This window comes from Rhizobium acidisoli (assembly GCF_002531755.2).
In the GTDB taxonomy this organism is placed as follows: Bacteria; Pseudomonadota; Alphaproteobacteria; order Rhizobiales; family Rhizobiaceae; genus Rhizobium; species Rhizobium acidisoli.
In genome coordinates this window covers 2,822,982-2,938,324 of the sequence record NZ_CP034998.1, presented here as the reverse complement: position 1 = coordinate 2,938,324, position 115,343 = coordinate 2,822,982, and the positions used below count along the sequence as shown (strand labels likewise).

Genomic DNA, 115,343 nt, shown 5'->3' with positions numbered 1-115,343 from the left:
GACCGAGACGACGGTCGCCGTCAGTGCTACGGCAAGCGAGATGCGGGTGCCGTAAAGCACGCGGGCGAGAAGGTCGCGGCCGTTCGGGTCGGTGCCGAAATAATGGCCGGTCTCGATCGAGGGCGGGATGCGGAAGGCGGCCCAGTCCGGATCCTCGTAATTGAAGGGAATGAACCAGGGGCCGAGGAAAGCAGCCAGGATCAGCAGTGCCAGGACGACGATCGACAGCACGGCCGCCTTGTTGCGCCCGAGCCGGCGCAGCGCATCCCTGGTGAGCGAGCGGCCTTCAGGTGCAAGGCCTTCCGCCTCCAGAAGCTCCTGGGCGAGAAGTTCGCGTTTTGCGGGGTTGAGGATCATCGGTTTCTCACTTTCGGATCCAGCCAGGCATAGGCGATATCGACCAGAAGGTTCAGGAACACGATCAACACCATGTAGAAAATGACCGTACCGAGAACCATGCCGTAGTCGCGGTTCAGCGCTGCGTTGACGAAGTAGCGGCCGATGCCGGGCAATCCGAAGATGCTTTCGACGACCAGCGAGCCGGTGAGAAGGTAGCTTGCCGCTGGACCCAAATAGGAGACAACCGGCATCAGCGCCGGCTTCAGCGCATGGCGCATCACCGACAGTCGCGGGCCGATGCCCTTGGCCTTCGCCGTGCGGATGAAGTTCTGGTTCATCACCTCGATCATCGAGCCGCGGGTGATGCGCGAGATGCGGCCTGCATGCGGCAGGGACAGAACAACGATCGGCAGGATCAGGTATTTGATCGACCCGTCGCCCCAACCGCCGACCGGAAACCAGGCGAGATGGATGCCGAAGATAAGCTGGAGGATCGGCGCGATCAGGAAATTCGGCAGCACGACGCCCACCAGAATGAGGGCGCCCAGAATGTAATCCGGGGCCTTGTTCTGGTAGAGCGCCCCAAGACAGCCGACGGCCACGCCGACGATGATGGCAATCAGAAAGGCAGCCGTGCCGATGGTGAAGGTGTATGGCAGGCCGATCATGATCTGCTGGGCGACGGTGAAATCCTCACTCGCAAAGGAGGGGCCGAGATCGCCCCGCAGCAGGTCGCCGACATAGATCAGATACTGCTGGATCAGCGGCTTATCGAGATTGTAGTGGACGGCAAGGTTTTTCAGGATCACCGGCGGCAATGGCCTTTCGCCATCGAAAGGGCCGCCGGGGGCAAGGCGCAAAACGAAAAAACAGGCTGTGACGGCGATCCACAGAACCGGGATCGTCGATAGCAAACGACGGAGGGCGTATTTGATCATGGTCGTGGGCCGGTCCTTGCCGCGGAGCGCGGCAAGGACCGTTTTCCCTTACTCTTTCATCGACAGCCAGCGGGTGCGGTGGATGTCCTGGATGTTATCGACGAAGCCTTCGATCTTCGGTGAGACGACGTTCTTCGAAACATAATAGTAGATCGGCAGGGCGGCGGAATCATCCAGCGCCAGCTGTTCGGCTTTCTTGAAGATTGCGGCGCGCTTGGCGAGATCGGTCTCGGCGTTGCCGTCCTTGATCATCTTGTCGTAGTCAGGATTGGACCAGCGGCCGTAATTCATCTGAACGCCTGTGACCAGGAGGTTCAGGAAGTTGTCTGGATCGTTGTAGTCTGCCAGCCAGCCGGCGCGGCCGATCTGCACTTCGCCGCGCTGCAACTGGTCATAATGGACCTTGGTCTCGGCATTGACGAGTTCGACATTGACGCCAAGCGGCTTCCACATCGAGGCGATCGCCACGGCGATGCGCTTGTGATTGTCGTTGGTGTTGTATTTGAGCTCGGCTGTCAGCGGATGATCCGGACCGAAACCGGCTTCCTTCAGCAGCTTCTTGGCTTCTTCGACCTTGTCCTTGTAGGGAAGATCCTTCCAGGAGACGTAGGCCGGTTCGCCGTAGTTTGCCGTGCCTGGCGGGACCCAGGAATAGGCCGGCAGTTCGCCGGTGCCGAGAATCTGCGGGCCGATGACTTCGCGGTTGATCGCCATGGAGAGAGCCTGGCGCACGCGCTTGTCGGCGAAGGGCGGCTTGGTCGAATTGATGACGTAGTAATAGAGGCCAGAGAAGGGAGCGACATGTGCCTGGCCCGGCAGGTTCTTCTTCATCCACTCATACTGGTCGGTGGGGAAATCGGTGAGGATATCGAATTCGCCGGCGCGGTAACGTTTCAGTGCCGCTTCCTGATCCTCGAGCACGAAGAACTTGGCACCGTCGATCTTCAGGTCCTTGGTGCCGTACCACTGGTCGTTTTTGACCGTGGTGACATGCGAGCCCGGAACCCACTCGACCGGCTTGTAAGGTCCGTTGGTGACGATATTGCCGATCTTGACCCAATCCTGGCCCTTCGCCTCGACCACGTGCTTGGGCAGCGGATAGGCGGTGTAGTGCATCAGAGCGTTGAGGAAATAGGGGGTCGGGTTTTCGAGGGTGATTTCAAGCGTCTTGTCGTCGATTGCCTTGACGCCGAGCTGATTGAGATCGGTAATCTCACCCTTGTTGATCTTTTCGGCATTTTTGATGGTGAACTGCAGATAGGCATAGTCGGCGGCGTTCTTCGGGTCGACGAGGCGCTGGAAGGCGAAGACGAAGTCTCCTGCCGTTACCGGCTGGCCATCGGACCATTTGATGCCGTCGCGAAGCTTGAAGGTGTAAACCTTGCCATCAGGTGAAATCGTCCAGCTTTCGGCCTGGCCGGGGACCGGATTGTCCTTGGCGTCTTCCGTGACCAAGCCTTCGAAAATGTCGCCGGCGATACGATTCTCCCAATCGCCGGACAGCTTCTGCGGATCGAGCGATTGCGGGTCGCCGCCATTGTGAATATTCAGCGTGGCCGCATGCGCCGAAAACGCCAGCAATGTGCCAAACATTGCGGAGGCGAGAAATTTTTTCGTGAACTGGTTCATGGTGGGTCCACCTTTCTAGGCTTTGCGCCTTTATTAGACATCTGTTCCCGAGATTTGACCTCTTACGTGCAGGTCAGTGCGCACCTTATCGCAAAGGAATCGCGTTGCAACCCCAAATCCGGAGGCTGGAAACGGGTTGTGGACAAGCCTATATACGCTCCCCTTTGTTGGATCGCGATGACACTTTGCGACATTCCAGCACCTTCATGACAGTCTCACATGTTGTCTTTTGTTTCGTCCGCTTTAGTGTGGCGAGCGCTAACGAGGCAGGAGATATGGCCGATGGCATTGAAGGCAGGCGGGAATGCGGACTGGTGGCGCGGCGCGGTGATCTACCAGGTCTATCCGCGCTCGTTTCAGGACACCAACAGCGACGGGCTTGGCGACCTCAAGGGGATTACCCGCCGCCTGCCGCATATCGCTAGTCTCGGTGTCGACGCGATCTGGCTTTCGCCCTTCTTCAAGTCGCCGATGGCCGACATGGGGTATGATGTTTCCGATTATTGCGACGTCGACCCGATCTTCGGCACGCTCGCCGATTTCGACGAGATGATGGCGGAGGCGCACAGGCTCGGCATCAAGGTCGTCATCGACCAGGTGATCTCGCACACATCGGACCGGCACCCCTGGTTCGTCGAGAGCCGGACGAGCCGGACCAATGCGAAGGCGGACTGGTATGTCTGGGCCGATCCGAAGCCGGATGGCACGGCGCCGAACAATTGGCTGTCGATTTTCGGCGGGCCGGGCTGGGAGTGGGACGGCGTGCGCCGGCAATATTACCAGCACAATTTCCTGACCTCGCAGCCGGACCTGAATTTCCACAGCAGGGAAGTGCAGGATGCGGTGCTGGAGACGGTGAAATTCTGGCTCGACCGCGGCGTCGACGGCTTCCGGCTGGATACCGTCAACTATTATTTCTGCGACAAGCAGCTCAGAAGCAATCCGCCGCACGAGCCCGATGAGGATGATGCAGGCCTCGATGCGCCCGACAGCAATCCCTATGGCATGCAGAATCATCTCTATGACAAGACGCAGCCGGAAAACGTCGATTTCCTCAAACGCTTCCGGGTGCTGCTCGACCAATATCAGGATCGTACCACCGTCGGCGAGGTCGGCGACGGCGCGCGTTCACTGAAGACGGTGGCTGCCTATACGAGCGGCGGCGACAAGCTGCACATGTGCTACACCTTCGACCTGCTGGGATCGGATTTTACCGCCGAGCATATTCGCGGCTGCGTCGAAGCTTTCCAAAAATCCGTGACCGATGGCTGGGTCTGTTGGGCTTTTTCAAACCACGACGTCATGCGCCATGTCAGCCGTTTTGCGGTGACGGAGGAAGAGCGGCCCGTCATCGCCAAACTGGCGATCTCGGTGCTGTCGGCGCTGCGCGGTTCGATCTGCCTCTATCAGGGCGAGGAGCTCGGGCTGCCGGAGGCAGAGCTTGCCTTCGAAGATCTGCGCGACCCTTACGGCATCCGCTTCTGGCCGGCCTTCAAAGGCCGCGACGGATGCCGCACGCCGATGCCCTGGGAGGCGGGCAAGGCACATGCGGGCTTTACTTCAGCCGAAAAGAGCTGGCTACCGGTGCCTTACGAGCAGGCGGCACTTTCCGTGGATACGCAGGAGGGAAGCGACAGCTCGGTGCTGCATCACTATCGCAAGACGCTCGCATTCCGGAAGAGCCATGCGGCGCTAGTCGACGGCGAAATGACCTTCATCGCCACCAATCAGGATCTGCTCGTCTTCACCCGGGAAAAGGACGGGGGAAAACTGCTCTTCGTTTTCAACCTGACGCGCAAACCGGCGGAATTCCGTCTGCCTGAAGGCATCGTGCTGGGCGAACCGCTCGAGATGCCGGGCTTTGAAGCGGTGTCGGCTTCGGGGCTGGTGAAGCTTGCGGCGCTGGACGGGTTCTGCGCGCGGCTTTGAGGATCATTTCCGCAGTTTGTCGGTTTCGGTGGCATGCAGGCACTTATAAATCTAGCTATTAAACGAGGCTCTTAGGATGAATAGTCGTCAGAAGAAAATCGTTTGTTAGCCGTCTTTCGTGCTTTCTCAGTGACAACCATCCCGAAATATTGCGAGTGTTAATTTCTCCATGGCGTTGTAACGCTCAGTGAGCTACATCGTGAGCAAATGGCGAAAGTGAACGGTTCGCCGCCGTCAGCGCGCCAATCTGCAGCTTCAGGGAGAATGACTTCGTACATGGACGGTGCCGTTCCGCAGCATTACGACTCCGGTCTTCGTGCGCTTTGCGGTATCGCCGCATTCTACCGTATTGCCGCCGATCCGGTCCAGCTCCAGCACGACCTGGCGTTGAAGGGGCGTACATCCGAAGCGATCGACATTCAGCGAGCAGCCAAGATCATCGGCCTGAAGGCGCGTCTTGTGGAGAAGGTCACCGAGCACCGCCTTCGATCCATGCCGGTTCCCGCAATCGTCAAAGTGGCCAACGGCTCCTTTCAAGTGCTCGGGGGCTGAACCCATCCGGAAAGTATAGGCTCGTCGATCCAGTAACGCGCGTCGATCGGGAAATAGCCCCGTCAGATATCGTCGCCGAAATCGGCTCGCGTGTTATTCTCGTCGGCCGGCGCATAAGAGGCGAAGGGTCCGATCCGCGAGAATTCGGCTTCAAGTGGTTTCTGCCGTCGATCTGGCGCTATCGAAAGCCGCTTGCTCACGTACTGCTTGCATCGCTATTTGTGCAGATCTTTGCGCTTATCACACCTTTGTTCTTTCAGGTCGTGGTCGACAAGGTCCTGACTCACAAAGCTTATTCGACCCTGTTCGTGCTTGTCGCCGGTATCGCGATTATTGGCTTCTTCGATGTGCTGCTCCAGTATCTGAGAGCCTACGCCTTGGCTCATACGACCAACCGGATCGATGTTGAACTCGGTCAGCGATTGTTCCACCATCTGCTGCGGCTGCCGCTAGGCTACTTCGAAACGCGATCCGCCGGCCAGACTGTCGCCCGCGTTCGAGAACTTGAAACGATCCGCGCATTTCTGACAGGGCAAGGACTATTCTCAGCGCTCGATGTCGTTTTCACTTTTGTGTTCATCGCGGTTCTTTTCGCTTATTCCTGGAGCTTGACGCTGATCGTCATTGCCGCCATCCCGATCTACATCCTGATCGGAATCGTGGTTCGACCGCCGCTGCGCGAACTCGTCAAAGAGAAGTTCAATCGGGGGCGGCCAGCCAGCAGTTCCTGGTCGAGGCGATCGTCGGTGTTCACACGGTTAAGTCCGCGGCGGTGGAGCCGGTGATGCAGGCGCAGTGGGAGGAGAAGCTCGCAGCCTACGTGCGAACGGCTTTCGATACGACACTGCTCGGCGTCGGCGGACAAAACGCCATTCAATATGTAAGCAAGCTTGCCACGGCGGCCCTTCTTCTTTTCGGTGCGAAAGCCGTTATCGACGGGGAGCTTTCCGTTGGCTCACTTGTCGCCTTCAACATGATCGCCGGACAAGTCACGCAGCCGGTTTTGAGGTTGTCTCAACTTTGGCAAGATTTCCAGCAGGTGCAGATCTCGATCGACAGGCTCGGTGACATTCTGAACACGCCGATGGAGCGCCAGCCAGGCTCCCGTTTGTCGTTGCCTGCGCCAAGGGGGAATATTGAACTTCGAAATGTCACCTTCCGTTATCGGCCCGGTTCCTCGGAGGTTTTGAAAAACGTATCGATTGAAATCAAATCCGGAGAGGTTATCGGCATCGTCGGCGCATCAGGCTCCGGAAAGTCTACGATCGCCAAACTGGTTCAGCGTCTCTATATCCCCGAAGAGGGGCAGGTCCTTCTCGACGGCATGGATCTATCACAACTCGATCCCGCTTGGCTTCGAAGTCATATCGGAGTCGTTCTTCAAGAGAACTTGCTGTTCAACCGGACGATTCATGAGAATATCGCCTTCTCAAATCCGGCGATGAGCCGCGCGCAGGTTATTGCGGTCGCCAAGCTCGCCGGCGCCGATGAGTTCATTCTGCGATTGCCGCAAGGCTACGACACGATGATCGAAGAGCGCGGCGCGAACCTCTCCGGTGGCCAGCGTCAGAGAATCGCCATTGCCCGCGCCCTTGCCACCAGCCCCCGGATCCTGATTTTCGATGAGGCGACCAGCGCCCTCGACTATGAAAGCGAACGCGTTGTGCAGACCAATATGCACCAGATCGCCGCTGGCCGAACGGTTATTATCATCGCGCATCGGCTCGCAGCTGTGCGGCCGTGCAATCGGATCATCGGCATGGCTGACGGCCGCATAGCGGAAGTTGGAAGCCATGACGATCTGCTTAAGCGCCCCGATGGGCTCTATGCGCGGCTCTGGGCTTTGCAGAATGATAGGGGCGTCGCATGAAAAGCGCGTCTGCCCAAGCTGTTCGATATGCCGGCCTTCCGCTGCGCCCGCAAAAGCGATCCGATCATGAGTTTCTGGCGCCGGCAATCGAAATCCTGGAGACGCCCGCTTCGCCGGTGCGCTTGGCCTTGATCTTGATTATTTGCGCCTTCGTCACAACAGCTTTAATCTGGTCCTATATCGGTCACATCGACATCATCGCGGCCGCGCAAGGCAAGATTCAGCCGACCGGCCGGGTCAAGGTTGTTCAGCCATTGCTAACAGGGAAGGTGAAGGCGCTTCCGCCGCCAAATGGCGCGCGCGTCGAAAGGGGCGATATCCTCCTTGAGCTTGATCCGACGGATGCCATTGCCGATGAGACGGATGCGGTAAAGGGCCTGGCGTCCGTCAGCGCCGAGGTCCGGCGCCGAAAAACTGCTGTGGACTATGTTCGTTCACAGGAGATGAACCAGACGCTGCCAACGATCTCATGGGATGCAAGCGTGCCCGATGAATTGCGCCGCCGTGAAGAGGGCATCCTCCGGGGCGATCTTGAACAGCGCCAGGCTGCAGTTGCCTCGCTTGATGCTCAGAAGCACCAGAAGGAGGTGGAGCGCGACCGCCTGACGGTGACGGTCGCCGCGCAGAACTCTCTGGTGGAAACTCTGAAAGAGCGAGTGACGATGCGCAATATGCTGGCTTCGAAAGAGGCCGGAACGATGGCGAGCGTGATCGATGCGACCCAAACCTTGAAGGAGCAGGCGACGCAGCTTGCCATGCAGGAGGGCCAGCTCGCAGATGCCGCAGCGGGCATCGAGGTCTTTACGAGGGAAAAAGACAAGGTCACACGGACGTTCCTGAGCGATCAGCTCGTTCGGCTCGGCGATGCGGAACGTCGGGTCGAAGAGCTGGAGCAGCGGCTGGCGAAAGCGAGAAATTTTCGTGAGCAGATGACATTGCGCAGTCCGATAGACGGCACGGTGCAAGCGTCCTCGATTACCAGCGTCGGTCAAGTGGTGACGGTCGGGCAGGACGTTATGCGTGTCGTTCCCGAGGGTAGTACGCTGGAGCTCGAAGTTTACGCTCTAAACAAGGACATCGGCTTCATCAAGGTCGGGCAAGAGGCTGTCGTAAAGCTCGAAGCTTTTCCCTTTACCCGCTACGGAACGATCGCGGCCCACGTCACCAAAATCGCGGCAGATGCGATCCCCGAACCCGATGCCGCACGCCGTGAAGGCGATCCTGCGACAAGACAGGCGCAGGCACCATTCGGCGGCGCCGAGAGGATGCAGAACCTCGTTTTTCCAGTCACTTTGAGTCTGGAGGTCGATCAGATTTCAGCAGATGGCCGTGACGTCAAGTTAAGTGCGGGCATGGCAGCAATCGCGGAGGTTCGAACGGGCGAGCGCAGAATTCTGGAATACGTTTTCTCGCCTTTGGTCGAAGTCGCGGAGGAAGCGCTTCACGAGCGTTAACGACTCCGCCGATTTTACTGAATAAAAATGAAGCTTTTGGTTGAAGTTTCCCCGTTTATGGAGCAGAGGGAAGCTGTCATTAGGCGCGGCCGAATAGAATAGGCAAACGGGGATTTTATGACGGACCTTATTACTCCGACGAAGAGCGTCACCTCGACTGGCGATCAGAAGGTAGACGGGCTCTTCAGCGGCACTGCTTGGGACGGAACGATAACCTATGCGTTTCCCACCACCTCGGCATCGTATGACTATGGCTACGAAAAATACTATTCTTTCTCTCCAATTTCGTCGCAGCAGCAGTCTCTGGCCTTGTTCTTTATGGAGCAGTCCTATGGAAATACGGCAAATGACGGCTTCTCGGTCGAAGGGTTCACGAACGCCAACTTCGAGGCCGGAAGCGCGGGTACCGCAACGGTGCGCTTCGCTCAATCGTCTCTGCCTGACACGGCATGGGCCTACACTCCAGATGTCGACGAGGCGGCCGGCGATGTCTGGTTCGGGACGGGATATGCTGGCACCGAAGATGATTATCGCTATCCGCGGTTCGGCAACTATGCGGGCCAGACGTTGGCGCACGAGTTGGGTCATGCTCTCGGACTGAAACATGCTCAAGAAGGGCGTTACCCCAATATGACGGTCGTTCCGAGCGCCTACGACTCGCTCGAATATACGATCATGACCTACCGCACCTATGTCGGAGATAATGGGGACGGGTACGAGTATGAACATGACGGGGCGCCGCAGACCTTCATGATGCTCGACATCGCCGCCCTGCAGGAAATGTATGGTGCGGACTATACGACGAACAGTGGCGATACCGTCTACAAGTGGAATCCCAACCAGGGCATCACCTACGTCAATGGGGTGGCAGCCATCACGCCCGCTGCCAACCGCATCTTTGCGACAATCTGGGACGGCGGCGGTATCGATACCTATGATCTGAGCGCTTATACGACCGGCCTCAAGATCGACTTGCGAGCAGGGGGGTACTCAGTCTTTTCCCAAGGCCAGTTAGCCGACCTGGGAGGAGGTCCGAATAATGGTTATGCCCGCGGCAACATTTTCAACGCCCTTCTCTATCACGACAATGTTGCATCGTTGATTGAGAACGTTAAGGCCGGCTCCGGCAACGATTCGATAGTGGGAAACGAGGCGGACAATACGCTCTGGGGTAATGCCGGAAATGATTCCCTTAACGGCGGTTCCGGCAATGACACATTGATCGGCGGAGTAGGCAACGACACCTATACTGTCGATGTTCTGGCCGACGTGGTCACCGAAGGGCTGAACCAAGGGACCGATCTGATCAGGACGACGCTTTCTTCCTATGCCTTGACCAATATTGCCAATGTCGAAAACCTGACCTTCATCGGTACCGGCGATTTTAGCGGGACTGGAAACAGCCTCGCCAACACGATCACCGGCGGTGCCGGCAATGACACGCTTGACGGCGCCGCCGGCAATGACACGCTGATCGGCGGTGCTGGCAACGACCTCTATGTTGTCGACGATAATTTCGATGTTGTGATCGAGAGTGCGAACAAGGGGACGGACACGGTCCAGACGGCGCTTTCAAGCTATACGCTCAGCAACAATGTCGAGATTCTGACCTATACGGGATCGGCCAGCTTCACCGGCACCGGCAATGCGCTTGCCAACACGATCACCGGCGGCGCCGGCAATGACACGCTGGATGGCGGTGCTGGCGCCGACAGCTTGACCGGTGGGGTGGGCGACGACATCTATATCGTCGACAATGCCGGCGACAGCGTCGCCGAGAACACCGGCGCGGGGACCGACACGGTTCGCACGACACTGGCAAGCTATACGCTTGGCAGCAATTTCGAGAACCTCACCTACATCGGTACGGGAAGTTTTATCGGGACAGGCAATGGCGTTGCCAACACGATCAAGGGCGGGGCAGGTGCCGACACCCTGGACGGAGGCGCCGGAGCCGACATACTGATCGGCGCAGCCGGCAACGACACCTATATTGTCGATGTTTCCGACGTGGTCACCGAAGGGCTGAATGAAGGAACCGATCAGATCCGGACGGCGCTTTCTTCCTATGCCTTGACCAATATTGCCAATGTCGAGAACCTGACGTTCATCGGCACCGGCAATTTTGCTGGGACTGGAAACGGCCTCGCCAACACGATCACCGGCGGCGCCGGCAACGATACGCTTGACGGCGGCGCCGGCAACGACACGCTGAATGGGGGGGCTGGCAACGACATCTATCTGGTCGACAGTGCGAGCGACGTGATCACCGAACTGGTCAGCGGAGGCACCGACGAAATCCGCACGGCGCTTGCAGCCTACTCGATGGCCGCATTGGCAAATGTCGAGAAGCTGACCTATACCGGGTCCGCCAACTTCACCGGCACCGGCAATGTGCTTGATAACACGATCATAGGCGGCGCCTTCAACGACACGCTGGATGGCGGGGCTGGCGCCGACAGCTTGACCGGTGGTGAAGGCGACGACATCTACGTCGTCGACAATGCCGGCGACCTCGTCACCGAAGCCGCCGATGAGGGCACCGACACGGTTCGCACGGCACTGGCGAACTATACGCTTGGCAGCGATGTCGAGAACCTCACCTATACCGGCACGGTCGCCTTTGCCGGGACCGGCAATGACCTTGCCAATACGATCAAGGGTGGGGCAGGTGCCGACACTCTGGACGGAAAGGCCGGTGCGGACAGCTTGATCGGCGCAGCCGGCAACGACACCTATATTGTCGATGATGTTGGCGACGTGGTCACCGAAGCCGCCAATCAAGGCACCGATCTGATCAAGACGGCGCTTTCAAGCTATACGCTCGGCAACAATGTCGAGAACCTGCTCTATACGGGCTCTTCCAGCTTCACCGGCACCGGCAATGCGCTCGTCAACGCGATCACCGGCGGCGCCGGCAACGACACGCTTGACGGTGGCGCCGGCAACGACACGTTGAATGGGGGTGCTGGCAACGACACGCTGATCGGCGGGACCGGTTCCGACACGATGTTGGGTGGGATTGGCGACGATACCTATGTGGTCGATATTGCGACCGACATCGTGATCGAGAATGTGAACGAAGGGACGGACACGGTCCAGACGGCGCTTGTCAGCTATACGCTCGGCAACAATGTCGAGAACCTGACCTATACGGGATCCGCCAGCTTCACCGGCACCGGCAATGCGCTTGCCAACACGATCACCGGCGGCGCTGGCAATGACACGCTGAATGGCGGGGCCGGTTTGGACAGCTTGATCGGCGGAGCGGGCAACGACACCTATATCGTCGACAATGCCGGTGACATCGTCACCGAAGCCACCGATGCGGGAACCGACACGGTTCGCACGAACCTGGCGAGCTATACGCTTGCCGACAATGTCGAGAACCTGAGCTTTGCCGGCACAGGGGCTTTCGCCGGGACCGGCAACGCGCTCGATAATGTGATCACGGGTGGCGCTGCCATTGATACGCTTTCCGGCGACGCCGGTAACGACACGCTGGATGGCGGGGTTGGCGCCGATAGCTTGACCGGTGGTGAAGGCGACGACACCTACATCGTCGACAATGCCGGCGACCTCGTCACCGAAGCTGCCGATGAGGGCACCGACACGGTTCGCACGACACTGGCAAGCTATACGCTTGGCAGCGATGTCGAGAACCTCACCTATACCGGCACGATCGCCTTTGCCGGGACCGGCAATAGCCTTGCCAATACGATCAAGGGTGGGGCAGGTGCCGACACCTTGGACGGAAAGGCCGGTGCGGACAGCTTGATCGGCGCAGCCGGCAACGACACCTATATTGTCGATGATGTTGGCGACGTGGTCACCGAAGCCGCCAATCAAGGCACCGATCTGATCAAGACGGCGCTTTCAAGCTATACGCTCGACAACAATGTCGAGAGCCTGCTCTATACGGGCTCTTCCAGCTTCACCGGCACCGGCAATGCGCTCGTCAACGCGATCACCGGCGGCGCCGGCAACGACACGCTTGACGGCGGCGTCGGCAACGACACGCTTGACGGCGGCGCCGGCGACGACATCTATATCGTCGACAGTGCGAGCGACGTGATCAAGGACAGCGCCGGCACCGACGAAATCCGCACGGCGCTTGCAGCCTACTCGATCGCCGCATTGGTCAATGTCGAGAACCTGACCTATACGGGTTCCGCCAACTTCACCGGCACCGGCAATGCGCTTGATAATACGATCACCGGCGGTATCGGCAACGACACGCTGAACGGCGGGGCCGGTACGGATACTTTGATCGGTGGGTTGGGGGACGACATCTACATCGTCGACAATGCCGGCGACAGCGTCGCAGAGAACACCGGCGCGGGGACCGACACGGTTCGCACGACACTGGCAAGCTATACGCTTGGCAGCGATGTCGAGAACCTTGCCTATATCGGTACGGGATCTTTTACCGGGACGGGCAATACGCTGAACAACATCCTGACCGGTGGGGCAGGCGTCGACACGCTTTCCGGCGGTGTCGGCAACGATACCTATGTCATCGGTGCCGGTGATATCGTCATCGAAAATGCCGACGAAGGTATCGACACGGTGCAGACGAATCTGGCCGCCTATACGCTGGGGGGCAATGTCGAGAACCTGACATCGACCGGCACGGCCGCATTTACCGGCACCGGCAATGCGCTCGACAACGTCCTCAAGGGCGGTGTTGCTGCCGACAAGCTCGTGGGGGCTGGCGGCAACGACACTTTGATCGGCGGGGCCGGTTCCGACACGATGCTGGGCGGGATTGGCGACGACATCTATGTGGTCGATATCGCGAGCGACCTGGTGATCGAGAACGCGAACGAAGGGACGGACACGGTCCAGACGGCGCTTGCAAGCTATACGCTCGGTAACAATGTCGAGAACCTGACCTATACGGGATCCGCCAGCTTCACCGGCACCGGCAATGCGCTTGCCAACACGATCACCGGCGGCGCTGGCAATGACACGCTGAATGGCGGGGCCGGTTTGGACAGCTTGATCGGCGGAGCGGGCAACGACACCTATATCGTCGACAATGCCGGTGACATCGTCACCGAAGCCACCGATGCGGGAACCGACACGGTTCGCACGAACCTGGCGAGCTATACGCTTGCCGACAATGTCGAGAACCTGAGCTTTGCCGGCACAGGGGCTTTCGCCGGGACCGGCAACGCGCTCGATAATTTGATCACGGGTGGCGCTGCCATTGATACGCTTTCCGGCGACGCCGGTAACGACACGCTGGATGGCGGGGTTGGCGCCGATAGCTTGACCGGTGGTGAAGGCGACGACACCTACATCGTCGACAATGCCGGCGACCTCGTCACCGAAGCTGCCGATGAGGGCACCGACACGGTTCGCACGACACTGGCAAGCTATACGCTTGGCAGCGATGTCGAGAACCTCACCTATACCGGCACGATCGCCTTTGCCGGGACCGGCAATAGCCTTGCCAACACGATCAAGGGCGGAGCAGGTGCCGACACCCTGGACGGGGGCGCCGGCGCCGACATACTGATCGGCGCCGCCGGCAACGACACCTATATTGTCGATGATGTTGGCGACGTGGTCACCGAAGCCGCCAATCAAGGCACCGATCTGATCAGAACGGCGCTTTCAAGCTATACGCTCGACAACAATGTCGAGAGCCTGCTCTATACGGGCTCTTCCAGCTTCACCGGCACCGGCAATGCGCTCTCCAACACGATTACCGGCGGCGTCGGCAACGACACGCTTGACGGTGGCACCGGCAACGACACGCTGGACGGCGGCGCCGGCGACGACATCTATATCGTCGACAGTGCGAGCGACGTGATCAAGGACAGCGCCGGCACCGACGAAATCCGCACGGCGCTTGCAGCCTACTCGATCGCCACATTGGCCAATGTCGAGAACCTGACCTATACCGGGTCCGCCAGCTTCACCGGCACCGGCAATGCACTTGATAATACGATCACCGGCGGTATCGGCAACGACACGCTGAACGGCGGGGCCGGTACGGATACTTTGATCGGTGGGTTGGGGGACGACATCTACATCGTCGACAATGCCGGCGACAGCGTCGCAGAGAACACCGGCGCGGGCACCGACACGGTTCGCACGACACTGGCAAGCTATACGCTTGGCAGCGATGTCGAAAACCTCACCTATATCGGTACGGGAACTTTTGCCGGGACAGGCAATACGCTGAACAACATCCTGACCGGTGGGGCAGGCGTCGACACGCTTTCCGGCGGTGTCGGCAACGATACCTATGTCATCGGTGGCGGTGATATCGTCATCGAAAATGCCGACGAGGGTATCGACACGGTGCAGACGAATCTGGCCGCCTACACGCTCGGCAACAATGTCGAGAACCTGACATCGACCGGCACGGCGGCCTTTACCGGCAGCGGCAATGCGCTCGACAACGTCCTCAAGGGCGGTGTTGCTGCCGACAAGCTTATGGGGGCTGGCGGCAACGACACTTTGATCGGCGGTGGTGGCTCCGACACGATGTTGGGCGGGATTGGCGACGACACCTATGTGGTCGATATTGCGAGCGACATCGTGATCGAGAATGTGAGCGAAGGGACGGACACGGTCCAGACGGCGCTTGCAAGCTATACGCTCGGCAACAATGTCGAGAACCTGACCTATACGGGATCCGCCAGCTTCACCGGCACCGGCAATGCGCTCGCCAACACGATCACCGGCGGCGCCGGCAACGACACGCTGAATGGCGGGGCAGGTGCTGACAGCTTGATCGGCGGAGCGGGCAACGACACCTATATCGTCGACAATGCCGGCGACATCGTCACCGAAGCCGCCGATGCAGGGACCGACACGGTTCGCACGAACCTGGCGAGCTATACGCTTGCCGACAATGTCGAGAACCTGAGCTTTGCCGGCACAGGGGCTTTCGCCGGGACCGGCAACGCGCTCGATAATGTGATCGTCGGCGGTAGCGGTTCTAACACGCTAACAGGTGGCGCAGGTGATGACATACTCGTCGGTGGAGCAGCGGCTGACTTCTTCGTCTATTCGCCCAACTGGGGTCACGATACAATCACAAACTTCGTGGCTACCGGCATGACGCATGACACGATCAAGATCGATGTCAGCGTTTTTGCTGATTGGGCGGCACTTCTTGCCGCATCAAACGATTCTGGCAGTGACACGATCATCACAGCGGATGCTGATAACACCATCACGCTGAAGAACGTAGCTGTGTCGACTCTGCAGTCGTCAGATTTCCAGTTTGCGTGACCGCTCGAAGCCAAAGCGGCCGACCCCGATGGGCCGGTCGTTACGATATCCCAAGATTGGCGCTGGCGGGGAATTTTCCGAGGATTCGATCAGCGGATCAGCGCGAACTTGTCCACATCGACCATGCCACGGTCGGATATCTTCAGGTGTGGGATGACCGGCAGCGGCAGGAAGGCCAGCTGTAGGAAGGGTTCTTCCAGCGTGGCGCCGAGTGCGAAGGCGGCCTTGCGCAGGTGGTGCAGCGTATCGCGGACTGTCTCGTAAGGCTCCAGGCTCATCAGGCCGGCGATGGGCAGGGCGATTTCGCCGGTGACCCTGCCGTCCTCGACGACGACGAAGCCGCCCTTGATCTCGCCAAGGCGGTTTGCGGCGCGCGTCATGTCGTCTTCGTCGACGCCGACGATGCAGATATTGTGGCTGTCATGGCCGACGGTGGAGGCGATCGCGCCTTTCTTCAGGCCGAAGCCCTGGACGAAGCCGTTGGCGTGATTGCCGTTCTTGCCATGGCGCTCGATGACGGCGACCTTGATGATGTCGTTGGCAAGATCGACCGATGTCTCGTTGCCCCTAACGGGCAGCCGGTAGCGGCGATGCTCGGTGATGATCTTGCCTGGCATGACGCCGATAACCGGCGTTTCGCCTTCGGCAACCGGCACACCGAAATGGGCGGCGTTGACCGGCCGGGCCTTGACGCTGTCGAGGCCGATCGGCGCAACAGGTCTGCGTGAGGAAAAGAGCGCATCGGTGACGCGACGGCCAGCGGAGAAGACCATTTCGGCGCGACAACCTTCCAGGCTGTCGAGAACCACCAGATCGGCGCGCCAGCCCGGCGCGACCAGGCCGCGGTCCCTGAGGCCGAAGGCGCGGGCGGCCGAAATCGAGGCGGCGCGATAGATCGCCAGGGGCTCGACGCCGTTTGCGATCGCCGTTCGGATCATGTGATCGAGATGGCCCTGTTCGGCGATGTCGAGCGGGTTGCGGTCGTCGGTGCAGAGCGCGAGATAGGGTGAAAGCCGCTCGGTGATGATGGGGATCAGTGCGGCGAGATCCTTCGACACCGAGCCCTCGCGCACCAGGATATGCATGCCCTTGCGGATCTTTTCCAGCGCTTCGGTGGCGGTCGTGCATTCATGCTCGGTGCGGATGCCGGCTGTGAGGTAGCCGTTGAGGTCGTTGCCGGACAGCAGCGGTGCGTGGCCATCGATATGACCGCCCTGGAAGGCGTCGAGCTTCGCCATGCATACGGGATCCTTGTGGATCACGCCGGGGAAATTCATGAATTCGGCAAGGCCGATGACCTTCGGGTGGTGACGGAAGGGCAGGAGACGCTCGATCGGCAGATCGGCGCCGGAGGTTTCGAGATGTGTCGCCGGCACGCAGGAAGAGAGCTGGACGCGGATGTCCATGATCGTCTCGAGCGCGGACTGGAGAAAGAATTCGATGCCGGCGGCGCCGAGCACATTGGCGATTTCGTGCGGATCGCAGATCGCCGTGGTGACGCCATAGGGCAGAACGCAGCGGTCGAATTCATGCGGCGTGACGAGCGAGGATTCGATGTGCAGATGCGTGTCGATGAAACCGGGGACCACTGTTTTTCCCGATATGTCGATCTCGGTTTCCCCCTCGTAATTGCCGGAGGTGCCGACGATGCGATCGGCGCCGATGGCGATATCGGAGTGGACGAGTTCGCCGGTGACGAGGTCGAAGAAACGGCCGCCCTTCAGCACGATATCGGCCGGCACGCGGCCGACCCCTTGGTCGATGAGGCGTTCGAGTTTGCTGGTCATGACCTTGCTCACATTGCAACCGATTCTCAAACTTATAGCCGATCTGCTGCCACAAGCGAGTGCCGCAAACGAAACCGGGCGCCATAGGGGCGCCCGGTCGATGGCGATCAGCGATAGTTATTCGGCGGCGACGATCTTGCCGGCTTCCCATTTGTAGAGCGAGAAGCTCTGCGAGGTCAGGTCGCCGGTTTCGCCGTAGGTGACCTTGCCGATAGCGGTCGGGATTTCCTTGCCGTCTTTCAGCGCGGCCGCGACGGCTTCCGCATCCTCGGCGCTTCCGGCCTTCTCGATGCCGGCTTTCAGCACTTCGACGGCGGCATAGGCGTTGAGCGTGAAGGCCTCGGCCGGGATGTTCTTGGCAGCGAGCGCATCGGCGGCAGCCTTGGAATCCGGGTTCTTGGTGGCGTCGGAGGCATTGGTGAACAGCGTGCCTGCCGCCGCATCCGTGCCGATCGCCCAGAATTCGGTGTTGGAGAGGCCGTCGCCGCCGATGATCGTCGCGTTGGCGGCGAGGTCATGCAGCTGGCGGGCGAGCAGGCCGCCTTCCGGGTGATAGCCGCCGAAATAGACCAGGTCGACCTTTTCCGATTTGACGCGGGTGGTGAGGGCGCTGAAATCCTTGTCGCCGGGCGTGACCGCGTCATTGACAACTTCGGTCATGCCACCGGCGTTCAGCGTCGCCTTGAAGGCGTCGGCAAGGCCTTTGCCATAGGCGCCCTTGTCGTTGACGATGGCGACGCGCTTGTCCTTGAAATTCTTCAGCACGTATTTGGCAGCGACTTCGGCCTGCTGGTCGTCGCGGCCGCAGGTGCGCAGCACGTTGGTGAGGCCGCGCTTGGTGAGGTCGGGGGCGGTTGCGGTCGGAGTGACCATCAGTACGCCGTTTTCAGCCAGCACGTCCGAAACCGGAATAGCGACACCCGAGGTCACCGGGCCGACGACGAAGCGAATGCCGTCGGCGACGACCTTGTTGGCGGCGGAAACGCCCTGCTTCGGTTCGCCGGCATCGTCGGCCAGCTCGAGGACGACCTTCTCGCCGAGAATGCCGCCCTTCTTGTTGATCTCGTCGACGGCGGTCTGAGCGCCGTTTTTCACCTGGTCGCCATAGGCGGCGACGGGGCCGGTCAGCGGCGCAATCAGGCCGATGGTGATATCGGCATGGGCAAGCGGCGCGAAGGCAAGCGACGCGACGAGTGTCGCCGTCAATGTCTTGAGGGTCATTGTCTGTCTCCTTGGGTGGGGTCCTTCGACCCGCGATGAGGTGCCGCGCCGGTTTTTGCGATCATTCCACGGCTCTTTGGGCCGTGCCAAGGACGATCGACAAAGGCGCGATCAGTGAGCCTGCCGGCCATATTTGACTCGGGGAAAGCTCATGACGAGATTTCTAGGAATTTTGACGGGATTGCGCAAGTTCATAACAAATTGGAAGCGAAATCGGATCGATCCGGCCGGAAACTCGTTCCAAGGCGGTCACTTTCTTCGCTTCTCGGTGATTTCTCATCGGCGAAGCTGCAAAGGGAAGCGCCTCGGTCCAGACGAAACCACCTCGTAGGGTTGTCTTTATCTTTCCCATTAACCGTTAGTTTGGCCGATTGCAGTATTATCCCGTGATACCCAAAATACCGCAGTATTGAAAAAGTGACCCATACAGATAATTAGACAGACACATCGGGAAACAGAGACTGGATGCTCAAGCGTATCGACGCCAGCCAGGTGCGTATCGGAATGTTTGTGGAGGCCGTCGAGGGCCTGTGGCAGGATCCGCTTTTGTCGAAGCGCAGGTTTTCGCTGCGGCGCGAGGTCGATGCCGCAAAAATTCGCAAATGCGGCACTGCCAGTGTCGTCATCAACACCAGCAAGGGGCTCGATACCAACGGCCTGCCGGGCCGTGACATCGAGATCGATATCCAGGCCGCGCGCGAGACCGTCCAGAAATCCGTGCAGGTGCTGGACGAGGCTTTCGCCAGGCTGCGCAACGGCGATGCGATCAGCGTCGCGCATGTGGCGCCGGTGATTTCATCCGTCTCCAAGTCGATGGAGGAAAATCCCTCGGTTTTCCTGAACGTCACGCGTTTGAAATCGAAAGACGAGGTGACCTTCCTCCATTCCATTTCGGTGAGCGCGCTGATGATCCTGTTCAGCCGCCATCTAGGGCTCGACGAGCATACGGTCCAACTGCTCGGCACCGCGGGTTTGCTGCATGATGTCGGCAAGCTTGAAATTCCGCTTGAGGTGCTCAACAAGGCCGGGCCTCTGGAAAAGGACGAGATCAGCCTGATCCGCGGCCATCCGGAAAAGGGACACGCTTTTCTGTCGCGGCAGGAGGGCATGTCGGAGATCGTTCTCGATGTCTGCCTCAATCATCATGAGCGCATCGACGGCAAGGGCTATCCGCGCAGGCTGTCGGGTAGAGAGTTGAGCCTCCATGCGCGGATTGCCACGATCTGCGATGTCTATGACGCCATTACCTCGGTACGGTCATACAAGGCGGCGTGGAGCGCGAGCGAGGCACTGAAGTGGATGTTCGGCAATGAAGGACACTTCGACCGCCGGCTCCTGAAGAAATTCGCCATCTGCCTTTCGGTCGCCTCCGTGACCTGAGGTTTTTCTGTTCCGAAACGAGAAGACCCGCGGGGATTTTGTCCGCCGCGGGCCCGAAGCGCTTATGGACGCGTCTTCAGATGTTGTTCTGCAGGATGGTCCGCAGCCTGCCGAAGAGTTCGTCGATATGGTGCTTCTCGATGATCAGCGGCGGGGACAGCGCGATGATATCGCCGGTGGTTCGGATCAGCAGGCCGCTTTCATAGGCTTTCAGGAAAGCGGTGAAGGCGCGCTTGGTCGGCTCGCCGGCGATCGGATCGAGCTCGATCGCGCCGATCAGGCCGGTGTTCCTGATGTCGATGACGTTGGGGCAGTCCTTGAGCGAATGCAACGCGTCGGCCCAGTAGTCGGAAAGCTCGGCGGCGCGTGTCAGCAGCCCTTCTTCCTTGTAGGTGTCGAGCGTGGCGAGGGCGGCGGCGGAAGCGATCGGATTGCCGGAATAGGTGTAGCCGTGGAAGAATTCGATCATGTGTTCCGGGCCGTTCATGAAGGCATCATGGATCTCGGAGGTCACGAAGACGGCACCCATCGGAATGACGCCATTGGTCAGGCCCTTGGCGGCGGTGATCATGTCAGGCTTGACGTCGTAATATTGCGCGGCGAAGGGGGCGCCGAGGCGGCCGAAACCGGTGATGACCTCGTCGAAGATCAGAAGGATGCCGTGCTTGGTGCAGATCTCGCGCAGCTTCTGCAGATAGCCCTTCGGCGGGATCAGAACGCCGGTGGAGCCGGCCACCGGCTCGACGATGACGGCGGCGACCGTCGAGGCGTCATGCAGGGTGACGATGCGCTCGAGCTCGGTGGCAATATCGCCGCCATGCTCGGGTTCGCCGCGGGTGAAGTTGTTCTTGCCGGGCTGGTGCGTGTGCGGCATGTGATCGACGCCGGTCAGCAGCGTGCCGAACATTTTGCGGTTGGTGACGATGCCGCCGACGGAGATGCCGCCGAAATTGACGCCATGATAGCCGCGCTCGCGGCCGATCAGGCGGAAGCGTGAACCATTGCCCTTCACGCGGTGATAGGCGAGCGCCACCTTGAGAGCCGTCTCGACGGATTCGGATCCGGAATTGGTGTAGAGAACGTGGTTCAGGCCTTCCGGCGCGATGTCGACCAGGCGGTTCGCCAGTTCGAAAGCCTTGGGGTGACCGAGCTGGAAGGCGGGGGCATAATCGAGCTCGCCGGCCTGCTCGCGGATCGCCTCGGTGATCTTCGGGCGGCAGTGGCCGGCATTGACGCACCAGAGGCCGGCCGTGCCGTCCAGCACTTGGCGGCCGTCATGGGTCGTATAATACATGTCCTTGGCGCCGACGAACATACGCGGCTCCTTCTTGAACTGGCGATTTGCCGTGAACGGCATCCAGAAGGCGCGAAGATCGTTCGGTGCGTTGAGGCGATTGGACATGCTGTTCTCCTGGCCGTTGACGGCCCGTTCCCGGGGCTTCACGCCCATATTTTGACTGCCCGGTCAAATTATCAGGGCTTCTTGAAGCGTCAACGGTAAAACGCCCGAGAGCCACTCGGGACAGGAAGGCTTGAGTTTTGACCGGATCGGTCTGGGGATATCCCCGGACCGGCAGGTGCGGCAAAAAAGGGCACGACCGGCAAATCGCAGGATTTACCGGTCGTGCCATAAGGTTCACGTGCTGAAATATCGTTGCCGCGCCTCCGGGAACATCCCCTTGCGGCATGGCATCGGCCGACATTCATGTCAGCGCTATCATTAAGCGGCGGATCTGTTCCTGTTCGTCACCAGGTAGATGTCTTCGAGCGTTGCCAGGATCTTCATGACCGGCTCGGAGGTGCTGGAATAATAGATGGTCTGTGCGTCACGGCGCGTCTTGACCAGCTTCTGTGCGCGCAGTTTCGACAGATGCTGGGAGAGTGCCGACTGGCTGAGGCCGACCTGCGTTGCAAGCACGCCGACGGCCACTTCGCCCTTCACCAGGCTGCACAGGATCAGCAATCTCTTGGGATTTGCCATGGCCGACAATAAAGCTGCCGCCACATTGGTGTGATCGGCCAAATCAGTGGTTTCCATATTGTTATCTTCCTAATGCGAAACGTACATCATGCGTGTTGGCACAGGCCGTCAGTCGGATTTCGACCCACGCCCAAAAACTAGCAACTGAGGTCGAAGATTGTATATACCTAAATTTAAGGTATCGAGTATGCTATTTTAGATATGTTTGAACAAATGTGATCGGCATCCCCAGCGAGGGTTTCGAATTCATATCGCAGCAGAAAATCGCCGGAAATCATGTCGAAACCTGAGGCATCGATACCACAAATGCGCCAGGAGGCCGATTTCGGTGCCTTTAGCCTGGCAGCAAGGGCCTCGGCCACATCGGGGTGGCGTTCTACTAAATCTCGCACTGTTTCTGCCGCGCCGGCGGCAATCTCCTCATTGGCAGCCGACTGGATGATTAGGTCGTTCCCATCGAGATGGTAGGCGCGGCCGAAGCCGCCATTGAGGCTGGCCTGCTCCGGTTTAAGGCGAAAAAAGAGGAAATCGGGAAAGTCGATATAAAGCTTTGCCTTGGCGTGGCGCGCGAGAAAACGCGGACGGATACGTTCGTGGAAGGCGTTGCCGCGCTCGACGGGTTCCGCCAGGCATTGGGTCGTCAAGCGAGGGTGGGCGAGCGGATCGCCCTTGCCGGGCTCGCCGGTCAGCAGTGAGGCGCGCGCGTCCCTGGCGAGTGCTTTGGTATGGGCAGAGAGCTTCGAAACGAGAATGACGGGGGCGCCGTCAATATCGGTGGCGACGAGCACGCGGCTGGCGAAGGGAAAGCCGGTCTCGGGGGCGAGTACGGCAATCGCCGCGTGCCGCGCGGAGCGCAGAAGCACGCGGGCGAGTTTGCGGGCATCGTCGTCGGTTTCGCGTACGGGCGAGGGCTGATCTTTCATATCCGCTTTGTGGCAAAGCGGATTGAAAACATCAAGCGTCCTGCTTGCGGCGATGGCGGGTAAGGCCGGCGACGATATCCTGGGCCGAGATGGTGCCGACGATCGTGCCGTTCTCGACGATGCCGATGCTGCCCGGCTGGCGGGCAAGGGCATCGAGGATATCGACGAGCGGGGTTGCGGCGCGGGCCGTGGCGCTGACACTCATGCCGGCGGCAGTCTGACCGAGACCGGACTGCATCACGTCCGCCGCCGTCAGCATGCTGATCGGATTGAGATGCTGCACGAAATCGGCGACATACTGGTCGGCGGGGTTCTTGACGATGTCATGCGGCGTTCCGCACTGGATGATGCGGCCGCCCTCCATGATGGCGATGCGGTTGCCGATGCGGAAGGCTTCGTCGAGATCGTGGCTGACGAAGAGGATGGTCTTCTTCAGCCGTCGCTGGAACTCCAGAAGTTCGTCTTGCAGGCGGGTGCGGATCAACGGGTCGAGCGCCGAGAACGGCTCGTCCATCAACAGGATCGGCGCGCCGGTGGCAAAGGCGCGGGCAAGGCCGACGCGCTGCTGCATGCCGCCCGAGAGTTCGTTGACTTTGCGGTCGGCCCATTTCGTCAGGTTGACGAGTTCAAGCTGCTCGCCGACGCGCTGTTTGCGTTCGGCCTCCGGCATGCCCGCGAGTTCGAGGCCGAAGCCGACATTCTCGGCGACCGTGCGCCAGGGCAGAAGAGCGAATTGCTGGAACACCATGGAGACGGTGTGGGTGCGCAGCTCCCGCAGGGCCTTGGCGTTGCATCTGTAAGGGTTGACCGGACCATTGGAGGTCGAGACCGAGACGTCACCGCGCACCACGGGGGCGAGGCCGTTGACGGCGCGCAGCAGTGTCGACTTGCCCGAGCCGGAAAGGCCCATCAGCACCAGGATTTCGCCTTCCTCAATGGTCAGCGAGGCATTGGCGACACCGAGGACCAGGCCGGTGGCGGCGCCGATTTCGTCACGTGTTTTGCCTTGGTCGACCATGGCAAGCGCGGTTTCCGGCCGGTCGCCGAAGATAATGCTGACATCCTTGAAGTTTACCGCGGTCATGCGCCGCCTCCTTCACCCGCCGTGCGGAATATGCGGTCGAGAATGATCGCCAGGATAACGATGCAGAAACCGGCTTCAAAACCCTTGGCGATATTGACGGTGTTCAGCGCGCGGACGACCGGCACGCCAAGCCCGGGAGCGCCGACGAGGGCGGCGATGACCACCATCGACAGCGACAACATGATGGTCTGGGTGAGGCCCGCCATGATCTGTGGCATGGCAAAGGGAAGTTCGATCTTGCGCAGCACCTGGATCGGCGTTGCACCAAAAGCGACGGCGGCTTCGACGAGGGAAGGTGGCGTCGAGATGATGCCGAGGCGCGTCAGCCGGATAGGGGCAGGGATGGCGAAGATGACGGTGGCGATCAGGCCCGGAACCATTCCGAGGCCGAACAGGATCAGCGCCGGAATCAGATAGACGAATGTCGGAATGGTCTGCATCAGATCGAGCACCGGGCGCATGGCGGCATAGACCCAAGGGCGGCGGGCGGCGGCAATGCCGAAGGGAATGCCGATCACCATGCAGACAAAGGTGGCGGCGAGCACCAGGGCGAGCGTCTCTGTCGTCTCTTTCCAATAACCCTGGTTGACGATGAGCAGCAGCCCAAGACAGGTGAAGAGGGTAATCGCGATCGACCGGCGTAGCCAAAAGGCAAGGGCGGTGATGGCAGCGATGACGATTAACGGGTGGGGCTTCTGCAGCACGAAGAGCAGGCCGTCTATGGCGCTCGACAGCAGGAAGGCAAGCTGGTTGAAGAACCACTCGCCGTTCGAGGTCAGCCAGTCCACGAAGGATTTGGCCCATGAGCCGATGGGAATCTTAGCGTCGGTGATCCAATTCAAGGGGCGCGCCTATCCAAAAAAATCAACAATCGGACAAAAATAAACGGGGCGGCGAGCCGCCCCGTCATATCATCAAAGGCCGAGGCCGGTCTTGGCAGCCGCCAGAGCATCGCCCTTGCCGTCACGGGTCTTGACGCCCGCAAGCCAGGGCTCGAGCGCAGAAGGGTTCGCCTTCAGCCATTCGGAAGCGGCAGCTTCCGGCTCTTTGCCGTCGTCGAGGATCTTGCCCATGATCTTATTCTCCATGTCGAGGGAGAACTTCAGGTTCTTCAGCATCGCGCCGACATTCGGGCATTCGTCGAGATAGCCGGCGCGGACATTGGTATAGACCTTGGCACCGCCGAACTCTGGACCGAAGACGTCGTCACCGCCGGTGAGGTAGGTCAGCTTGAAGTTGGTGTTCATCGGATGGGGCTCCCAGCCGAGGAAGACGACGGGCTTGCCTGCTTTCTCGGCACGGGCGACCTGAGCGAGCATGCCCTGTTCGGAGGATTCGACGACTTCCATCTCCTTCATGCCGAAGGTGTTCTTTTCGATCAGGTCCATGACCAGGCGGTTGCCGTCATTGCCGGGCTCAATGCCGTAGATCTTGCCGTCGAGATCGTCCTTGTGGGCGGCGATGTCCTTGAAGTCCTTGATGCCGAGTTCGGCGCCCTTGGCGTTGGTGGCGAGTGTGTACTTGGCGCCGACGAGGTTGGGGCCGAAGGATTCGACCGACTTGTCATCGAGATAAGGGCGGACGTCCTTTTCCTGCGTCGGCATCCAGTTGCCGAGGAAGATGTCAATGTCCTTGTTCTTCAGCGAGGTGTAGGTGACCGGCACCGAGAGAACCTTCACGTCGGTCTGATAGCCGATGCTCTTCAGGACGACGGATGCGGTGGCGGTGGTGGCGGTAATATCAGTCCAGCCGACATCCGAGAAGTGGACGGTGGAGCAGCTGTCGGGATCGGCGGCGAAGGCGGCGGTCGCAACGGAGAGGGCGGCGACGGCAGTTGCAGTAACCAGTTTGAACGTGCTTGTTGTTTTCATTTTAGACTCCCAGTCTTTAAGTTCCCAAGCCAACCACCAATAGCCGAGTTTGACAAGCGACCTCAGTGCGTTTGCGTCGTATCGACCCATGCGATTGCGACGTCGGCGGATTTTTCGCGGCACCTCGTTTTCAGGCCGCCGGGCGATTTGCGGGCCGGGATTCCTGTGATTATCGCCCCAGGGGGCTTTTCTTTGTCATTGTGAGCTTCAATAAACCGATCAAGGAGAGATCGGATGGCAAAACTCTATTTCAATTACTCGACGATGAACGCCGGCAAATCGACGATGCTGCTGCAAGCCTCCTACAATTACCAGGAGCGCGGCATGCGCACGGTGCAGTTGATCGCCGCTTTCGACGAGCGCACCGGCCGGGGCGTCATCGGCTCGCGGATCGGGCTGGAGGCGAGCGCCATCCCCTTCGAGCCGCATGAGGACCTGTTCCGGCTGATTGCGACGCTAAGCGGAGAGGGGGCCCCGATTGCCTGCGTCTTCGTCGACGAGGCGCATTTCATGACGCCTGTCCATGTCTGGCAGCTTGCCCGCGTCGTCGACAGGCTCGGCATTCCTGTGATGGTCTACGGGCTGAGAACCGATTTTCAGGGCAAATTGTTTCCGGCGTCGCAGGAACTCTTGGCGATCGCCGACGAAATGCGCGAGGTGCGGACGATCTGCCATTGCGGGCGCAAGGCGACGATGGTGGTACGGCTCGACGCGGAGGGGAAAGTGCTGCACGAAGGCGCGCAGATCGATGTCGGCGGCAATGAGAAATATGTCTCGCTCTGCCGCAGGCATTGGGACGAAGCGATGAATGGGGACTGGATCGCCGAGCCGGTCTGAAGCCGCAATGCCGTCTGTTTTTTTAGCGCCGCAAGCGACCTGCTTTTCCATTTTACGCAATTGCGGGCGGAAAACCGCTTCACACTTTTCGGCATCATGCTCTAGCTTGGGCAAGACGAGATTCCCTGGAGAGGCCCGTGCGCAAACCTCCGCCATTCCAAAGCCAATACGAAGCTGCCGGCAGCCTTGCCGAGAAGGTTGCGGCCGATGGAGCCTATTGTGTGGGCGCGATCAGTGCGTTCAGCGGCGATGAAGCACGGTCGGCCGACGAGGTTTTCCTCGAGCAGAATGCTCGCTTCCAGGCCCATATCGCCGATGCTGAAGCACTCGACGCCCTGCAGGCCGAGCTGGTGTTTTCCCTCGACCGGTTGACGGCCGAGGTTTCCGCCGATCTCGACAGCTTCCGGGGGCTGACGCTGCGGGAGAAGATGGCCGGCTGGACGTCGCGCCAGCGGATGTGGCGCATGTATACCGAACGCGTGCGCGAGGCCCCGGTCATCGAACGGCTGCTCGAGCTTCTGACGAAATCGGATGCGCTCGCCAGGCTGATCGCCGGCCAGCGCGCTACGATCATCGAACGGCATAGGGCCGCCGAACGCGGTCTCGTCGACATCGTCGAGCAACGGCGCCGGCTGGTCGATTCCATCGATATCGCCCGTCTCAAGATGAAGGAGCTCAATGCCAAGGCGCTGACGACGCAGGGCCGCATCGGCGTCTACGGCAACAGGGCGCATTGGGAGCAGATGGAGACGGAGCGGCGGGCGCTGAAGGCGGAGGCCGAGCAGATTTCCGCCAGGGAGCATGAAATGCGCGACGACAGTCAGCGGCGTGAGCGTTTCATCGGTCTGTTCCAGAGCTTTGTCGATTCGGCGAACGGGCGGATCGCCGCCTGCAACGTGCTGCTGCGCAAACTGATGATCGACGTCGAGGAGCGGTTGATCATCTACCAGGCGCAGGTCGATACCGACAGGCCGGGCATGAAGATGCGGATCAAGCCGGAACTCTTTCCCGATATAGCCGCGCCGATCGGGCTATTCGAGAAGGGCATGCTGGTCGCCCAGGATCTCGAGCGGCGCAAGAGCCGCGCCGATCTGGAATTCGCCGGCAGGTTTCCGGCCTATGCCGAACCGCTGCCGGAGACATCAGGAGCGCCGCTGATCGACACGGCGCGCAGGCGCCTCCGTTTCAGCCTGCCTTTCCTGCGGTCCTGAGCCGCAGGTCCCGGTTCGCGCCCCTTTCGGGAATGCCTTCAATCCGAAAAATCGAAGGGCTCGTGTTGTGCTCGGCCCGTCGAGCGCATATGTGGATGTGGCAATTATGCAGTAATTGAAAGTGTTACAGCGTCCTTAGCGCGTCTGAATTGACGCGCGGCGCTGTGGTGTTCGCCTCGCTTGACAGGAGACGACGATGCTTGACCGGATAGCCGGTTTTTTCAGGCTGATCGGCCAGACGATCGGTCGCTGGGCCCGCCTGTTTTCAGCCTGGGCCTTCTGGCCCTTCCTCGCCGCGCATGGCTGGTATCAGCGCCGGAGCTGGATGATCCGGCTGCCGGTTATCGCGTTGGTGGCGCTCTTCGTCGTGCTCTACGGCTATTTCTTCTGGCAGACGCAGGTCTGGTCGAATTTCAATACCGCCTTTGTCGACCAATACCGGCTTTCGGACCGCAAGGTTGCCGCCGGGCAGGACGTACCGGTCGCGGAGGGAAGCAACAGCTCAGCCGCCAAGACCTGCCAGCGTTCGGCCATCGTCGACGTCACGGCCGACCTGACCGACTTCAACGTCAACCAGAACGCATGGATCTCCTCGATGCTGCTCTATAAAATGGGCTTTTTCGGCATCGACTGGGATCACACGCCTTTCCTCGACAACAAGGCGTCGTTCCAGCGCGGCATCAATCAGGCGGTCCGGCGGACGTCGGCGGAGCTTGTCGATACGCTGGGGCGGGTGCGCGGCACGTCGGGCATCAACAACGATCTGCAGAGCGCCCGCGGTAACCTGCAGTTCGACGAATACAGCTGGTATTTCGGGCTCAATCCCTTCGGGCCGAAGACGCCGACGCCCTCCTATTACCGCTCGGCGATCGGCAGCCTGCGCAAGTTCAACACCGATCTTTCCGCCTGCAGCGTCATTTTCGACGGCCGCGCCGACAACCTCATGCAGTTCATCGACCGCATCGCCAACGATCTCGGCGGTACGTCCGACATGCTCGCCGAGCGTTCGGAAAATCACAATCGCGGCTGGTTCGATACGCGCGCCGACGACCGGTTCTGGTTTGCCTACGGCCAGCTCTACGCCTACTACGCCATCCTTGCCGCCGCGCAGGCGGATTTCTCGCAAGTGGTGCAGGAGCGCAATCTCGGAGCGGTCTGGGGCAGCACGATGCGGCAGTTCCAAGCGGCGCTGCGCATTCAGCCGGCGATCATTTCGAACGGGCGCGAGGACGGCTGGATCATGCCGAGCCATCTCGCCACCATGGGCTTCTATATTCTGAGGGTGCGCTCGAACCTCGTCGAGATCCGCTCGGTGCTCGACCGCTAGAACAGGATGATTTTAGGCCGGGTCGGCCTAAAATCTGAATCCTGTTCCACATTAAAGAGTTAGAGACATGATGTCTTGAGAAAACCGCTCACAATTTTCGGCATCATGCTCTAAAATTTCCGGGGGTCAGCGCGGTCTCGTATCGTCCTCGAAGCCGACGACACGCAGCCTCTCGACGAACTCATAGGTGACGATGCCGCCGCCGCTTTGACCGTCCCGGAAACGGCCGACGCTGCGCACCAGCTTGTGGCCGCCAAGCCGATTGCAGACGCGGTAGACGAAATGGAAACCGACGCCGTGAAGGCTCGCCTCTTCGAAGGTCTGGGCGATCAGGCTGCGGTCGTCCTCATGGATGCGCGACATCAGCTCAGCCAGATTGACGGGGCCGTCGCTGTAGGGGAGGTCGAAAATCGCGTGAACATCTTCGCTTGCAAAGAAATGTCCCGTCTCGATGTCGATCCGCCAGAAGCCGAAAAGGCGATAGGCAGCAAGCATCTGCACGATTTCCGCATCGGTGATGCCGATGTGGGCACGGGATTGCTCAGTCTTGTCGATGACGGGCTGTTCGAAGCGAAGAGACACGATTCCCCCAGATCACGGGACGACGGGCCGACTCTCTTCCGATTCCTCAGTTGATCAGCTTCAATCGAATTGCCTTAGCTACCAACTGGGTGCGGTTGACGCAATCGAGTTTTTTGATCGCGTTGGTCATGTAGGCGTTCACCGTATGATCCGAGAGCGCCAGGATCTGGCCGATTTCGATCGAGGTCTTGCCCTGGGCCGTCCAGCGCACAACTTCCAGTTCTCTGGTCGACAGCGCGTTGTGCGCGCATTCCTCATTCCGCTTGACTGCATTATATGCATCGAGTGCATGCAGAATGATCATTGCCAGCTCGTTGACCTCGCTCTGGCCGAGTGCGGCGCGCTCGCCGCAGAACCAGAAGACCAGGCGCTGGCCATTGGCAGCAATGGTCGGCATGGCAACGCCGGCCGGTATGGCATGGCGCAGCATCAGGGCGCGCAGTTCGGCGGGGAAGGCCTGACCATTGGCGGGGTCGTTCAGATGCCAGGCCGGGGGGACGGCGGACTCCCTCAGCCGCAAGCCGAAAGGACAACCGCGCATCATGTGGACGCGGTCGAACTCCTTGATATAGGCGGCCGGAAGCGAGCTTTCGATCAGCAGGGGTTTCAGCAGGAGGTCTTCCGGGGAGGGCGCGTGCATCAGGGTCGCATGCGACAGTCCGAAGGCGGCGGAGACCCTGCCGAGCGCCTGCGCAAACAGGCTACGCGTTCGTGCGGTGGCAAGCTCTGCAGAAAGCGATGACTGTCTTTCAGAGGTAGTCATATAAGACATCTGTACGCCCCCGGCTGCCCCAATGTTAACGCTATCAAACACAGAAAGCCGGTCAGATGCTAGTCCCAATTGACTTAGCGCAAGCTGATTTACTCGAATTGTGTAAAATTATTGAGGGGCGATCGCGCTTTAGTTGAGTTTTGACTTGCGGATATACCGTTGCGGTATCTTTGATCTCCTTCGCGCCGCATAGCCACGGGTCTTGCGCTGTGATGCACGGAGAGAATCACTTTGGAAGAGGCGGCGGCAACAGGTGCCGAAAACCAGCTTGCTGGCGATCAAGGCAATTGCTAAGCGTCTACCATGTATAATTGAGGCAATTTAATCGTGCGCTCTGCGATTTCTTTTTTCGTAAAGTCCCTGCTTTCCCCGATACTACTTGTTTTATTATTTCTGACACTGCCGATCGGAGCTGCAACCGTGCAGGCTGCCGGAGAGAAGAAGCAGGCAGGGCAGCCGCCGATGCGCTTCATCCTTGTGCACCATCCCCTCTGCACAGAAGACTGCCCGGGATGGGTATCGGCGGAGGGTCGCATAACCTCTGATACACCGGCCCAGCTCCGAAAAATGCTGAAGAAGATCGGCGGCCGGAAACTGCCGATCGTGTTCCGGTCGGAGGGCGGGGATGTCGAGGCCGCTTATGCGATGGGCCGGATGATCCGCAAAGCCGGTCTTGAAACGGCGGTCGGCGGCACACGGCTGAAGGATTGCCCGGCCGACGATCTGCGTTGCGATGCCGCCATCACAAAGGATGGGACCGCGCTTGGCAACGCCTATTCGGAAGGTGCATATTGTTTTTCCGCCTGTCCGCTAGCATTGGCCGGCGGTACGTCGCGTGTCGCGTCGCAATGGGCTTTGATCGGCGTTCACCAGATCACGACTGTCTATAACAAGGTGCGTGTCTCCTACCGCATCGAATACAAGATCGTGAACGGCAAGAAGAAGGAAATCTCCCGCAAGGAGGTTGGACGCAAATCAGCAGGGCAGAGCAGTTCCACCAAGCTCGGCAAGAAGGCCGGTGCCGCGTTGACAGCCTATTTGAAGGAAATGGGTGTCAGCCAGGATGTGATCGGCCTGATGATGAGCGCCACGCCTGACAATATCAACATCGTACTGCCCGCGGAGGCACTTCGGACGGGTCTCATCACCGATATGCTCTCCTACAATGAGTGGCCCGGCATGCCGCTCTGCGCGCCGGATGCAGCGGCCGAGACTGTCTGTCACGGCCACCCGGTCGCCCAAGCGCCCGTCGCGGCTGCGACGCCTGTATCCAAGGCGCCGGCGCAGGATGTGGCCGCGGTCACAAGCGAGACTCCACCGGAAAACCGGCCGATGGATTTTTTGCTGATGTATAACGGCAATTGCCAGGACGAGTGCAACCAATGGATTTCTGCCGAAGGAGAAATCACCCCGGAGACACCGGCCCGGCTGCAGGCGATTTTGAAAACGCTCGGTGAACGAAAACTGCCGGTCGTCCTTCAGTCCTATGGTGGAGACATGGACGCGGCGTTTGCGATAGGGCGCACGATCCGGGCTGCCGGCCTAGAGACTTCGATTGGCAGGACGCGGTTGCCCCGCTGCCCGACGCTGGATCCGCGTTGCAAGGCGAGCATGGCCAAAAGCGGGGCGACCATGGGCGAGGTCTCTGCCGGCGGTGCATACTGCCTTTCGAGCTGTACTCTCGTCCTGATAAGCGGAACACCGCGGCTTGTCGGATATTCCGATATCGGCCTCGTCCGGCCCACGACTGCTGAATACACGAAATTCTTCACCTATTTCGACGAGATGGGCGTCAGTTCCGAGACATATGAGACGATGATGTTTGCGACATCGATCGAGCGAGACAAGATACTGCGTTCGCAGGCATTCGATCTCGGCATCATCAATGGTATCATTCCTTATGGTGAAGAGCCCGGCCTGCATTTCTGTGGGCCAGACGCGAAGGAAAGCCTCCGATGCCCCGGAAATCAGAAGGCCGGGATCGTTCCTGCCACAGCCTTGGCAAATTGATATCGGACTGCGGAAGAACATTTCTTGATGGCTCATCGCTGTTGCCGTGGGCGACAGCTTGTTGGCCGGTCTGAAATTGTCTTCCTCCCGCCGGCTACCCCTTATCTTTCAAATCATTCTTCGACGTCACGCTCATCAGCTTTTCCAGGAAGCCGAGCATGACGGCGGAGGCGACGAAGGCGAGATGCATGAAAGTCAGCCACATGATCTTGCCGTCGGCATATTTGTCGGCATTGAGGAAGACCTGCAGCAGGTGGATGGAGGAGATGGCGACGATCGAGGAGGCCACCTTGATCTTCAGGCTACCTGAATCAAGCTTGCCGAGAAAGGAGACTTCGTTGTCGGCTTCGCTCGCTTCATCGAAGCGGCTGACGAAATTTTCATAACCCGAGATCATCACCATGACGATCAGGCTTGCGACGAGAGCCGCATCGATCAGACTGAGCATGGCAAGGATCATCTCCGCCTCGTCGAGGGCAAAGACGCCGGAAGCAATCTTCAGGAGCTTGTAGCCGAAGGAAACGGCATAGACGGCGAGTGCCGCAACCAGGCCGATATAGAAGGCGACGAGGATCCAGCGGCTCGACAGGATGATGCGCTCGATGATCAGTTCCAGTGCTTTCATGTCTTCATCCTATAAAACCGCGATCGTTGACCGCCACATAAACATCCGGCGTGGCCGCCGCAAGGCGCAGCGCTATTCACACCTCGCCGATATTTCGCTATCCCGATGAAGAGGGAACAACGCCTCCGCGCCCTGCGGCAGGCCGGGACGGGGAACATCCATGCCATCAATCAAATCCGATATCGAAATCGCGCGCGCTGCGGCCAAGAAGCCGATCTTCGAAATCGGCGCGAAGCTCGGCATTCCGGTCGAGCAGCTCGTTCCCTACGGCCACGACAAGGCAAAGGTCAGCGCCGAATTCATCGCCGGGCAAGCGGGCAAGAAGGACGGCAAGCTGATCCTCGTCACCGCGATCAATCCGACGCCAGCGGGCGAGGGCAAGACGACGACGACCGTGGGCCTCGGTGACGGGCTGAACCGGATCGGCAAGAAAGCCATCGTCTGCATCCGCGAGGCTTCGCTCGGCCCCTGCTTCGGCGTCAAGGGCGGCGCAGCCGGCGGCGGTTATGCGCAGGTCGTGCCGATGGAAGACATCAACCTGCATTTCACCGGCGATTTCCATGCGATTACCTCGGCGCACAATCTGCTGGCGGCGATGATCGACAATCACATTTACTGGGGCAACGAAGAGAATATCGATATCCGCCGCATCACCTGGCGGCGGGTGATGGATATGAACGACCGGGCGCTCAGAAGTATGGTCTCCTCGCTCGGCGGCGTTGCCAACGGCTTCCCGCGCCAGGGCGGGTTCGACATCACCGTTGCCTCCGAAGTGATGGCGATCCTCTGCCTCGCCACCGACCTCACGGATCTCGAGCGGCGGCTCGGCGACATCATCATCGGCTATCGCTTCGACAGGACGCCGGTGCATGCGCGCGACCTGAAAGCCGACGGCGCCATGGCGGTATTGCTGAAAGATGCGATGCAGCCGAACCTCGTGCAGACGCTGGAGAACAATCCGGCCTTTGTGCATGGCGGGCCGTTTGCCAACATCGCCCATGGCTGCAATTCGGTGACGGCGACGAAGACGGCGCTGAAGCTCGGCGACTATGTCGTGACGGAAGCGGGCTTCGGGGCCGATCTCGGCGCCGAGAAATTTTTCGACATCAAATGCCGTAAGGCCGCGTTGAAGCCGGATGCGGCGGTCATCGTCGCAACCGTCAGGGCGCTGAAGATGAATGGCGGGGTGAAGAAAGACGACCTCGGCACGGAGGATGTCGCGGCGCTGAAAAAGGGCTGCGCCAATCTTGGCCGCCACGTCGCCAATGTCCGCCGGTTCGGTGTGCCGGTGGTCGTGGCGATCAACCATTTCATCTCCGATACCGACGCCGAAATCGCGGCGGTGAAGGAATTTGTTTCGAGGCTCGGCGCCGAGGCGATCCTTTGCCGCCACTGGGCGCTGGGTTCGGCCGGCATCGAGGAGCTGGCGCACAAGGTGGTGGAGCTCGCCGAATCCGGTCAGGCGAAATTCCAACCGCTCTATGGCGACGATATTTCGCTGTTCGAGAAGATCGAGATCGTCGCCTCGAAGATCTACCATGCCGGCGAGGTGACGGCCGACAAGGCGGTGCGCGACCAGTTGCAGACATGGGAGGAGCAGGGCTACGGCAAGCTGCCGGTCTGCATGGCCAAGACGCAATATTCCTTCTCCACCGATCCGAGCCTGCGCGGCGCGCCGGAAGGCCACATCGTTACCGTGCGGGAGGTGCGGCTTTCGGCGGGGGCCGGCTTCGTCGTCGCCATCACCGGCGAGATCATGACCATGCCCGGGCTGCCGAAGTCACCGTCGGCGGAGCGGATTTTCCTGAATGAGCAGGGTTATATCGAGGGGCTGTTCTGATTGGTGCACGTGACATCTTTCTCACTAGATCTGCGAGACCTGCCCCTCATCCGCCTGCCGGCACCTTCTCCCCGTAAACGGGGCGAAGGGGGTGTGCCGCAACCTCTCCGTCCCTCGCCCACGCCTCGCAGGGCACGTCCCCTCTCCCCGTTTTACGGGGAGAGGGTTAGGGTGAGGGGCAGCGCTCTGTTGGCTGGCCAACCCGATTCACGGCCATTGAATGATCAGTGGCAGTAGCGATAGCCGCCTTTCCTTTCGATCACGTCGAGGTGGAAATGGGTTTCGTGGGCGGCGTCGCTTTCGGGGTCAAGGACGGTGGTGAAATAGAGGCAGCCGGCGGCGCTGACGGTGCGTTGGAAGGCGCCGGTCAACGTCGGGTCTTCGCGGCGGGAGCGGACGGCGACATCTTCGCCTTTCTCGAAATGGAAGCTTGCAATGTCGATGGCGTTGCCGCGGGCATGTTCGGAGATCTTGCCCGTGCCTGCGCTGTTGCGAAGGCGGCACATATAGGAGGTTGCCTGGTTGACCGTCGTGAGGCGGCCCTGCTCCGGCAGAGCGGCAGAGGCTGCCGGAATAACGCTCTCCTTCATCCAGCGGGCAAGGGCGAGTGCGGCCGGGCAGCGGACCGTAGCCTCCGGCTTCAGCGTGATGCCGGGCAGGGCCTCGGAAACGGTGATCGGCTTGTCGATACCGCAGCCGTTGCCGTCATCGATGCGCGGGACATCCTTGAAGACGACGCCCAAGGCCTTGAGCGCAGCGGTGCATTCGGCGTGCTCAGCATCGCTTTCCGGTTCGATCGTCAGATGCTGCTCTTCGAGCGTCTGCTCGGCGGGTGGCTTGTTGTCTTCCTCCGGCGTCTGCGGGCCTTGGCCCGGCGGGAGCGGCGGGCCCTGCATCGGCTCCGCCGGTGAGGGCTTTGCCGGTTCGGGTTTTGCCGATTCGGGTTTTTTCGGTTCGGTGGGCGGCCCCGATGGCTGGTCTGGTACCGGTGCCTCCGGCTTCTTCATATCAGGCTTTGGCTGAGGTGCCGGCACATCATCCGGTGACGGTGGTTCAGCCTTATCGGGAAGTGGGGTAGGGCTGATCGTATCGGCGGCGTCCGGTCGAGGCTGTGGTAGGGGACCGTGCGGGGGCAGGCGGGCACCGGCAAGAAAGGGGGCTGCGGCGAGAAGGATCGCCAGTATCGAAAGTTTTCTCAACGCATCCGTTTCCGTCATGTCGATTGCGTGGGGGTAACGCATTATGGCGGTTTTCGTTGCAATTGCGCAACGTCAGGAAAGATCGTTAAAACTTGATAGATTTTTCAACATATTTTGCCGGTTTATGTTGACAGAACTTCTCATGTTTTTTATGCGGCAAAAAGAAGGCGGAATTCTGCATCGTCTTCATCCGCAAAAGCCCAGCCAGCCCCTCGAGCGTTCGACGCGCCACGACCAGCCAGCCCGGTAATCATCATTTAGAGGGTAGGTTATGATCGTCCGATATTGGCGCTCGGTTCTATTGGTCTGCACGGCAGCCGCAGTTGTTCTTCCTGTTTCACAGTCTTTCGCGCAAAGCGCTGCGGCCACCACGCCGCAAGCGACGACGGACGACAGCACCGTCCTGCAGAAGATCGTCGTCAAGGGCAAACGCGTGGCGCCGGGCAGCGTCGCCGACACGCCGCTGGCAACGGAAATCACCCAGAAGCAACTGGAAGAGAAGCAGGTCACCAATTACGACGATATCGGCCGCAGCGTCGATGCGGGTGTGAACTATTCGCGTGGCGATGCAGGCTTCAACCTGCGCGGCCTTTCCGGTGCTCGCATCCTGACCACCATCGACGGAATTCCGATCCCTTATATTTCGAACAGCTCGCGCCAGGGCGCTTTTGCGCCTGCCAACGCCAATGGCGGCGGCGATACCTTCGATTTCGATTCGCTATCTTCACTCGATATCGTGCGCGGCGCGGATTCGAGCAAGGGCGGTTCAGGCATGCTCGGCGGCGCCATCGTTCTCAATACGTTGGAGCCTGAGGATCTCATTCCTGAAGGCCGCGACTGGGGTGCAATCGTCAAGTCAACCTATGACAGCGAAGACAGGAGTCTTTCCGGCTCAGCCGCCGCTGCCAAGAAGATCGGCGGCACCTCGATCCTGTTCCAGGGCGGCTACCGCAAAGGCCATGAACGCGACAATATGGGCGACAACGACAGCTACGGTGCTCTTCGCACCGAGGCGAATCCGGCTGACTTCGATCAGAATAACCTGCTCTTCAAACTGCGCCAGGAGTTGGAAGGCGGCCATCGCATCGGCTTGACAGCGGAACGGTTCCGCCGGGATCTAAAAACCGACCTGCGCCAACTTCAGGGGGGCTCCAGCCCTCGTAACTTCATGATCGACAATTATGACGGTCGCGAACTGCGCGACCGCGATCGCGTGTCGCTCGATTATGATTATGAAGCGCAGTCCTCCGATGCCTTCTTCAGCAGTGCTCGCGCCACGCTTTATTGGCTGGATTTGAAGAAGGAAGCCGGCAGCAGGGGCCGCACGACCGCCAATGTGGCCTATGGCCGTAACAACGAGATCGAAAACGAAACCTGGGGCTTCAGCGGCACCGCGACGAAGGATTTCGAATATTCCGGTCTCAACCACTCCATGCGCGTCGGTCTCGATGTCGGCGTCTCCAGCTGGAGCCAGTATAGCTGGGCTCTTTGCCCCACATCGACAACATGCCCGGCACTGAACAACCAGGCGGAAGTACCTGATGTCGACAGCCAAAACCTTGGTCTTGTTGTCGAAGACAAGATCGAAATCGGCAATACCGGCTTCACGCTGACACCCGGTTTCCGCTTCGACTGGTTCAACTACAATCCCTCGACCGGCGGCGATTTTGCCAATAATACCGGCCTTACTCGTTTCGGCGATCTTCGCAACCGGACGGAAGCCGCCCTGTCGCCGAAGATCCTTGCAACATACGACCTGACGCCTGATGTGGAACTCTACATGCAATTGGCGGTCGGCTTCCGCGCGCCAACCGTCGACGAACTCTACAGCCGCTTCTACAACCCTACTAGCCGCTACGCCCAGCTCGGTAATCCTGATCTGGAACCGGAAATCGGCCGCGGCATCGAAGTCGGCGCCAATTTCGACACGGGCGACGTTACCGGAAGGGTCGCGCTTTTCCACACCCGCTACCAGAACTTCATCGAGACGGTGACGAGCGTCGACGCGACCGGCTTCACGGAGTTCAATTACACGAACGTGGCAGCGGCGACGATCTCAGGTATCGAAGCCAGCGCCGCCAAGACCTTCAACAACGGCATCAATCTGCATGCGTCGCTTGCCTATGCCTATGGCAGGAATGAAGAAACCACGCAGCGCCTGCGCTCGGTGGCGCCGTTCAAGGCGATTGTCGGCGGCGGCTGGAGCAACGAAACCTTCGGCTTCGACCTTTCCTCGACGCTTTCTGCCGGCATGCTGACCGACCACCTCAAGACGCCCATCACCAACACCGCCGACACGACCTTCGATGCGCCCGGTTATGCGATCGTGGACCTGACCGGTTGGTGGACGCCGGAACAGCTGCCGGGCCTGCGCATCCAGGGGGGTGTCTACAACATCTTTGATCAGGAGCACTATAACGCACTCGCCGTGCGCGAGGTCAACCTGAGCTCGGCGACGGCATCGCAGCCTCTGGAGTGGTATTCCGAGCCTGGCCGTACCTTCAAGGTCTCGCTCACCAAGACGTTCTGATTACAAGTCTTCAAGGCTGGGGTGGGGCGGCTTTCGGGCCGCCCCTTTCATTCGCGCAATCGCCTCTTGCGCGGCGGCTGATCTCAGGCTAACAATTTTTCCATGATCAAGTCCTTGAACATTGCTGTTTGGTGGTGGGCTCGCTAAGGCGGCCTCGACCAATCGTGTCCAAAGACGACGACGAGTGAGCCGCCCGAAACTTCGAGGCGGCTTTTTTATTTATCGCCGCCTGTCGTCCGGGCCCCGATAACGGAGTGGAACAATGGTAACGATCCTGCGGGATGATGGTGCGGAAATCTACGAGACCAAGGGCGGGATATCGGTCACGCGGCAGCGGCGTGCGATCCCCTACGGCGACGCGGTCTCTTCCTATATCGACAAGCTCGATGAGCGCCGCGGTGCGGTGTTCTCGTCGAACTACGAATATCCGGGACGTTATACGCGCTGGGATACCGCCGTCGTCGATCCGCCGCTCGGCATCTCCTCCTTCGGGCGCGACGTCTGGATCGAGGCCTATAACGAACGCGGCGAGGTGCTTCTCGGCTTCGTCACCGAGCGGCTGAAAACGGTGTCCGACCTCGTGCTCGGGGCTTCCTCCGCCCGCCGTCTCGACCTCTCGGTCAAAGCGCCGGATCGGGTGTTCACCGAGGAAGAGCGCTCGAAGATGCCGACGGTCTTTACCGTGCTGCGTGCCGTCACCGACCTCTTCTATTCGCAGGCGGATGCGAGCCTCGGACTCTACGGCGCCTTCGGCTATGACATCGCCTTCCAGTTCGATGCGATCGATCTGAAGCTGACGCGGCCCTCCGACCAGCGCGACATGGTGCTCTACCTGCCGGACGAAATCCTCGTCGTCGACAACTATGCCGCCAAGGCCTGGATCGACCGTTACGATTTCGAAAAGGGCGGCTTGACGACCGAGGGCAAGGCTGGGGATATCGCGCCAGAGCCTTTCAAGCACACGGATGCCATTCCGCCGAAGAGCGATCACCGACCCGGCGAATATGCCGAACTCGTCGTCAAGGCGAAGGAAAGTTTCCGCAAGGGTGATCTCTTCGAAGTTGTGCCCGGGCAGAAATTCATGGAGCGCTGCGAAAGCAAGCCTTCCGACATTTCCAAGCGGCTGAAGGCGATCAATCCGTCGCCCTATTCCTTCTTCATCAATCTCGGCCATCAGGAATATCTGGTCGGTGCCTCGCCCGAGATGTTCGTGCGCGTTTCCGGCCGCAGGATCGAGACCTGCCCGATCTCGGGCACGATCAAGCGCGGTGACGACCCGATCGCCGACAGCGAGCAGATCCTGAAGCTCTTGAATTCGAAGAAGGACGAATCCGAGCTGACCATGTGCTCCGACGTCGACCGCAACGACAAGAGCCGCGTCTGCGAGCCTGGCTCGGTCAAGGTGATCGGCCGCCGGCAGATCGAGATGTATTCGCGCCTCATCCACACGGTCGATCATATCGAGGGCCGGCTGCGTGACGACATGGATGCCTTCGACGGTTTCTTGAGCCACGCCTGGGCCGTCACCGTCACCGGCGCTCCGAAGCTCTGGGCGATGCGCTTCATCGAGAGCCGTGAAAAAAGCCCGCGCGCATGGTATGGTGGAGCGATCGGCATGGTCGGTTTCAACGGCGACATGAACACCGGCCTGACGCTGCGCACGGTGCGCATCAAGGACGGTATCGCCGAGGTGCGCGCCGGGGCGACGCTGCTCAACGATTCCATTCCTGAAGAAGAAGAAGCCGAAACAGAATTGAAGGCCTCTGCCATGCTTTCCGCCATCCGCGACGCCAAGACCGGCAATTCCGGCAAGACCCAGCGCGATGTCGCAAGCGTCGGCAAGGGCGTCAGCATCCTGCTCGTCGACCACGAGGACAGCTTTGTCCACACGCTCGCCAATTATTTCCGCCAGACGGGGGCGAGCGTTTCGACCGTGCGCACGCCGGTGCCGGAGGAAATCTTCGACCGGCTGAACCCGGACCTCGTCGTGCTGTCGCCCGGGCCCGGAACGCCCAAGGATTTCGACTGCAAGGCGACGATCAAGAAGGCGCGGGCGCGCAACCTGCCGATCTTCGGCGTCTGCCTCGGCCTGCAGGCGCTCGCCGAAGCCTATGGCGGGGAACTGCGCCATCTGGCGCTGCCGATGCACGGCAAACCCTCGCGCATCCGCGTGCTGGAGCCCGGCATCGTCTTCTCCGGCCTTTCGAAGGAAGTGACGGTCGGCCGCTACCACTCGATCTTCGCCGATCCCTCGACGCTGCCGCGCGACTTCATCATCACCGCGGAAAGCGAAGACGGCACGATCATGGGCATTGAGCACGCCAAGGAGCCGATCGCCGCGGTGCAGTTCCACCCGGAATCGATCATGACGCTCGGCGGCGATGCCGGCATGCGGATGATCGAAAATGTCGTGGCGCATCTGGCCCGCAAGGCGAAGACCAAGGCTGCCTGAGCGCAACTCGGCCTTGCCCTTCCTGCTTGCGGGAAGGGCGGGCGAGGTGTGCATTCCGACGTGGATACGACGAGCAGCGAAGGAACGCGGGCAAGCATGGCAGAGCCGGGTTGACTTTATCAATCAAATCAGAACATTTCAGGAACGATCAATCGGAGCCCGCCGCCGTGGCCAATGCTGAAAAGTTCATCGTTCTCCCTTACCGCAAGAACCGCGGCAATCTCGTGCCCGGTGAAATGCGCCAGGCATCCAACTCCGTCAGCGCGGAAAAGATCGCCTCGGCGATGGCTGAGCGCTTCGTCGGCGTGGCGGCCTATGCGGTGATCGTCGACGAGGAAACCGGCGACATGTCTTCGCCGCGATTGCTGGCGCGCTATGGTGAGATTGCCGATCTCAACGCCGCCTGAGGTCCAGGTTTCAGCATGGAGACGTCGCTTTATCTGCCGGTCAAAACCTTCCTGGAAGCGGCCGGTTATGTCGTCAAGGGTGAGGTTGGAAAATGCGATCTCGTCGGCTTGAGCGATGGCGAGCCGCCGGTCGTGGTCGTCTGTGAACTGAAACTCTCCTTCAACCTTGAGCTCCTTCTCCAGGCGGTCGACCGTGCGGCGATGAGCGATGAAGTCTGGATCGCGGCGCGCGTTTCCGCCAAGGGGCGCGGGCGGGAGGCCGACAGGCGCTACCGCGATCTCTGCCGGCGGCTCGGTATCGGCATGCTCGGGGTCTCCGACGCCGGCGAGGTCAGCATCATCGTCAGTTCGATCTCGCCGATGCCGCGCACCAACCCGAAGCGGCGCTCGCGCCTCGTCAGCGAGCACCAGCGGCGGCGTGGCGATCCCGCCGTCGGCGGCGGTTCGCGCGCGCCGATCATGACCGCTTATCGCCAACAGGCGCTGCTCTGTGCCTCGGCCCTCGAGCAGGGGCTCAAGCGGCCGCGGGAGATGAAGGCGCTTGCGGCCAATGCCGGCCCGATCCTGCGCGACAACGTCTACGGATGGTTCGAGCGCATCGAAAAGGGCATCTACGCACTGACGCCGGCGGGGCAGGCCGCGCTTTTGCGCTGGCCGCAGCCTGTGATTTCAGACACGCCTGCCTGAGCCGCGCGACCGGCCTCGCCGGACTCCGTTGGCGGGTTCGCGATCGAGGATGGCAACGCCTGTGAACGGAGTGTCATTCCCCTTTGACAATTCCTCCTTCATCGCCCATATCACCCTTAACTGAACCGCCTTCGCGATAGTCGCGTGGGCGGTTTTGCATTTCAATGGCTTGGACCCTGCAATTCATTCGCAACCGCAGGAGGACGATATGAGTGACAACGGCGATCTTACGGTTCGGACGCTGGCGATGTGGGGCATTCCGCTGTCGCTCGGCGTCATGGGCCTGAAGATGGTGGCCTGGTGGGTCACCGGGTCGGTGGCGCTGCTGTCGGACGGGCTCGAATCGACGGTCAACGTCGTTGCCGCCTTCATCGCCTTTTTCGTCATTCGCTATGCGCAGAAGCCGGCCGACCACGACCATCCCTTCGGCCATCACAAGGCGGAATATCTGTCTGCGGTGACCGAGGGCGTGCTGATCGTCGTCGCCGCACTCCTGATCGTCAACGAGGCGATCGGTTACCTCGCCGCGCCGCGCATGCTCGATGCGCCGGTGCTCGGCCTTGCGATCAATTTCGCGGCTGGTGTCATCAATGCGGTCTGGGCGCGGCTGCTGATCCGGACCGGTCGCAAACATCGCTCGGCGGCACTTGCCGCGGACGGGCAGCATATCCTGTCGGATGTGGTGACCTCTGTCGGCGTGCTCGCCGGCTTGTTGCTGGCGCTCGCGACCGGCTATGCGATCTTCGATCCGGTGCTTGCCATTCTGGTCGCCGTCAACATCATCTACCAGGGCTGGAAGGTGATCTCGCAATCGATCGGCGGGCTGATGGACCAAGCCGTCGAGCCGCGCGAGGAGGAGGCGATCAAGCAGGCGATCGCCACCCATGCGGCAGGCTCGATCGGGGTGCACGACCTGAAGACCAGGCGGGCCGGCGCCGTCACCTTCATCGATTTTCACATGGTGGTGCCCGGCACTATGTCGGTGCGGCAGGCGCATGATATATGCGACCGCCTTGAGGATGCCATCAGTGCGGTGCACGAGGGCGCCAAAATAGCCATTCACGTGGAGCCGGAGGGCGAAAAGGCCCATGGCATCCGCGTCAAAGTCGTCAAGGAGGCATGATGCCGAATACCGATGTTTCCAGCCTGTCGATGCTGGGCCAGCAAACCGAAACCGCGCAGTCGCCGGAGGCGGCGGTGCTTGAAAAAGTGCCGTCCAACCATGCCGGCACCGACTACGTCGTGCGCTTCACCGCGCCGGAATTCACCTCGCTCTGCCCGATGACCGGACAGCCGGATTTCGCCCATATCGTTATCGACTACATTCCGGGCGAATGGCTGGTGGAATCGAAGTCGCTGAAGCTCTTCCTGCATTCCTTCCGCAACCATGGCGCTTTCCACGAGGATTGCTCGATCTACATCGCCAAGCGCATCGTCGAGCTGCTCGATCCCAAGTGGTTGAGGATCGGCGCCTACTGGTATCCGCGCGGCGGCATTCCGATCGACGTCTTCTGGCAGACCGGCAAACCGCCGGAAGGTGTGTGGCTGCCGGAGCAGGGCGTCGCCACTTATCGCGGACGTGGGTGAGCTGCGGTCGGGCAAAGCCCGAGCAATCGATAGCTTTTCTTTCAACGCAATTCCGGACGAAAAACCGCTGCACACTTTTTCTGGAATTGCTCTGAATCGATTGCAGCGGCGAACGCCTGAGCTTAAGCGAAGGGCCGGGATACGGTGCGGCAACCGCTGCCCCGTCTCCAACCGCTAAACCTCACACATCCGTCACGTCGTCGCCCGACGAGTCATCGCTATAGTCGTCATAATCGGCCTGCTGCACATTGTCGTTGTCGTTGTCGTTGTCGTTACTATCGGCCGCATTGTCGGACGTCTGGCTGGTGTCGTCATTGCCATAATAATTGTTGATGACGGTTTCCTCGGTGGGGGCGCTAGCATTGCCGAAGGGGTTGGCGCCGAAGGGCGAGCCCCAACCGAGCGAGGACATGTGATTGCCGAAGATGCCGCTCAGCGAATTGGCAAGCAACATGCCGCCGGCAACGCCGGCGGCCGTGCCGAGCGCGCCGCGCAGGAAGCTGCCGCCGGCTGATGGCGCATAGGCCTGCTGGCTCCAGGGGCCGGTCGGCTGTTGCTGCTGCGGCTGGCGGCCATCGCCGCGGGAATCGTCATAGGCGCGGGACTGCTGATCCCAGGGACCGGGATTGGAAGGGACGGGTGCCGGCTGCTGCGTCTGGGTGTTGCCGAAGATCGAGCTCAGGAAGCCGCCGCCCTGTTCGGCCTGGCGGTGCTCGCTGGCGCCGGCTTCCAGCTGGCGGACATGCTCTTCGAGTTCCTTGATATGGTTGGCGGCCGCTTCCAGCCCCTTTTCCTGAACGATGACGGCCTGGGCGAGATAATAGGTGGCGGAGGGCTGTTCGCGCGTTGCCTGGTCGATCAGGGCCTCGGCGTCGCGGTCGCGCGGCTGGGCCGCTGCGGTGCGCACGCGGTCGAAGAGGGCGGTCAGCAATTCGCGTTCTTCGGGTGACATGTTCTGCCTCCTGTTGGTCCGGAGCGCTCTCGTATCCGACCGGACGCGTAAAGCGCTCCATGGTTTTTCGGTGCAGCTATCGCTGCGTGAGGTTGAGGTAGGAACCGATTCAGGCTTTTCAAAGCCTTTCACCGTTACATTTCAGTAAGGCTTGCAGAACGGCACGCGGCTTCTTAAGGATATCTCCATCGCTTCGGTGCCTTGTGTTTTTCCCGCATTGTTTTAGGCATTGAGTCGCACTATGTGCGGGGAAGCCGAATTCATCTCCAAGAGGTTCGAATGAACGACGAAGACCAGGACGACAAGACGAAGGAACTGCCGCTCGGCAAGGAAACGGAGGCGAATCTTTTCAAGTCGCGTTCGATCTTCATCTACGGACCGATCAATCAGGAATTGGCGCAGAAGGTCTGCTCGCAGCTCGTGGCGCTTGCCGCGGCCAGCGACGAAGACATCCGCATCTATGTGAATTCGCCCGGCGGCCACGTCGAATCCGGCGATTCCATTCATGACATGATCAAGTTCATCAAACCGAAGGTCTGGATGATCGGCACGGGCTGGGTCGCCTCCGCCGGCGCGCTAATCTATGTCGCCGCTCCGAAAGAGCAGCGCCTGTGCCTGCCGAACACCCGCTTCCTGCTGCACCAACCCTCGGGCGGCACGCGCGGCATGGCATCCGACATCGAGATCCAGGCACGCGAGATCATCAAGATGAACGAGCGCCTGAACAAGATCATGGCGGCAGCCACCGGCCAGCCGCTCGACAAGATCGCCAAGGACACCGATCGCGACTATTGGCTGTCGGCCGAAGAGGCGAAGGACTATGGTCTTGTCTCGCGGATCGTGACGTCACAGGCCGATATCTGAGTTTTCTCATGTAATGCACTTGAACGCCCTCGCCTGCAGCAGCAGGCGAGGGCGTTTTGTTTCTGCCGGAAGACGCGGCTGCTGAACGGAAAGAGCTGAATTCGGACTTGCGCGGGCGGCAGCCGTCATGCTCCATGCGCCATTCCCGCAGCTCGAGTTCCGCCATGCTCAAAGATTTTTCTGTCCAGGCCTTATTCATGGGGCTGCTGACCGCCTTCGTCGGCTCCGCCAGCTCGTTTGCCGTCGTGCTGCACGGGCTCGATGCGGTCGGTGCAACGGATGCGCAGGCGGCTTCGGGGCTGATGGCGTTGTCGATCTCCATGGGCATCTGCGCGATCGTGCTCAGTGCGGTGACGCGATTGCCGATCAGCATCGCCTGGTCGACGCCGGGTGCCGCGCTGCTGGCAAGCACCGGGCCGATCGAGGGCGGCTTCAATGCGGCGGTCGGAGCATTCCTGATCTGTGGCGCGCTGATCGTCATCGCCGGGCTGTTCAAGCCGCTCGGCCGGGCGGTCGCCGCCATTCCGGCGCCGCTTGCCAATGCGATGCTCTCCGGCGTGCTGATCGGCCTCTGCTTCGCGCCGGTGAAGGCGATCGGCTTCAATCCCGTCCTCGGCCTGCCGATCGTCGTCGCCTGGATCGTCGTCGGCGCCTTCAAACGGCTCTGGGCGGTGCCGGCGGCACTCGCGGCCTTCGTGCTGGTGCTCACCTTCGGCGTCGATATTCCGGACGGCGCGCTCAGTTCGCTCGAACAATCGCTGGTGCCGGCGGCTGAAATCGTCCGGCCGGTGTTCAGCCTCGCCGGCCTTATCTCGATCGCGCTGCCGCTGTTCATCGTCACCATGGCCTCGCAGAACATTCCGGGCATCGCCGTCTTGAAGGTCAACCACTACGATCCGAAGCCCGGTCCGCTCTTTGCCGTCACCGGTTTCTTCTCGCTGCTGTCGGCGCCGTTTGGCGGCCACGCGGTCAATCTGGCGGCGATCACCGCGGCGATGTGCGCTGGACAGGATGCCCACGCGGATCCGAAGCGGCGTTATTGGGCGTCACTGACCGCCGGCGTCGGGTATGTCATCCTCGGGCTGCTTGCCGGCGCGGTGACGGCTTTCGTCGCGCTTGCGCCTCCGATCCTGATCGAGGCGGTGGCCGGGCTGGCGCTCGTCGGGGCTTTTTCCTCCTCGGCGATGTCGGCCTTCCAGGCGCCGGAGTCGCGCGAGGCGGCGGCGATCACCTTCCTCGTCACCGCCTCCGGCGTTTCCTTCGGCGGCATTTCCGGCGCCTTCTGGGGCTTGATCGCCGGCGGGCTGATGCTGGCGCTGTCGCGGCTGGTGAGCGTTTGGAAGGACCGAAGCCAGCAGCGCTAATGCATGTCGCCCGGAAGTGTGCAGCGGTTCCGGGATAACGACATGCATAAAAACAAAGAGCTTTAGCGGAATGGCGTTGCGCCTTCGGCGGCCAAAAGCCCGAGCAAGGGCTTGCCAGTTTCACGGCCCAAGGTTATAAGCGCGGCCATGAAGACCACTGGCGCCAGAATTTCAGACACGATTGCACGCGGCCGCATTGCCCTGCGTGACAATACGCGCGCCCTGACCTCGCTTCTTCTCCTCGGCCTTACGCGCGGTTGCCGGGTCCTTTGAGGAGCGCCCGGCGGCCGAAAGCCCGCCCGGCCATCGCTCCTCGCGACTCATTTTCAAAATTGACCTAACGACCGACAAAGGTCCGCATTTGTTTATCGCCAAGCCTGACGCGATCGGCTAAGAGCGGGGCAGATGCCGGGACGAGGAGACGATACGATGAACGCAAAGACGCAATTCTCCGAGGGAAAAACGGCCTCCGCAAAAGGCATGCCTGACGCTGCGGTGAAATACCGGGCCTATCCGCAGGTAAACATTCCCGACCGCACCTGGCCGACGAAGACCATCACCAAGGCGCCGGTCTGGTGCTCGGTCGACCTGCGCGACGGCAACCAGGCGCTGGTCGACCCGATGGGCCACGACCGCAAGGCGCGGATGTTCCAGCTGCTGCTGGAGATGGGCTTCAAGGAAATCGAGATCGGTTTCCCCTCGGCTTCGCAGACCGATTTCGATTTCGCCCGCTGGTGCGTGGAAGAGGGCAACGTGCCCGCCGACGTCTCCCTGCAGGTGCTGGTGCAATGCCGCCCGGAACTCATCACCCGCACCTTCGAAGCACTGGAAGGCGCAAACCGCCCAATCGTGCATTTCTACAACTCGACCAGCGAGCTGCAGCGCCGCGTCGTCTTCGCCAAGGACGTGCAGGGGATCAAGCAGATCGCCGTCGATGCCGCCAAGATGATTACCGACATGGCCGTTAAGGCAGGCGGCGGCTACCGTTTCGAATATTCGCCCGAGAGCTTTACCGGCACGGAACTCGAAGTGGCGCTGGAAATCTGCAATGGCGTCATCGAGGTGGTCAAGCCGACGCCCGACAACAAGCTGATCATCAACCTGCCGTCCACCGTCGAGATGGCGACGCCGAACGTCTATGCCGACCAGATCGAGTGGATGTGCCGCAATCTCGACAATCGCGAGAACCTGATCATCTCCCTGCACCCGCATAACGACCGCGGTACCGGCATCGCCGCTGCCGAATTGGCGCTGCTGGCAGGCGCCGATCGTGTCGAAGGCACGCTCTTCGGCAATGGTGAGCGCACCGGCAATGTCGACATGGTGACGATGGCGCTGAACATGTTCACGCAAGGGGTCGATCCCGAAATCGACTGCTCGAACATTGAGCGCATCAAGGAGGTGTTCGAATATTCCAACCAGATGGCGATCGGCGAGCGTCATCCTTACGTTGGCGAGCTGGTCTATACGGCCTTTTCCGGCTCGCACCAGGATGCGATCAACAAGGGCATGAAGGCGGCCCAGGTTGCCAACCACCCCGTCTGGGAAGTGCCGTATCTGCCGATTGATCCGCTCGATGTCGGCCGTTCCTATGAGGCGATCATCCGCATCAACTCGCAGTCCGGCAAGGGCGGAATCGCCTATATCCTGCAGCAGGATTACGGGCTGAACCTGCCGCGCAATCTGCAGGTGGAATTCCGCGAGGATATCCAGCGCATTACCGACGTCGAGGGCAAGGAGCTTCCTTCAAAGCGGATCTACGACCGTTTCATCGAGCGCTACGTGACGCAGCCCGATGCGCGCCTGAGGTTCGTCGATCATCACACCTATCCCGATACCGAGCACAAGGGCCAGCGGATCGTGGCGGCCGAGATTACCGACAATGGCGAGATCAAGCGCATCGAAGGCCGCGGCAACGGCCCGATCGACGGCTTCATCAACGCGCTGTCGCATTATCTCGGCATCGAGATGTCGGTCGAGGATTATTCCGAGCATTCTCTGCAGCACGGCTCGAACGCGGCGGCGATCTCCTATGTCGAGACCTCCTATCCCGGCGGCAAGCTCTTCGGCGCCGGCATCAATACCAACATCGTCGCGGCATCGCTGGAAGCGATCGTCTCGGCCGCCAACCGCGTGCTCGATATGAAAGCCGGCAAGGCCTGATTAATTGGTGAAGTAATTTTGGCGCTTTGATCATTGCCGTCGCCGATGCTTCGGGCATTCGCTTTTGTCAGCGCCAGCGGCCCCCTCATCCGCCCTACGGGCACCTTCTCCCCGCTGGGGAGAAGGGGAAACCGGGACGCCGCCGCGAGTCTCTTCTCCCCAGCGGGGAGAAGGCGCCGGCAGGCGGATGAGGGGGCCGCTGGCGCTGCGGGTCGATTTTCCATGGTACCGCCTCAGCTTCGCTGGCGGTAACATTCGTCACATACGATAGCCGACGATCAAATCGCCGTGGCGATTTTCATGGCGAGCTGGCCGAGCGTCGCTTCGGCGGAGGGGCCGGCAAGCACATAGGACGTGCCGGCATTGTGCCAAGTCACGAGACCGATCTCGTCCTTGATGGTTTCCTTGAAGTCGTCGGTCTCCGGTGGCTGTGCGTCCTTGCGGAAGCAGATGGAGATGACGTCGCCGTCGGTGTTGGAATAGACGAGCTGGCCGACAGGGCGGCTGTCGCCGAGGATGACGCGCGCGCCCTGGAAGGTCCAGGCTTCGGCGCTGAGATCGGGCACGCGGAAGGGCACGCCGATCGCGGTCGTCAGCCAGCTGGAGATTTCCTCGGCCTGAGAGGCGGGCACTTCGACGAGATGACGGGGCTGGCGGATCAGCAGGCGCTGATAGGCGGTGACGTCGCCCAGCCAGTCGCTGGTATTGGCCGGCGCCGTCGCGGAGGTCGTTGTGGCGATTTCGTCGGCATCCGGGCTGATGCCGACGAAATAGCCGATACCGCAACCGACGGCGAAGAGAATAAGGGCGGCGGCCAGCGCCTGCGGGCCACTCGGCGCCAGTTTCACCGGCGGGCGCGTGGCGCGCTGGGCGATCGGCGTCTTCGGCGGCTGCGTGCTCTTGATCGAGCGGACGAGGGCGAGCGGCACCGGCTCCTTCAGGATGTCGTCGAGACGGCGGCGGCCGAAATCGGCGCCGTGGCGCAGTTTCTCGTGCAGCCGGCGCGCATTCTCGTCGGTTGCCAGGCGCTGCTCAAGTTCGTGGCGCTGTTCGGGCGAGACCTCGCCATCGAGAAGGGCGGTAAGCTGGGCTTCGAGCGGCAATTTCCTAAGATCGAGCAATTCAGTACCTGTGGATCGGGTGGGTGCCGGCAAGCCCGGCAAAATGCAGCCTTGCGGTCGCGAGCTGCGAGACGACATTTGCCACCGGCGTGCCCATGATGTCGGCCGCCTGCTGGTAGCTGTGGCCTTCGACGTCGACGAGCAGGAACATGCTGCAAAGGCCGTCCGGCATATCGGCGATCATGCGATGAATGGCGTCGGGATCGACTGCGGCCGAGCGTTCGCGCGCGGCCTCGCGAATATCCGTGACGTTGCCGCGGACGGAAGCCTTCGGCTTGCGCTTGCGGCTGTCGTCGGTCCATTGCTGGCGGGCGAGCGTATAGATCCAGCTTTCCAGGCGGCCTTCACCACTCCATTGATGGCCCTTGGCGATGGCGCGTTGACAGACCGCCTGGACGAGTTCGTCGGCCACGGCGGCCTCACCCGCGAGCGTGATCGCGAAGCGGCGAAGGCGGGGCAGAAGGCCGACGAGATCACGCCGGAGATCGATGGTCGTTGCGGGTTGACGCATTGTCTATCCAAGAAGCATTCGCAATGGTTTCGCGGACGAAGGGTTCGCCGTCGGGCGCGAAGCCGGCCTTATCGACGCCGCATGTGCTTTATGAAGCAAGTCTCCTGCACTTCGCAAGCATCCGGCTGTCTTCATCCCCTTTTCTCAAGGGATTTTCGTATTGTGGCCCACAAAACTTGCGTCAATATGTCTTGTAGCCGTTCAAGCTTTGCAGCAGAGCGCGATAGGCCCATGTGCCTTCGCCGCCGCGATCGCGGATTTCGACGAGCTGGACGCGGGCGCCCTGGATGTCTCCCTGTTCCACCAGCGCCATGCCCATGTAGGAGCGGGCAAGGATGTAGTTCTCATCCGCCTGCAGCGCCTTGCGGTAGTAGGACATGCCGAGTTCCATGCGGCCGGCCTTGCGGTTGGCATAGCCGAGATAGTTCAGGATGCGCGGGTCGTTCTGGTTGCGGGCGAGATTGAGCACGGTGATGGCATTGTCATACTGGCCGGCATAGGCGAACTCGCGGGCGAACTTGTAGAGATCGTCGTCGTTGAAGCTGCTCTTCTTCGGGTTGACGCATTCCTTCTTGGCCTTGTCCCAGACCTTGCCGCCGGTGCAGGTCTTGGTCGTCTGGGTCTTCGGCGGCGGATTGGTGTCATCGTTGTTGTCGCCGACCGCGAAAGCAGCTGTGGCGATGCCGAAGGCAAAGCCGGCGGCAAGCGAAAGTCTGGACAGGTGACGGAAAGAAGAAGTCATTGGCGGGCTCCGTTCTGAGGCGATGCGTTGGCCGGATTGTACGCCTACCGCTAAAAATACCAAGAGGGTAAGCGGCCGCCATGGCAATTGTTGCGGCAATGGCCGGGCCTCCTCTCATATCGGTTCACGTGCTGGAGGAAAGGAGTTCGGAGGCGGCGCTAACGCGCGAAAATATCAGCGCTTTCCGCCATCACGGCATCGCCGGACCGGTTGACGCTGAAGCGTTCGCCGCTGAGTTCCCAGGCGCCGGGAGAGCCGTCGATGGAGAAGAGGTTGTAGGCGGCCGGCGGCTTGATGCTGCCCGGTCCTTGCGAGGCGGAGGCGATGCCGACGACGGGCACCGGCTGCACCTGGCCGCGCAGCCAGTGGAGCGTGTTCAGGTGCGTATGCCCGTGCAGCACGAGCTCGGCGCCGCCGGTCGAAATCACCGCGGCGAAGCGGCGGATGCCGATCATGCGCTTGTAGAAGGTGGTGGCGCCGCGGATCGGCGGATGATGGATCATCACGACCCGGAAGAGACCGGCTTCGCCCGCCGCGCGCAGCATGTTGACGGTATCGCGGGCCTGGCGGGCGCCGAAAAAGCCGGAGGCGGCAAAGGGAGGGGTGGCGACCGCCGTCGAGCAGCCGACGATCGCAACCTTGTCGCGGATGCGCAGATAGGGAAAAATATGACGGTCTTCCTGCCATTGCGGCGGGGAGAGATCGCCGCGGACATACTCGTACCAGGCGCGCATCGACTTCTCATAGGCGCCGGGCACATAGGCATCGTGATTGCCGGGAACGACCGAGGTGTCGGCGGGATCGCCGAGCGCGCGCAGCCAGGCGGCCGCGGCGCGGATCTCGATACCGCTCGCCAGATTGACGAGGTCGCCGGTGACGGCCAGATGATCCGCCTCGTGGGCGCGGATGTCGTCGAGCAACAGATCCAGCGTGCTGCCGAAAAGGTGCTTGCGTCGATTTCGATGCCAGTTCACAAAGCCCGTTATGCGTTTTGAAAACAGCTCCTGGATAGAAAGACGGGGTAACGGCCCGAGGTGGACGTCGGAAATATGCGCGAGCTTGAACATGCTACGAGACATAGACCAGCTTATTGACAAATCAAACACATCCGGCGCGATGAAGGGCTGAAACGGAACGATGGTGGACAAAGAAAAACGGCCGCTGCATATCAGGACGGCCTTGCGCCTTCTGCATGTCTATTTCTCCTTCGCCCGCGGCATGACGATGGGCGTCAGGGCCGCCTGCTTCGATGCGGATGGGCGGGTTTTCCTGGTGCGCCACAGCTATGTCGGCGGCTGGCACATGCCGGGCGGCGGGCTGGAGCGCAACGAGACGGTCGAAGAAGCGCTGGCCAAGGAATTGCGCGAAGAGGGCAACCTCAGGATCATCGGCAAACCGCAACTGGTCCAGGTCTATTTCAACACCACGAATACTCGCCGCGACCATGTCGTGTTCTACCGGGCGAATGTCGAGCAGACGGCGCCGCGTCCGCCGGACTGGGAGATCTCCGACAGCGGCTTCTTCCCGCTCGACAGCCTGCCCGAGGGCACGACCGAGGCGACGCATCGCCGCCTTGCCGAGCTTCGTGGCGAGCGGGAGCCCGACCACCGCTGGTGAGGGCTTTACATTTCTTAAAGCGCGTGGCGTCAAATCTGATTGACGCGACGCGCTTTAATCCTTTGTTTTCATGCATGTCGTTGTCCCGGAACAGCTGCACACTTCCGGGCGACATGCATTAGGCCGCGGCAAGCTTCGCACGGCCATGCGGGCTGTCGAGATCGAGCGCCGGGCCGACGGGAACGATGCCGGTCGGATTGATGGTCTTGTGGCTGCGGTAATAGTGCTGCTTGATGTGCGTCAGGTTCACCGTCTCGGCAATGCCTGGCGTCTGATAGAGATCTCTTAAGTAACCGGGCAGATTGCTGTAATCGGCGATGCGGCGGATGTTGCATTTGAAATGGCCGACATAGACGGGGTCGAAGCGCACCAGCGTCGTGAACAGGCGCCAGTCGGCTTCGGTCTGACGGTTTCCCAGGAGATAGCGGCCTTTGCCGAGACGTTCGTCGAGCATGCCGAGCGTTTCGAACAGCTTGCCGACATTTTCCTCATAAGCTTCCTGAGTGGTGGCAAAGCCCGCCTTGTAGACGCCGTTGTTGACGGTGTCGTAGACGGTTTCGTTCAGCGCGTCGATTTCGGCGCGGAGATCCTCGGGATAAAAATCGGTCTTCGAGCCGGTCAGCCCGTCGAAGGCGCTGTTGAACATGCGGATGATCTCGGCGGATTCGTTGCTGACGATCGTGCCGGTCTTTTTGTCCCACAGGACGGGAACGGTGACCCGGCCGGAATAATGCGGATCGGCCTTGACATAGATCTGCCAGAGCGTGGCTGAGCCGAAGAGCTGGTCGCCGGTGGCGCCGTCGCCGACCTTGAATTCCCAGCCATTGTCGAGCATCAGCGGGTCGACGACCGAGACCGAGATCAGCTCCTCCAGCTTCTTGAGCCTGCGGAAGATCAGCGTGCGGTGCGCCCAGGGGCAGGCAAGCGAGACATAGAGATGATAACGCCCGGCCTCGGCCTTAAAACCGCCGCTGCCGGAAGGGCCGGCCTCACCGCCCGACGTCACACAGTTGCGGAACCGCGAGGGCTGCCGCTTGAACTGGCCCTTGCTCTCCTTCGTGTCGTACCAGACATCATGCCAGACGCCGTCCACCAGCATTCCCATGATCTTCATTTCCTTTGGTTACGTGTCGGGAGCGAAGTTAGCTGAGATAGCGGGGCTTTGCAGGCGGTAAAGGTTGAACAGTGTGTCACGCTGCTCGAGCGCCGCATAAATTCCAGTGCTGTCGTGTGCATTTTGCGTTGGACGGCGGAAATTTTTCCTGCTATCGGCCTTTCACGATTTTAGGATCCCTGCGTGATGTTCATTTCCAGAAACCCGCGACGACGCTGATGCTCCCGAACGCCCAAGGCGTGTTCGAGACCCATCAATCTGTCCATCCGGTTTCTGTCATCATGTACAAGCACGATCTCGTCTACCTCACCGAAGACGCGTCTCATGACGCCGCCATCGAACATATCAACGAAGAAGCCTTCGGTCCGGGCCGCTTCACGCGGGCGGCGGCGCGCATTCGCGAGCAGGGGCCGCATGATCTGTCGCTCTCCTTCATCTGCACCGATAATGGCGAGACGATCGCTTCCGTGCGCATGACGCCGGTGCTGGCCGGCACGGTGAAGGGCCATCTTCTCGGCCCGCTCGCCGTCCGTCCCTCCCATAAGAACCAGGGCATCGGCCGCGAATTGGTGCGGATCGCGGTGGAGGCGGCAAGACGCAAGGGCTCGGAAGCGGTGATCCTCGTCGGCGATCCGCCCTATTACGGCCCGCTCGGCTTTCAGAAGGTCGCCTACAACGCGCTTTCCTTTCCAGGCCCCGTCGATCCCGGCCGCGTGCTCGTCGTGCCGATCGCCGAGGATGCACACGAGCGGCTGAAGGGCATCATCGCCTGGCACGGATGATTTAGAGAGTTTTGCGGAGGAAGCTGCGCGTGCGGCCTTCCGGGAAATCCTCAAGCTCGCCGAAGACTTCATAGCCCTGGCGCAGATAGGCACTGAGAGCCTGCGGGCTGAAGGTGTCGATCCAGGCGCCGTGGCACCCCCGAGCTTTCGCCTCTTCTTCGGCTTTTGCGAGGAGCTTGCCGGCGAGACCGGTGCCGCGCAACGTGTCGGGAATATAGAGCATCTGGGTGAAGAGCCAGCCCCAGGCGGTAAAGCCCGACAGTCCACCGGTCACCTTGCCGTCGGTATCGCGGATGAGAACGGCAAGCGGCCGGCGATCGGAGGGGCCGACATCACCGGCGTTGAAGGCGGAGAGCGCATCGGTGATCGCCGCCAGTTCCTCCGGCGAGGGCGAGGCGGTCAGCTCGAATTCCGGCATGCGATTATCGTCCTTCCCGCCACCACATGGTTCCGAAGGCCAGCAGCAGGATGCCGACGCCGGCAAAACCGGCAAAGAGCGGCAGCGTGTTGATGCCTTTCAAAACAGTCTCGCTGGTCATGCGGATCATCATGCGATCGTCGTCGGCGACGCGGACCTGGCCGCGCACCGGCAGGATCGGCGGCACGCTGATCCTGCCACTCTCGTTGGCGACGCGGGTGACGAGACCCTTGCTTCTCTCGGCGACCGGCTTCAGCACATCGGTCGTCGAGATCATCGCCTTGAATTCCGGTGCGTCGACGGCGCCGATATGGACGAGCGTCGACAGCTTGCCGTTGCGGATTTCGAAGAGGCCGATTTCGTCCATCCGCTTCTCGGTCTTGTAGAGCCCCGGTTCGGCTTGGGTGAGCGGCAGGGTTTCGGTCTTGCCGGAGGGGTAACGCACGGTGGCGTTGCCGGGATTGTCGCCGATCGTCTGGCGCGTGACTTCAAGCGTCCGGCCGGAGGCGCGCGCCGTCAGTGCTTCTTCCTCGAGCGCCGGCTCCTTCATCAGCCAATGGGCGATACGGCGATAGAGCGAAACGTTGGGGCCGCCGCCTTCGAAGCCGCGCGCCCAGAGCCAGCCCTGATCGGAAAGCAGCATGGCGACGCGGCCCTGGCCGGCGCGGTTCAGCACCAGCAGCGGGTGGTTGTCGGCGCCGAGCATGATCGTTTCGCCCTGCGGCCGATCGACATCGACGCTGCGGAACCAGCGGCCCCAATGCGGCGGATCCTCGCCCGAGCCGTCCAGGCCGCGGGTGACGGGATGTTTGCGGCCTTCCTCGGAGAGGCGCGGATAGAAAGCCTTTTCGATCATCTCGCCGGTGGGCGTTGCCGGCAGGACCGAGGAAAGCGGTGTCAGTGCGATGGAGTCGGGGCCGGCATGCTCGGGACCGGCGGCGATCAACAGCGCGCCGCCATTGTCGACATATTGGGCGATGTAATCGTAATAGAGCAGCGGCAGCACGCCGCGGTGCTGGTAGCGGTCGAAGATGATCAGGTCGAAATCCTTGATCTTGTCGACGAAGAGCTCGCGCGTCGGGAAGGCGATCAGCGACAGCTCGTTGATCGGCGTGCCGTCCTGTTTTTCCGGCGGCCGCAGGATGGTGAAATGGACAAGGTCGACCGAGGCATCGGATTTCAGCAGGTTGCGCCAGGCGCGTTCGCCGGCATGCGGCTCGCCGGAGACGAGAAGGACGCGGAGATTCTGGCGGATGCCGTCGATGACGTGAACGGCTCGGTTGTTGGCGGTGGTGACCTCGCCCGGAAGTGCGGCGACGGAAAATTCGAGCACGTTGCTGCCGCCGGCCGGCACCTTGAAGGAGAAGGGCGTATCCTGGCCGGGCGTCGCCTGCAGGGTGGCGATCTCGTCACCGTTCAGCTTCACCGTGACATTGGCCGTGCCGCCGGGGCTCGGGCCGTCGTCGAAGACGCGCAAGATCACCTGCTGCTCCTCATTGACGATGCCGAAGCGCGGCCCCTTGATGACTTCGATGCGGCGATCGAATTCGTTGGCCTTGCCGGTGATGAGGCCATGGATCGGCGCATCGAAACCGAGCGCCTGATTGGCGGCCGGAACATCGTGAACTTCACCATCGGTCAGCATGATGGCGCCGCCGATGCGGGCCGGCGGGACATCGGCGATGTTGGCAGACAGCGCGTCGAACAGGCGCGTCGACGGCACGTCGGAGTTGACGTCGCCTTCGACATCGACGAAGCGGGCTTCGATCTGGGGAAAGCGGGCGAGCTGCCCCTTCAACGCCGCCAGCGCATCATCGGTCATCTTGACGCGATCGGGCGTCTGCTGGCTCTGGCTTCGGTCGACGAGAACCGGGACGATCGTCGACAGCTGATCCCGGTCCTCCTGCAGCAGCACCGGATTGGCAAGGGCGGTCAGCATGGCGAGCGCCGCCAGCGTTCTGATCCAGGCGCCGCGAATGCCGCGCCAGATCGCGAAGGCGGCGATGATGACGCTGACGGCGGCCAGTGCGGCCAGAACCGGCCAAGGCAGGAAGGGCGAAAAGTCGAAGGTCATTTCACTGTCCTAACCGTTCGAGAAGGTCGGGAACATGGACCTGGTCGGTCTTGTAGTTGCCGGTCAGCATGTACATCATGATGTTGACGCCGGCACGGTAGGCATATTCGCGCTGCGCTTCATCGGACGGCACGGTCGGCAGCATCGGCACGCCGTTGTCGTCGACTGCCCAGGCGCCGGCGAAATCATTGCCGGTAATCAGGATCGGCGAAACGCCGTCGGCCGTCGCAGCCGATTTTTCGGTCGCCTCGCGGCCGCCCTGCCGGGCCTCGATCCAAAGCGGGCTGCCGGTGTAGCGGCCGGGAAAGCTCGACAGGAGATAGAAGGATTTCGTCAGCACGTGATCTGACGGCACCGGTTCCAGCGGCGGAATGTCGAGATTGGCGAGAATTTCCTGCAGCCTCTGGCCGTTGGCGCTGATATTGCCGCCATTGTCCAGGGCGCTGATCTGATCGCGCGTATCGAAAAGCACGGTGCCGCCATTGCGCATATAGGCGTCGATACGGCTGATCGCCGCTGACGGCGGCATCGGCGCCGTTGCCGAAACCGGCCAGTAGATGATCGGATAGAAGGCGAGCTCGTCTTTGGTGAGGTCGATGCCGACGGGCGGCGCCGGCTCCAGCGTCGTGCGGAATGTCAGGAACTGGGTAAGGCCCTCGAGTCCGCGCTCGGATATGTCGTCCACGTCCCGTTCGCCGGTGACGACATAGGCGAGATGCGTGTTGTCGAGCCTCTGCAAGATGAGGTCGTCGCCGGGCTGGGAGTCGTCGGCGTGAAGCATGCCGGGTTGCATGAGAAAGCCGGCACTGAGCGCAATGGCGATCATGGCCGCTGTGCGGGCAGCCGGGCGAAATCGTGAGAACGCGCCGTTCATGAAGAGGACGACCAGGCTGTCGGCCAGCAGCAGCAGAAAGGCTGCGAGAAAAAGCGCGGGCTTTGCCGACCAGCTTTCGCCGCCCATCAGGCCTTCGCGCACGGCATTGGTCCCGGTTGTGTCGAGTGGCGTCAGTTCGGCGTCCTCAGGCAATACGTTCAGGGAGGTGAAACCGTCTTCCGAACCGTAGAGCCCGGGCGGATTGTCGAAATTCGCCGTCGGTTCGGCTCCGGCCTGCGGAATGAGGGGCCGCGCCGCCCCCGTCTCGGAGACGAGCGTGCCCTTGGCCGTCAGCATCCGGAATGGCGGCAGGGTTTCGGAGACACGCGCATTGCCGCGCGCCTCCGAGGTCACACCGCCCGAGCGCGATATCTGCAGGAGGTGGCGCAGCATGTCGACGAAAGTGCCCGAGATCGGCAGGTCGGACCAGGTCGCTTCCGCGGTGACATGAAACAGGACGATCTGCCCGGATGCGAGTTGCTTCATCGTCACCAGCGGCGTGCCGTCCGCCAGGCTCGCCCAGGTGCGTTCGGCAAGATCGGGCGTCGGTTCGGCAAGCACCTGCCGCTTGATGACGACATCGGCGGGACGCGCTATGCCGGCGAAAGGCCCGAAACTTGGAAATTCGGCGAGCGACTGCGGTTCGCTCCAGGACAATGTGCCGCCCAGCGCCCGTTCTCCCTGGCGCAGGATGACGGGGATCAGCGGATCGTCCGCGGGGGCTGCGGCCATGCGCGGACCGGCGAAACGCAGCAGCATGCCACCGTTCGATATCCAGCGTGTCAGCGGTTCGTAGGTGTCTTCCGGCAGACGGCCGATATCGGCCATGATGATGATGGAGGGATTGCTGGCGAGAAGTTTCGGTATGGCGACCGAAAGATCGGAATCGCTCGGCTGGATCAGATCCGCATAGGGCTGCAGCGCCCGCTGGATATAATAAAGGGGTGAGAGCAGCGGCTGGAACTCATCTCCTCCTTCACCTGACAGCAAGACGACGCGGCGGCGCTTGAATGCGTCGTCGAGCAGGTGGACGGCGCCGGCCGTTGCGCCGTTATCGACGCTGACGCGGGCGAAATCGTTGCGCATTTCGAACGGGGCGGTGATCGAACTCGTCGCCACGCTCTGGCCGGGGCGGAAATCCACCCTGCCGTTGGCAATCGAGCGCCCCTGGGTATCGACCGCGTTCAGCGCCACGGATGCGGCGCGCGAACTGTTGAGCCGTGTGACCTTGACGGTCATGGCATCGGCCGCATTGTTGGCCGCGGTGATGGCGACCGTCCGTTCGGCATCGCCCTCGATCAGGCGGAGATCGGCGGGCTGGAGTTCAGCCAGCCTTCGCACCGTCGCGTCGTCGGCCTTGGCGGCGGCCCCGTCGGTCAGGAAGGCGAGGGTGCCGGGCTTGACGCCGTTCAACGCGGCGCGCAGCGCCTGGAAGGCGCGCTCGCGGTCCGGCACCAGCGGTCGCGGCTCGGCCGCGCGCAGCTTGTCGCGGGCGGCCGCGGCGGTGCCTGGAACGGCGTTGTTGGTCGGATCGGCAGTGAAGGCAATCGACACGGGTGTGCCGGCGGATTCGGCGTCGTCTATCAACGCGTCTGCCGTCTGGATGCGGCGCTCCCAGTCTGGGGCTGCCGCCCAGCTGTTGTCGACGAAGAGGACAAGCGGGCCACCGGATGCAAGCGAACTGGTGCGCGGATTGAAGACCGGATCGGCGATCGCAAGAATGACGGTGACGGCAAGCAGCATGCGCAGCAGCGTCAGCCACCAGGGACTTTGCGCCGGCGTCTCCTCGCGCTTCAAGACGGAGGCGAGGATTTTCAGCGGTGGGAAGACCTCGGTCTTCGGGCGCGGCGGCGTCAGCCGCAGCAGCCACCAGATGACCGGCAGGGCGACGAGCGCGCCCAGAATGGCGGGATAGGCGAAAGCGAAGGGAAGGGCGTTCACAGCTGCCCTCCATGCGTTGCCTTGGCCGGCATGCCGGACAGGTACATGTGCACCGCGACCAGCGCCTCCGAGGCGAGATGATCGGTGCGGTGTGTCGCAAAGGTCCAGCCGAGATGGCGCAGCGACTGGCCGAGGCTGTCCCTGCGGGCGAGGTAGGCGTTGCGATAGGCCTCGCGGATGTGTTCGGCGCGTCCGGAGATAAGCTTGGCGCCGCTCTCCGGATCGGTGAATTCGGTGCGGCCGCTATAGGGGAATATTTCCTCGGCGGGATCTGATATCTCGACCACGTGGCCGCGCAGGCCGCGGCGGGCAAGTGGGCCAAGGCGTTCCATGATCGCCGGCGCATCATCGAGGAAATCGCCGATGAGGACGAGGTCGCTCCAGCCGCGGATCATCGCCGTTTCCGGCAGACCGCCGGTCAGCGGGGTGTGCATGAGCGCGGCCGCAAGGCGCTCGGCGGCATTGCGGGTGGAGGCGGGATCCATGATGCCCGGGCAGCCGATGCGCTCGCCGGAGCGGGCGAGGATCTCGGCCAGTGCGAGCATGATGACCAGCGCGCGGCTTTCCTTGGAGACGCTGCCGTAGCTCGACTTGTACATCATCGAGGGCGACATGTCGCACCAGAGCCAGATCGTATGGGCCGCCTCCCATTCGCGCTCGCGCACATAGGTATGGTCGTCGCGGGCGGAGCGGCGCCAATCGATGCGCGACAGGCTTTCGCCCTCGGCATAGGGACGGAACTGCCAGAAATTTTCGCCGATGCCGCGCTTGCGGCGGCCATGCCAGCCGGCGATCACCGTGTTGGCGATGCGCTTGGCTTCCACCAGGCAATCCGGCACCAGGGCGGCCCGCTGCCTGGCGCGGGAAAGGGCATCGCTGCCTGACGTCGGATTGACGATCTGTCCGATAGATGCCACGCGTCCGGCTTCCTTATCCCTTTGCCTGCTTGACCAGTCCGGCGATGACGTCGCGCACCGACATGCCTTCGGCGCGGGCGGCAAATGTCAGCGCCATACGGTGCTGGAGAATGGGTTCGGCCAGCGCAAAAATATCGTCGAGCGAGGGCGCCAGGCGGCCTTCATAGAGCGCCCTGGCACGTGCGCAGAGCATCATCGCCTGGCCGGCGCGGGGCCCCGGACCCCAGGCGACGTTCTTGTCGGTCGAGGCATTGCCCTGGCCGGGGCGGGCGGACCGCACCAGCGCCAGGATGGCGTCGACGACCGTGTCGCTCACCGGCATCTGACGCACCAGCGTCTGGATCTCGATCAGCCGCTGGGCGTCGATGACGGCAGCCGGCCGGGTTTCCCCCAGACCTGTCGTCTCGAGCAGGATCTGGCGTTCGGCGGCGAGCTCGGGATAGTTGACGTCGACCTGCAGCAGAAAACGGTCGAGCTGGGCTTCGGGCAGGGGATAGGTGCCTTCCTGCTCGAGCGGGTTCTGGGTGGCGAGCACATGGAAGGGCGCCGGCAGGTCATAACGCTGGCCGGCGATGGTGATGTGATATTCCTGCATCGCCTGCAGAAGCGCCGACTGGGTCCGCGGCGAGGCGCGGTTGATCTCGTCGGCCATCAGCAGCTGGGCGAAGACAGGGCCCTTGACGAAGCGGAAAGACCGGCGTCCACTGTCGTCCTGATCCATCACCTCGGAGCCGAGAATATCCGAGGGCATCAGGTCGGGCGTGAACTGGATGCGGTTGGCGGCGAGGCCGAGGACTTCGCCGAGCGTCGTCACCAGTCTGGTCTTGGCAAGGCCGGGAACGCCGACAAGCAGGGCATGACCGCCGGAGAGCACGGCGAGAATGGTGTTCTCGACGACGCTTTCCTGACCGAAGATCACCTTCGAGACCTCTCCGCGGATGGCGGCGATATCGGAGAGCGCCTTTTCGGCGGCGGCGACGATCGCCTTTTCATCGAGGCTGGCTTCGGTCTTCATCATACCCATGGGCATCTCCAACGGCTGAAATCATTCGGCAGCGAATCGGCGGACTTATACATGTGCCTCATACCCGATAGAGTTATGGAGATGTGACGGGCTGACAAGTTCGTTGCGAATGACTATCTCGTGACATCACTTCGTTAAGGACAAACCGGGACGGAAGAATGGCAGCCGAGGAAATCAGCGGACAGGCGGATGCGGCAGGACTTGCCGCCATGATTTCGCGCGCGTCTGACGAAAGCGGCGGAAAAAAACGCGGCTTACCGCCGGTCGAGCGGTGGAATCCGCCTTTCTGCGGCGATATCGATATGGAGATCAGAGCCGACGGCACCTGGTTCTACATGGGCACGCCGATCGGCCGCCCGGCGCTGGTGCGGCTGTTTTCGACGGTTTTGCGCAAGGATGAGGATGAGAAGACCTATCTTGTAACTCCTGTGGAAAAGGTCGGGATCAGGGTCGCCGACGCTCCGTTCATTGCCGTGGAGATGAGTGTGACGGAGGGGCAAGGTAAACAGACGCTGACATTTCGTACCAATGTCGGCGATGTCGTGGAGGCGGGAGGAGAGCATCGGCTGCGCTTTGCCATTGCGGACGGCAACGCCGAATTGAAACCCTATCTGCATGTGCGCGGGCGGCTGGAGGCGCTGGTGTCGCGTGCGGTGATGTATGAACTGGTCGCGCTTGGCGAGATCCTCGACGTGCAGGGACGGGCGATGTTTGCGATCCGCTCCGCCGGCGAAGTTTTTCCTGTCATGCCCGCCGACGAACTGGATGCTCTTTGCCGATGAATGATGCGATCACCCACCGTTATCCGCTGTTCTCCGCAGCCGAATTCCGCCGCCGCGCGCTCAACCAGAATGGCGGGCCGGTCGACCATGCCTGGCGCGATCACGGCGACCATGTCCTCAATCCCGAAATCGTCGCCGAGGTCGAGACCTTCAAGCTGCGCGACGCTGCCGTGCTCGTGCCCGTCGTCGATGCCGGTGACGAGGCGCATGTGATCTTTACCAAGCGCACGGCGACGCTGCGCAAACATTCCGGGCAGATCGCCTTTCCCGGCGGCTCGATCGATCCCGCTGATATCTCACCTGAGATGGCGGCAATCCGCGAGACGGAGGAGGAGATCGGTCTTTCCGGTTCCTTCGTCGAGACCGTTGGGCGGCTGCCGAACTATCTTGCCTCGACCGGCTTCCGCATCACACCGGTGCTCGGCGTCGTCTCGCGGGGCTTCGCGCTCACCCTGAACCCGGCCGAGGTGGCCGACGTGTTCGAGGTGCCGCTTTCCTTCCTGATGGACCCTGCCAATCACGCCCGCGACAGGCGCGTCATCGACGGCATCGACCGGCATTTCTACCGGATGCCCTATGAAACCAGAATGATCTGGGGCATCACCGCCGGCATCGTCCGCACGCTTTACGAAAGGCTTTATGCATGACCGGTCTTGCCGACCAAGCATGGTTCCGCGACCCGGCGCTCGGCCGGATCCTGGAACTTCTGAATGCCGATGGCGGGGCCGATGGTGGCGGGGAGGCGCGGGTGGTCGGCGGCGCGGTGCGCAACAGCCTGATGGACCTGCCGGTCAGCGATATCGACATCGCTACCACGCTCAGGCCGGAGGCGGTGATGGAGAAGGCGGCTGCGGCCGGCATCAAGGCGGTTCCGACGGGCCTGCAGCACGGCACGGTGACGCTTGTTGTCGATGGCAAGCCTTTCGAAGTGACGACGCTTCGCACCGATGTCGAGACCGACGGCCGCCATGCCAAGGTTGCCTTCAGCACTGATTGGAAGGCGGATGCCGAGCGGCGGGATCTGACCATGAATGCGCTTTATGCGGATGCCAATGGCGAGGTGGTTGATCTGGTCGGCGGGCTTGCCGATATCGAGAGGCGCAACATCCGCTTCATCGGTGATGCGGCCAAGCGTATTGCCGAAGATCATTTGCGCATCCTGCGCTTTTTCCGCTTCTTTGCCTATTACGGCTCCGGACGGCCGGATGCCGAGGGGCTGAAGGCGTGTTCGGCGGCACGTTCGAAATTGAAGACGCTGTCGGCGGAGCGTGTCTGGTCGGAGCTGCGCAAGCTGCTGAGTGCTGCCGATCCCGGCCGGGCGCTGCTCTGGATGCGGCAGGTGGCGGTGCTGACGGAAATCCTGCCGGAATCGGAACGATGGGGGATCGATGCGATCCCTTCGCTGGTTGCCACCGAAAAGGCGCTCGGCTGGGCGCCTGATCCGCTGCTGCGGCTTGCGGCGATCGTGCCGCCCGATGCGGCGCGGCTGGAGGCGCTGGCAGCCCGACTCAAGCTTGCGAACGCGGAAGCGGCTTTCCTCAAGGCCTGGGCAATGGCAGCCCCCGTCAATGACGACATGTCGTCGGCCGCCTTCGAACGGCTGCTTTACCGCAACGGCGCCGATGGCATCACGACGCGGCTGAAGCTGGCGCTCGGCGTTGCGCGTGGCAAAGCTGAAGGGGATTTCGACGAAATGGCGCGGTCGGCCCGGCTTACCAAGCTCCTGGATCAGGCCGCGAACTGGGAGAAACCGCAATTTCCGCTGAACGGCGGCGACGTGATGTCTATGGGAATTCCGTCCGGCCCGCGTGTCGGCGAGCTGCTAGCCGGCCTGGAAAACCAGTGGGTGGAGGAAAATTTCGTTTCCGACCGGGCGGCGCTGCTCGCCCGGCTGCAGGAACGGGTGCAATGATCAGGCTGCGTTGACCTCGTCTCGGATGCGAGACTTGATATTATCCACCATGTTCTCGCGAATCGTGGTTTCGCCGTGAGCGTTTTTCAGGTGCTCGACGGCGCGGCGAACCACCTCGGCGTCGCTATCCGCCCGTGTATGCCAGGCGCAGCCTGGGACGAGAGTGCCGCATTCGAAAAGTCGCATAGTCTTCTCCTCTGTTTAAAACACAAAGACGATCGCGATCTGACGCGATTTATGAATGTGCGGGGGGAGGGAAGGTTCCGGCCGGCATCGGTATGCCGGCCAGTAAAGGCCGTTTCAGTCGGGCATCGCCCAGGCTTTGTAGGTATCTGAGAGATGGCCGGGCATGTTGCTGTTGGCGGCCGCTGCTTCGTTCTGCAGCTGTTCCGGCGACTTTCCGCCGGCCAGTTGCAGCTTGACCTGCTCGATGAAGCAGGACAGCGGCAGATCCGAGCCGCTCTTGGCCCGCAGTTTCTCAGCGATGCGTGTCAGAAACTCGGATGTGTCGATTGTGCGGGATGTTTCCTGGACATCCGTGGACGCAGGCGAACCACTTTGTATCGTCATGACAATCCTCCTCCGATTGTTACGCACATACATATAAAGTTAGGACGCGCTTAATTTTCGTGAAGGTCAATCAACTCGAATTTATCGACGAGTTATCACAGTCTCATGGCCAGCGGACGACAGGGGGCAGGGACGAAAGAATGGATTCAACGTTGCCGCCGGTCTTCAGGCCGAAGATCGTACCGCGATCATACAGCAAATTGAATTCGACGTAGCGGCCTCGGCGGATCAATTGTTCGTCGCGATCGGCCTCTGTCCACAACTTATTGAAGTTGGATCGGACGATTTTCGGATAGACCATGGAAAAGGCCCGGCCGACATCGCGAGTGAAGGCGAAATCGGCGTCCCAGCCGCCGGCATCCTCGTTCGAATGCAGCCAGTCATAGAAAATGCCGCCAATGCCGCGGGCCTCGTTGCGGTGCTTCAGGAAGAAATAGTCGTCGCACCAGGCTTTGTAGGCATCGTAATCGGCGACGGCATGATTGCGGCAGGCGATCTCCATCGCCTTGTGGAAGAGCTGGCTGTCCTCGTCCTCCTGGGTGCGGCGGCGCGACAGCACCGGCGTCAGGTCGGCGCCACCGCCGAACCAGCGGCTTGATGTGACCACCATGCGGGTGTTCATATGCACGGCGGGGACGTTGGGGTTGACGGGATGGGCGATCAGCGAAATGCCCGAGGCCCAGAAGCGCGGATCGTCCTTGGCGCCGGGTATCTGCGCCCGGAAGTCCGGGGAGAATTCGCCATGGACGGTGGAGGTGTGGACGCCGACCTTCTCGAAGACCCGGCCTTCCATCATCGACATGCGGCCACCGCCGCCGGCGCCGTTTTCGCGCGACCAGTCCTTGGCGACGAAACGGCCGGGCTCCTGATCGGAGAGCGGGCCCTCCAACTCGTCTTCGAGGGCTTCAAAGGAGGCGCAGATCGCATCGCGCAGTCCTTCGAACCAGCTGCGGGCGGCGGCCTTCTTCTCTTCGATGTCCTCAGGCAAGCCGATCGGCAGTTCCGGTCTTTCCATGTCGCGTCTCCGGCGGTCGGCATCATCATAGGAAGCGACTCGCTCATTCTCGATTACCCGCCCCGTTTAGCAGGTGGCGCCGCATCTCGCCAAGCCGAGGCAGCACGCCCAAGCCTTCCAAGATTCGACTCGCAAATCCCGAATTTCGATACTACCTTTTTGGAAGAGGTAGGTTTGATGAAAAAAGTTCCAGGGCCTCCGTCTTTCGACGGCCTGAAGCGCAGGATAGCAAGACATCGGGCGGAAACGTCCTCCCGCCGGAAAGACCATTTCGTGCGTGAGACATATTGCCTCGGCCTGATCGACGCACGCGCCAAGGCGCGCGAATGGTTCGACGAATATCCGAAAGCCGCCTACTGGACAGAGGTGGAGAGCTGGCGTCAGCTCGACGGCGACCAGATCGAATTCACCATGCGCCGCCTGCCTTCGGCCGATTGACCGTCACTCCGCCGCGGGTCGCACGCGGCTTTCGATCAGTAGGCCGCTCTCGTCCATGATCGGATGCGCCACCGAGACGATATGGGCATTGATGCGCTTCAGGTCGCGCAGCATGTCGAGATGCAGCGAACTCGTCTGCAGGCTGTCGGCGCGGCCGTCGCGCAGGCGTTCGAGATGGCGCTCGGCCGACTGCTTCTCCATCCGCCGCACTTCGACCTTTACCTCCATCATCTGCCGCGCCAGATTGAAATCGCGGGTGACGAAGATCGTCTGGGCGACGCGCAGATTGTCGATCGTCAGATCGAATAGCTTTCGCAGTTCCTGATGGCCGTCGTCGGAAAATTTCAGACCGAGCGAGATCTTCTTCGCCACCTCTTCCCGCAAGCCTTTCTCGATGATGTCGCCCATATGTTCGAGATTGATCGCATAGTCGATGACGACGATCGAGCGACGGGCGTTTTCGTCGCTGAGCCCCTCCCGGCCGAGCTTCGAGAGATAGATCTTCACCGCCTGCTGCAGTCGGTCGACGCGCTCTTCGAGCGCCGGGATTTCGGCAAGTTTGCCGGCATCATTCTTTTCGAAGGCTTCCGAGACCCTGACCAGCATGCGCTCGATGAGGTCGCCGACGCCGAGCACTTCGCGGGTGGCGCTCGTCAGGGCGATGACGGGCGTCGAAAGCTCCTGCGCATCGAGATATTTCGGGGCGTTGTCAGGCTCCGGCTGATCCGGCACCAGCCGAGCCATCAGGGTGGCGAGCGGCCGGGAAAAAGGCCAGGCGAGGGCTGCGAGCAGAAGATTGAAAGCGAGATGCGCGTCGACCGGCAGCTTGGCCGGGCCGAAGGGCAGCATCTGGATGAGTTCGGCGCCATAGCCCGCCAGCGGCAGAGCGATGAAGCAGCCGAGCGCGCGCACCGCGAGATTGCCGAGGGTGACGCGCCGCGCCGACACCGGGCCGGACAATGTCGCGATAACCGGCGGGATCGCACCGCCGAGGTTGGCGCCGAGCACGAGCACGATGACGAGTTCAGCCGAGACGAGGCCCGCCGAGGCGAGCGACAGGATCAGCACCACCACTGCCAAGCTCGACGAGGAGAGGAAGGCAAGGGCCGCTGAGAAGAGCAGCGCCACAGGCAGCGCGCCGTCCAGCAGGCCGATAAAGGCGGCGAGAGCGGGGGAGGCACGCATCGGTTCCGTCGCGAGGCCGAGCAGATGCAGCGACAGCAGCATCAGCCCGATGCCGATCAGCGCTGCGCCGCCGCCCTGGCGGGCGCTGGAGCGGCCGCGGTAAAGCACGATGCCGGCCAGGATCAGGAGGGGGGAGAGCCATTCGATGCCGGTAGCGACGATCCAGGCGGTGATCGCAGTGCCGACATTGGCGCCGAGCAAGACGATCTGCGCCATGCGCGGCCTGATCAGATCGCGTTCGACGAAGGACGCGGTCATCAGCGCCGTCGCGGTGGAGCTCTGCAGTGCAATGGTCGCGACGAGGCCGGAAAGGAAGGAACGGAAACCGCCACGCGTTCCGCTCGCCAACCCTGTTCTCAGCCGTGCGCCAAAGGCCCTGGAGACACCGTCCTTCACCTGCGCTAGGCCGAACAGCAGCAAGGCCACGGCACCGAACAGGTTGATCATGATAATTGTGGAATCCATTTTCTTGTTTTTATTCTTCCTTCCAAAGAGGCGAAGCTAACGAGATCTGGACTGTTCCAACCGATTGGAATCGTAGGAGCAATGCAATCTTTTTGATTGCCCGGCTAATAAATATACGCCGCTTTGGCGGATTGGCAACGTCGTTTTGCGACATATTCGGGAGCCGATAGTGGTGGCGTCGAGCCGATATCGATTATGCCCAGACCGTCTGGCGCATCGCTTCGCCGACGATCATTGCGGCCGAGACGGCGACGTTGATCGAACGCTGGCCGTCGACCATCGGGATCAGGATGCGGGCATCGGCTCTCTCGTGCACATGATCCGGCACACCGGCGCTTTCGCGCCCGAAAAGCAGGATGTCGTCCGAACGGAAGACCAGATCGGTGTAGCGATCGGCCGCCTTGGTCGAGGCGAGGATCAGGCGGCGGCCAGTCGTGGCGCGCCACGCCTCGAAGCGGTCCCAGTTGACATGGCGGGTCAGCGCGGCGGCGGCGATATAATCCATGCCGGATCGTTTCAGGTTGCGATCGGAAACGTCGAAGCCGGCGGGCTCGATCAGATCGACCGCAAAGCCGAGGCAGGCGGCAAGACGCAGGATCGTGCCGGTATTGCCCGGAATATCCGGCTGGTAGAGTGCCAATCTGAGGTCGGTCATCACACGTCGCTTATTTCGCTAGAACGGGCAAGACCTAAAGCAACTGCCATTTCGCCGCAACAGGGCGCGTTTTGGCCGAGAAACGTTCAATTTACGCCATTATAGGGCTGGAAATTTCGCGATTTTCGCGTTATCCATGCACATCTTCAATCGCCAGCAGGGAGGGCCGTCATGAATATTTTGCTCGATATGCGCTTTCCCGCCGTGATGCCGATTAAGGCGACATGGCGCCGCTAGAGCGCTTTTCTTCTTAAATCCCCCTTTTTGATCCATTGTGCGGCTGCTTCAGCCTCGCCCCTTGAACGTTCGGTTCCCATATGTGCTTGCGTGGCGCTGGGATGGCGCGAAGCCGGGAGCCGAAACGCTGACGTTTCGGAGCAATTTCATGTTTGGCTGGTTCGAACAGCGACTCAATCCCTTTCCGAGCGAGGAGCCCGTCGCTCCGCCGAAGGGTCTCTTTGCCTTTTGCTGGCACTACAGCAAGCCGGCAGCGCCCTGGCTCTGCCTGATGGCCGTGCTGACGGCGCTGATCGCCGTCGGCGAAGTGGCGCTCTTCCAGTTTCTCGGCGATATCGTCGACTGGCTGACCAATGCCGACCGCGCCACCTTCCTGCAGACGGAAGGCCACAAGCTTTTCTGGATGGCGGCGCTGGTGCTGATCGGTCTGCCTCTGACGGCGGGCCTCGATTCCCTCATCATGCACCAGATGTTGCTCGGCAATTATCCGATGAGCGCCCGCTGGCAGATGCATCGCTTCCTGCTGCGCCACAGCATGACCTTCTTCGCCAATGAGTTTGCCGGGCGTGTGGCGACCAAGGTGATGCAGACCTCGCTCGCGGTGCGTGAGACGGTGATGAAGATACTCGACGTCTTCGTCTATGTCGTGACGTACTTCCTGACGATGATCATCGTTATCGCGGCTGCCGATTGGCGGCTGATGATCCCGATCCTCGTCTGGCTCTCCGTCTATATCGGCATCGTCTCCTATTTCGTGCCCCGGCTTCGCAAGATCGCTGCGGCGCAGGCTGATGCACGCTCGATGATGACGGGGCGCGTGGTCGACAGCTATACGAATATCGCCACCGTCAAGCTGTTTTCACATGCCGGCCGCGAGGAGGTCTATGCCAAGGAAGGCATGGACGAGTTCCTGCAGACAGTGCACAAGCAGATGCGCAAGGTGACGCTCTTCCACATCAGCGTCTACCTGAACAACTGCGTTGCGCTGTTCGTGGTCTCGGGCATGTCGATCTGGTTCTGGCTGAACGGAGCGATCTCGGTCGGCGCGATCGCCATCGCCATCGGCCTTGCCATGCGCGTAAACGGCATGTCGCAATGGATCATGTGGGAGGTCTCGGCGCTGTTCGAGAATATCGGCACGGTCTATGACGGCATGGAGATGATGAGCAAACAGCACGACATCGTCGACAAGCCGGACGCCCCCTCGATGACGGCGAAGAAGGGCGCGATCCACTACGACCGCATCCGCTTCCACTATGGCAAGAGCAAGGGTGTGATCGACAACCTGTCGCTCGACATCACAGCGGGCGAGAAGGTCGGTCTCGTCGGCCGCTCCGGCGCCGGCAAGACGACTCTGATGAACCTGCTGCTGCGCTTCTACGACCTGGAGGGCGGCCGCATCACCATCGACGGGCAAGACATCGCCGGCGTCTCGCAGGAAAGCCTGCGCGCGCTGATCGGCGTGGTGACGCAGGACACCTCGCTGCTGCATCGCTCGATCCGCGACAACATCGCCTATGGCCGCCCCGACGCCTCGGATGCCGAGATCATCGAGGCTGCCAAGCGTGCCAATGCCTGGGAGTTCGTCGAAGGGCTCGTCGACATGCAGGGCCGCCAGGGGCTCGACGCGCAGGTCGGCGAACGCGGCGTCAAGCTCTCCGGTGGCCAGCGGCAGCGCATCGCGATTGCCCGCGTCTTCCTGAAGGACGCGCCGATCCTGGTGCTCGACGAGGCGACTTCGGCGCTCGATTCGGAAGTCGAGGCAGCGATCCAGGAAAACCTCTTTGCCCTGATGGAGGGCAAGACGGTGATCGCGATCGCCCACCGGCTGTCGACACTGACGGAGATGGACCGGCTGATCGTGCTCGACAAGGGCCGGATCATCGAGGCCGGCTCGCACAGCGAACTGATCGGGAGCGGCGGCATCTACGCCGACCTCTGGAACCGCCAGTCCGGCGGCTTCCTCTCCGATCACGCCGAGGAAGCGGAAGTGGCGGCGGAATGATAAAAGGCCCTGCCAGCGGAAGCGGGGAGGGCCTCAATTCCTATCCTGGCTTTACATTGTGCCTGCCAGCGGTGCTGAGGACTGCTGGCGGCCGCGCCTATTATTCAGAGACTGTCGGCCCAGTCGATCACGCGATCATGTTCGACGAGGATGATGGTGTTGGCGGCGGCGAGTGTGCGCAGCGTGGCGATGCGGCGGCGCTCCTCCTGGTCGAGCCAGGCGGTAACGGCCTCAGTGACGATTTCGTCGCGCGGCAATGCCAGGTCGAGAGCCAGGGCATCCAGCCTTTCCGCGAGCGGAAGCGGAATATGCGCATCGAGCATTTTCGTTTCCATGGGCCTTCTCTCCGGTGAAGCGCGATCGTATCGTCAGATTGTGACCGGTTCGGGCGTAATCAATGGCGATGCCGCCGATGTTATCGATCATTACCAAAATATAAGGTTGAGTCCGCTTTTCATTCCCTTTGCCGCTCCTCCCAATCCGCCTATATCGCTTCCATGTTCCTGCGCCCCATCCTTCGCCTGTTCGAAACCTGGATCGATCCGTTCCGTCCGCGCGCCAACCTTCAGCCGCCGGGCTCAACGCTCGGATTCATCCGGTTCTATATCGGCCAGGCGAAGATGCCCTTCGTCGCCATGCTCGTTCTCGGCGGCACATCGGCGGCAATCGAGGCGGCACTTTTCTGGTTCGTCGGCCGGCTGGTCGATATCCTCGGCAGTATCACGCCCGGCGCCGGCTGGAGCGGTCTTCTGGCGGCCCATGGCGGCGAACTGTTCGGCATGCTCGCTCTCATCGGGCTCGTGCGTTTCGTCGTCGCCTTCCTGATCGCGCTCGTCGATCAGCAGGTGATCACGCCGGGCTTCTATAATCTAGCACGTTGGCAATCCTATCTCCATGTCTCGAGGCAGTCTTTATCGTTCTTCCAGAGCGATTTCTCCGGGCGCATCGTTACCAAGGTCTGGTCGGCCGGGCAGGCGACCGGGGATCTCGTCACCTCGCTGATGGAAAGCGTCTGGTTCGTCGGCATTTATGCGGTGACGACGCTCGTGCTCGTCGCGAGGCTGGATTTTTCTCTCGCCGCCGTCGTGCTGTTCTGGCTTGGCGCCTTCAGCCTGCTTGCCCGCCACTTCGTTCCGAGGATCCGCCAGCATTCCCGCGAAACGGCGGAGGCCGGATCGATGCTGAACGGGCGGATGGTCGATTCCTACAGCAATATGCAGACGCTGAAACTGTTTGCCCGCGACGAGGAAAGCGACCGCTATATGCGGCAGGGCTTCGATATCTATCAGGATACGGTGCTGCGCTTCACCCGTTTCATCACCGGCGTCAGGGCCTCGATGGCGCTGCTCTCCGGCCTGATGATCGTAACGATGGCGGGGCTGAGCGTTGATCTCTGGCTGCGCGGCATGGTGAGCTCCGGAGCCGTGGCCTTCTCGCTGGCGCTGGTGCTCAGGCTGAATTTCTTGCTCGGTCGGTTGATGACGCAGTTCAATGGCATCATGCGCAATCTCGGCACCATCCAGAACGCCGCCGAGTTGATCTCCCAGCCTCTGGGGCTGGTCGATCGGGCCGATGCGAAGAGCCTGGTGATCCGCCAGCCCGGCATCCGTTTCGACAATGTTTCGTTCCGCTACGGCAAGGGTCACCTGCCGGTCGTCGAGAATTTCTCCCTGACAATCCACCCTGGCGAAAAGGTCGGGATCGTCGGCCGTTCGGGCGCGGGGAAATCGACGCTGATGAACCTGCTGCTGCGTCTCTACGACATTCAGGACGGCCGTATTCTCATCGACGGCCAGGATATTGCAGCCGTGACGCAGGAATCGCTCAGAATGCAGATCGGCGTCGTCAGCCAGGACACCTCGCTGCTGCATCGTTCGGTGCGCGACAATATCCTGTTCGGGCGGCCGGATGCCGGTGAGGAGCGGTTGGTCGAGGCAGCCCGGCGCGCCGAAGCCATAGATTTCATCGAACGCCTGCAGGATCAGCAGGGGCGCAGAGGTTTCGATGCGCATGTCGGCGAACGCGGCGTTAAACTGTCAGGCGGGCAGCGGCAGCGCATCGCCATTGCCCGCGTCATGCTGAAGGACGCGCCGATCCTCGTCCTCGACGAAGCGACGTCGGCGCTCGATTCGGAAGTGGAGGAAGCGATCCAGTCCAATCTCCACCGGATCATGGAGGGCAAGACCGTGCTTGCGATCGCCCATCGGCTGTCGACGATTGCAGCGCTGGACCGGCTGATCGTCGTCGATCTCGGCCGCATCATCGAGGAGGGCAGCCACGATCAATTGCTTCGTCGCGGCGGGCTCTATGCCGAGCTCTGGGCGCGCCAGTCCGGCGGCTTCCTCGCGGCGGACGAGGATGCGGTCTCAAGGGTCGACGGCGAATTCCGCCATGAGGCCAAAATGATTTGAACCGAAGCTGTTCTCGATCCGGCGGACCGACTTCAGCCGTAGAGGCGCCCGGCTGAAGACGTGATCGATCGGAATGCCGAAGGCGCCTGCCGCGATCGGCCAGGTCGCCGGTTCCAGCGAGACCGTGCCAAGCCCCTGGCTGCGCATCAGATACTGCACGTCGGGCGCCAGAATCGACGTGTTGAAATCGCCGGCAAGGACGAGCGGCCCCGGTAGGGACGGAATAATCTCGGCGAGATCTTCGATTTCCAGGCCGTGGAATTCGTCGTAATATGGCTTGGTCAGGTGCGCGGCGAGGAAATTGACCTTCTGGCCGTCGAAATCGATCGTCGAGATCGTCAGCCGGTTGCGCCAGAGCAGCCCGAGGTTGCGGATGCGGGGTTCGATGAGCGGGCGCTTCGACAGCACCAGCGTGTCGCATTCCTGCATGCCGACACCGCAGCCGATGTAATAGGGGTAAGTCTTCAAGAGCCGAGGCAGTTCCGACAGTAGCGGCTCGGCCTCCAGGATGCTGACGACGTCGGCGCCTGAGGCGATCACCATGTCGGCGATATCGCCGCCGTTGGCGAAATTATCATTCTCGATATTGAAGGACATGAGCTTGAAGAGGGCCGGACGGTTTTGATCGACTGCCGGCTCGGCGAACTCCCGCGCCATCACCACGCCATGGACGGCAAGGATCAGCGACACGCCGAGCGTCAGCAACGCATACCAGTGCCGCTTGATGAGAAAGGCTGCGACGGACGCTGCCGCTGCTGCTGCCGCCAGATGGACCTGGAAGCTGTAAAAGAAGGAAAGCAGATAGAAATCTTTGACGTAACGCAATGAGATGATGGTGAGAACAAGGGTCGTGAGAACGCTGAATACGCAAAAAATCGTGTCTCTCATCCGCTCCGGTCCAGCTCGATGGCGTCGTTGCGACTGCGCCTATCACGGTAGCTTTTTTGTTGCAATGCAACATGGGGGCAAGCTCGTGTTTGCCTTAAAAAATTCATCGGAAATTCCCGCGACATTGTGCCCTCGTCCCCTTGCCAAGGCTGGACATAATTTGCGATCAAGCTTAGAACGCGCCGGATTGCCGGGGAATCTATGGCCGAATTGTGTCCAGATCGATTCGCCGGCAGAGGGGGCAGGGCGGAATTCCGCAATAATTGCGCAGAGGATGGTTAGGCCGTGAGCGAACACGTAACGACAAGCGAGGCTTCGACAGAGCCTACTCGCCGTGATTTCCTTTATCTCACCACTGGTATGGCGGGCGCTGTCGGCGCCGTCGCGGTTGCCTGGCCGTTCGTCGACCAGATGCGGCCGGATGCGTCGACGCTGGCACTGGCCTCCATCGAAGTCGATGTTGCGAGCCTCGAGCCCGGCATGTCACTGACGGTCAAGTGGCGCGGCAAGCCGATCTTCATTCGTAACCGTACGCCTGAAGAAGTGAAGGCCGCCGCCGATGTTCCGCTGGCGGATCTCAAGGATCCGGTCGCCCGCAATGCCAACCTGCCGCCGGAGGCTCAGGCAACGGGCGTTGACCGTTCAGGCGGCAAGGACAAAGAAAACTGGATCGTCATGGTCGGCACCTGCACCCATCTCGGCTGCGTTCCGCTCGGCCAGGCCGGCGAATATAATGGTTGGTTCTGTCCCTGCCATGGCTCGGTCTACGATACGGCCGGCCGCATCCGTAAGGGTCCTGCGCCGCAGAATCTGGCGATTCCGACCTTTTCATTTATATCCGATACCAAGATCAAGATCGGTTGAGGGGAGACTGATTAATGAGTGGCCATTCCAGCTACGAGCCATCAACCGGCCTTGAGAAATGGGTCGATGCGCGCCTGCCTTTGCCGCGCATGGTCTATGACAGCTTCATTGCATATCCGGTTCCGAGAAACCTGAACTATGCCTATACCTTCGGCGCCATGCTCGCCGTCATGCTGATCGTACAGATCCTGACGGGCGTTACGCTCGCCATGCATTATGCCGCCGACACGTCGCTGGCCTTCAACTCTGTTGAAAAGATCATGCGTGACGTCAACCACGGCTGGCTGCTGCGCTATATGCATGCCAACGGCGCTTCCTTCTTCTTCGTCGCCGTTTACCTGCACATTGCCCGCGGCCTCTATTACGGTTCCTACAAGGCGCCGCGCGAAATCCTCTGGATCCTCGGCGTCGTCATCTACCTCCTGATGATGGCGACCGGCTTCATGGGCTATGTTCTGCCCTGGGGGCAGATGTCCTTCTGGGGCGCGACCGTCATTACCGGCTTCTTCTCGGCCTTTCCGCTGGTCGGCGAATGGATCCAGCAGTTCCTGCTTGGCGGCTTCGCCGTCGATCAGCCGACGCTGAACCGCTTCTTCTCGCTGCACTACCTGCTGCCCTTCATGATCGCCGGCGTCGTCGTTCTGCACATCTGGGCGCTGCACGTCACCGGCCAGACGAACCCGACCGGCATCGAGGTCAAGACGAAGACGGACACGGTGCGTTTCACGCCTTATGCGACGATGAAGGATGCGCTCGGCGTCTCCGTCTTCCTGCTGGTCTATGCCTATTTCGTCTTCTACCTGCCGAACTTCCTCGGCCATGCCGACAACTACATCCCGGCAGACCCGTTGAAGACGCCGGCCCACATCGTTCCGGAATGGTACTTCCTGCCGTTCTACGCGATGCTGCGCTCGATCACCTTCAACGTCGGCCCCATCGACTCCAAGCTCGGTGGCGTGCTCGTCATGTTCGGCGCGATCATCGTGCTGTTCTTCCTGCCCTGGCTCGACACCTCCAAGGTCCGCTCGGCCGTCTACCGTCCCTGGTACAAGCTGTTCTTCTGGCTGTTCGTGATCAATGCGATCATCCTCGGCTGGCTCGGCTCGCAACCGGCGGAAGGCTTGTTCACCACGATTTCGCAGATCTGCACGCTTCTCTACTTTGCTTTCTTCCTGGTCGCGATGCCAGTTCTTGGCCTGGTGGAAACACCGCGCCGCATACCGAACTCGATCACCGAAGCGGTGCTCGAAAAGCGCAACAAGACAGTTGCTGCCAATGCAGCGGCCAATGCGTAAGCGAGCGGCGGAAGGAAACAGAAATATGAAAACGCTTGTTGCAAGCATTCTTTCGCTCGCAGTCGCTGCCGTTCTCGGCAGCGCAGCCTTGGCCCAGGAAGCGACGCCCGCCAATGGAGCAGCACCCGCCCATCATGAGGAAGGTGCGACGCCGCACTATCCGCTGAAGGAGCCGAAGGAGGAGGAATGGACTTTCGCCGGTCCGTTCGGCCATTACGACAAGGCTCAGCTTCAGCGCGGCCTCAAGGTCTACACCGAAGTCTGTTCCGCCTGCCATTCGATGAACCTCGTGCCTTTCCGCATGCTCGACGAGCTCGGCTATAACGAGGCGCAGGTGAAGGCTTTCGCTGCGAATTACGAAGTCCAGGACGGGCCGAACGCGGCCGGCGAGATGTTTACCCGCAAGGCGGTCCCTTCCGACCACTTCCCGGCGCCTTTCGCCAATGCGGAGGCGGCTGCGGCTTCCAACAACGGCGCGGCTCCGCCTGACTTTTCGCTGATCGCCAAGGCCCGCGAAGTCGAGCGCGGCTTCCCGCAATTCGTCTTCGACATCTTCACGCAGTATCAGGAGAACGGCCCGGATTATATCCACGCGCTGCTGACCGGCTATGAAGAGCCGCCGGCCGGTTTCCAGGTGCCGCAGGGCGGACATTACAACCCGTATTTCCATGCCGCCTCCGTCCTCGCCATGCCGAAGCCGCTCTCGGACGGCCAGGTGACTTATGATGACGGCGCGCCGCAGACCGTCGACCAGTATTCCAAGGACGTTTCCTCCTTCCTGATGTGGGCCGCCGAGCCGCATCTCGAGGAGCGCAAGCGCACCGGTTTCATGGTCATGGTCTTCCTGGCGATCTTCACGGTGCTGATCTATCTGACGAAGCGCTCGGTCTACGCCAACAAGGAGCATTGAGCGCTCCTTGCCTGAATTTTGAAAGGCGGCTTGAGGGCCGCCTTTTTTGTTGGTTCCGCCCCTGGCAATTGATAGGGTGCGGCCATCCTGTTCCAAACTAATGGTTCGAGCATGATGTCGTCCGAAAACCGCTCGCACTTTTCGGCATCGTGCTCTGGTTTCATGCGCTCGCAGATACGGACTTTCCATGGACAAGAATACGACTTCGGAACTCGCAGCCAGCATCCGCTCCATTCCCGACTATCCCAAGCCCGGCATCATCTTCCGCGACATCACCACATTGCTCGGCAACCCCCGGGCTTTCCGCCGGGCGGTCGATGAACTCGTGCAGCCCTATGCGGGCACGAAGATCGACAAGATTGCCGGCATGGAGGCACGCGGCTTCATTCTCGGCGGCGCGGTGGCGCATCAGCTTTCCTCCGGCTTCGTGCCGATCCGGAAGAAGGGCAAGCTGCCGCATGAGACCGTGCGCATCGCCTACAGCCTGGAATATGGCGTCGACGAGATGGAGATGCATCGCGATGCGGTGCAGCCCGGCGAGAAGGTGATCCTTGTCGATGACCTGATCGCCACCGGCGGTACGGCCGTGGGTGCCACCAAGCTGCTGCGCCAGATCGGTGCTGAGGTGGTCGGAGCCTGCTTCGTCATCGATCTGCCGGATCTCGGCGGCCGCAAGAAGCTGGAAGAGCTCGGCGTCAACGTGCACACGCTGGTCGAATTCTCCGGGCACTAAGCCCATATCCGATGCCGGCGGCGTCAGTCGAATTCCAGCACGCCGCTTTCGAAGCGCATGACGGCTTCGCCGTTCTGATTGACGCCCTCGCAGAGAATGGTGTTGAGGTGCCAGCCCGGCCGGGATGCGAGGGGCCGGCTGGAGAGCAGCGCGACGGAATAGGTCACGACGTCGCCCGGGAAGATCGGCCGCAGCCATTGCAGTTTCTGGAAGCCCGGCGAAGGGCCGAGGTTCGGCGCCTTCAGGCCCCTTTGCATAAGCGCGACGCTCTGGCTTTTCCAGAAGGCAAGGAAGGTCCGCATCCAGGCGGCGGTGGTGTGCCAGCCCGAAGCGCAAAGGCCGCCGAAGAGGGTATCCTTGGCTGCTGCCTTGTCGACGTGAAAACGCTGCGGATCGTAGCGCTCGGCGAAGCGGATGATGTTTTCCTCGGTGAAGGTGTAGCTGCCGATTTCGGCCTTTTCACCGATGGGGTAAAGTTCGGACATTCTCATGCTGCAATCTCCGGGCGCATGCGGATCATGACCGAATTTTCCGAGAGGCAGACGAGTTCGCCGCGCTGGTTTTCTACCTCGTGGCGGAACTTGGCGATGCCCATGCCGGGGCGCGAGCGCATCGGCCGGGCTTCAAGCACGGTCGAGTGACCCTGCAGCGTGTCCCCTGAAAGCACCGGCTTTCGCCATTCCATCAGGTCGATGCCCGGCGCGCCCTCACAGAGCGCGTTCAGGATATAGCTGTCGGCCATCATGCGCATCAGCATCGAGGAGGTATGCCAGCCGGAGGCGGCGAGGCCGCCGAGAATGCTGGCGCGGCCGGCAGCCTCGTCGAGATGCATCGGCTGCGGATCGAATTCCTGTGCGAATTCGATGATCTCCTCGGCGAGCACCAGCTTCGGGCCGAGGGCGAAGCGTCGACCGGGCTCAAAATCCTCGAAGGTAAGCTTTTCTGCCGGCATTCGCTTCTCCCGCCATATGCAGCGCCTAGAACAGGATGATTTTGGGCTGGGTCAGCCTAAAATCTGAATCCTGTTCTACATTAAAGAGTTAGAGCATGATGTCGCCCGAAAACCGCTCACACTTTTCGGCATCATGCTCTATTGCTTACAATAGCATCCGTGCGGGCTCAATGATTCCGGGGAGATAAACCGGCATGACGGAACTGAGGTCGATACTCGACGAGGCGGCGCGCCAGGGGCTGATTTCGCCGGAGGCGGGCGGACGGCTTTTGCCGTTCCTGAGCGAACGCGGTGTGGCCGTTGTCGGACCTCAGCCCATAAGGGCGGTTGAGGGAGACGCCTGGTCAGACACCGAGACGCCACGTTTCGTGCGAGGGTTCCACGATGTGCTGATCACCATCGGCGTTATCGTTGCGCTCGGCGGCCTCTGGGGGCTTGCTGCACTTTATGCCGTGGCGCCTGCCATCATCGTGCTTTCGGAAATCCTGGTGCGCCGCCAGCGGCTCGCTTTGCCGGCCGTCAGCCTGACGATCGCGCTGTTTTGCTGGACATGTCTGCTGATGTCGCATTTCTTCCCGCCGTGGACGCCGACTTCCCAATCCTTCGGAGCGGAGGCGACGCAGTTCGTTGCCGGTTTCCCGATCATTCTCGTCGCCTATTATGTCCGCTATCGCGTACCGCTGTCGCTGGCGCTCGCCATCATGTCGGTTCTTGCCTTTGTCCTCACTCTGCTTTTGCGGCTGGTGCAGTGGGCAAGCGGCAATCCGGCGTTTTTCCTCGATCATCCCGTCGCGCTGGCGCTGGTCTCCCTCGTCTGTGCGCTCGGACTGTTTGCAATGGCAATTTATTTCGATCTCGGCGACCGGCTGCGGCGGACAACGCGTTCGGATATTGCTTTCTGGCTGCATCTCGGCGCCGCGCCGGCGCTGCTCTACAGCACCGTTTTTCTGCTGTCGTTCGGGGAAGGCGTCCGTATCTTCGACGTCGGGAACATGTCGTCGCGGACACCCGCGGTCGTCGCGACGGTGGCGGCGCTGATGTTGATCGGTCTCATCATCGACCGGCGCGCCTTCGTGACCTCGGGGCTGCTGTCGCTCGGCGTCGCGATCTTCAGCGTCTTCAGGCAGGGAAGCGCTACGGTCGACACCTACATCTTCACGACGCTGATCGTCGTCGGCGCGATCGTATTGATCATCGGCACCGGTTGGATGCCGCTTCGTCGGCTGGTGCTACGCGCACTGCCGCCGGCAATTGCAAACAGGCTGCCGCCGGGTTGAGGCGGCAGCCTGTTCGCATCAGGTATTGAAACGGAAGTGGATGACGTCGCCGTCCTGGACGACGTATTCCTTACCTTCGTCACGCGCCTTGCCGGCATCCTTGGCGCCGACTTCGCCGTTGTATTTGATGTAATCGTCATAGGCGATGGTGTTGGCGCGGATGAAGCCGCGCTCGAAATCCGAATGGATGACGCCGGCGGCCTGCGGCGCCTTGGTACCGCGCTCGATCGTCCAGGCACGCGTTTCCTTTGGGCCGACGGTGAAATAGGTGATGAGGTGGAGCAGCTTGTATCCGGCGCGGATCAGCCGGTCGAGGCCTGCTTCGTCAAGGTCGAGGGCGGAGAGGAATTCCTTGGCCTCATCCTCGGGAAGCTGAGCGACCTCGGCCTCGATCGCCGCCGAGATGACGACGGTTTCGGCACCCTGTTCCCGAGCCATGACGGCGACGGCCTCGGTGAATTCGTTGCCGGTCGAAGCCTCGGCCTCGGCGACGTTGCAGACATAGAGCACCGGATGCGAGGTCAGGAGATTGAGACCCTTGAGGATGGCGATTTCCTCGGCATCCAGCGTCGACAGCAGCGTGCGCACCGGCTTGCCTTCGTTGAGCAATTTCAGCGACGCTTCCATGATCGGCAGCATCGCCATCGATTCCTTGTCCTTGCTGGTGGCGCGCTTGCGCGTCTGCTCGGTGCGGCGCTCGAGGCTTTCGAGGTCTGCGAGCATCAGCTCGGTCTCGATGGTCTCGGCATCGGCGACGGGATTGATGCGGCCCTCGACATGGGTGATGTCGCTGTCTTCAAAGCAACGCAGCACATGCACGATGGCGTCGACTTCACGGATATTGGCAAGGAACTGGTTGCCGAGGCCTTCACCCTTCGAGGCGCCGCGCACCAGGCCGGCGATGTCGACGAAGGAGATGCGGGTCGGGATCAGTTCTTTCGACTTGGCGATGTCGGCAAGCTTGCGCATGCGCGGATCGGGCACGGCGACTTCACCGGTGTTCGGCTCGATGGTGCAGAAGGGATAGTTCGCCGCCTGTGCGGCCGCCGTCTTGGTGAGCGCGTTGAAGAGGGTCGATTTGCCGACGTTCGGCAGACCGACGATGCCGCATTTGAAGCCCATGGCTAAAACCTGCTGTTCTTGAATTTCTTGCTGGTGCCTATGGGATAAAGGAGCAATGTGGTCAAGTCTTAGCGAGCTTTTAGCGTTGCTCACTTGCTCACGGAACGGTGGCGGCCTATTTTGGAGGGCGATTTCGGTTTCGATGCATTGCGGATTTTGTCAGATTGCTCTTGCCTGGCCGCAATAGCCGTGCCGGTCTCAAGCCAGCGGGCTTTTCCTCCTGATTGGTGGAGGCAGCGACCGTGGACCGTCGAAAATTCGTCATCGACAATGATTAGTTGTTTTGAAGATTCCTGACCATGTCATCGACGGGTGGATTTTCCGATGAGTGACAATGACGTTGCCCTGAAACCGAAGACCAAGGTGAAGCCGAAGCTGGACAAGCCGAAGCTTTACAAGGTCATCCTCGTCAATGACGACTATACCCCGCGTGAGTTCGTCATCGTGATCCTGAAGGCCGTCTTCCGCATGAGCGAGGAGACCGGCCATCGGGTGATGATGACCGCCCATAAGCTCGGCTCCTGCGTGGTCGTGGTCTGCGCCAGGGACATCGCCGAGACCAAGGCCAAGGAGGGCATCGATCTCGCCAAGGAGATGGGCTTTCCGCTGATGTTCACGACAGAGCCGGAGGAATAGGTTCTGCTTCAGAGCATGATGCCGAAAAGTGTGAGCGGTTTTCTCATGACATCATGCTCTAGGGCCGGCAGATCTGAAAACCGGTCTTATCCCGCACGAAACCACAATTTTCGTAGAAGCGCAGCGTCGCCGGGTTCTTCGAGCCGGTGAGCAGCATCACCTTGTAACAGCCGGCCTTCCAAGCCTCAGTCACTGCGTGACTGATGACCGCGCCGGCATAACCACGCTGGCGGTGATCGGCGTGGGTGACGACGTTTTCAATCAACGCATAGGAGGCGCCGTTGCGCGTCAGGTTCGGCACGACGATCAAGGTGGCAGTTGCTGCGGGGATATCGCCGGCAAAGCCAATGAATACGGTCATGCCGGGCTGGGCGAGGACGGTGGAGAACAGCTCTTCGGCCACGGCCTTGTCGAGAACCGGATCGGCCGGGTTCAAATTCTGGTAGAGGGTGGTCAGCCCGGGAAGATCGCCGGCGGCGGCCGGACGGATGGCGATGTTCTGATCCGGCACCGGCCTCATTCCCCCTTGTTGCCGAACATCTTCTTCAGAATATCGGCCATCGGGCCGGTGGCCAGCACCTTCGGCTGATTGTGATTGCGCGCCTGGTGTATATGCGACTGGCCGGCCGGCTTCTTTTCGGTCGTCTTGTTGTCCTTCCGCGGCTTCTCCTCCTCGGCCTTGCCGCCGAGTGCCAGCGCGATCTTGTTCATCAGCTGCGAATCCTCGTTTCGCACCAGCATGTCGGCATTGTCGGCGAGCGTATCGAGAAGCGGCTCCAGCCAAGCCTTGTCAGCCTTGGCGAAATCGCCGAGCACGTGGTTCTGCACCATTTCCTTGATGCCGGGGTGCCCGATGCCGAGGCGCAGCCGCCGGTACTCCTTGCCGCAATGGGCGTCCAGTGACTTGATGCCGTTATGGCCGCCATGGCCGCCGCCGGTCTTCAGCCGTGCCTTGCCCGCGGGAAGGTCGAGCTCGTCATAGATCGCGACAAGATCGGCGGGCTGGAGCTTGTAGAAGCGCATCGCTTCGCCGACGGCCTCGCCGGAGAGGTTCATGAAAGTCTGCGGCTTGATCAACAGAACCTTCTCGCCGCCGAGCTCGCCCTCGGCGATCTCGGCCCTGAACTTTTTCGACCAGGGTGAAAAGCTGTGGCGCCGATGAATGGCGTCGACGGCCATAAAGCCGATATTGTGGCGGTTGCCGGCGTATTTGCCGCCGGGATTGCCGAGACCCGCGATGATCAGCATGGCCTGTCGTCCTCGCTTAACTTTTGCCCACGTTCACCACCCGGAAACGAGAGCAAAGTCAAGCGGAAAGGGCAAGCCCGCCGGCCGCGTCACTCCGAGAGGTTCATGCCGTATTTCTGGAAGATCTGCTTCTGGTCGCCATCGGCGATCAGCTTGTCGAGGGCCGCCTGCATTCTGGCGCGCAGATCGTCCGGAAAGCTCTTCTCGCAGGCAATGCTCATCGGTTGGGCGGACAGCACGGTCACCATTTCCACCGGCTGGTCGGCCTTCAGCTTTTCGAAATAAAGTTCTGAGATCGGCATCATGTCGATGCGCCCGCCGAGCAGCTTGCGCAGCGTCGCGTTGAAATCGCTGGCGACATCGAGCTTGGTGAAGCCCTTCTCCTTCAAGATCGTCTCGGTATAATCCTCGCGCTGCGTGCCGATCGTATATTTCTTCGCCTCGTCCAGATTGCTGGCGGTGACGCCCGAGCCTTTGCGGGTAATCAGGATGTTGCGGTCGATCAGCAGCGGCTCCACCCATTTAAACAGTGGGTCGCGTGCGCTGTTGTGAGCGGTCGCGAAGACGCAGGTCATCGGCGCGGTGCGGGCGAGGCCGAAGGCGCGTGCCCAGGGCATGATCTCGATCGTGTAGTCGACGCCGATCGCGGCCATCACCTTTTCGACCTGCTCGACGGTCGCGCCTTTGATCTCCTTGCCGTCGCGATAATTGAAGGGGGCGTAATCCTCCGTGGTGAAAGTCACTGTTTGCGCATGCGCGGCGCAGGGCAGCGCCAGGCATGCGAGAAGCAGGAGCTTTTTCATTATCTCATCTCCTTGTTCATGAGGCGCGGGCGACGGCCGATTCCGAGGCCATCAGTTCCTCGATGAGTACGGCTGCGTGTTTCGGACGATGGAAGAGGTAACCCTGGCCATAATCAAGCCCCATCTGATGGAGCGTGCGGCATTCCTCTTCGGTTTCGATACCCTCGGCGATGACGGTGCAGTTCATCTTATGAGAGAGCGTGGTAATGCCTTCGATCAGCATGCGGCTCTTCTGGCGCACGTCGTCGTCACCATCATTGATCGCGCGGGTGAAGGACTGGTCGATCTTGATGATGTCGACAGGGAAGCGGTTGAGGTAACTCAGCGACGAATAGCCGGTGCCGAAATCATCGAGCGCGATACGGCAGCCGAAGCGGCGAAGCTCGGTGACGATCATGCGGATCTGCGGATTGTCGTGCATCAGCACGGCTTCGGTGATCTCGACAACAATGCGCTCTGGATGGATGCCATGGTGACCGACGATGGCGGCAAGCCGGGCCGGCAGCGCCGGCTCGAACTGCAGGGGCGAGAAGTTGATGGCGAGATAGCTATCCTGCATGCCGGATATGCGGGAGATCTTCGCGAGATTGGCGATCGCCTTTTCCATGATGACATTGCCGACGCGGACGATTTTTCCTGTCTCCTCGGCAACGCTGATGATCTCGGCCGGCGGCATCAAGCCTTTCTGCGGATGATTGAGGCGCATCAGGGCTTCGAAACCGGCAATACCGCGGCCGTTCAGATTGACGATCGGCTGCAGGAAGGCCTCGAACCAGTTGTCGACGAGGCCGGATTCGATATTGGGCTCGATCTCGGCGCGGCTGCGGGCACGGTCGAGCATGGCGTTGTCGAAAAGCTGCGCGCCATTCTTGCCGTCGCGTTTCTTGGCATACATTGCCAGATCCGATTTCTGCAGCAGTTCGGCGGCGGTTGCGGCATGATGCGGATAAATGGCGATGCCGACGGAAGCACTCAGATGCATGTCGGGGGCAAACGGCGTTTCGAAGATCGAGGCGATCTGCTCGCACATCATCCTGGCGCGTTTTTCGGCATCCTTCGCCGGCAGCAGGATGGCAAATTCGTCGCCGCCGAGACGGGCCGCCTCATCGGAGGGAGCGAGGTAGGTCTTCAGGCGCTCGACGAGCTCGATCAGCGCCATGTCGCCGGCGGCATGGCCCATATTGTCGTTGATCCACTTGAAGCGATCGAGATCGACGAAGAGGCAGGCGAGCTCCTGGCCGGCCGCGTCGGCGGCGGCGATCTTGTTGTCGAGTACGGCTTCGAAGCCCTGGCGATTGAGCAACCCGGTCAGGTGATCGGTGATCGCCTGGCGGTGGTTGCGGTCCTCGGATGCCTTGAGTTCGGTCACATCGGTCATGACCGACAGCGAGAGGCGGTCGTGAGCGCCGGCTTCCGCCTCCGACTCCATGATGAGGACGTCCATGGTGCGGCCGTCCAGGCAGACGAACTTGACGGTGACAGCAATGCCGCTTTCCGCCTGGCGGCGCTTGAACTTGTCGCGGGTGGTCGATGTCACGAGATCGGCGAAGTTGCGGCCGATGACGGCGGCGCGGTTATAACCTGTGGCAAGCAGCCAGTAATCGCTGACGGCGGTGATACGGTCTTCCTCGTCGAGCGAAAAAAGCATGGCGGGCGTCAGATTATAGATGTCGGTGGCGCGGCGATGGGCGAACTTCAGCTCCTTCTCCTCGCTTTCGAGCTTTGTCTGCATCTCGTTGAAGCTGCGGGCAAGCCGTCCCATCTCGTCGTTCGACTGCCAGTCGACATGGTGGCGGGAGCCGAGCTGCCGGGTGGCCTCGATCGCGGCCGTCAGCCGCATCAGCGGCTGGATGACGAAGAACCGGTTGCCGATCAGCGCGGTGCCGAAAACCGCCAGAACCGCGAAGATGAAGATCGAGATGAAGACGACCTCTTCCTGCTTCAGGCCGGAAAACAAACCGAGCGCGGGATAGTAGACGCTGATGCTGCCGAGGTTCTTCGGACCGTCGACGGTGTTGTAGATGATGGCGCGCGACACCTGCACGAGCTTGCCGTCGAAGGAGCGCGGAATGGTGGACTGACTGATGTCGAGCTGGCCCGACTGATCACGCACCTCGACCTTGACGATGGCGCCCTGGGAAACGACCGTCGCGCTGATCTGGGTGACACTCTCCTCATCGAGGTCCCAGAGTGGCTTTGCCAGCGCCTGGGCATTGGCGACAAGGAGAACGGAAATGTGATCGCGTATTTCCTTGTCGGCCCGTTCCGAGGAAAGAAAAAGGAAGAGAACAAAGAGGGGAGCGACAAAAACGAGCAGCGCTCCGCAAACAATTCCAAAAAATCTGTTCTCAACGGAATTGTTCATGGTTCCGTCTACTCCCCCAGGCCGACCCTTATCTGCTGTCGCGCGCTAAGGCGGGCTTCTTTGCAGCTGACGAAGCATGCTTTCATGAATACGTTAAATGTTGCTGAAACAGGGGCTTGCCGGGCAACGAAAAGCCCGCCCTCCCAGTTCATGGGAAAGCGGGCCGCATGTTTTAAAAATGTCGAAGCGATCAGGCTTCGGCTTCGCCTTCCGCGGCGCTCTCGTCGATGCCGGCAGCCGGAGCGATGATGGTCGCGATCGTGAAGTCGCGGTCGATCACGGTGGTGACGCCCTTCGGAAGAGTGACTTCCGAAATATGGATGCTGTCGCCGATCTTCTTGCCGCTGAGGTCAACGTTGAAGAATTCCGGGATCGCATCGGCCGGGCAGTGAACTTCGACTTCATGGCGAACGATGTTCAGAACGCCGCCGACCTTGAGGCCCTGGGACTTCTCTTCGTTGATGAAGTGAACCGGGATTTCGACGGTCACCTGGGTATTGGCGGAGACGCGCAGAAAATCGACATGCATCGTGAAGTCACGGACCGGATCGAGCTGGTAGTCCTTCGGCAGAACCTTGTATTTCTTGCCGTCGACTTCGATCGTTGCCACGGTGGTCATGAAACCGCCGGCGTGAATGCGCTTCGTCACCTCATTGGTGTTGAGAGCGATGGAAATGGGGGCCTGCTTGTCACCATAGATGACAGCGGGAATCAAACCGTTGCGGCGAAGTTCACGGGCGGACCCCTTACCAACCCGTTCGCGCGCCTCGGCCTTGAGCTCGTAAGTTTCCTGGCTCATGGCTATTCCTTTCGAGGTTATTTGGAGAGTTCGTCGGCGGGCAGAAGCCTTGTTCCGTCGAACCGGAGGCGGGTTTCCCCGTCCTCATCCGCGTTGCCTCCAAGGGTGTCTACACGGACCGGTGGCCTATATTATAAGTCGCTCGGAAACGCAAGTTGTGGATCAGGCTTGTTTCTGGCAAGCCGAATGCCACGTTCGGGAAGGCGATGTTTGCGCCTGCTGCGAATTCCGCAGCCCCGCAAAGTGGTGAAATCAGCAGTCCCGCTATAGCTGAGGTTGACATCGGCGCGCTTCCCCTCTTTGGATGCCGCAATCAAAAAAGCGGCTGAGGAGAAATCGGACTATGCGTCTTAAACTTGTCACGGCAACGAGCTTGCTGGCACTTTGCCTTGTCACCACCGCCCAGGGTGTCGAGATCAACCAGAACGGCGCCGATGCGCTCAAGGGCAACCTGACGAAGCTGCTTCCCGAGGATCTGGCAAAGAGCGGCCTGATCACCGTCAATCCGGCGGGCACACGCTACGAAATCATCTACGATCTGGCAAAGCTGCTTTCCAAAGCTGACCCTTCAAAATTCACCATCAACGGATTGACGCCGTTCTCGACCTTTGCCACACCGCTCGACAGCGGCCTCTGGAACATCGAAGGCGACAATAAGTTCGATGTCTCCGGTCATTTCAAAGGACCCGACGAAAAGCCGACGGATTTCTCCTATTCCATCGCTTCGCTTGTCTATGCCGGAGTCTTCGATCCGGCGATCAGCTATCTGCGCTCCAGCACCGCCACGGCCAAGGACATCAGGCTCACCAGCAAGTCCGAGACCGAAGAAGTCAGCGCCAGCATCGCCAGCATGGATCAGAAGCTGAGTTCGACCGACAGTGCCGGCGGCAACGGGCGTATCGATATCGTCGGCAGCGGCTCGGCGTCGACTTTCGTCGAGCAGGTTTCCGGCGCGCAAATGCCGCCCGTCGAAATCCGTGCCGACTCGATTGATGTCGAAGCCAAGATAAACGCTCTGCCGGCCAAGCAGATCCGCGAGATGGTCTTCTTCATTCTCGATCATGCCGACGAGAAGGAGCTGAGCCCCGAAAACAGCGCCAAGGTGAAGGGGATACTCAAGGAATCTTTCCCGCTTCTTGCCTCGTTCAGCGAGACGATTGGTGTCAACAATCTGACCGTCAGCACCCAGATGGGCAATGGTGGCGTCAAGCAGTTCGGCTATAACGTGGCCATGGACGGGCCGAGCGACGCGCTGCGTTTCGGCTTCGGCATGAATGCGCATGATATCAGCCTCGCCAGTCCGCTGATGCCGCCAAGCTATTCGACATTCATGCCGACCAGCTTCGACCTGCAGCTTGCCGTGCCGAATCTGGACTTTGCCAGCTTTGGCGATGCCTTGATGGCGATGGATTTCAAGGAAAATGCGCCGGAGGCGAGCGGCGAGGAGATGGGCAAGAAGCTCTTCCGCGACGGCCGGGTCACGGTCGAGTTTCCGAAGATCAGCGCCAAGTCGAATGTCTACGACATCGACATGACCGGCAAGATCGAGGGACGGGTCGACACCGAGAAGGACTATTCGATGGAGGCGACCATCCTTGCCCGCGATCTCGACAAGACGATCGCCGCGGTTCAAGAGCTTGCCAAGACGGATCCTGATCTCAACCAGGTTTCCTTCGGCATCATGATGGTGAAGGGCTTCGCAAAGACCGATGCCGATGGCCGCTCGCGCTGGGATATCAGCATCAGCCGCGACGGCGCGATCTCCGTCAACGGACAGGTGGTCAAGGAAGCGGACGGCCCGGATCAAGATCAGGGACTGGTGCCAGACCCGGAGCAGGAACCGGATCAGGGTGAGGACGCGGTACCTGCGCCGCCGCAGCAGCCTTGAGCGTTATCAATCGGGATAAGAAATAAATGAGGCCGGCCTTGTGCCGGCTTCAGCTTGTTGACCAACTCCGTTCTTTACCCGGCGTCATCCTCGGCCTTGTGCCACTGCTGTCGGGTTCGCGCCGATGGCTGCCATCGCCCTAGCCCGACCGGGGATCGAGCCGCTGGTCTCGACCCGTCCTTCTGACCCCCGTAAAACGGGGAGGCCAAACGCAGCGTCGAGGGTACGGAAAGCCGGTTCGGCAATATCCCTTCGCCCCGCGTGCGGGGAGAAGGTGGCGGCAGCCGGATGAGGGGCAGGCGGCGACCTCTTAGGGCGACAATTTTCTACTGATTTGTGCCCATCTGATACAAGAGCCGGTCGAATGCCGGCTCTTTTTAATCGAAGAGGCTGGAGACGGACTCTTCCTGGGCCGTTCGGCTGATGGCTTCGCCGATCAGCGGCGCCGTCGTCACGATGCGGATATTATGTGCCGAGAGCACCGCCGTGGTCGGCTGGATCGAATCCGTGATGACGAGTTCGCGAAGCTTCGAGGACGTGACGCGGGTGACCGCGCCGCCGGATAGGACGCCGTGGGTGATATAGGCGGTGACGCTGGCTGCGCCCTTGGCCAGCATCGCGTCAGCGGCGTTGCAGAGCGTGCCGCCGGAATCGACGATGTCGTCGATCAGCAGGCAGTCCTTGCCGGTGATGTCGCCGATGATGTTCATCACTTCGGATTCACCCGGCCGATCGCGACGCTTGTCGACGATGGCCAGAAGACAGTCCAGCCGCTTGGCAAGCGCGCGGGCACGCACCACGCCGCCGACATCCGGCGAGACCACCATGACGTTGCTGAGGTCGTAATGGCTCTTGATGTCGCGCGTCAGCACGGGCAGGGCGAAGAGATTGTCTGTGGGGATATCGAAGAAGCCCTGGATCTGCCCGGCATGGAGATCGAGCGTCATGACGCGGTCGGCGCCGGCTTCGGTAATGAGGTTTGCGACCAGCTTGGCGGAGATCGGTGTGCGGCCCGAGGCGCGACGGTCCTGACGCGCATAGCCGAAATAGGGAAGCACGGCCGTGATGCGACGGGCTGAAGAACGGCGCATCGCGTCGATCATGATCAGCAGTTCCATCAGGTGGTCGTTGGCAGGGAAGGCGGTGGGCTGCACGAGGAAAACGTCCTCGCCGCGCACATTTTCCTGGATTTCCACGAAGATTTCCTGATCGGCAAACCTTCGAACACTGGCTCTCCCCAAGGGAACGTTGAGATAGGTGCAGATCGCTTCGGCGAGTTGCCGGTTCGAATTGCCTGCGAAAACCTTCATTTTGGTCCGCCTGTTATGCGCTGATAGCCGCGCTTTTTAGCCAGCTTCCCCGTGAATGCAAGGGCAAAGGCGCCACAGGCTTTGATATTTGCAAAAAGTTTGTGACTAACCGCCCCGCGTCTGCCGCCAGGAGGAGAATTCCGCGATGGTTTTCGAGCCGATCTGCTGCATCACCGAGGCAGGAACGCCGGCCCAGGGATCGGCCGCTGCCGTCGGCACGCTTTCCTGCCCCTGGATGCGGTGCAGGCGGCCGCCGGCGCTGTCGAGAATGTCCCAGACATAGACGACGGTGACCTTGCCGTCGTCGCTGAAGGCGGAGAGGTAGCCTTTGAGAATGTAATCGCTGCTCGCGTCGGTCGAGCTCTTGATGGAAAGGCCGTGTGCGCGCGCCTCGGCGCCGAGCTGGCGCGACAGCGGGGTCACTGCCTGAACCGGCGCGCCGATGATCGGCAGGAAGCGCACGGTGTTGCCGCGGGCAGAGGAGGCGCCGGTGTTGAGGGCGGCGGTCTGCTGCGGCTGTTCTCCGGCGGGCGGTTGAGCCGGTTGTGCGGGAAGCTCACCGCTGGAAGCCGGCGGCGGCAGCGATTGCTCCTCGATCGGGGCGGAGGCGGCCGGCGAGGAACTGCTCCTCGACAGGGCGTCTGCCTGCTCCTGCATCGTCGTCGGCGGCGCGCCGGTGCCGGGTCGATAGGTCTGTTGCGACTGATCGTAAGCTGGATGGTAGCCGCCCGGCTGGGAGCTTTGGGCGAAGACCCGCTGGCGGGAACCCGCCATACGCTCGGCCTCGCTCTGCGTTACCGGGCTCGACGACGCGCGCGCGGAGGAATCGCCGATATCGACCTGCGGCGTCAGCGCATCGGTGGTGTTGCAGGCGGTCAGCAGGGCCGTGAAGACCAGGAGCGTGGGCACAATCGCAGCTCGCGTCATCCCTTGATCCGTCCTTCCCACAATCGCATCAGCCCCACCCGAATTTATGCGGGCGGCGGCTGATGTCTGTCAATTCCGGATTCTCATCGGTCAAAGACCGATGAAATCGAGCGGATGGCGGGAGAGCGCGCGCGGCGCATCCGCCGTCGTCAGATAGGTCTGGCCGAGCGTCATCGCCGTGCCCGTGTCGGAATCGGCGATGATCATGTGCACGAAGAGCGACATGTTCGGCTCGATCGGCTGCGGATTGCCGACATGGAACATCTGATGCTCCATCCAGGAGGGCGAGAAGCGGGCGCCGAGCGAATAACCGCAGGCGTTCAGCCGGTGGCGGGCAAGGCCGCGTTCGTCCATGATCCTGGCATGCATGTCGAAGACGTCGCCGAAGCTGTTGCCCGGCTTCAGCACCGTCTCGATCGCCTCGATGGTTTCGCGGCAGGCATTATAGAGTTCGCGGTGGCGTTGCATCGGCTCGCCGATGACGATCGTGCGCATCATGGCGGCGTGGTAATGCGCGTAAGCGCCGGCCCATTCGAGCGTCAGCTGGTCGCTGGCGTCGAGCTTGCGGCGGCCGGCCTTGTAACGGCAAAGCAGGGCATCGGCGCCGGAGCCGATGATGAACTCGTTGGCAGGATAGTCGCCGCCGCCGGAAAAGATCGCGCCCTGCATGGCGGCGAGGATATCGGCCTCGTCGGCGCCGGGCTTCGTCAGCCGGATCGCGGCGTCGAGCGCATCGTCGGCGAGAACGGCGGCGCGCTCGACATAGGCGACCTCGGTCGGGCTTTTGACAAGGCGCAGGCGACTGACGAGGTAGGAAGCGTCGGTGATCTGGCCGAAGGTGGTCAGCTGCGCGTCGAGCAGGCGCGAGATACGGCCGGTCATGCCGTGCGTGTCATATTCGACGCCGATGCGGGCGCCGAGCAGATCCATCTCGACCAGCAGGTTCTTCAGGTCAAGCGTCGGATCGGCATTGACCCGGTCGACCCAGATATGGATGTCCTCGAGGATCGAGGTGTGCCTGGCCTGGCGAAGATCGGCCGAGCGGGTCAGCAGCGCCATGGTGCCGTCGCTCTTGACGACCAGCGTCTGGAAGAAGCAGTAGCCGAAGGTGTCGTAGCCGGTCAGCCAGTACATGCTTTCCTGGGCGAAGAGCAGCAGGGCGTCGAGCTTTTCTTCTTTCATCTTCTCGGTGAGGCGCGCAAGCCGGCTTGCGAATTCGGCCTTTTCGAAGTGCAGTGCCATTCTGCTCACGTCTCCCTGATTGATATCGCGGAAATCTGCCGGCCGTAGTCCGGTTCCTTGCGATGTGTCGTCCTGCGGTAGGAAAAGAAGCGCTCGCTGTCCGGATAGGTGCAGAGGCCGAGGCTTTCGGCCCGCACGCCGGCTTTCGTCAGCCGGTCGACGGTCAGCGCCGGCAGGTCGAACATGGCGTGGCCGTAGGTTGCGGAAGGCACGAAAAAACGCGCATCTTCCGGGTTCCCGGCGACGAAACGCTCGACGAACTCAGGCCCGACCTCATAGCTTGCCTGACTGATCGAGGGGCCGAGGCAGGCGATAATGCGCCCGCGGTCCGCCCCCAGCGCTTCCATGGCAGCGATGGTATTTTCGAGCACGCCCGTCAGCGCGCCCTTCCAGCCGGCATGGGCGGCGCCGACGACGCGATTGTCCGGGTCGGCGAACAGGATCGGGCCGCAATCGGCGGCAAGCACGCCAAGCACGATGCCGGGGGTGCGGGTTACCATCGCATCCGCTTCGGGGCGGGCGCCGTCGTAATCGGCATCGATGGTCACGACATCAGGGGAATGGACCTGATGCACCGTCGCCAGCCGCTCGACCGGCAGGTCGAACCAGGCGGCGACGCGGCGCCGGTTCTCCAGGACCTTGTCGCGTTCGTCGTGGGAGCCGAGGCCGACATTGAGGCCGCGATACAGCCCTTCGGACACGCCGCCGGCGCGGGTGAAATAACCGTGGCGGATAGTGCCGCCTGCCGCGTCGTTCAGCAGCGCGCTTTCGATCGGTGCGGGAGAGGCCGCGTCCTGCATCTGTGATTCCGGGGTTTTTTAAGGGGTTTGTTATTGTCCCAAGCGCATCGCACAGGCGGCGCGCTTCAAGTTCTTGTTCGCGCGGATGTTGAACCAGCCGCGTGCGCCCTGTCAATCCACCGGGCGAAAGGGCATGAGGTCGACCGCGGGATGAGAGACCGCCATCACCTTGAAGAGTTCGCCCATCCGGCCTTCACCGGCGCCGGCGAGCCGGTCGACTGCCGCCTGGATGACCTGCTGGGTTTGCGGCTCGCGGTCGTGGCCGAGGGCGGCGGCACGTTCGAGGATGCCGAGACCGGCCAGAAAATCACCCTGATGCAGGGCGCCGTTCAGATGGACGCCGGCCGCAAGTGCGGTTTCGGCGAGCTGCTGGAAGTCGACATGGCTCGTCAGATCGGCTTCACCGGGATGGGCGAGCGGCGGATCGAATTCATGCATGCGCACGGCCTGCAGCGTATCGCCGAAACCGGTGACGAGATGGCCGTAATCGATCGCGAGCGCCGTGCCGCCGAAGGCGCGCAGCCGCTCGCAGATCGCGATCATGACGGCCTGGCGGGCGGGCGAGATCTCGAAGAGCGTGCCGAGCGGCAGGTTCTGCACCGGTTCGGGCAGAAGTGCCGGATCGAGGCCGGCGACGCCGGCGGCGAAGGTCAGTTCGCCATCGGCATCAATGCCGATCATGCGCTCGCGGAATCCCGTCGGCATGCGGACGAACTGGCGGATCGGGATGGCGTCGAACAATTCGTTGGCGGCGATCAGCGTGAAGCCCGGCGGGACTTCATCGAAGCCGTCGTGCCAGGCGATCTTTTCGCCGTAAGCTTCGAGCGTCTGGCTCTGGACGTCGCGCAGGCGCTCGCTGGTTTCGACGAGATGCACGGTCATGGCATCAAGCAGCGGCGGGGCGATGCGGGAGATGACGCGCAGCATATCGGCCATCATGGTGCCGCGGCCGGGACCGATCTCGACGAGGCGGACGCCCGCCGGCGTGCCGTGGCGCTGCCAGGCATGGACGATGAAGACACCGATCATTTCGCCGAAGATCTGGCTGACCTCGGGCGCGGTCACGAAATCGCCCGAACGGCCGAAGGGCTCGCGGGTGCGGTAATAGCCGTGTTCGGGATCGGCCAGGCAGAGCGAGAAATAATCGGTGACGCTGATCGGGCCGTTGGCCTGGATGATCGCCTTGATCTTTTCGCCGAGAGCGGTGGTCATGTCGCGCGTCCTGCCGTTTTCAGAGCTGCAACGCAGCCTGGCGGCGGGCCCTGAGCATCGCCCAGAGGCCGAGCAGGATCATCGGGGAGGAGAGCACCATGCCCATGGTCAGCCAGTTCGTGCCGAGGAGGTAACCGAGCTGGGCGTCAGGCTCGCGGAAGAATTCGACGAAGATGCGCGACAAGGCATAACCGCAGACGAAGACGCCGGTAATGAAGCCGGGGCTTTTCAGCGCGCGCATGCCATACACCAGGGTGGCCAGCACCAGCAGAAGAACGATGCCTTCGAGGCCGGCTTCGTAAAGCTGGCTCGGGTGGCGGGCGAAGGGGCCGCCGCTCGGGAAAACCACCGCCCAGGGCACGTCGGTCAGCCGGCCCCAGAGCTCGCCGTTGATGAAATTGGCGATGCGGCCGAAGAAGAGGCCGAAGGGAACGACCGTGGCGACGATGTCGAACAGGCTCCAGATCGGAATGCCGTTGCGGCGGGCAAAGACGATCATGGCAATCGTCGTACCGGTCAGGCCGCCATGGAAGGACATGCCGCCGTTCCAGATCTCGAACGCACGGACAGGACTGCGCAGCACGGCGGGGAGATCATAGAAGAAAATATAACCGAGACGACCGCCAAGCACGACGCCAAGGGCCGCCCAGACGATGAAATCGTCGAGCTGCGTCCGTGTCATCGGCGAGGCGTTGCCGGGCCAGAGACTTTCATTGGCGGCGAGACGGCGCGCATAGGCCCAGCCGAGCAGGATGCCGGCGACATAAGCAAGACCGTACCAATGAATCGCCAGCGGGCCGATCGAAAAGGCGATCGGGTCGATGTCCGGAAAAGGCATGATGGCAAGGAGATTGGCTGCTGTCGGCAAGGTTTTCCCACCTGTTTGGTTGCGCGGAACATGCCGCTGCGATCCCGGACGGTCAAGTCCATTGTTCGTGATGGCTCTTTGGCGGGCCGGTTCCGGCGGGCGTTTCCGATGCAAAGCGCTTGCATCGGGGATGGCGAAGCCCTACCTCAATCCTTGAGGCCCCGAAGGGCTGAATTCACCTCATGCGAAGGGAGAAAAACGCCATGACGACCGGAACGAACCGCATCATGGACGAGTTCGCCAAGCTGATGACCGATGCGGCCGGTGCCGCCCAGGGCGTCCGCAAGGAGATCGAAACCGCCTTTAACGCCCAGGCCGAGCGTTGGCTGAACAGCATGGATATCGTCAAGCGCGAGGAGTTCGAGGCCGTGCGCGAGATGGCGATCAAGGCGCGCGATGAGAATGAGGCGCTTGCCGCCCGCATCGCGGCGCTCGAGGCGAGGCTTGCCGGCGAAGGCCACTAAAGCGCGCCGTGGTCTTTCAGATTCGCTCCTTGCGCATCAGGTCTTCGTTTTCCCGCATGTCGCGCAAAGCCGCTGAACAGTTTTGCGCGACATGGCTGAAAGTCCCGATATGACGCAGATGCGGCGTTGCCTTCATGCCACACGTCGCATCCGTCACAAAAAATTAAGGTGAGTTTTTCCACCTGTGGACACTGCCAAAAAAGCCAATTCGCAGAGTCGCTTATTCTCCCTTCTGAATTGAATTTCGAAGAGCCTTTCCACAGTGGTCCGGCCTATTTTCCCCTCAGGGGGCTGGCAGGGGGCAAGGCGCATTATACACTGATTTTAAATGATGATTCGAAGCGACTTGGTAAGCTCCGGGCAGGTTATCTGCGTTAAGTCTGGCAGCGGTTCAACGATCATCCGAGTGGTGGTTCCGGTATTTGCGTGTGTCTTTCTTGTGTGCGTACACAAAGTTAGGTCGCATTCGTTCCGGTCAAGAAGGTGCTGCATGAACCTGATGGAATTGGAAGTCGAGCGTCAGTCGAACCCGGTCGATATGATCGAGTACGTTGCCTCCAACAACGACTGGTCGTTCGAACGGTCCGGCGAGGACGAGATCGCGATGACGGTCGAGGGTCGCTGGACGGACTACCACGTCTCCTTCTCCTGGATGGAGGAATTCGAGGCACTGCACCTTGGCTGCGCCTTCGATATCAAAGTTCCCGACATCAGGGTCAACGAGGTGGTCAAGCTGCTCTCGGCGATCAACGGACAGGTGCTGATGGGGCATTTCGATCTCTGGCGCCAGGAAGATGTCGTCATCTTCCGCCAGTCGCTGCTGCTCGCCGGCGGTGCGGAGCCCACCAACCGCCAGGTGGAAGTGCTGCTTTCTAGCGCGCTCGATACCTGCGAAGCCTATTTCCAGGCATTCCAGTTCGTCGTCTGGTCCGGCATGGAAGCGACGAAGGCGATGGAAGCCGTGTTGTTCGAAACTGTCGGCGAGGCATAAGATGCCCGCGAACGCTTTCTCCTCGACAAATCCCGTCGTCCTGATCGGCGCCGGAAACATGGGCGGGGCAATGCTCTCCGGCTGGCTGAAAAGCGGCGTGCCGGGCTCTGCCGTGCTTGTCGTCGATCCCGGCCCGTCGTCGGCGATGCTGGCGACGATCAGCGAGGCCGGCGCGACCCATGTTGTCGCCGCTCCGGCGGATTTGAAGGCAGGCGTGCTGTTTCTCGCGGTCAAGCCGCAGGTGATGGAGACGGTGCTGCCGGCGGTGAGAACTGCCGTCGGGCCGGAAACGGTCGTCGTCTCTGTGGCTGCCGGCAAGACGCTTGGCTTTCTCGAGAAACATCTGGGCAAGGCCGCCATGGTGCGAGCCATGCCGAACACACCGGCCATGGTCGGGCGCGGCGTCACCGGCGCCTTTGCCAATTCAGCGGTCAGCACTCAGCAGCGCGAGCGTGTCCATTCTCTTCTCAGCGTCTCGGGTCCTGTGGAATGGGTGCCTGCAGAGGCCGATATCGATGCCGTGACGGCGCTTTCGGGCAGCGGTCCTGCCTATGTGTTCTATCTCGTCGAATGCATGGCGGAGGCAGGCCGTAAACTCGGCCTGCAGGCGGACCTCGCGATGCGTCTTGCGCGGGAAACAGTCGCGGGGGCTGGTGAACTTTTGCACCAGTCCCCCGACGACGCTTCGCGGCTGCGGCAGAATGTGACCTCTCCCGGCGGCACGACGGCGGCCGCACTTGCCGTGCTGATGGCCGAAAACGGCATGCAGCCTCTGTTCGACGCAGCACTGGCGGCGGCGCGCAAGCGGGCCGAAGAACTGGCCGGCTAGAGCGCCGCGCGTCAAAGACGCGCCAAGGACGCTCTAACATTTTGAATGCGCGTCATTCCTTTGCGAAAATCGAGATCGATTTTCGCAAAGGAATGACGCGCTAGCGGAGACGATATGGCCGAGGAGATTGCCTACGCCGATTTCGAGCGCGTCGACATTCGTGTCGGCACGATCATCGAAGCCAGTCCCTTTCCGGAAGCGCGCAAGCCGGCGATCAAGCTGGTCATCGATTTCGGTCCCGAGATCGGCACGAAGAAATCCTCGGCTCAGATTACCGTGCATTACACGCCGGAAAGCCTGATCGGACGGCAGGTGCTCGGTGTCGTCAACTTCCCGCCGCGCCAGATCGGGCCGTTCCGCTCGGAAGTGCTGACGCTGGGATTCGAGGACGAGAGCGGCGCGATCGTGCTTGCTGCTGTCGAGCAGCCCGTGCCGAACGGCCGGAAGATGATGTGAGCCCGCGCCGAACGCTCAGCCGGTTCTGATTTCCTGCAAAAATGGATTGCTGCGCCGTTCATCGCCGATGCGGCTGCCGGGGCCATGGCCACAGATGAAGCCGACGTCGTCGCCGAGCGGCAGCACCTTGTCGCGGATTGAATCGAGAAGCTGCTGATGATTGCCGCCCGGCAGGTCGGTGCGGCCGATCGAGCCGTTGAAGAGCACGTCGCCGAGATGGGCGAAATTCTGCGCCCGGTTGAAATAGATGACGTGGCCCGGCGCATGACCGGGCGCATGATAGACCTCGAACTCGTGGTCGCCGAAGGAGATTTTGTCGCCATCCTTCAGCCAGCGGTCAGGCAGGACGTTGCGTAGTCCCGATATGCCGTATTTTTCGGCCTGGGTCTCGATCCGCTGCAGCAGCGGCAGGTCGTCCTGATGCGGGCCGACCACGTCAATGCCCAAGGCTTCCTTCAGCTCGCTGGCGCCGCCGGCATGGTCGAGATGGCCGTGTGTCAGCCAAATTTCCTTGATGATCAAGCCGTTTTGCGCGATCGCCTGCAGGATCAGCGGCACGTCGCCGCCGGGATCGACGACGACGCCTTCCTTGGTCTCGGGATCGAAGAAGATCGTGCAGTTCTGCTGGAAGGGTGTCACCGGAATGACGCCGGCCTGGAGCATGCCCATAAGTGCCTCGCTTGGTGTCTTGGATGCTCAGGGTATAGTCCGAAACCGCGTCAAGGACAGCCGGAATTTTCCGTGTCTGCCGCCTTGCCTCACGTCAAAAAGACGGGCTGCAACAAGAATTTATGCCTTCCGATGGTGTCGTCACGGGTCGGAAATCCTTGTTTTGTTAAATTTTTTCAATGGTTTGTGAAGAGCCTCCCGCATGCGGTCTTTGACTCTAGCCATTGGAGGGGAACATCGTGGAACGCCATGCGTTGTCAGCCCATCGAAACCAAGGAGACGCTCAGATGACCTTGAAGAGAAACATTCTATTGGCCGGAGCCGTGCTCCTGGCGAGCGGCGGTCTGGCGCAGGCGGAGATGATGGCGACGACCGTCAACGATCTCAATGTCCGTGCCGGCCCCGGCCCGCAATATCCGGCGGTCGGCCTTGCCACCCGCGGCTCGACCGCGGTGCTCGACGGCTGCATCGAAGGCAGCCGCTGGTGCCGGGTCGACGTCAACGGCATGCGCGGCTGGGTCTATGCCGATTATCTGCAGGTCGACAATGGCGGCAGCCAGGTCATCGTCGAACAGCACCGCGACGAGATCGGCGTTCCTGTCGTGACCTACGAGTCGACCGCCAGCGTCGTTCCCGTCGACCCGCAGCCGGCCCCGGGCGACGAGTTGCTCGGCCCGGTCGGGGCTGTCGAGACCATCACCCCGCCGGAGACGGTCCGCACCTATATCGACACCAATCCCGGCCAGACGGTGCAGCTCGGCGGTGATGTCGTCGTCGGCGCCGAAGTGCCCGCCGATGTTACCTTCCAGTCGATCCCGGATTACGAATACCGCTATACCAGGATCAACGACCGGCCGGTGCTGGTCGATCCCGGTACACGCCGGATCGTCTACGTTTATCAATAATCTAATCGGTAAAAACACAACGAGGCGGTCGGCTGACCGCCTCGTTTCCGGCCCGTCCCCTTCTTCCCTTGCCTCCCGCATGGGTTGATTTTTTCTTAACGCTTTCCTTCTGAATATGATAAAATACTAATATGCCGAAAGTTCGGCATATTAACGGCGATCGGGGAGATCGCCAGAGGAGGAAAGTCATGGAAGCGCTACTTCCGCTCGTCATACAATTGATTGCCGGTGCCATCGGCGGCAATGCCGCGAGCGCCGCCTTGAAGCAGTATGCGATCAATGTCGTCGCCCGCACGATCGCAGGCGCGATCGGCGGTGTCGCCGGCGGTATGCTGCTCGGCATGGTCGGTGGGGAAGCGGCGATGACCGGCCTGATCGCCGACGGTATCGGCGGCCTCATCGGCGGCGGCATTCTCTCGACGCTCGCCGGTCTGGTCATGGCACGGGCGCATCGGTAAATGCTCGGCGGGCATTCATCTGAGCGCCGCGCGTCCTTGGAGCCGTGCGGCGCTCTAACGCTTTGAATTGCCAAGCCGATTGCGCAAGACGTCTTATCCGGCGGCGGTCGCCGCCGGATAGACTTCCTTCATGTGGTCAAGTTTCAGGCCCTGGTTAACACCCGTAGGCGCGCTCGCCTTCGAAGACGGCGCTGGCATTATGCAGGCCGTGGGTCAGCACGTAGATCTTGGCGTCCTTCCAGGCGACGAATTCGCCGTTGAACCGTATTTCGCCGTCCAGCTGGCCGAAAGGAACTGAAGCCATCCCTGGTCTCCTCCGGCGCTTCAAGCGCCATGCCTGTTGATTGTTGTCCCCATTACGTTTTATCCACAGATGCAAGGGGAAATCGCGTATTGCGTCGGAGTGCCGGGCGGGCCTTGGTTTCCAGGGAACAGTGACGCAAATTTATGTCAACAAAGCTGACATATCTTGGCGAAAGTTTCCCGCGGGGGCGGGAAGAGAAAGGAATGCCGCGTGTCACGACAGACCGGCCCGAAAGCAGGCAAGCCAGAGCCGCTGGCCACGCCGATGGAAGATACCGACATCATCGATTTCGAGATCATCGAGCTGTTCTTCTTCGCCTATCGCGACTTCGTTTCCGATCCTGACGCCATCCTCGAAACAAGCGGTTTCGGGCGGGCGCATCACCGCGTCGTGCATTTCGTCAACCGCAACCCCGGCATGACGGTGGCCGATCTTCTCGATACGCTGAAGATCACCAAGCAGAGCCTTGCAAGGGTGCTGAAACAGCTGATCGATTCAGGCTATATTCGCCAGGTGGCGGGGCCTGAGGACCGGCGGCAGCGCAAGCTTTATCCAACGAAATCGGGACGAGAGCTGGCGCTTGCTCTTGCCGAGCCGCAATCGCGCCGCATTGAGCGGGCATTCGAAGGGGCTTCTGCGGAGGTGCGGGAGGGCGTAAAAGCTTTCCTTAGAGGCATGCGGGACAGACAGAAGGCGGATTGAATGGCGGTCAAGACAGGTATTTCCGACGATGCGGCGCATCTGCTGGTGGTCGACGACGACTCGCGCATCCGCGCGCTGCTCAATCGTTATCTCGCCGAGAACGGCTTCCGCGTTACCGTCGCCGCCGACGGCGCCGAGGCGCAGCGCAAGCTCGCGGGTCTCGATTTCGACCTGATCATCATGGATGTGATGATGCCGGGCGAATCCGGCATCGACGTCACCCGCGGGCTTCGCGCCATCAAGAATGTGCCGATCATCATGCTGACGGCGTTGGCAGAGTCCGGCAACCGCATCGAGGGCCTCGAGGCCGGCGCCGACGACTATCTTTCCAAGCCCTTCGATCCGCGCGAACTGGTGCTGCGCATCAACAACATCCTGCGTCGCAATGCCGGCGGGGAGGGACCGAAGATCGAACAGGTGATGTTCGGCCCCTACACATTCTCGCTGACCCGCAAGGAGCTGAAGAAAGCCAGCGAGGTGATCCGGCTGACCGACCGCGAGCAGGAGATCATGCTGCTCTTTGCACGGCGCGCCGGCGACACGATCCCCCGCCATGAGCTGATCGGCAACGACACCGAGGTCGGCGAGCGGACGATCGACGTACAGATCAACCGGCTGCGGCGTAAGATCGAGGATGATCCGGCCAATCCAGTCTGGCTGCAGACCGTGCGCGGCATCGGATACAGGCTGAGCATCGACTAAAGCATGTCGCGCAAAACTGTGCAGCGGCTTTGCGGCAACGACATGCGGAAAAACAAAGACCTAAAGCGCAAGAAGCGAATCTGAAAGATCGCGACGCGCTTTAGAGCTAGGGATAGAGGCCAGGACCGGCGCTGATGGTGACGATCGACAGCTTGCGGCGGGAAGACCGCAATTCTGCGCCAGGCTGGCGCTCGGTCGTCCGCTGGCTGCGCCGGCGGCTGCCGACCGGGCTTTACGCGCGCTCGCTGCTCATCATCATCATTCCGATGGTGCTGCTGCAATCCGTCGTCGCCGCCGTCTTCATGGAGCGCCACTGGCAGATGGTGACGGAGCGGCTGTCGCTTGCCGTCACCCGTGACATCGCCGCGATTATCGAGATCATCGAGACCTACCCGCAGAATTCTGACTATAACGAGATCATCCGTATCGCCCGCGATCAGCTCAGCCTGCAGATCTCAATCGAGCCGGATGGCGACCTGCCGCCGCCGCGCGTCAAGCCGTTCTTCTCGATCCTCGACGGCATCCTCAGCGACGAGATCACCGACGAGATTCACCGGCCTTTCTGGATCGACACTGTCGGCAACTCGAACCTCGTCGAGATCCGCATCAAGCTCGACAACAAGATCCTCAGGGTGCTGACCAAGCGCAGCCAGACCTATGCCTCGAACACGCATATCTTCATCGTCTGGATGGTCGGCACCTCGCTGGTGCTGATCGGCATCTCGATCCTCTTCCTGCGTGGGCAAATCCGGCCAATCCTGACCTTGGCGCGCGCGGCCGAAAGCTTCGGCAAGGGGCAGAAACCCGATAATTTCTATCCGCGCGGCGCCGACGAGGTCCGGCGTGCCGGCCTTGCCTTTATCCTGATGCGCGAGCGAATCGAGCGGCAGATCGAGCAGCGCACCGCGATGCTATCCGGCGTCAGCCATGATCTGCGCACTATCCTCACCCGCTTCAAGCTGCAGCTGGCACTTGCCGGCGACAATCCCGACCTGCATGGGCTGAACGACGACGTCGACGATATGCAGGCCATGCTGGAGGCCTATACGGCCTTCGCACGCGGCGAGGTCGAAGAGGATGTCGGCGAGCTGAAACTCAGCGAGGTCTTCGCAAAGCTGGAATCCGATTTCGCCCTGCACGGCAAGACATTCAGCTATTCGATCGAAGGCGATGACGACATATCCGTCAGGCCGAACGCTTTCATGCGTCTCGTCACCAACCTTGCCTCGAATGCGCGGCGTTATGCCGGCAGGCTCGACATCGAGGCCAAGCACAGTGCCAAATGGTTGACGGTCATCTTCGACGACGACGGGCCGGGCATTCCGGAAAAGAATCGCGAGGACGTGTTCAAGCCGTTCTTCCGGCTGGACGCGGCGCGCAACCTCGACGCCTCGGGCACCGGGCTCGGCCTTGCGATCGCCCGCGATATCGCCCGCAGTCACGGCGGCAACGTCACCCTTGGCGACAGCCCGCTCGGCGGGCTGAGAGCAACGATCCGCATTCCGGCCTAAACGCCTGCCACAGTCAGCCTCACGGCCTTGCGCGCATCGAAATCGCCAAGCCGTTCGACGATCCAGCGCCAAAGCGCTGCGACCTGTATGAGGAGGTCGCGTCCGAGCGGCGTCAACTCATATTCAACGCGCGGCGGCACTTGCGGATAGAGCGTGCGGATGATGAGGCCGTCTCTTTCGAGAGTGCGCAGCGTCTGCGTCAGCACTTTCTGGCTGATGCCCTCGACCCTCTCCATGAGGCGCGAGAAGCGCAAGGGTGCGCCGGCATCGGAGAGCACGTGCAGGATGCGCAGCGGCCATTTCGCCGCCGCGCGCTCGATCAGTTCGCGGGCGCGCGCATCCTGTTCGTCCGTCATGGAGGAGCAGAAATCGAACATGTCGCTCAAGTCAGTTACCTCAAGGTGTGTATAGATCGTCCGGGTACCTTCTTTCGATCGGATACAATAGACCATACATGAGCCGGGAACCAAAGAAGGAAGGGTTTCCGATGTCCAGGGTCTGGTTGATTACAGGAAGTTCGCGCGGTCTCGGCCGGGCGCTGGCGGAGGCGGTTTTGGCCTCCGGCGACAATCTGGTGGCGACGGCGCGCGATCCCGCCCGGCTTGCTGATCTCTCCGAGCGGTATGGCGGCCAGGTGCTGACGATCGCGCTTGATGTGACCGACGAGACGGCGGCAGCCGCGGCGGTCGAGGCTGGCGTGAAGCGGTTCGGGCGCATCGACGTGCTCGTCAACAATGCCGGCTACGGCAATGTCTCCTCTATCGAAGATACCAGCCTTGCCGATTTCCGGGCACAGATCGAGGCCAACCTGTTCGGCACGATCATCATGACCAAGGCGGTCATTGCCCTGATGCGCGGGCAGGGAGCGGGGCATATCATTCAATTCTCATCCGTCGGCGGCCGGATTGGGCCTGCGGGACGCGGCGCCTATTCGGCGGCGAAATTCGGAGTCGAGGGTTTTTCCGAAGTGCTGGCGAAAGAGGTCGCACCGTTCGGGATAAAGGTGACGGTGATCGAGCCAGGCGGCTTCAGAACCGATTTCGCCGGCGCCTCGACTGTGCTTGCCGAGGGGCGGGCGGACTATGCCGAGACGGTCGGCGCCACCGTGCGTTTCCAGCGGGAGTATAATGGTCGCCAGCCCGGAGATCCTGCCAAGGCGGCGGCCATCGTTATCCATATCGCCGACCTCAATGCGCCACCGCTCCGGCTGCTGCTTGGCAGCGATGCTGTACGCAATGTCGAGAAGGCGGATGCCGCGCGTATCGAAGCGGATCGGGAATGGCGCGCAGTCAGCGTCTCGACGGATTTCGAGCCGGATGCCGAGGTGGGGCCGATGCCATGGGAAAAGAAAGCTGGATGAAAGGTTCTAAAAACAAAAGCGCCGCTGATGAGCGGCGCTTGGTATCTGGGATTGTTGAGCGATCAGCCGGCGGTGCAGAAGTGGCTGCGGCCGTCACTGCCGATATAGGTGCCGCTGCGCGGATCGAAGGAGCGGTAGCGATAGGAGCAGTAACGCTCCCATTGTGGCGACCAGGGCTCCACTGCCGCGCGGACCGGCGCATAGTAGCGCGGCTGTTCGACATATTGCGGCTGCTCGACATAGACGCGGCGCGGGGCGCGATAGACCGGAGCCGGCTCATAATATCCGGGTTCGTAGGGCGGGTCGATGTAGCGAGGCTCGTCGTAAACAGGGCCGTTATTGGCATTGGCGATGGCCGAGCCGACGATCAGGCCGGTGGCAAGGCCGACTGCGCCGCCGACGAGCGCGTCGTTGTTGTCATGATGGCGCCAATGGCGGTCGCGGGCCGATGCCTCGCCGATGGCAGAAAGGGTAAGCGCAGCAGCCGTTGCCGTCAGCAGAAGAGTTTTGGCGAGCCTGTTCATAAGCATAAATCCCAATCCCGGGAACCGAACGCCGGTTCCTTTCTCGATGATGACAGTAGTAGAGATTGGTAGCTGAACGAAGGCTGAACGACAAAACCCGGCATTGCTGCCGGGCTTCAACTCGAAATTCGACAGCCTTGTTAAGGGTTCAGCCCGCAATCTGCAGATTGACGGCCTTTGGGCCCTTGCCGCGGCGATCCGGCTCCGTGTCGAAGCTTACCTTCTGATTTTCCGTCAGGCCGGCCAGCCCGGAGGCTTGAACGGCAGAAATGTGAACGAAGATATCGGCGCCGCCCCGGTCCGGCTTGATGAAGCCGAAGCCTTTGTCGGTATTGAAGAATTTTACAGTGCCAGTCTCTGCCATGCGTCAGGTCCTTTTCTCTCTGCCCGCCATCCACACGGGCAGCATCATAGCATTGCCTCCTTGCGGGAGGCGTTGGCAGGCAATTCTTGAAATGTGAGAAAAAGGTCCCCTCTACCTCGGCCTGCTCCAGACAGGACTTTCGCCCGCCATAATCGGAACCGGCTGACCGGGATAATTGGCGTTCCCGGCGCGCAAATACTTTAGGACTTCCCATGCTCGCAAAATGCCCGAACGCGCTGAGAGTGCTGCGTTAAACGAATTTTGGCAAGTAAAAGTTTTTTGCCGTGTCGTTCGAGGCACACCTGCCCGGATATCCAATTTGCGCAAAAACGCAAAATTTCCTTCGCCGATAGGGAATGATTAACGTTTTATATCGTCTGCAATATAAGTTTCGAGCAGATTTTCCCAAAAATGCAACGTGAACGCGTCTTGTCGCTCTCGTTAATTTTTTTTCGGATTCGCCAACCGTCCATATTTGGACGCGTGTTCAGACGGCTGGCAAGCGTCGCCGGGCAAATCCGGGCACGAGTTCGACCACAAGCATAGCGATAAACAGGAGCGCGCAACCTGCATAACCCGTCGCCGGCATCGTCTCGTCGAGCAGAAGGGCCGCAAGCGACGAGCCGAAAAGCGCTTCGGAGGAGAGGAAGATCGCGGCCTGCGAGGGCGTTGTGTAACGCTGGGCGATCACCTGCAGCACGAAGGCCAGGCCCGAGGAGAATATGCCGACATAGAGAATCTGAGGTCCTGCGGCCCATATTGCCGACTGGGTGATCGGTTCAAAGGCTGCGGCAATCGCGAGCGCGCAGGTCGCGGTGACGGCGAATTGCGTGGCCGAGAGTGCGAGCGGCCTTCCGGTCGCAGAAACGGTCGTGCCGGCGAGGGTGATCTGGATTGCCCAGAAGATGGCGCAGGCGACTGTCAGGAGATCGCCTGATGTGAGGGCCGAGAGATGACCGCCGGAGAGGAGATAGATGCCGGCGACGGCCATCAGCGCGCCCGGCCAGATGATCCAATGCGGGGCACGGCGCAGGAAGAACACGGCGATCAGCGGCACGAAGACCACATAGAGACCGGTGATGAAGCTGGAATTCGTCACCGTCGTCGTCTGCAGCCCGACCTGCTGTGTGGCTGCGCCGCTGAAAAGGGCAAGGCCGGTGAGGATATAGAGTTTCGCATGGCGGGCGCTTGTCTTCGCCTTGGCTTTGCGCGCTTCCAGAAGGACGAAGGGCAGCACGGCCAATGTGGCGACGGCAAAACGCAGGGCGATGAACCAGAAGGGTCCGATCGCCTTCATCGCCGTCGACTGGGCAACGAAGCCGCCACCCCAGATGGCAGCTGCGAACAATAGCAGGAGGTTCGCCTGAGCGCGCGTCATGTCGTCCTCGATGGGGAAGGGTGCGCCCGGGCGCTTAGCAGTTGCGTTTCCTCCAGGCAAGGGCCAAGACTTCTATCGGCGGAGATGACAGATGGGACAGGAAGAAAGCCGACAGGCCGGCAATACGGCTGCGACGTCCGGGACGGCCGGCTATTCTGGCAAGCCGCTCGCCAGCAAGCTCGGCCTTGGGCGCGGGCAGGCGGCTGCTCTTCTCGGCGTTCCCGACACGATTGGCGACATCCACGGTTTCGATGGTTTTGCCTCGGTCGCCCTTGCGCTGCCGCAGACGCCTCGGCGGGCGTTCGACTACGTGCATCTGTTTGTGACCGAACGGGCAGCGCTAGAGGCTGTCGCGGTTAAATTCTTCGGCGTTCTCAAACCGGACGGCATGCTCTGGATCTCTTGGCCGAAAAAGAGTTCGCGGGTGCCGACCGATGTCACCGAGGATGTGCTGCGGGAGATCCTGCTTCCCACAGGTCTTGTCGACGTCAAGGTCTGCGCCGTCGATGAGATCTGGTCCGGGCTGAAATTCGTCCTCCGCAAGGAGCTGCGCGGGGCCTTGTGATCTTTCAGCCGTTATTGGCCTCAGCGCGTGAAACCCTGAACAGCGCGCCGTTATCCACGTCGGTCACCATCAGCAGTGCGCCGTCGGGCGCGATGATGACATCGCGAATGCGGCCGTATTCTCCCTCGAACAGCCGCTCCTCGGCGACGAAGGCGCCGCTTTCGTCGCGCTGCATGCGCGATAGCAGCTGGAACTTCAGCGCCGCGACGATGAAATTGCCGTCCCATTCCGGAAACATCGCGCCGCGATAGACAGCGAGCGCACCGGGCGCAATCGACGGATCCCAGTAATGCAGCGGCTGTTCCAGTCCCTTCTTCGCTGTGCCTTCTCCGATCTCGGCGCCGGAATAATCGCGGCCGTAGGTGATGATCGGCCAGCCGTAATTCTTGCCCGCCTCGGGCTGATTGATCTCGTCGCCGCCGCGGGCGCCGTGCTCGACGGTATAAAGCTTGCCGTCCTTGCTATCGAAGGTGATACCCTGTGGGTTGCGGTGGCCTTTCGACCAGATTTCCGGCAGCGCTTTGCCGCCGTCCTTGAACGGATTGTCGGCCGGGACGCTGCCATCGGCATTGACGTGGATGATCGAGCCGGCATCGTCCCGCCAGTCCTGCGAGCGGTCGCGGTCGCCGCGGTCGCCGACGCTGATGAACAGCGAACCATCATGCGCAATGGCGATGCGCGAGCCGTACTGGATATTGCCAGAGGTGAAGCGCTGCATGGTGAATACAGGCGTCACGGCATTGAGAGCCTTTTCGTCGGCGGAAAGCGTGGCGCTGAAGGCCTCGGTGCCGGAACCCTGTCCATTGGCGATGGCGGCGGTGAAATAGAGCTTTCTCGACGTCGCAAAGTCCGGAGCCAGCGCCACATCCATCAGGCCGCCCTGGCCACGGGCGCTGACCTTGGGCACGCCGTCGATCGGGCTGGAGACCTTGCCGTCGCGGATGATGCGCATGCGGCCCGGCCGCTCGGTGACGAGGTAGGCGCCATCGGGCAACACCTCGACCGCCCAGGGATGTTCGAGGCCGTCAGCGAGCTTGTCGACACGGATCGCAAGATCCTGCGTATTGACGGTCTCGGCCGCATCGGCGGATGCGGCGCCGAGCAGAACCAGCGCTGCGGCGAAATGAAAGGCGGATATTCTCATCTTGTTTTCCCGTCGTCTCTCACGCTGAAGGTGGAGCGGGCGGGGGAGAGCTTCAACCCTCATGCGACCTGATATAACGGCTTTGTGTTTGCTGGTTGAACGGATGCGTGGATTCAAAAGACGCTCTACCCGTCGACCAGTTCGGCCTCGAGGATGTAGCGTAGCGGCCCGCGTTCGGTCGCATCGAAGGGCCAGCAGGTGGTCAGCACCAGGCGGCGGCCGTTGGAGGAGGGGTCGATGCCGCTGGCATCCCATGGGGCGATGCGGCCTTCGCCGGCCTTGAAGGTCAATAGTTTGCCGTCACGGCGGGTGACCTCGATCATATCGCCGGGTTTTACATATTGCAGCCAGCGGAAATGCGTGTCGCGATGAGCGGCGATCACCGAGGTGCCTTGCTCGCCGGGCTGCGGCGTATCGGTAAGCCAGGCCGGGCCGAAGGCGAGGGCTTCGCCGGAGGCGCCGGAGAGCACGATCGCCTCCTTGCCGAGGCGCGGTGCGCGCACTTTGGCCTCCGTGGTGAAATCCGCCCAGGGCCAGGGTTTTGTCTCCTCGCCCTTCAGTTCCGCGGCGAAGGCGCGTTTCAGCAGGATCTGCGAGAGCTCCGCCTTCGCCTTCAGCAGGAAGCCGTCGCCGATCAGCGCCAAGCCATAAAGGGCAAGGCCGGCGATGGCGACGGCGATCGCTTTTTCGATCGAGGAAAGACGCCAGAGGAAGAAACCTCTCCTCTGGCGCACCTTGGGCCTGTCGTGGGCCGTGGCGGCGGCCATGGCGAGTTCCAGATAGGTCGGAAGCGGCTCGAATTCGGCCGCTTCCTCGTTCCGGCTTGCTGAGAGCCTAGAGACCATTTGGCTTGGCTCCCACCGCGATCAACCGCTTGATGCGCCGGCGCCAGACGGCCAGCCCGCTTGCCGCCGTCAGCGCCAGGAGCAGCATGGTCAGCCCGCGGATGATCTGCTCGTCGGCGCGCGTCGCCGTCTGCGGCAGGTTCACGGTCGAGCTCTTCTGCGCGATGAGGGTGGCGGCCTTGGCGGTCGGGGCTGCGGCCATCATGTTGGCGAGCTCAGGCGATGCGGCGAGATCCGGTGTTTCGGCCACGGCCTGATGCGGCGCGGCGTTTCCTGCAGGGGTGGCTGCCCCATGACGTTCTCCGCCGCCGGGAGAAACAACGTTTTCGCCGAAGACCTTATCGAAATCCCAACCCTCAGGCAGGTTCAGCGGCAGCTTCGCCGAGCCGAGCGGCTCGTTTGCCGGCCGCGACGGCGTGACGTCGACGGCGACCAGGCTGGTGAGACGGGAGACGAGATGGTGGGCGAGCGCCACCGTCTCGATATCCTTGTCGAGCCCGGCCGGATCCTGACGCTCATAGGCGCGGGCTTCGAAATCATCGATCTTGCGCCGCGCCCAGAGCTTGGAGATGCCGTTGCCGTCGGCGGCATTGGCGATATCCATTTGGACGCGCCAGGGCTGGTCGCCCGTCTTGCCGATGATTTCAAGCTTGCCGGCGGGCTTATCCCCCGGCAGTTCCGCGGTCAGCACGACGGGCTCGCCGCTATAAAGGTCCGGCACCGGATTGGGCGTGATATCCTCGGCAGCGATGCCTTCGAAATTTGCGGCGATATCGGTCATGGCGGGGTTCTGCAGCTTGGCGAAAAGCTCGCCCATGCGGCTTGCCACCTGATCGGTCGAGCCGATCTGGGTGAAGGTGCCACGGCCGATTTCGGCGGCCTTGGTCATGAAATAGGTGTTCGGGGCCGAGCCGATGCCGACGGTGAAAACGCGGGCATCGCCGCGGTTTGCGGTGATTTCCTGGAAGAGCTGCTGTTCGTTGCCGATCGCACCATCAGTCAGGAACACGACCTGCCGCAGCGCGCCGGTTGCAACCGGTCCCTGATTGCGCAGCGCATCCTCGAGCGCGGGCAGCATTTCGGTGCCACCGTCGGCGGTCAGGCCCCTGACATAGGCGATCGCTTTTTCGCGATTATCAGGGGTGGCAGCGACTAGGCCCTTAAAATAGTCGGTCATCGTGTCGTCGAAACGGATGACGTTGAAGCGGTCGTCGGGATTCAGCCTGGAAATGGCAAGCGCCAGGCTCTGCTTTGCCTGCTCGATCGACGGCCCCGACATGGAGCCGGAATTGTCGATGACGAAGACCACTTCACGTTTGGCTGGCGGCGCTGCCGCATCCGGCGCAGTCGGCGGAGTGACGAAGGCGAGCAGATAGGTCTTACCATCCTTCACTTCGCGGAAGAGGCCGGCGCTAGGCAGCTTGCCGGGCGCGGCCTGCCAGGTGAGCTCGAAATCCTTGTCGGCGGGGACGGCGTCCCCCTTGAGGCTGATCGTTCTCTCCTGGTCGCCGTCCTGACGGATATCGACCTCGTGAAAGGAGGATTTGACCTCGCCGAGCGGGAAACCGGCCTTGAGGTCGACGGTCAGCGAAACCGGGTTGATCTTGGCATTGTCGCGCGGATCGAGCGCCGGCGCTTCGATCTTCTCACGGTTTTCCAACGGATCGCGCGGCGTGGCGAAACCGGCGCCGTTGTTGAACTCGACGGTCTGGACGATCGGCGCCGGATTGTAGCGCGGGGCGACGACCATCGGGAAGCGCAGCGAGAACTCGCCGCCCGACTGGTGGACCGTCTGCTGATATTCGATCTGCACGACAATCTCTTCGCCGGGGCCGATATTGGCGACCTGATTGGTGAAGATGTTCGGCCGCTGCTGTTCGAGCAGCGCCGTCTTCTTGCCCTCGGCCTTGGCCTGCTCGTAGATCTCGCGGGCTTCCTGGCGCGGCTTGATCTGGCCTTCGATGAAGCGTTCGCCGATCTGCATCTTCAGCGCATCGACGGCGGAATTGTCCGGCAGCGGGAAGACGTAGGTGCCCTCGACCCAGCCCTTGCTCGGGTTATGGAAACGCTGCGTCACCTTCACCCTGGCGATCGGGCCGGAGACGTCGATCGCGACGTCGCTCTTCAGCCGCGGCGCTTCGACGTAGAAGCCCGGCTCCTTTGAAGGAAACAGCAGCGAGCCGCTGTTGACGTCGTTCGGCCGCACCAGTGCTGCAAGCTGGTTGGACGCCTGCTGCGTGTCGGCGCGAGCGGCGGAGGCAAGCCCCAGCATTGCCGTGACACAGGCGACAAAGGCGGTGGCGGCGACAAGAAATGAAATGGAAATCCGGCGCGCACGTATGCGCCCCATGGCATATTCGTCTTCCAGAAACATTGGCATACCCTCAATAACCAATTTTGGATGAGGCAATGATGCGGCTTCGATCTCGGCGCGCTCGCGACCGAATTACGGCGCGGCCCGGCATTTGTTGCGGCTTATTCGTGGCGATGACGAAATCCGGCGATCTGTCTGATTTCAAAAGACATAGGTGAGGAAAAAACGCGATCGTCGCTACCGCGAATGTGCCGGATGCTGTCGAGACGTCACCGACCGTCCGCCGCTGTCGTTAGTGACAACAACCCTTGCTGATCGGCATGATGGCGAAGGTCGGGTCGCGGCAGATGCCGGCGATCCTAATCGCCTCGACATGGTGGCGACTGGCTTCGAGGAAACGGAGAACCCCGATGGTCTCAGATCTTGGTGCAAGAGTTGCGCCGAGCCCTTCAACTGCGCGTAGCAAGACTGTCCGAAGCTGCCGGCAAGCTGGGGCGGCCGGTGCGGCAAAAGGATCAATAAGAATCATTGCCCCCATCACGCCTTTGCGCTTGAAATGCCGTCATACATTGGACATAGAGCTAACCGCAGAACTCCGGTCGCGGCTTTTCTGCCCGTTTCAACCATTAGGACCGATATCATGGCCTTCCTTGCCGATGCTCTTTCCCGTGTGAAGCCTTCAGCCACCATCGCCGTTTCCCAGAAAGCGCGCGAGCTGAAAGCAAAAGGACGTGACGTCATTGGCCTCGGTGCGGGTGAGCCGGATTTCGATACGCCCGAAAATATCAAGAAGGCCGCCATCGACGCGATCAACCGCGGCGAGACCAAATACACGCCGGTTTCCGGCATTCCCGAACTGCGCAAGGCGATCGCCGCCAAGTTCAAGCGCGAGAACGGGTTGGAATATTCCTGGGAGCAGACAATCGTCGGCACCGGTGGCAAGCAGATCCTGTTCAACGCCTTCATGGCGACGCTGAACCCCGGCGACGAAGTCGTTGTCCCGGCGCCTTACTGGGTTTCCTATCCCGAGATGGTGGCGCTGTGCGGCGGCACGCCGGTTTTCGTTTCCGCGACCCAGGAGCATAATTTCAAGCTCCAGGCTGCCGATTTGGAAAAGGCGATCACGCCGAAGACCAAGTGGTTCATCTTCAACTCCCCGTCCAACCCGACGGGTGCGGCCTATACGCAGGACGAGCTGAAGGCATTGACGGATGTGCTGATGAGGCATCCGCATGTCTGGGTGCTGACCGACGACATGTACGAGCACCTGACCTATGGCGACTTCAAGTTCGTCACGCCTGTCGAAGTCGAGCCGAAGCTCTACGACCGCACACTGACGATGAACGGCGTCTCCAAGGCCTATGCGATGACCGGCTGGCGTATCGGCTATGCCGCAGGCCCGATCCAGCTCATCAAGGCCATGGACATGATCCAGGGTCAGCAGACCTCGGGCGCGACGTCGATTGCCCAGTGGGCGGCCGTCGAGGCACTGAACGGCACGCAGGACTTCATTCCGGCGAACAAGAAGATCTTCGAAGGCCGCCGCGATCTCGTCGTTTCCATGCTGAACCAGGCCAAGGGCATCGTCTGCCCGGTGCCGGAAGGCGCCTTCTACGTCTATCCCTCCTGCAAGGGCTTGATCGGCAAAACCGCACCCTCCGGCAAGGTCATCGAGACGGATGAGGATTTCGTTTCCGAGCTTCTGGAATCGGAAGGCGTCGCTGTCGTTCACGGCTCGGCCTTCGGCCTCGGCCCGAATTTCCGCATCTCCTATGCGACCTCGGAAGATCTTCTGGAGGAAGCCTGCCGCCGCATTCAGCGTTTCTGCGCCGCCTGCAAGTAAGCGGACTGCGATAGTATCGATCGAAGGCCTGCCGGCGACGTCAGGCCTTTTTGCTTGCGGCGACGTTGACGATGTGGCTGCATGTAGCTACATTTGTGGCATGAAGACCGTTTCGATCCGTGACGCGAAGAACCGCCTGACCGAGCTTGCCCGCGAGGTCGAGGAAGGCGAGACCATTGTCGTGACGCGCAACGGCCGCCCGGTCTTCGATCTTGTACCGCATCAGAAACGCGGCGGTTTGAACCTGGAAGCTGGCGAGGCCTATCTCCGTTCCAAGGGCATCACGAGGACGGAGATGTACATCGCCGACGACTTCGACGATCCTTTGCCGGAAGATTTCCTTTTGAAGCCGCTGCCGTGACCATGCGGGTGCTGCTTGACACGCACATGGTGATCGCCATTGCGCAGAGGAAACTGGCGGAACGTTTTCCGCGTGTCGAGCAAC

102 protein-coding genes and 2 pseudogenes (2 of these 104 cut by a window edge) are annotated in these 115,343 nt (G+C 61.3%); 48 read left to right on the top strand and 56 right to left on the bottom strand.

Annotated features, from left to right (window positions below):
• The 3 genes in view from CO657_RS14510 to CO657_RS14500 are tightly spaced (at most 48 nt apart) and all read right to left on the bottom strand, a layout consistent with a single transcriptional unit that may run on beyond the window.
• Positions 1-357, bottom strand: partial view of an ABC transporter permease gene (locus tag CO657_RS14510; RefSeq protein ID WP_003592967.1) — the beginning only. It extends 561 nt beyond the left edge of the window; only the first 357 of its 918 coding nucleotides appear in the window; it begins with the start codon at positions 355-357; its stop codon lies off the left edge, out of view.
• Positions 354-1,277, bottom strand: a complete 924-nt coding sequence (locus CO657_RS14505; RefSeq protein ID WP_054182768.1) for an ABC transporter permease subunit — start codon at positions 1,275-1,277, stop codon at positions 354-356. The genes CO657_RS14510 and CO657_RS14505 overlap by 4 nt, the downstream gene beginning before the upstream one ends.
• Before the next feature lie 48 nt (positions 1,278-1,325).
• Positions 1,326-2,906 (bottom strand): peptide ABC transporter substrate-binding protein, encoded by a 1,581-nt coding sequence (locus tag CO657_RS14500; protein ID WP_003592969.1) that lies wholly within the window; start codon positions 2,904-2,906, stop codon positions 1,326-1,328.
• A 282-nt stretch (positions 2,907-3,188) separates the two neighbouring features.
• Here CO657_RS14500 and bglA point away from each other — a divergent pair, with 282 nt between their 5' ends.
• The 4 genes and pseudogenes from bglA (at position 3,189) to CO657_RS14480 (ending at position 15,965) form a co-directional block, all read left to right on the top strand.
• Complete coding sequence (gene bglA, locus CO657_RS14495) at positions 3,189-4,835, top strand: beta-galactosidase BglA (RefSeq protein ID WP_054182767.1); 1,647 nt, start codon at positions 3,189-3,191, stop codon at positions 4,833-4,835.
• 276 nt (positions 4,836-5,111) lie between these two features.
• A pseudogene (locus CO657_RS14490) lies at positions 5,112-7,257 on the top strand (type I secretion system permease/ATPase).
• Entirely contained in the window at positions 7,254-8,711 is a 1,458-nt protein-coding gene (locus CO657_RS14485) for an HlyD family type I secretion periplasmic adaptor subunit (protein WP_054182765.1), read from the top strand. Before CO657_RS14490 ends, CO657_RS14485 begins: the two are co-directional and overlap by 4 nt.
• A gap of 117 nt (positions 8,712-8,828) precedes the next feature.
• Positions 8,829-15,965: a M10 family metallopeptidase C-terminal domain-containing protein gene (locus tag CO657_RS14480; RefSeq protein ID WP_128715558.1), complete on the top strand. Its 7,137-nt coding sequence runs from the start codon at positions 8,829-8,831 to the stop codon at positions 15,963-15,965.
• 89 nt (positions 15,966-16,054) lie between these two features.
• On the opposite strand, the gene ade is transcribed toward CO657_RS14480, so the two are convergent.
• Together ade and CO657_RS14470 are read right to left on the bottom strand one after the other, a co-directional pair.
• Positions 16,055-17,752, bottom strand: coding sequence for an adenine deaminase (ade, locus tag CO657_RS14475; protein WP_054182744.1), 1,698 nt, complete (start codon positions 17,750-17,752; stop codon positions 16,055-16,057).
• A gap of 117 nt (positions 17,753-17,869) precedes the next feature.
• Positions 17,870-18,973, bottom strand: a complete 1,104-nt coding sequence (locus CO657_RS14470; protein WP_003592979.1) for a branched-chain amino acid ABC transporter substrate-binding protein — start codon at positions 18,971-18,973, stop codon at positions 17,870-17,872.
• Positions 18,974-19,438: 465 nt separating this feature from the next.
• On the opposite strand from CO657_RS14470, the gene CO657_RS14465 reads away from it, so the two are divergent.
• A complete protein-coding gene (locus CO657_RS14465; protein WP_054182536.1) occupies positions 19,439-20,353 on the top strand; it encodes an HD-GYP domain-containing protein in 915 nt (304 codons plus the stop codon).
• Positions 20,354-20,429: 76 nt separating this feature from the next.
• Here CO657_RS14465 and aptA read toward each other — a convergent pair whose 3' ends face one another.
• The 6 genes from aptA to CO657_RS14435 all read right to left on the bottom strand — a co-directional run bounded on the left by aptA (position 20,430) and on the right by CO657_RS14435 (position 26,212).
• Positions 20,430-21,755, bottom strand: coding sequence for an omega-aminotransferase AptA (gene aptA, locus CO657_RS14460; RefSeq protein ID WP_054182745.1), 1,326 nt, complete (start codon positions 21,753-21,755; stop codon positions 20,430-20,432).
• A 318-nt stretch (positions 21,756-22,073) separates the two neighbouring features.
• Entirely contained in the window at positions 22,074-22,391 is a 318-nt protein-coding gene (locus CO657_RS14455; RefSeq protein WP_003592984.1) for an ArsR/SmtB family transcription factor, read from the bottom strand.
• 116 nt (positions 22,392-22,507) lie between these two features.
• Positions 22,508-23,257 (bottom strand): HugZ family pyridoxamine 5'-phosphate oxidase, encoded by a 750-nt coding sequence (locus CO657_RS14450; protein ID WP_054182537.1) that lies wholly within the window; start codon positions 23,255-23,257, stop codon positions 22,508-22,510.
• A 31-nt stretch (positions 23,258-23,288) separates the two neighbouring features.
• The gene (choV, locus tag CO657_RS14445) at positions 23,289-24,341 is read right to left on the bottom strand and encodes a choline ABC transporter ATP-binding protein (RefSeq protein WP_054182538.1); all 1,053 of its coding nucleotides are present in this window, start codon (positions 24,339-24,341) and stop codon (positions 23,289-23,291) included.
• Positions 24,338-25,183 (bottom strand): choline ABC transporter permease subunit, encoded by an 846-nt coding sequence (choW, locus tag CO657_RS14440; RefSeq protein ID WP_054182539.1) that lies wholly within the window; start codon positions 25,181-25,183, stop codon positions 24,338-24,340. The genes choV and choW overlap by 4 nt, the downstream gene beginning before the upstream one ends.
• A 72-nt stretch (positions 25,184-25,255) precedes the next feature.
• Entirely contained in the window at positions 25,256-26,212 is a 957-nt protein-coding gene (locus CO657_RS14435; RefSeq protein WP_054182540.1) for a choline ABC transporter substrate-binding protein, read from the bottom strand.
• A gap of 234 nt (positions 26,213-26,446) precedes the next feature.
• Between CO657_RS14435 and CO657_RS14430 the strand changes: the two genes are divergently transcribed.
• The 3 genes from CO657_RS14430 to CO657_RS14420 all read left to right on the top strand — a co-directional run bounded on the left by CO657_RS14430 (position 26,447) and on the right by CO657_RS14420 (position 29,587).
• Positions 26,447-27,049 (top strand): thymidine kinase, encoded by a 603-nt coding sequence (locus tag CO657_RS14430; protein WP_054182541.1) that lies wholly within the window; start codon positions 26,447-26,449, stop codon positions 27,047-27,049.
• 137 nt (positions 27,050-27,186) lie between these two features.
• Positions 27,187-28,260, top strand: a complete 1,074-nt coding sequence (locus CO657_RS14425; protein ID WP_054182542.1) for a hypothetical protein — start codon at positions 27,187-27,189, stop codon at positions 28,258-28,260.
• 196 nt (positions 28,261-28,456) lie between these two features.
• Positions 28,457-29,587 (top strand): DUF2333 family protein, encoded by a 1,131-nt coding sequence (locus tag CO657_RS14420; protein WP_054182543.1) that lies wholly within the window; start codon positions 28,457-28,459, stop codon positions 29,585-29,587.
• A gap of 126 nt (positions 29,588-29,713) precedes the next feature.
• Here the strand turns inward: CO657_RS14420 and CO657_RS14415 are convergent, their stop codons facing one another.
• Together CO657_RS14415 and CO657_RS14410 are read right to left on the bottom strand one after the other, a co-directional pair.
• Positions 29,714-30,169, bottom strand: coding sequence for a PAS domain-containing protein (locus tag CO657_RS14415; RefSeq protein WP_054182544.1), 456 nt, complete (start codon positions 30,167-30,169; stop codon positions 29,714-29,716).
• A 46-nt stretch (positions 30,170-30,215) separates the two neighbouring features.
• On the bottom strand, positions 30,216-30,941 hold the full coding sequence (locus CO657_RS14410) for a helix-turn-helix transcriptional regulator (protein WP_054182545.1): 726 nt from the start codon (positions 30,939-30,941) through the stop codon (positions 30,216-30,218).
• Between the two features lie 327 nt (positions 30,942-31,268).
• Between CO657_RS14410 and CO657_RS14405 the strand changes: the two genes are divergently transcribed.
• Positions 31,269-32,951, top strand: a complete 1,683-nt coding sequence (locus CO657_RS14405) for a hypothetical protein (RefSeq protein ID WP_054182546.1) — start codon at positions 31,269-31,271, stop codon at positions 32,949-32,951.
• A 94-nt stretch (positions 32,952-33,045) separates the two neighbouring features.
• Here the strand turns inward: CO657_RS14405 and CO657_RS14400 are convergent, their stop codons facing one another.
• Positions 33,046-33,576, bottom strand: coding sequence for a TIGR00645 family protein (locus tag CO657_RS14400; RefSeq protein WP_003592998.1), 531 nt, complete (start codon positions 33,574-33,576; stop codon positions 33,046-33,048).
• A gap of 160 nt (positions 33,577-33,736) precedes the next feature.
• On the opposite strand from CO657_RS14400, the gene CO657_RS14395 reads away from it, so the two are divergent.
• Positions 33,737-35,416 carry a formate--tetrahydrofolate ligase gene (locus tag CO657_RS14395; RefSeq protein ID WP_054182547.1) on the top strand — a complete coding sequence of 560 codons (1,680 nt, stop codon included), beginning with the start codon at positions 33,737-33,739 and terminating at the stop codon, positions 35,414-35,416.
• Between the two features lie 224 nt (positions 35,417-35,640).
• On the opposite strand, the gene CO657_RS14390 is transcribed toward CO657_RS14395, so the two are convergent.
• Complete coding sequence (locus CO657_RS14390) at positions 35,641-36,633, bottom strand: extensin-like domain-containing protein (protein WP_054182746.1); 993 nt, start codon at positions 36,631-36,633, stop codon at positions 35,641-35,643.
• Positions 36,634-36,886: 253 nt separating this feature from the next.
• Between CO657_RS14390 and CO657_RS14385 the strand changes: the two genes are divergently transcribed.
• The 6 genes from CO657_RS14385 to queF all read left to right on the top strand — a co-directional run bounded on the left by CO657_RS14385 (position 36,887) and on the right by queF (position 44,278).
• Positions 36,887-39,145 (top strand): TonB-dependent hemoglobin/transferrin/lactoferrin family receptor, encoded by a 2,259-nt coding sequence (locus CO657_RS14385; RefSeq protein ID WP_054182548.1) that lies wholly within the window; start codon positions 36,887-36,889, stop codon positions 39,143-39,145.
• Positions 39,146-39,407: 262 nt separating this feature from the next.
• On the top strand, positions 39,408-41,597 hold the full coding sequence (locus tag CO657_RS14380) for an anthranilate synthase (protein ID WP_054182549.1): 2,190 nt from the start codon (positions 39,408-39,410) through the stop codon (positions 41,595-41,597).
• Positions 41,598-41,764: 167 nt separating this feature from the next.
• On the top strand, positions 41,765-42,004 hold the full coding sequence (locus CO657_RS14375) for a hypothetical protein (RefSeq protein ID WP_003561395.1): 240 nt from the start codon (positions 41,765-41,767) through the stop codon (positions 42,002-42,004).
• Between the two features lie 15 nt (positions 42,005-42,019).
• Complete coding sequence (locus CO657_RS14370) at positions 42,020-42,691, top strand: DUF2161 domain-containing phosphodiesterase (protein WP_054182550.1); 672 nt, start codon at positions 42,020-42,022, stop codon at positions 42,689-42,691.
• A 208-nt stretch (positions 42,692-42,899) separates the two neighbouring features.
• Positions 42,900-43,814: a CDF family cation efflux transporter EmfA gene (gene emfA / locus CO657_RS14360; RefSeq protein ID WP_054182551.1), complete on the top strand. Its 915-nt coding sequence runs from the start codon at positions 42,900-42,902 to the stop codon at positions 43,812-43,814.
• Positions 43,814-44,278, top strand: coding sequence for a preQ(1) synthase (gene queF / locus CO657_RS14355; protein WP_054182552.1), 465 nt, complete (start codon positions 43,814-43,816; stop codon positions 44,276-44,278). Before emfA ends, queF begins: the two co-directional genes overlap by 1 nt.
• A 181-nt stretch (positions 44,279-44,459) precedes the next feature.
• Here the strand turns inward: queF and CO657_RS14350 are convergent, their stop codons facing one another.
• Positions 44,460-45,230: a DUF2076 domain-containing protein gene (locus tag CO657_RS14350; protein WP_054182553.1), complete on the bottom strand. Its 771-nt coding sequence runs from the start codon at positions 45,228-45,230 to the stop codon at positions 44,460-44,462.
• A gap of 279 nt (positions 45,231-45,509) precedes the next feature.
• Here CO657_RS14350 and CO657_RS14345 point away from each other — a divergent pair, with 279 nt between their 5' ends.
• The 3 genes from CO657_RS14345 (at position 45,510) to leuA (ending at position 49,621) form a co-directional block, all read left to right on the top strand.
• Positions 45,510-46,094 carry an ATP-dependent Clp protease proteolytic subunit gene (locus CO657_RS14345; RefSeq protein WP_003593011.1) on the top strand — a complete coding sequence of 195 codons (585 nt, stop codon included), beginning with the start codon at positions 45,510-45,512 and terminating at the stop codon, positions 46,092-46,094.
• Positions 46,095-46,228: 134 nt separating this feature from the next.
• Positions 46,229-47,458, top strand: a complete 1,230-nt coding sequence (locus CO657_RS14340) for a benzoate/H(+) symporter BenE family transporter (protein ID WP_054182747.1) — start codon at positions 46,229-46,231, stop codon at positions 47,456-47,458.
• Between the two features lie 429 nt (positions 47,459-47,887).
• On the top strand, positions 47,888-49,621 hold the full coding sequence (gene leuA / locus CO657_RS14335; RefSeq protein WP_054182554.1) for a 2-isopropylmalate synthase: 1,734 nt from the start codon (positions 47,888-47,890) through the stop codon (positions 49,619-49,621).
• Between the two features lie 278 nt (positions 49,622-49,899).
• Here the strand turns inward: leuA and CO657_RS14330 are convergent, their stop codons facing one another.
• From CO657_RS14330 to CO657_RS14315, 4 genes are all read right to left on the bottom strand, one after another.
• Positions 49,900-50,742, bottom strand: a complete 843-nt coding sequence (locus CO657_RS14330) for an anti-sigma factor family protein (RefSeq protein WP_054182555.1) — start codon at positions 50,740-50,742, stop codon at positions 49,900-49,902.
• Position 50,743: 1 nt separating this feature from the next.
• Positions 50,744-51,253 carry an RNA polymerase sigma factor gene (locus CO657_RS14325; protein ID WP_054182556.1) on the bottom strand — a complete coding sequence of 170 codons (510 nt, stop codon included), beginning with the start codon at positions 51,251-51,253 and terminating at the stop codon, positions 50,744-50,746.
• Between the two features lie 181 nt (positions 51,254-51,434).
• Positions 51,435-51,995, bottom strand: a complete 561-nt coding sequence (locus CO657_RS14320; protein ID WP_003561379.1) for a tetratricopeptide repeat protein — start codon at positions 51,993-51,995, stop codon at positions 51,435-51,437.
• Between the two features lie 158 nt (positions 51,996-52,153).
• Positions 52,154-53,062, bottom strand: a complete 909-nt coding sequence (locus tag CO657_RS14315; protein ID WP_054182557.1) for a metallophosphoesterase family protein — start codon at positions 53,060-53,062, stop codon at positions 52,154-52,156.
• Between the two features lie 70 nt (positions 53,063-53,132).
• Between CO657_RS14315 and CO657_RS14310 the strand changes: the two genes are divergently transcribed.
• The gene (locus tag CO657_RS14310) at positions 53,133-53,612 is read left to right on the top strand and encodes an NUDIX domain-containing protein (protein ID WP_054182558.1); all 480 of its coding nucleotides are present in this window, start codon (positions 53,133-53,135) and stop codon (positions 53,610-53,612) included.
• A gap of 118 nt (positions 53,613-53,730) precedes the next feature.
• On the opposite strand, the gene CO657_RS14305 is transcribed toward CO657_RS14310, so the two are convergent.
• The gene (locus CO657_RS14305; RefSeq protein WP_054182559.1) at positions 53,731-54,717 is read right to left on the bottom strand and encodes a glutathione S-transferase family protein; all 987 of its coding nucleotides are present in this window, start codon (positions 54,715-54,717) and stop codon (positions 53,731-53,733) included.
• A 227-nt stretch (positions 54,718-54,944) separates the two neighbouring features.
• Here CO657_RS14305 and CO657_RS14300 point away from each other — a divergent pair, with 227 nt between their 5' ends.
• A complete protein-coding gene (locus CO657_RS14300; RefSeq protein WP_080518739.1) occupies positions 54,945-55,508 on the top strand; it encodes a GNAT family N-acetyltransferase in 564 nt (187 codons plus the stop codon).
• 1 nt (position 55,509) lies between these two features.
• On the opposite strand, the gene CO657_RS14295 is transcribed toward CO657_RS14300, so the two are convergent.
• Genes CO657_RS14295 through CO657_RS14275 form a run of 5 tightly spaced genes read right to left on the bottom strand, consistent with a single transcriptional unit; the run spans position 55,510 to position 62,756 of the window.
• On the bottom strand, positions 55,510-55,926 hold the full coding sequence (locus tag CO657_RS14295) for a GNAT family N-acetyltransferase (protein WP_003593026.1): 417 nt from the start codon (positions 55,924-55,926) through the stop codon (positions 55,510-55,512).
• Positions 55,927-55,930: 4 nt separating this feature from the next.
• Complete coding sequence (locus CO657_RS14290) at positions 55,931-58,000, bottom strand: hypothetical protein (protein ID WP_054182560.1); 2,070 nt, start codon at positions 57,998-58,000, stop codon at positions 55,931-55,933.
• A gap of 1 nt (position 58,001) precedes the next feature.
• Positions 58,002-60,815, bottom strand: coding sequence for a DUF4159 domain-containing protein (locus CO657_RS14285; RefSeq protein ID WP_054182561.1), 2,814 nt, complete (start codon positions 60,813-60,815; stop codon positions 58,002-58,004).
• Positions 60,812-61,732, bottom strand: coding sequence for a DUF58 domain-containing protein (locus CO657_RS14280; RefSeq protein WP_012558517.1), 921 nt, complete (start codon positions 61,730-61,732; stop codon positions 60,812-60,814). The genes CO657_RS14285 and CO657_RS14280 overlap by 4 nt, the downstream gene beginning before the upstream one ends.
• A 13-nt stretch (positions 61,733-61,745) precedes the next feature.
• Complete coding sequence (locus CO657_RS14275) at positions 61,746-62,756, bottom strand: AAA family ATPase (RefSeq protein WP_003593035.1); 1,011 nt, start codon at positions 62,754-62,756, stop codon at positions 61,746-61,748.
• Between the two features lie 158 nt (positions 62,757-62,914).
• On the opposite strand from CO657_RS14275, the gene CO657_RS14270 reads away from it, so the two are divergent.
• Genes CO657_RS14270 through CO657_RS14260 form a run of 3 tightly spaced genes read left to right on the top strand, consistent with a single transcriptional unit; the run spans position 62,915 to position 65,450 of the window.
• Complete coding sequence (locus CO657_RS14270) at positions 62,915-63,538, top strand: DUF1285 domain-containing protein (RefSeq protein ID WP_054182562.1); 624 nt, start codon at positions 62,915-62,917, stop codon at positions 63,536-63,538.
• Positions 63,535-64,185 carry a CoA pyrophosphatase gene (locus tag CO657_RS14265; protein WP_012558515.1) on the top strand — a complete coding sequence of 217 codons (651 nt, stop codon included), beginning with the start codon at positions 63,535-63,537 and terminating at the stop codon, positions 64,183-64,185. The genes CO657_RS14270 and CO657_RS14265 overlap by 4 nt, the downstream gene beginning before the upstream one ends.
• Positions 64,182-65,450: a CCA tRNA nucleotidyltransferase gene (locus CO657_RS14260; protein WP_012558514.1), complete on the top strand. Its 1,269-nt coding sequence runs from the start codon at positions 64,182-64,184 to the stop codon at positions 65,448-65,450. The genes CO657_RS14265 and CO657_RS14260 overlap by 4 nt, the downstream gene beginning before the upstream one ends.
• On the opposite strand, the gene CO657_RS14255 is transcribed toward CO657_RS14260, so the two are convergent.
• From CO657_RS14255 to hemF, 3 genes are all read right to left on the bottom strand, one after another.
• Entirely contained in the window at positions 65,451-65,636 is a 186-nt protein-coding gene (locus CO657_RS14255; protein WP_003593041.1) for a DUF1059 domain-containing protein, read from the bottom strand. It lies immediately after the preceding gene.
• Between the two features lie 114 nt (positions 65,637-65,750).
• On the bottom strand, positions 65,751-66,020 hold the full coding sequence (locus tag CO657_RS14250; RefSeq protein WP_012558513.1) for a hypothetical protein: 270 nt from the start codon (positions 66,018-66,020) through the stop codon (positions 65,751-65,753).
• A gap of 103 nt (positions 66,021-66,123) precedes the next feature.
• A complete protein-coding gene (hemF, locus tag CO657_RS14245; RefSeq protein ID WP_054182563.1) occupies positions 66,124-67,035 on the bottom strand; it encodes an oxygen-dependent coproporphyrinogen oxidase in 912 nt (303 codons plus the stop codon).
• A gap of 177 nt (positions 67,036-67,212) precedes the next feature.
• Here hemF and CO657_RS14240 point away from each other — a divergent pair, with 177 nt between their 5' ends.
• Entirely contained in the window at positions 67,213-67,473 is a 261-nt protein-coding gene (locus CO657_RS14240) for a hypothetical protein (RefSeq protein WP_003593048.1), read from the top strand.
• Between the two features lie 3 nt (positions 67,474-67,476).
• Here CO657_RS14240 and CO657_RS14235 read toward each other — a convergent pair whose 3' ends face one another.
• Positions 67,477-69,123, bottom strand: coding sequence for a Na/Pi cotransporter family protein (locus tag CO657_RS14235; RefSeq protein WP_054182564.1), 1,647 nt, complete (start codon positions 69,121-69,123; stop codon positions 67,477-67,479).
• A gap of 193 nt (positions 69,124-69,316) precedes the next feature.
• A complete protein-coding gene (locus CO657_RS14230; RefSeq protein ID WP_054182565.1) occupies positions 69,317-69,778 on the bottom strand; it encodes a tRNA (cytidine(34)-2'-O)-methyltransferase in 462 nt (153 codons plus the stop codon).
• 385 nt (positions 69,779-70,163) lie between these two features.
• On the opposite strand from CO657_RS14230, the gene CO657_RS14225 reads away from it, so the two are divergent.
• Positions 70,164-72,020, top strand: a complete 1,857-nt coding sequence (locus CO657_RS14225) for an ABC transporter ATP-binding protein (protein WP_054182566.1) — start codon at positions 70,164-70,166, stop codon at positions 72,018-72,020.
• A gap of 104 nt (positions 72,021-72,124) precedes the next feature.
• Here the strand turns inward: CO657_RS14225 and CO657_RS14220 are convergent, their stop codons facing one another.
• On the bottom strand, positions 72,125-72,355 hold the full coding sequence (locus CO657_RS14220) for a P-loop NTPase family protein (protein WP_003593055.1): 231 nt from the start codon (positions 72,353-72,355) through the stop codon (positions 72,125-72,127).
• 162 nt (positions 72,356-72,517) lie between these two features.
• Between CO657_RS14220 and CO657_RS14215 the strand changes: the two genes are divergently transcribed.
• Positions 72,518-74,431, top strand: coding sequence for an ABC transporter ATP-binding protein (locus CO657_RS14215; RefSeq protein ID WP_012558508.1), 1,914 nt, complete (start codon positions 72,518-72,520; stop codon positions 74,429-74,431).
• On the opposite strand, the gene CO657_RS14210 is transcribed toward CO657_RS14215, so the two are convergent.
• Positions 74,387-75,319, bottom strand: a complete 933-nt coding sequence (locus tag CO657_RS14210) for an endonuclease/exonuclease/phosphatase family protein (protein ID WP_054182567.1) — start codon at positions 75,317-75,319, stop codon at positions 74,387-74,389. The genes CO657_RS14215 and CO657_RS14210 overlap by 45 nt on opposite strands.
• Positions 75,320-75,604: 285 nt before the next feature.
• Here CO657_RS14210 and petA point away from each other — a divergent pair, with 285 nt between their 5' ends.
• The 4 genes from petA to CO657_RS14190 all read left to right on the top strand — a co-directional run bounded on the left by petA (position 75,605) and on the right by CO657_RS14190 (position 79,121).
• Positions 75,605-76,183 carry a ubiquinol-cytochrome c reductase iron-sulfur subunit gene (gene petA / locus CO657_RS14205; protein ID WP_003593062.1) on the top strand — a complete coding sequence of 193 codons (579 nt, stop codon included), beginning with the start codon at positions 75,605-75,607 and terminating at the stop codon, positions 76,181-76,183.
• Positions 76,184-76,197: 14 nt separating this feature from the next.
• Positions 76,198-77,478 (top strand): cytochrome b, encoded by a 1,281-nt coding sequence (locus CO657_RS14200; RefSeq protein ID WP_003593064.1) that lies wholly within the window; start codon positions 76,198-76,200, stop codon positions 77,476-77,478.
• A gap of 25 nt (positions 77,479-77,503) precedes the next feature.
• On the top strand, positions 77,504-78,388 hold the full coding sequence (locus CO657_RS14195) for a cytochrome c1 (protein ID WP_054182568.1): 885 nt from the start codon (positions 77,504-77,506) through the stop codon (positions 78,386-78,388).
• A gap of 187 nt (positions 78,389-78,575) precedes the next feature.
• Positions 78,576-79,121 carry an adenine phosphoribosyltransferase gene (locus CO657_RS14190; protein ID WP_054182569.1) on the top strand — a complete coding sequence of 182 codons (546 nt, stop codon included), beginning with the start codon at positions 78,576-78,578 and terminating at the stop codon, positions 79,119-79,121.
• Between the two features lie 23 nt (positions 79,122-79,144).
• On the opposite strand, the gene CO657_RS14185 is transcribed toward CO657_RS14190, so the two are convergent.
• Complete coding sequence (locus CO657_RS14185) at positions 79,145-79,612, bottom strand: MaoC family dehydratase (RefSeq protein ID WP_054182570.1); 468 nt, start codon at positions 79,610-79,612, stop codon at positions 79,145-79,147.
• Positions 79,609-80,073 (bottom strand): MaoC family dehydratase, encoded by a 465-nt coding sequence (locus tag CO657_RS14180; protein WP_054182571.1) that lies wholly within the window; start codon positions 80,071-80,073, stop codon positions 79,609-79,611. The genes CO657_RS14185 and CO657_RS14180 overlap by 4 nt, the downstream gene beginning before the upstream one ends.
• Before the next feature lie 194 nt (positions 80,074-80,267).
• Here CO657_RS14180 and CO657_RS14175 point away from each other — a divergent pair, with 194 nt between their 5' ends.
• On the top strand, positions 80,268-81,350 hold the full coding sequence (locus CO657_RS14175) for a hypothetical protein (protein ID WP_054182572.1): 1,083 nt from the start codon (positions 80,268-80,270) through the stop codon (positions 81,348-81,350).
• Between the two features lie 18 nt (positions 81,351-81,368).
• Here CO657_RS14175 and ychF read toward each other — a convergent pair whose 3' ends face one another.
• The gene (ychF, locus tag CO657_RS14170) at positions 81,369-82,472 is read right to left on the bottom strand and encodes a redox-regulated ATPase YchF (RefSeq protein WP_003593074.1); all 1,104 of its coding nucleotides are present in this window, start codon (positions 82,470-82,472) and stop codon (positions 81,369-81,371) included.
• 324 nt (positions 82,473-82,796) lie between these two features.
• Between ychF and clpS the strand changes: the two genes are divergently transcribed.
• On the top strand, positions 82,797-83,108 hold the full coding sequence (gene clpS, locus CO657_RS14165; RefSeq protein ID WP_054182573.1) for an ATP-dependent Clp protease adapter ClpS: 312 nt from the start codon (positions 82,797-82,799) through the stop codon (positions 83,106-83,108).
• 58 nt (positions 83,109-83,166) lie between these two features.
• Here clpS and CO657_RS14160 read toward each other — a convergent pair whose 3' ends face one another.
• The 5 genes from CO657_RS14160 to CO657_RS14140 all read right to left on the bottom strand — a co-directional run bounded on the left by CO657_RS14160 (position 83,167) and on the right by CO657_RS14140 (position 88,323).
• Complete coding sequence (locus CO657_RS14160) at positions 83,167-83,628, bottom strand: GNAT family N-acetyltransferase (RefSeq protein ID WP_054182574.1); 462 nt, start codon at positions 83,626-83,628, stop codon at positions 83,167-83,169.
• Positions 83,625-84,356 (bottom strand): aminoacyl-tRNA hydrolase, encoded by a 732-nt coding sequence (gene pth, locus CO657_RS14155; RefSeq protein WP_003593077.1) that lies wholly within the window; start codon positions 84,354-84,356, stop codon positions 83,625-83,627. Before pth ends, CO657_RS14160 begins: the two co-directional genes overlap by 4 nt.
• Positions 84,357-84,445: 89 nt before the next feature.
• Complete coding sequence (locus tag CO657_RS14150) at positions 84,446-85,159, bottom strand: substrate-binding periplasmic protein (protein ID WP_041671750.1); 714 nt, start codon at positions 85,157-85,159, stop codon at positions 84,446-84,448.
• Positions 85,160-85,175: 16 nt separating this feature from the next.
• A complete protein-coding gene (locus CO657_RS14145) occupies positions 85,176-87,524 on the bottom strand; it encodes an EAL domain-containing protein (RefSeq protein ID WP_054182575.1) in 2,349 nt (782 codons plus the stop codon).
• A 190-nt stretch (positions 87,525-87,714) separates the two neighbouring features.
• Positions 87,715-88,323, bottom strand: a complete 609-nt coding sequence (locus tag CO657_RS14140) for a 50S ribosomal protein L25/general stress protein Ctc (RefSeq protein ID WP_003593080.1) — start codon at positions 88,321-88,323, stop codon at positions 87,715-87,717.
• Positions 88,324-88,666: 343 nt separating this feature from the next.
• On the opposite strand from CO657_RS14140, the gene CO657_RS14135 reads away from it, so the two are divergent.
• The gene (locus tag CO657_RS14135) at positions 88,667-90,211 is read left to right on the top strand and encodes a hypothetical protein (RefSeq protein ID WP_054182576.1); all 1,545 of its coding nucleotides are present in this window, start codon (positions 88,667-88,669) and stop codon (positions 90,209-90,211) included.
• Positions 90,212-90,588: 377 nt separating this feature from the next.
• Here CO657_RS14135 and CO657_RS14130 read toward each other — a convergent pair whose 3' ends face one another.
• The 6 genes from CO657_RS14130 to lgt all read right to left on the bottom strand — a co-directional run bounded on the left by CO657_RS14130 (position 90,589) and on the right by lgt (position 96,570).
• A complete protein-coding gene (locus CO657_RS14130; protein ID WP_003593082.1) occupies positions 90,589-91,521 on the bottom strand; it encodes a ribose-phosphate pyrophosphokinase in 933 nt (310 codons plus the stop codon).
• A 105-nt stretch (positions 91,522-91,626) separates the two neighbouring features.
• A complete protein-coding gene (locus tag CO657_RS14125) occupies positions 91,627-92,448 on the bottom strand; it encodes a hypothetical protein (RefSeq protein ID WP_054182577.1) in 822 nt (273 codons plus the stop codon).
• A 90-nt stretch (positions 92,449-92,538) separates the two neighbouring features.
• Complete coding sequence (locus tag CO657_RS14120) at positions 92,539-93,690, bottom strand: M24 family metallopeptidase (RefSeq protein WP_012558495.1); 1,152 nt, start codon at positions 93,688-93,690, stop codon at positions 92,539-92,541.
• Between the two features lie 5 nt (positions 93,691-93,695).
• Positions 93,696-94,490, bottom strand: coding sequence for a peptidoglycan editing factor PgeF (pgeF, locus tag CO657_RS14115; protein ID WP_054182578.1), 795 nt, complete (start codon positions 94,488-94,490; stop codon positions 93,696-93,698).
• A gap of 111 nt (positions 94,491-94,601) precedes the next feature.
• Complete coding sequence (locus tag CO657_RS14110) at positions 94,602-95,702, bottom strand: class I SAM-dependent methyltransferase (RefSeq protein WP_003593087.1); 1,101 nt, start codon at positions 95,700-95,702, stop codon at positions 94,602-94,604.
• 19 nt (positions 95,703-95,721) lie between these two features.
• Positions 95,722-96,570 (bottom strand): prolipoprotein diacylglyceryl transferase, encoded by an 849-nt coding sequence (gene lgt / locus CO657_RS14105; RefSeq protein WP_054182579.1) that lies wholly within the window; start codon positions 96,568-96,570, stop codon positions 95,722-95,724.
• 203 nt (positions 96,571-96,773) lie between these two features.
• Here lgt and CO657_RS14100 point away from each other — a divergent pair, with 203 nt between their 5' ends.
• The 4 genes from CO657_RS14100 to CO657_RS14085 all read left to right on the top strand — a co-directional run bounded on the left by CO657_RS14100 (position 96,774) and on the right by CO657_RS14085 (position 99,310).
• A complete protein-coding gene (locus CO657_RS14100; RefSeq protein WP_003581142.1) occupies positions 96,774-97,034 on the top strand; it encodes an accessory factor UbiK family protein in 261 nt (86 codons plus the stop codon).
• 490 nt (positions 97,035-97,524) lie between these two features.
• Positions 97,525-98,025: a type III secretion system chaperone family protein gene (locus CO657_RS14095; protein ID WP_003541709.1), complete on the top strand. Its 501-nt coding sequence runs from the start codon at positions 97,525-97,527 to the stop codon at positions 98,023-98,025.
• 1 nt (position 98,026) lies between these two features.
• Positions 98,027-98,854 (top strand): pyrroline-5-carboxylate reductase, encoded by an 828-nt coding sequence (proC, locus tag CO657_RS14090; RefSeq protein WP_054182580.1) that lies wholly within the window; start codon positions 98,027-98,029, stop codon positions 98,852-98,854.
• A 114-nt stretch (positions 98,855-98,968) separates the two neighbouring features.
• Positions 98,969-99,310 carry a tRNA-binding protein gene (locus CO657_RS14085; RefSeq protein WP_054182581.1) on the top strand — a complete coding sequence of 114 codons (342 nt, stop codon included), beginning with the start codon at positions 98,969-98,971 and terminating at the stop codon, positions 99,308-99,310.
• A gap of 15 nt (positions 99,311-99,325) precedes the next feature.
• On the opposite strand, the gene CO657_RS14080 is transcribed toward CO657_RS14085, so the two are convergent.
• On the bottom strand, positions 99,326-99,979 hold the full coding sequence (locus CO657_RS14080) for an MBL fold metallo-hydrolase (protein WP_012558490.1): 654 nt from the start codon (positions 99,977-99,979) through the stop codon (positions 99,326-99,328).
• A 287-nt stretch (positions 99,980-100,266) separates the two neighbouring features.
• Between CO657_RS14080 and CO657_RS14075 the strand changes: the two genes are divergently transcribed.
• A complete protein-coding gene (locus CO657_RS14075; RefSeq protein ID WP_054182582.1) occupies positions 100,267-100,884 on the top strand; it encodes a DUF1236 domain-containing protein in 618 nt (205 codons plus the stop codon).
• A 188-nt stretch (positions 100,885-101,072) separates the two neighbouring features.
• Positions 101,073-101,342 (top strand): hypothetical protein, encoded by a 270-nt coding sequence (locus CO657_RS14070; RefSeq protein WP_054182583.1) that lies wholly within the window; start codon positions 101,073-101,075, stop codon positions 101,340-101,342.
• Positions 101,343-101,502: 160 nt separating this feature from the next.
• On the opposite strand, the pseudogene CO657_RS14065 reads toward CO657_RS14070, so the two are convergent.
• Positions 101,503-101,646, bottom strand: a pseudogene (locus tag CO657_RS14065) (branched-chain amino acid aminotransferase); the annotation flags it as partial.
• A 210-nt stretch (positions 101,647-101,856) separates the two neighbouring features.
• On the opposite strand from CO657_RS14065, the gene CO657_RS14060 reads away from it, so the two are divergent.
• The 3 genes from CO657_RS14060 (at position 101,857) to CO657_RS14050 (ending at position 104,561) form a co-directional block, all read left to right on the top strand.
• Positions 101,857-102,348, top strand: a complete 492-nt coding sequence (locus CO657_RS14060) for a MarR family winged helix-turn-helix transcriptional regulator (RefSeq protein WP_012558487.1) — start codon at positions 101,857-101,859, stop codon at positions 102,346-102,348.
• Positions 102,349-103,050 (top strand): response regulator, encoded by a 702-nt coding sequence (locus CO657_RS14055; protein WP_003581129.1) that lies wholly within the window; start codon positions 102,349-102,351, stop codon positions 103,048-103,050. It abuts the gene before it with no gap.
• Between the two features lie 134 nt (positions 103,051-103,184).
• Positions 103,185-104,561 (top strand): ATP-binding protein, encoded by a 1,377-nt coding sequence (locus CO657_RS14050; RefSeq protein WP_054182585.1) that lies wholly within the window; start codon positions 103,185-103,187, stop codon positions 104,559-104,561.
• Here the strand turns inward: CO657_RS14050 and CO657_RS14045 are convergent.
• Complete coding sequence (locus tag CO657_RS14045; RefSeq protein WP_082366259.1) at positions 104,558-105,013, bottom strand: winged helix-turn-helix transcriptional regulator; 456 nt, start codon at positions 105,011-105,013, stop codon at positions 104,558-104,560. The genes CO657_RS14050 and CO657_RS14045 overlap by 4 nt on opposite strands.
• Positions 105,014-105,048: 35 nt before the next feature.
• On the opposite strand from CO657_RS14045, the gene CO657_RS14040 reads away from it, so the two are divergent.
• Positions 105,049-105,921 carry an oxidoreductase gene (locus CO657_RS14040; RefSeq protein WP_054182587.1) on the top strand — a complete coding sequence of 291 codons (873 nt, stop codon included), beginning with the start codon at positions 105,049-105,051 and terminating at the stop codon, positions 105,919-105,921.
• A gap of 62 nt (positions 105,922-105,983) precedes the next feature.
• Here CO657_RS14040 and CO657_RS14035 read toward each other — a convergent pair whose 3' ends face one another.
• The 3 genes from CO657_RS14035 to CO657_RS14025 form a co-directional block, all read right to left on the bottom strand.
• Positions 105,984-106,445, bottom strand: coding sequence for a BA14K family protein (locus CO657_RS14035; RefSeq protein ID WP_054182748.1), 462 nt, complete (start codon positions 106,443-106,445; stop codon positions 105,984-105,986).
• Positions 106,446-106,593: 148 nt separating this feature from the next.
• Positions 106,594-106,809: a cold-shock protein gene (locus tag CO657_RS14030; RefSeq protein ID WP_003561293.1), complete on the bottom strand. Its 216-nt coding sequence runs from the start codon at positions 106,807-106,809 to the stop codon at positions 106,594-106,596.
• 487 nt (positions 106,810-107,296) lie between these two features.
• Positions 107,297-108,187, bottom strand: coding sequence for a DMT family transporter (locus tag CO657_RS14025; RefSeq protein ID WP_054182588.1), 891 nt, complete (start codon positions 108,185-108,187; stop codon positions 107,297-107,299).
• 91 nt (positions 108,188-108,278) lie between these two features.
• On the opposite strand from CO657_RS14025, the gene CO657_RS14020 reads away from it, so the two are divergent.
• Entirely contained in the window at positions 108,279-108,752 is a 474-nt protein-coding gene (locus tag CO657_RS14020) for a hypothetical protein (protein WP_054182589.1), read from the top strand.
• A 4-nt stretch (positions 108,753-108,756) separates the two neighbouring features.
• On the opposite strand, the gene CO657_RS14015 is transcribed toward CO657_RS14020, so the two are convergent.
• The 3 genes from CO657_RS14015 to CO657_RS14005 form a co-directional block, all read right to left on the bottom strand.
• Entirely contained in the window at positions 108,757-109,896 is a 1,140-nt protein-coding gene (locus CO657_RS14015) for a PQQ-dependent sugar dehydrogenase (RefSeq protein ID WP_054182590.1), read from the bottom strand.
• 125 nt (positions 109,897-110,021) lie between these two features.
• Positions 110,022-110,741, bottom strand: coding sequence for a class GN sortase (locus tag CO657_RS14010; protein ID WP_003593108.1), 720 nt, complete (start codon positions 110,739-110,741; stop codon positions 110,022-110,024).
• Positions 110,731-113,115: a marine proteobacterial sortase target protein gene (locus CO657_RS14005; protein WP_054182591.1), complete on the bottom strand. Its 2,385-nt coding sequence runs from the start codon at positions 113,113-113,115 to the stop codon at positions 110,731-110,733. The genes CO657_RS14010 and CO657_RS14005 overlap by 11 nt, the downstream gene beginning before the upstream one ends.
• 580 nt (positions 113,116-113,695) lie before the next feature.
• Between CO657_RS14005 and CO657_RS14000 the strand changes: the two genes are divergently transcribed.
• From CO657_RS14000 to CO657_RS13990, 3 genes are all read left to right on the top strand, one after another.
• Positions 113,696-114,898, top strand: coding sequence for a pyridoxal phosphate-dependent aminotransferase (locus tag CO657_RS14000; RefSeq protein WP_054182592.1), 1,203 nt, complete (start codon positions 113,696-113,698; stop codon positions 114,896-114,898).
• Positions 114,899-114,998: 100 nt separating this feature from the next.
• Positions 114,999-115,259 carry a type II toxin-antitoxin system Phd/YefM family antitoxin gene (locus CO657_RS13995; RefSeq protein ID WP_011652922.1) on the top strand — a complete coding sequence of 87 codons (261 nt, stop codon included), beginning with the start codon at positions 114,999-115,001 and terminating at the stop codon, positions 115,257-115,259.
• 2 nt (positions 115,260-115,261) lie between these two features.
• Positions 115,262-115,343, top strand: the beginning of a protein-coding gene (locus CO657_RS13990) for a type II toxin-antitoxin system VapC family toxin (RefSeq protein WP_054182593.1). Its footprint extends 305 nt past the window's final position; 82 of the gene's 387 nt are visible here — the first part of the coding sequence; it begins with the start codon at positions 115,262-115,264; the stop codon falls past the right edge of the window.

Coding starts and splice junctions, on each gene's coding strand:
- CO657_RS14505 (WP_054182768.1), bottom strand. CDS start 1,277: ATGATCAAATACGCCCTCCGTCGTTTGCTATCGACGATCCCGGTTCTG.
- CO657_RS14500 (WP_003592969.1), bottom strand. CDS start 2,906: ATGAACCAGTTCACGAAAAAATTTCTCGCCTCCGCAATGTTTGGCACA.
- bglA (WP_054182767.1), top strand. CDS start 3,189: ATGGCATTGAAGGCAGGCGGGAATGCGGACTGGTGGCGCGGCGCGGTG.
- CO657_RS14485 (WP_054182765.1), top strand. CDS start 7,254: ATGAAAAGCGCGTCTGCCCAAGCTGTTCGATATGCCGGCCTTCCGCTG.
- CO657_RS14480 (WP_128715558.1), top strand. CDS start 8,829: ATGACGGACCTTATTACTCCGACGAAGAGCGTCACCTCGACTGGCGAT.
- ade (WP_054182744.1), bottom strand. CDS start 17,752: ATGACCAGCAAACTCGAACGCCTCATCGACCAAGGGGTCGGCCGCGTG.
- CO657_RS14470 (WP_003592979.1), bottom strand. CDS start 18,973: ATGACCCTCAAGACATTGACGGCGACACTCGTCGCGTCGCTTGCCTTC.
- CO657_RS14465 (WP_054182536.1), top strand. CDS start 19,439: ATGCTCAAGCGTATCGACGCCAGCCAGGTGCGTATCGGAATGTTTGTG.
- aptA (WP_054182745.1), bottom strand. CDS start 21,755: ATGTCCAATCGCCTCAACGCACCGAACGATCTTCGCGCCTTCTGGATG.
- CO657_RS14455 (WP_003592984.1), bottom strand. CDS start 22,391: ATGGAAACCACTGATTTGGCCGATCACACCAATGTGGCGGCAGCTTTA.
- CO657_RS14450 (WP_054182537.1), bottom strand. CDS start 23,257: ATGAAAGATCAGCCCTCGCCCGTACGCGAAACCGACGACGATGCCCGC.
- choV (WP_054182538.1), bottom strand. CDS start 24,341: ATGACCGCGGTAAACTTCAAGGATGTCAGCATTATCTTCGGCGACCGG.
- CO657_RS14435 (WP_054182540.1), bottom strand. CDS start 26,212: ATGAAAACAACAAGCACGTTCAAACTGGTTACTGCAACTGCCGTCGCC.
- CO657_RS14430 (WP_054182541.1), top strand. CDS start 26,447: ATGGCAAAACTCTATTTCAATTACTCGACGATGAACGCCGGCAAATCG.
- CO657_RS14420 (WP_054182543.1), top strand. CDS start 28,457: ATGCTTGACCGGATAGCCGGTTTTTTCAGGCTGATCGGCCAGACGATC.
- CO657_RS14410 (WP_054182545.1), bottom strand. CDS start 30,941: ATGTCTTATATGACTACCTCTGAAAGACAGTCATCGCTTTCTGCAGAG.
- CO657_RS14400 (WP_003592998.1), bottom strand. CDS start 33,576: ATGAAAGCACTGGAACTGATCATCGAGCGCATCATCCTGTCGAGCCGC.
- CO657_RS14395 (WP_054182547.1), top strand. CDS start 33,737: ATGCCATCAATCAAATCCGATATCGAAATCGCGCGCGCTGCGGCCAAG.
- CO657_RS14390 (WP_054182746.1), bottom strand. CDS start 36,633: ATGACGGAAACGGATGCGTTGAGAAAACTTTCGATACTGGCGATCCTT.
- CO657_RS14385 (WP_054182548.1), top strand. CDS start 36,887: ATGATCGTCCGATATTGGCGCTCGGTTCTATTGGTCTGCACGGCAGCC.
- CO657_RS14380 (WP_054182549.1), top strand. CDS start 39,408: ATGGTAACGATCCTGCGGGATGATGGTGCGGAAATCTACGAGACCAAG.
- CO657_RS14370 (WP_054182550.1), top strand. CDS start 42,020: ATGGAGACGTCGCTTTATCTGCCGGTCAAAACCTTCCTGGAAGCGGCC.
- emfA (WP_054182551.1), top strand. CDS start 42,900: ATGAGTGACAACGGCGATCTTACGGTTCGGACGCTGGCGATGTGGGGC.
- queF (WP_054182552.1), top strand. CDS start 43,814: ATGCCGAATACCGATGTTTCCAGCCTGTCGATGCTGGGCCAGCAAACC.
- CO657_RS14350 (WP_054182553.1), bottom strand. CDS start 45,230: ATGTCACCCGAAGAACGCGAATTGCTGACCGCCCTCTTCGACCGCGTG.
- CO657_RS14345 (WP_003593011.1), top strand. CDS start 45,510: ATGAACGACGAAGACCAGGACGACAAGACGAAGGAACTGCCGCTCGGC.
- CO657_RS14340 (WP_054182747.1), top strand. CDS start 46,229: ATGCGCCATTCCCGCAGCTCGAGTTCCGCCATGCTCAAAGATTTTTCT.
- leuA (WP_054182554.1), top strand. CDS start 47,888: ATGAACGCAAAGACGCAATTCTCCGAGGGAAAAACGGCCTCCGCAAAA.
- CO657_RS14325 (WP_054182556.1), bottom strand. CDS start 51,253: ATGCGTCAACCCGCAACGACCATCGATCTCCGGCGTGATCTCGTCGGC.
- CO657_RS14320 (WP_003561379.1), bottom strand. CDS start 51,995: ATGACTTCTTCTTTCCGTCACCTGTCCAGACTTTCGCTTGCCGCCGGC.
- CO657_RS14315 (WP_054182557.1), bottom strand. CDS start 53,062: ATGTTCAAGCTCGCGCATATTTCCGACGTCCACCTCGGGCCGTTACCC.
- CO657_RS14310 (WP_054182558.1), top strand. CDS start 53,133: ATGGTGGACAAAGAAAAACGGCCGCTGCATATCAGGACGGCCTTGCGC.
- CO657_RS14305 (WP_054182559.1), bottom strand. CDS start 54,717: ATGGGAATGCTGGTGGACGGCGTCTGGCATGATGTCTGGTACGACACG.
- CO657_RS14300 (WP_080518739.1), top strand. CDS start 54,945: ATGCTCCCGAACGCCCAAGGCGTGTTCGAGACCCATCAATCTGTCCAT.
- CO657_RS14295 (WP_003593026.1), bottom strand. CDS start 55,926: ATGCCGGAATTCGAGCTGACCGCCTCGCCCTCGCCGGAGGAACTGGCG.
- CO657_RS14290 (WP_054182560.1), bottom strand. CDS start 58,000: ATGACCTTCGACTTTTCGCCCTTCCTGCCTTGGCCGGTTCTGGCCGCA.
- CO657_RS14275 (WP_003593035.1), bottom strand. CDS start 62,756: ATGGGTATGATGAAGACCGAAGCCAGCCTCGATGAAAAGGCGATCGTC.
- CO657_RS14270 (WP_054182562.1), top strand. CDS start 62,915: ATGGCAGCCGAGGAAATCAGCGGACAGGCGGATGCGGCAGGACTTGCC.
- CO657_RS14265 (WP_012558515.1), top strand. CDS start 63,535: ATGAATGATGCGATCACCCACCGTTATCCGCTGTTCTCCGCAGCCGAA.
- CO657_RS14260 (WP_012558514.1), top strand. CDS start 64,182: ATGACCGGTCTTGCCGACCAAGCATGGTTCCGCGACCCGGCGCTCGGC.
- CO657_RS14255 (WP_003593041.1), bottom strand. CDS start 65,636: ATGCGACTTTTCGAATGCGGCACTCTCGTCCCAGGCTGCGCCTGGCAT.
- CO657_RS14250 (WP_012558513.1), bottom strand. CDS start 66,020: ATGACGATACAAAGTGGTTCGCCTGCGTCCACGGATGTCCAGGAAACA.
- hemF (WP_054182563.1), bottom strand. CDS start 67,035: ATGGAAAGACCGGAACTGCCGATCGGCTTGCCTGAGGACATCGAAGAG.
- CO657_RS14240 (WP_003593048.1), top strand. CDS start 67,213: ATGAAAAAAGTTCCAGGGCCTCCGTCTTTCGACGGCCTGAAGCGCAGG.
- CO657_RS14235 (WP_054182564.1), bottom strand. CDS start 69,123: ATGGATTCCACAATTATCATGATCAACCTGTTCGGTGCCGTGGCCTTG.
- CO657_RS14230 (WP_054182565.1), bottom strand. CDS start 69,778: ATGACCGACCTCAGATTGGCACTCTACCAGCCGGATATTCCGGGCAAT.
- CO657_RS14225 (WP_054182566.1), top strand. CDS start 70,164: ATGTTTGGCTGGTTCGAACAGCGACTCAATCCCTTTCCGAGCGAGGAG.
- CO657_RS14220 (WP_003593055.1), bottom strand. CDS start 72,355: ATGGAAACGAAAATGCTCGATGCGCATATTCCGCTTCCGCTCGCGGAA.
- CO657_RS14215 (WP_012558508.1), top strand. CDS start 72,518: ATGTTCCTGCGCCCCATCCTTCGCCTGTTCGAAACCTGGATCGATCCG.
- CO657_RS14210 (WP_054182567.1), bottom strand. CDS start 75,319: ATGAGAGACACGATTTTTTGCGTATTCAGCGTTCTCACGACCCTTGTT.
- CO657_RS14200 (WP_003593064.1), top strand. CDS start 76,198: ATGAGTGGCCATTCCAGCTACGAGCCATCAACCGGCCTTGAGAAATGG.
- CO657_RS14195 (WP_054182568.1), top strand. CDS start 77,504: ATGAAAACGCTTGTTGCAAGCATTCTTTCGCTCGCAGTCGCTGCCGTT.
- CO657_RS14190 (WP_054182569.1), top strand. CDS start 78,576: ATGGACAAGAATACGACTTCGGAACTCGCAGCCAGCATCCGCTCCATT.
- CO657_RS14185 (WP_054182570.1), bottom strand. CDS start 79,612: ATGAGAATGTCCGAACTTTACCCCATCGGTGAAAAGGCCGAAATCGGC.
- CO657_RS14180 (WP_054182571.1), bottom strand. CDS start 80,073: ATGCCGGCAGAAAAGCTTACCTTCGAGGATTTTGAGCCCGGTCGACGC.
- CO657_RS14175 (WP_054182572.1), top strand. CDS start 80,268: ATGACGGAACTGAGGTCGATACTCGACGAGGCGGCGCGCCAGGGGCTG.
- ychF (WP_003593074.1), bottom strand. CDS start 82,472: ATGGGCTTCAAATGCGGCATCGTCGGTCTGCCGAACGTCGGCAAATCG.
- clpS (WP_054182573.1), top strand. CDS start 82,797: ATGAGTGACAATGACGTTGCCCTGAAACCGAAGACCAAGGTGAAGCCG.
- CO657_RS14160 (WP_054182574.1), bottom strand. CDS start 83,628: ATGAGGCCGGTGCCGGATCAGAACATCGCCATCCGTCCGGCCGCCGCC.
- pth (WP_003593077.1), bottom strand. CDS start 84,356: ATGCTGATCATCGCGGGTCTCGGCAATCCCGGCGGCAAATACGCCGGC.
- CO657_RS14150 (WP_041671750.1), bottom strand. CDS start 85,159: ATGAAAAAGCTCCTGCTTCTCGCATGCCTGGCGCTGCCCTGCGCCGCG.
- CO657_RS14145 (WP_054182575.1), bottom strand. CDS start 87,524: ATGAACAATTCCGTTGAGAACAGATTTTTTGGAATTGTTTGCGGAGCG.
- CO657_RS14140 (WP_003593080.1), bottom strand. CDS start 88,323: ATGAGCCAGGAAACTTACGAGCTCAAGGCCGAGGCGCGCGAACGGGTT.
- CO657_RS14135 (WP_054182576.1), top strand. CDS start 88,667: ATGCGTCTTAAACTTGTCACGGCAACGAGCTTGCTGGCACTTTGCCTT.
- CO657_RS14130 (WP_003593082.1), bottom strand. CDS start 91,521: ATGAAGGTTTTCGCAGGCAATTCGAACCGGCAACTCGCCGAAGCGATC.
- CO657_RS14125 (WP_054182577.1), bottom strand. CDS start 92,448: ATGACGCGAGCTGCGATTGTGCCCACGCTCCTGGTCTTCACGGCCCTG.
- CO657_RS14120 (WP_012558495.1), bottom strand. CDS start 93,690: ATGGCACTGCACTTCGAAAAGGCCGAATTCGCAAGCCGGCTTGCGCGC.
- pgeF (WP_054182578.1), bottom strand. CDS start 94,490: ATGCAGGACGCGGCCTCTCCCGCACCGATCGAAAGCGCGCTGCTGAAC.
- CO657_RS14110 (WP_003593087.1), bottom strand. CDS start 95,702: ATGACCACCGCTCTCGGCGAAAAGATCAAGGCGATCATCCAGGCCAAC.
- CO657_RS14100 (WP_003581142.1), top strand. CDS start 96,774: ATGACGACCGGAACGAACCGCATCATGGACGAGTTCGCCAAGCTGATG.
- CO657_RS14095 (WP_003541709.1), top strand. CDS start 97,525: ATGAACCTGATGGAATTGGAAGTCGAGCGTCAGTCGAACCCGGTCGAT.
- proC (WP_054182580.1), top strand. CDS start 98,027: ATGCCCGCGAACGCTTTCTCCTCGACAAATCCCGTCGTCCTGATCGGC.
- CO657_RS14085 (WP_054182581.1), top strand. CDS start 98,969: ATGGCCGAGGAGATTGCCTACGCCGATTTCGAGCGCGTCGACATTCGT.
- CO657_RS14080 (WP_012558490.1), bottom strand. CDS start 99,979: ATGGGCATGCTCCAGGCCGGCGTCATTCCGGTGACACCCTTCCAGCAG.
- CO657_RS14075 (WP_054182582.1), top strand. CDS start 100,267: ATGACCTTGAAGAGAAACATTCTATTGGCCGGAGCCGTGCTCCTGGCG.
- CO657_RS14070 (WP_054182583.1), top strand. CDS start 101,073: ATGGAAGCGCTACTTCCGCTCGTCATACAATTGATTGCCGGTGCCATC.
- CO657_RS14055 (WP_003581129.1), top strand. CDS start 102,349: ATGGCGGTCAAGACAGGTATTTCCGACGATGCGGCGCATCTGCTGGTG.
- CO657_RS14050 (WP_054182585.1), top strand. CDS start 103,185: ATGGTGACGATCGACAGCTTGCGGCGGGAAGACCGCAATTCTGCGCCA.
- CO657_RS14045 (WP_082366259.1), bottom strand. CDS start 105,013: ATGGTCTATTGTATCCGATCGAAAGAAGGTACCCGGACGATCTATACA.
- CO657_RS14040 (WP_054182587.1), top strand. CDS start 105,049: ATGTCCAGGGTCTGGTTGATTACAGGAAGTTCGCGCGGTCTCGGCCGG.
- CO657_RS14035 (WP_054182748.1), bottom strand. CDS start 106,445: ATGAACAGGCTCGCCAAAACTCTTCTGCTGACGGCAACGGCTGCTGCG.
- CO657_RS14030 (WP_003561293.1), bottom strand. CDS start 106,809: ATGGCAGAGACTGGCACTGTAAAATTCTTCAATACCGACAAAGGCTTC.
- CO657_RS14025 (WP_054182588.1), bottom strand. CDS start 108,187: ATGACGCGCGCTCAGGCGAACCTCCTGCTATTGTTCGCAGCTGCCATC.
- CO657_RS14020 (WP_054182589.1), top strand. CDS start 108,279: ATGGGACAGGAAGAAAGCCGACAGGCCGGCAATACGGCTGCGACGTCC.
- CO657_RS14015 (WP_054182590.1), bottom strand. CDS start 109,896: ATGAGAATATCCGCCTTTCATTTCGCCGCAGCGCTGGTTCTGCTCGGC.
- CO657_RS14010 (WP_003593108.1), bottom strand. CDS start 110,741: ATGGTCTCTAGGCTCTCAGCAAGCCGGAACGAGGAAGCGGCCGAATTC.
- CO657_RS14005 (WP_054182591.1), bottom strand. CDS start 113,115: ATGTTTCTGGAAGACGAATATGCCATGGGGCGCATACGTGCGCGCCGG.
- CO657_RS14000 (WP_054182592.1), top strand. CDS start 113,696: ATGGCCTTCCTTGCCGATGCTCTTTCCCGTGTGAAGCCTTCAGCCACC.
- CO657_RS13995 (WP_011652922.1), top strand. CDS start 114,999: ATGAAGACCGTTTCGATCCGTGACGCGAAGAACCGCCTGACCGAGCTT.